This is a genomic window from Amycolatopsis sp. lyj-346 (genome assembly GCF_046548975.1).
In the GTDB taxonomy this organism is placed as follows: Bacteria; Actinomycetota; Actinomycetes; order Mycobacteriales; family Pseudonocardiaceae; genus Amycolatopsis.
This window is the reverse complement of the sequence record NZ_JAJPWT010000017.1, coordinates 1-114,010: the sequence shown is the minus strand read 5'-3', so window position 1 is coordinate 114,010 and position 114,010 is coordinate 1. Positions and strand designations below refer to the sequence as shown.

Genomic DNA, 114,010 nt, shown 5'->3' with positions numbered 1-114,010 from the left:
AAGGACATCACCGCGAGCATCCCGGCCGGGTTCGTGCAGGGCATGACGCTGGCCGGGTCGCTGCTGCCGGCGGTCGGCTTCGCACTGCTGCTCGGCATGATGGAGCTGTCGCGGTACTGGTACCTGCTGCTCATCGGGTTCGTCGGGTTCGCCTACCTGCACCTGCCGGTGCTGGGGATCGCACTGGTCGGCGTCGCGGTCGCGATGCTGTTCGTGACGCTGAAACGCGACGAACCGGTGCTCACCGTCCCCAGCGCGGCCGCCGAAGAGTCCACAGCAGAGTCCCGAGCAGCGTCCAAAGCAGACCCCCGGCTGACGAAACAGGACCTGCGCCGGGTGTTCCGCCGGTACTTCTGGTCGAGCCAGATCTCCTGGAACTACGAGCGGATGCAGGCGCTCGGCTTCGCGTATTCGATGGAGCCGGTGCTTCGCCGGCTGTACCCGGAGAAGGCCGACTACGTCGCCGGCCTGCAGCGGCACCTGCAGTTCTTCAACACCTCGGTGCTCGTCGGCGGCCCGCTGATCCTCGGTTCCAGCGTCGCGCTGGAAGAGGCGGGGACGCCGAAGTCGGCGGCGAGCACGAAGGTCGCCCTGATGGGGCCGCTGGCCGGCATCGGCGACACCGTCGTCTTCGCGCTGTACAACAGCATCGTCTTCACCATGGGCGCGTCGTGGGCGCTGCAGGGCAACTGGCTCGGCCCCGCCTTCGCCGCCGTCATGGTGCTCGTGCCGTACGCGCTGGTGCGGCGCTGGCAGTTCGGGTTCGCCTACCGCGAAGGCAAGCGGCTGGCCGGGCACCTCGCCGCCGGGGCGCTCGCCCGCGTCGCGCAGGGGGCGACCGTGCTCGGGTTCGTCGTGCTCGGCGGGTTCATCCCGTCGATCGTCAAGGTCGTCACCACGCTGACCTACCGGCAGGCCACCACGGTCCAGGGGCAGCCGGTGACGCAGTCGGTGGCGATCCAGGACCGGCTCGACGAGCTGCTCCCGTTCCTGCTCCCGGTGCTCGTCACGGCCGGGGTGTACCTGCTGACGGTCAAGGCGCGGCTGCGGCCGGTCTGGGTCATCGGCGTCGTCGTCGTGGCCGGGGTCGTCCTGGGGTGGCTCGGCTGGTTCGCGCCATCAGCCCCGGCGAAGAGTTAGGAGGCTCCGCCATGAGCGTTCCGATCATCCTCGCCGGCCACGGCCGGCTGCCCTCCGGCGTCGGGGAGGCCGCCGAAATGATCCTCGGCCCGCAGTCGCGGCTGAAGGTCTGCGAGCTGAGCCCGCGCGACAGCCCGGAGGAGTTCGGCGCCCGCGTGCTGGCGCTGGCCGGCGACGACGGCGGCGTGCTGGTGCTCGCCGACCTGCACGGCGGCTCGCCGTTCAACGCCGTCCGCTCGCTCGCCGCCGGGCACCCGCGCCTCCAGCTGGTCTCGGGGCTGAACCTGCCGATGCTGCTGGAAGTCCTGCTGCACACGACCGACGACGTCGCCGAGCTCGCCGGGGTGGCGCGCGCCGCCGGCCGCGACGGCGTCGTCGACGTCCTGGAATCGACCTGGTGACCGCCGCGCTCCTGCTCGCCGCGCAAGACGTCCGGATCACGCCGGGGCCCGGGCACCCCCTCGGCGGCTACCTGGCCCGGGACGGCGTCGCGACCGGCACGCACGACGACCTCGAAGCGTCGCTGATCTGGCTGTCCACAGAGGACGACCCCGGCGTGGTGTGGGTGGCGCTGGACGCGCTCGCCGTCGACGCCGGGCTGACCCGCACCCTGGCCGACGCGGTCGCCGCCGCGGTGGACATCGACCCGGACCGGGTGCTCGTCTGCGCGTCGCACACGCATTCCGGGCCCGAGGGCTGGACCGGCCCGCTGCACCCCGGCCTGCCGGGGCGGCGCGACGCCGGGCTGGTCGGCGGCATGGCGGAGAAGGTCACGGGCGCCGCGCTGCGGCTGCGGGCCTGCCGCCGCCGGGTCCGGGCCCGCTGGCACGCGGGCTCGACGGAAGCCGTCGGGGGCAACCGCTACCGGCCCGACGGGCCGCACGACACGTCGTTCGGCGTGCTGGAACTGCGCCGCGACGACGGCACCCCGGCCGCGTTGCTGTTCGACTACGCCAGCCACCCCACGGTGCTCGGCCCGGACAACCTCGCCTGGTCGGCGGACTGGCCGGGCGCGACCCGCCGTGAGCTGGCCACCCTGGTCGGCCGGCCGGTCGCGGCGTTCCTGCAGGGCGCGGCGGGCGACGCCAGCTCCCGGTTCGTCCGCCGCGGCCGCGACCACGCCGAGGTCCGCACGCTGGGCGGCCACCTGGCGACGTCGATCGCGCGCACGCTGGCGGCGGTGTCGGCCCCGCCCGCGGCGGCCGGCCCGGTCCGGCTGACGCGGTCGACGTTGCACCTGCCCTACCGCGACATCCCGTCGCTCGAGGACAGCCTCGAGCTGCGGCAGGCGGCGGAGGCGGAGTGGCAGCGGGAGCTGGCCGAGCACGGCGAGGACCACCCGGCGGTCCGCATCGCGCAGACCCGCTACGAAGGCTGCGCGATGCTGGCGACCATGGCGGCGGGTGGCCGGCCGACGGGCTGCGCGGAGGTGCCGGTCAGCGTGGTGTCGCTGGGCGAAATCGCCTGGCTGCACACCCCGTTCGAGCTGTTCGCGTCCCTGGGCCTGCGCATCCGGCGGGGCAGCCCGTTCCGCCACACCCGGGTGATCGGCTACACGGACGGTTACCTGGGGTACCTGCCGGACGCCGACGGGCACCGCGACGGCATCTACGAGTCGTACGTGACGCTGTTCCGCCCGGAGGCCGCGGACGTGCTGGTCGAGCACTGCCTCAAGGTGCTGCGGGCGCACCAGGCCGGCCGCCGCTGAGCCGGCCCCGGTTCAGGACGCCGGGCTGCGCCGGGCCTGGGTGAAGACCGTGTAGCGGTCCGCCCGGTACAGCGACCGGCCGGCTTCGATGACGCCGCCGCTCTGGTCGTGCAGGGTGCCCTCGATGATCAGGCACGGCTGGGTGGGTTCGATGCCGAGCAGGGCCGCGTCGTGGCCGTTCGGCAGCACCGCGGAGATCGCGGTGTCGTTCCACTCGGGGCGCACACCCCAGCGTTCCTCGATCGTGCGGTGCAGGGACTGGGTTTCCCAGTCGAACAGCTCGATGTCCGGGAACCGGTCGACGGAGAGGTTGGTGCGCTCGACCGCGAACGGCTCGTCCTCGACGTAGCGGAGGCGTTCCAGCCGGAACACCCGGGCACCCGGCGGAACGTTCAGCCGTCCGGCGATGCGCGGGCCGGCGCTCTCGACTTCGGCGTGCAGCACCTTCGTCTTGGGCACGACCCCGCGGGCCTGCATGTCCTCGGTGAACGAGGTCAGCATGTCGATGTGCGCGGCCTGCCGTTCGGCGGTGAAGGTCGCGGTGCCGTGCTGGCGGTACAGGACGCCGTCCGCGACCAGGCGGTTGACCTCCTGCCGCACGGTGCCGCGGGCCACCTGGAAGTGCTCGGCGAGGAACCGTTCGGACGGCATCAGCCGCCCCGGCCCGGCCTCCGTGGCGACGGCTTCGAGGATTTCACGCAGCTGGTCGCCCTTGGGCCGCCCCGGCTGCAGCGCGTCCGGCAGACGCAGGTCGCTCGCGGCGACGTGTTTCGGACGGGGCATGCCTTCAGTATGTCGCGCCACGGCCGCCGGGGTAACACCCGGCGCGACTCGGAAGGGACGCAGGGCGCGTGGGTGGTGAGGCGGGTTCCGGCCCTCATTACCCCTCGCGACCAGCGGCGGCAGGCCGCTCAGCCGGTGGCTCGGTCGCCGAGGCGGGTGAGGAACTCCACTGCCAGGGCTTCGCCCGTCACGTGCCCGACCGCACGGTAGAGCGCCTGCGACTCGCGGGCCGTCCCGCCCGCCAGCATCGCCCGGCCCGCCGCGTCCTGGACCGCCGCCAAGCCCAGCAGCGCCTCCGCCTCCACCACGCGGAACCCGCCCGCGCGGGCCGCGTCGAGTGCCGTCCGGGCGTGTTCGCCCGCCTCGCCGGGGCGCCCGTCGGCCGCGAGGACGCGTGCCAGCGTCGCGGCCGCTTCCGCCAGCTGGCCCCGCAAGCCCGACTCGGCCGTCAGCGCACGGGCCTCGCTCAGGACGCGCTCCGCCGCGCCGAGGTCGCCGCGGCTCTCCTCCGCCCGGCCCAGCGCGATCAACGCCGCCGCTTCCACCTGGCGGTCGCCGTCGCGGCGGACGCACGCCAAGGCCGCCTCCGCCGTCGAAACCGCCGCCGCGTGGTCGCCGCGGGCGATCTGCAAAGCGCTCACCACGTTCAGCGCCGTTGCCTCGCCGAAGCTGGACCCCAGGTCGCGGAAGGCCTGCAACGCCTGGTCCAGGACCTCGCCGGACTCCGCCAGCCGCCCGGTGGCCAGCAGCACCGAGCCGAGGTCGGCGAGGTTGGCCGCCTCCCAGAACGCCAAGTCCTCCTTGCGGGCCAGCGCAATCGCTTCCACCAGGCAGTCCTCGGCCTGCTCGAGCCGGCCCAGCTGCCGGTAGTGGCAGCTCAGCGAGTTGAGCGCCAGTGCTTCGCCCGACCGGTTGGCCAGCTCGCGGAACAGCTGGATCGCGCGCCGGCTGTGCTCGACGGCCTCCGACAACCGGCCCGTCCACTCGAGCATCGCCCCGAGGTTCGCCACCGCCGTCGCCTCGCACTGCCGCCAGCCGCACGCCCGGCTGGCCAGCACCGCCTTCTCCGAATGCCGGATGCCGGCTTCGTGCTGGCCCTCGCGGAAGTACGCCCCGCCGATGGACAGCTGGACCAGCGCTTCGGCGGGCTGGGCGCCGCGGTCCTGCGCCGCGCGCAGCACGATCGGGGCCAGCTCCAGCCACTCGGCACGGCGGCCGTGGTCGTGGAAGAACCGCCGCAACGCGTCGGCGAGGTACCAGGCGCCCGGGTACGGCCCGCGCGTCGCGGCCTGCCGCAGCGCCGCCGAGAGGTTCGGCACCTCGACGTCGAGCCAGGCCACGGCTTCCGCGGCACCGGCGAAGACGACCGGGCTCGGCGCCGACGGCGCGTCCTCGCGGGGCAGCGCCACGATCCGGGCGCCGAGCAGCGCGACGGCGGCGTCCGCGGCCGCGCAGTAGCCGGTGAACAGCCGCTCCCACGCCCGGTCCCGCGCGGGCTCGTCCTCCTCGGCCCGGACGCACTGCTCGGCGTAACGGCGGGCGAGGTCGTGGAACCGGTAGCGGCGGGGTGCATGCGCCTCCAGGAGGTTCGCCGCGATCAGCCCGCGCAGCCGCCGGGTCGCCTCCTCGATCGGCACCTCCAGCAGGGCCGCCAAGGCGATCGCCGTGAAGTCGGCGCCCGGCACCAGTGCGAGCAGCCGGAACGCCTGCCGCAGCCCGGGCGCCAGCGCCTGGTAGGACACCGAAAACGCCTTGGCGACGGCGCTTTCGCCCGCCCCGTCGAAGCCGAGGTGGGCCAGAGGATCGCCGCGCAGCTCGTCGACCAGCTCGCCGATACTGGCGACCCCGGTGTTCGCCGCGGCGATCCGCAGGGCCAGCGGGTGGTGGCCGCAGAGGCGCGCCAGCTCGGCCGCCGCTTCCGGCTCCGCGGCGGTCCGGTCGCCGAGCAGGGCGGTCAGCAGCGCCCGTGAATCGGCCTCCCGCAGCTGCTTCAGCCCCAGCGACCGCGCGCCGACGCGGGCGACCAGCTCGTCGAGCCGGTGGCGGCTGGTCACCAGCACCCGCCCCGACGACGGCAGCAGCGGCAGCACCTGGGCGGTGTCGCGGGCGTTGTCCAGCACCACCAGTGCCTGCCGGTCGGCCAGCAGCGACCGGTAGAGCTTGCTCTGGTCGTCGACGCCCGGCGGCACGTCCCGCAGGTCGACGCCGAGGGTCCGCAGCAGCTGCGCGAGCGCGGCGGCGGGGGTGAGCGGCTCGTCGTCGGCGTCGAAGCCGCGCAGGTTCACGTACAGCTGGCCGTCGGGGTAGCGCGCCCGGGCGGTGTGGGCCCAGTGCACGGCCAGCGCGGTCTTGCCGACGCCGGCGGTGCCGGTGATCACCCAGACGTCCCCGGGTTCGTCCAGCGCGGCCAGCTCCGGCGCCCGGCCGGCGAACCCGCGGACGTCCGCCGGCAGCTCGGCGGGCCGCGGGGTGACCGGGGTGACCGGGGCGGGCTCGCCCTCGCCGCGCAGGATGCGCAGCCGCAGCTCCTGCAGGGCCTGGCCGGGCTCGATGCCCAGTTCGTCGACCAGCAGGTCGTGCGCCCGCGTGTACGTCTCGAGCGCTTCCCGGGTGCGGCCGCAGCGGTGCAGCGCGAGCATCAGCGCGGCCCGCAGGCGTTCGCGGAACGGGTGCTCGTCGACGAGCCGTCGCAGTTCCCCGGCCACCTCGCCGTGCCGTCCCGAGACGAGTTCCTGCTCGTACAGCTCCTCCAGCGCGACGAGCCGGCGTTCGGCCAGCGCCGGGCCCTCGTACTCCGCCAGCGCTTCGCTCACCCCGCCGAGCGGGGTGCCCTCCCACAGCGCCAGCGCGGCCCGCAGGTGCGTGACGGCGTCCGCCCCGGAAGTGGCCCTGGCCTTGGCGACCTCGTCGTCGAACACGTCGAGGTCCCGGTCGCCGGGCGCGACCTCGATGAGGTAACCGGGCGCACGCCGCACGATGACGTCGCGGCCGAGCAGCTTCCGCAGTTCCGAGATGTGCACCTGCAGCCGCCCGCGGACGCTCGGCGGCGCGTTCTCGCCCCAGGTCAGGTCGATGAGCCGGTCTTCGGTGACCACGCGATTGGGGTTCAGCAGGAGCGTGGCCAGCACGGACGTCTGTTTCTGGCCGGCGGGGCGGACCGGGCCCGTGTCGCCGAGGACCGTGATCGGTCCGAGCAGGCGGTAGCGCACGTATTGCCCCCCGGAAGGCGGACCGAAGCGGAACGGAAGTGCTGTGGTCGACCCTAACCCCGAGCGGGGAGTAAGGGAGGCCACGGGGTGGACCGAGACGACGTGGAGCGTCTGTTGTTCGTCTGCTTCCCGGATGCCGGGGAAGCCGCCGGCCGCTACCGCGCCTGGCGCGATCCGCGGATCGCGGTGCAGGTCGTGGAGCTGCCCGGCCGGGGCGAGCGCCGGGACGAGCACCCCTACCGGGACATGTGGCTGCTGGTCGAGGCACTGGCCGCCGAACTGGCGGGGGCGCTCGAGAACCAGCACGTGCTGTTCGGCGCGGGGCTCGGAGCCCTGGTCGCCTACCGGCTGGCGCAACGTCGGGTGGCCGCGGGACTGGGGGTCCCGCGGGCACTCGTCGTGGCGCACCAGGCACCACCGTCCCGCGCGGCGCGGGCCGTGCCCGAGCAGGCGGGACGAGCCGACGTCAGCCTGCTGGCCAGCGACGCGCACCTGCCGGTGGCGCCCCCGCTGCCGTGCCCGGTCCGCGGCTTCGGCGAGCCGCACGTGATGACCGGCTGGGGCGAGCACACCAGCGCCGGGTTCGTCCTCACCCCGGCCAGGGCGCAAGACAGCGCCGCTCTGCTGCGCGACGCCGTCCTGCGCTCGGCCCACCTCATCTCCGCGTTGGCGATACCGAGCCCGGCACCGACACCAACGTCTGCGCCAAAGCTGACCGGGGCGTAGCCGAAGCACCACATCAGCCCCACCAGCCCCAAAAAACGTCACTTTCCCTATGAAAGAGGCGTCTTCGGTGTTGCGGGGGAGGTCGATTCCCCGCCGGAATTGGCCGATGCGGGTCGCCCTCGGCCGACGCGGACCGGCGGCCGGCGACGCAAAACAACCACGACGTCACCAGGCCTCCCCCGCCCCTCATCCCAGCCGCTCTTCAGTCGACGGTCGGGTTTGTCAAGGCACGCTTTCCCGCCTTGACAAACCCGAGCGGCGACTGACACTCCCACCGGAGGGGCGGGGGAGGTCGGACCCGCCCTGCCGCGGCAGAGACGGCAGAGACAGCAGAGACGGCAGAAATACATAAGCGCTGTTACAATCTCGCCGTGATCCGGCCATGCCCCTGACGCGCGCCTTCGTCGACCTCACCCCGCTTCGCGCCGCACCGCTGTTCCGGCGGCTCTGGCTGGGCCGGATCTTCTCCGGCTTCGGCGCCCAGATGACGCTCGTCGCCGTCATGTTCCAGGTGTGGGAACAGACCCGGAGCACCGTGTGGACCGGTGTCGTCGGGCTCGCGCAAGCGCTTCCCGTGATCGTGTTCGGGTTGTTCGCCGGCTCGCTCGCGGACCGCGTCGACCGGCGGAAGTTCGTCCTCGTCACCACGACCGGGCAAGCCGTCTGCTCGGTTCTCCTTGCCGTGCAAGGGTTCCTCGGCGACGTGCCGGTGGTCGCGGTGCTGGGGCTGGTGGCTCTCCAGTCCTGCTTCGTCGCCGGTGGCGGGCCGGCCGCGCGCACCATCGCGGCGCGGCTGCTGCCGCCCGGGCAGCTGCCCGCCGGGCTCGCGCTGAACCGGATCGCCTTCCAGAGCGCAATGCTGCTCGGCCCGGCGCTCGGCGGGCTCGTCCTCGGGTGGCTCGGCGTCGGCGGCTGCTACCTCGTCGACGCGCTCACGTTCGGCATGGCCTTCTACGGCGTCTTCGGCCTCCCGGCGATGCGGCCCGGCGGCGAGCCGTCGCGGCCCGGGCTGCGCGGCGTGCTCGACGGGCTCGCCTTCCTCGTGCGGACGCCCGTCGTGCGGGGTGCGCTGCTCACCGACCTCGCCGCCACCGTGCTGTCCATGCCGATCAGCCTGTTCCCGCTGGTCAACGCCGAACGCTTCGACGGCGACCCGCGCACGCTCGGCCTGTTCCTCTCGGCCGTCGCGGTCGGCGGGGTCGTGGCATCGGTGTTCTCGGGGACGTTCACGCGACGGTCGCGGCCGGGCCGGGTGATGCTGGCGGGCTCGGCCGTCTGGGGTGCCGCGCTGGCGGGGTTCGGCCTGGCGCCGGACCCGTGGCTCGGCTTGGCCTGTCTCGTCCTCGCCGGGGCGGCCGACACGGTCTCGGTGGTCTCGCGGGGCGCGCTGATCCAGCTGGCGACCCCGGACGCCCTGCTCGGCCGGGTGGCCGCGGCCGAGCAGATCGTCGGCCAGGCGGGCCCGGACCTCGGCAACCTGCGCGGCGGCCTCGTCGCGGCCGCGGCGTCGGGCACGTTCGCACTGGTCAGCGGCGGAGTCCTGGGCGTCGTGGCGGTGGCGCTGGTCGGCGCGGCCACACCCGGCCTGCGCCGCTTCACGACCCCCGCCGAGACCGCGGCGCGTTAGCCGGACGGCGCGAGTTCCAGGGCCTTCTGCGCGCCTTGGATGAGGTCGGCGTAGGTGATCACCTCGACGCGGCCGAGGTGCGCGTTGTACGTCCGGAGTGTCTCGGGGACCTGCTCGCGCACCTTCGGGTCCGGGACGTGCTGGGGATGGCCGATGACCACCGTCGCGAACGCGCGCCGGCATTCGATGCCCAGTTTCTGGTGGATGGTGGTGCGTTCCTCGTCGAATTCGCGCAGGTAGTTGAGGCTTTGGCCGACGGCCTTGTTCACTTCGGGGCCGACGACGAAGAAGTTCCGGTGGGGGATGACGAGGTCCGGGACGCAGGCCCGTTTCAGTTCGACGACGTGGAGCGCGCCGTCGGCCCGGATCAGCGGGACGTCCAGCTGGGTCATCACCGTCAGCTGCCGTCGTTTCGCCTTCTCGACGAACCTCCCGCCGAACATCCACCAGCTTTCCTCGAGGATCCGCTGGAATTCGTTCTCCTTGGCGGCCGGATCCCGGACGGCTTCGGAAAGCGCCGCTATGACGTCCCGCTGCTTCGCGGCCTGGATGCCGTCGAGCAGCACCTGCCCGGCGCCGTGCGCGGCCAGGATCCCGGCGGCGTTCGGGGCGCTCGCCAGCGCTTCCGCCAGTTGGGCCAATTGGCCCGCATCGGCTTCGCCCGTCCGGACCTTCCGGATGACCGCCGCGAGCGGGGCGTCCGGTTCGGGGTGCGGCTCCGGGGTGCCGAACCGGTCCGACAGGAACCGGTGGAGTTCGCCGATGCCGTCGTCCTCGCACGTCCATTTGCTCGCGCCGGGCCGGAGGTCGAACCCGGAGAGATCCGGCCGCGGCGTCCAGGAATTGACCATGAGAATCAGTTGTCCATCATTGCCTTCTTCCGGCACGTAATAGATGGTCGCGGTTTTGTAGGTTTCTTCGCTTCGGTGGACGACGGTGGATTCGACGTGGTGGTATCCGGGGGGAGTGGACTTTTCGATCCGCCTTATCAGTTCTTCGGCGGGATCCGGTTCGCCGGGGGTGGAGGTCACGCCAGGCAGTCGTGTCGCCACGCGGGGGCGTTACGACGATCAGCGCAACCCGAGGTCACTACCTGCGGTGGCAAGATCACGAAACCCCGCACCATGGCGCCGGTTTCTTTCCGATGCACCCGTTTGCCCTGTCAGTGGGTTACCCGTTCGCCCCCCTGTCACTCTTTCGCGTGAACGTGACGTGCCGTATTTCTCGGCAACGTATTTGCGGCCCGGTAAATCGTCATCTACAGTCCGGCTGATCACGGCCGAACGAGCCGTATTCCGTGGTCCCCACAATCTTCTCCGAGGAGTGGCATGCTTCAACGCGCCTCGACACGCCGGCTCGCCGTGCTCGCTCTGGTCGTCGTCCTGCTGGCCGGGTGCAGTCAGGTGAAAGGCTCGTCCGCCGGCACCGGTGACGTCGAAAAGCCGTCGATCCGGGTCGCGATCCTCACCACCGTCGACCTCGCGCCGCTGTGGCTGGCGCAGGAGGGCGGGTACTTCAAGGCCGAGGGGCTCGACGTGCAGACCGACGTCGGCAGCAGCGGCCAGGAGACGCTGAGCCGGATGACGAGCGGCCAGGCGGACCTCGCGTTGTCCACCTACACGCTGTTCTTCCTGGCCAAGAGCAGTGGCGCCGCCGACGTGAAACTGGTGTCCGACGGGACCTCGGCGAGCCCGCGCAGCAACGAGATCGTCACTGTGCCGAACTCGCCGGTGAAGACGGTGAAGGACCTCGAAGGCAGGCGGATCGCCATCAGCTCGAAGAACGCCGCTTCCGACGTGCTGACCCGGTCGGTGATGCGCGACCACGGTGTCGACCCGGGCAAGGTGCAGTGGGTCCCGATGCCGCTGCCGGAAATGAGCGCCGCGCTGGCGCAGGGCCGGATCGACGCGGCCTACCAGCCGGAACCGTTCCTCACCCAGGCCGCCCGGACGGCCGGCGCGTACCCGGTCGTCGACGCCGCCAGCGGTTCCACCCAGAACTTCCCCCTCACCGGCTACGGCGCCACCGCGAAGTGGGTCCAGGACCACCCGAAGACGCTGCGGGCGTTCCAGCGCGCGATGCTCAGCGCCACCCGCGCCGCGGTCGACCGGGCCCGGGTCGAACCGCTCGTCGTCCGCCACGCCCGCGTGGACCAGGACATCGCCAGCCTGATGGTGATGCCCGCCTTCGGGTCCACTCTGGACGCCCGCCGCATCCAGCGGGTGCCGGACCTGCTGCAGCAGCTGGGTGTGGTCCAGACGAAAATCGACGCCGCGTCGATGATCGCCCCGCAGACCGGCACCGGCTGAGCCGGCGACCGGTCGCGAAGGGCGGGTGCGCTTCGCGTGCCCGCCCTTTCCGCGTTGCCAGGACTTTCCGTGGCCTGCCGCCATGGGGAAATTTTCGGACCGCTCCGCCCGGTCCGGTTTCGGTGATTCGCACCTTGACACGATCGCTGCCGCAGCCCACCCTCTTCATACCGACCGCGCGGTACGGCATGGTCCACATGGTGGGATGGAGAGTCATCGATGACGCTTCTCGGTGAGGCAGTACCCGGCGAAGACCTGCTCGCGGTCGACGGCCTCACCGTGCGCTTCGGCGGGCTCACCGCCCTGCACGACGTCCACCTGAGCGTCGACGCCGGCACCGTCGTCGGGGTCATCGGGCCCAACGGCGCGGGCAAGACGACGCTGTTCAACGTCGTCTGCGGGTTCGTCCGGCCCCAGGCCGGGCGCGTGCTGTGGCGGGGACAGCCGCTCGTCCGGCACCGCCCCGAGCACCTCGCCCGGCTCGGGATCGTCCGGACGCTGCAGGGCCTCGGCCTGTTCCCCGGGCTGACGGTGCTCGAGAACGTGATGACCGGCGCCGGCCGCCACGCCCGGACCGGCCTGGTCCCGGCCCTCGCGGGCGCCGGGCGTTCGGCGCGCGACGAAGCCGACCTGGCCACCCGAGCCCGGGAAACCCTCGGTGAACTGGGCATCGCCGACCTCGCCGGCCGACTGCCCGGCGTGCTGCCCTACGGCGTGCGAAAACGCGTGGCGCTCGCGCGGGCCCTGGTGGCCGAACCCGACCTGCTGCTGCTCGACGAACCCGCGAGCGGGCTGTCGGCCGCGGAGCTGGCCGAGCTTTCGACGTTGATCGTCTCGCTGCGGCAGCGGATGGCGGTCGTGCTCGTCGAACACCACATGGACCTGGTCATGGGAGTCTGCGACCGGGTGGTGGTGCTCAACTTCGGCGAGGTGATCGCGGCCGGCACCCCCGCCGAGATCCAGGCCGACCCCCGCGTGGCCGAGGCCTACCTCGGCGACCCCGCCGAGGAGGCGTCCGGTGCTTGAGATCGAAGAGCTGTCCGTGGCCTACGGCGCGGTCCGCGCGCTCGACGGCGTCGGCATCACCGTCGAACGCGGCGGGATCACCGCCGTGCTCGGGGCGAACGGGGCCGGCAAGACGACCTTGCTGCGCACCATCAGCGGACTCCACCCCGCCCGCGGCGGCCGGATCGCCTGGGACGGCAGGGAACTGACCGGGCTGGCGCCGGACCGGATCGCCCGCGGCGGGGTCGCGCACGTGCCCGAAGGCGGCGGGGTGATCACCGAGCTGACCGTCGACGAGAACCTCCGGCTGGGCGCGCTGTGGCGGCGTGACCGCGCCGACCGGGCCGCCGCGCGGAACGAGATGTACGAGCTTTTCCCGGCGCTGGAAGAACGTGCGGCGAAACCCGCCTCGACGCTCTCCGGCGGCGAACGGCAGATGCTCGCCATCGGCCGCGCCCTGATGAGCCGGCCCGGGCTGCTGCTGCTCGACGAACCGTCGCTCGGCCTCGCCCCGCTCATCACGGCCCGGATCATGGGCATCCTGCGCGACCTGCGGGCCACCACCGGGCTCACCGTCGTGCTCGTCGAGCAGAACGCGCACTCCGCGCTGTCCATCGCCGACCGCGGGTACGTCCTCGCGCTCGGCCGGGTCGTGGCCGTCGACACCGCGGCGGAACTGCTGGCCGACGACGGCCTCCGCCACGCCTACCTCGGTTTCTGAGGCTTCCGAGGCTTCCGGAGCTTTTCCACGACCGGTTACATGGAGGTGAACGGTCCGGTATGCAGGACTTCTTCGACCTGACCCTCGGCGGGATCTCGGCCGGCGCGGTGTACGCGGCGCTCGGGCTCGCCCTGGTCATCATCTACCGGGCCACCCGGGTGGTGAACTTCGCGCAACCCGCCCTCGCCCTGATTTCGACCTACCTCGCGTACTCGGTGACGAAGGCGACGGGCAGCTACTGGCTCGGTTTCGCCGTCGCCATCGTCGCCGGGACCGTGCTGGGCGTCGCCACCGAACGGCTGCTCATCCGGCCGCTGCGGCACCGCTCCGAGCTGAGCTCGATCATCGTCACGCTCGGGCTGCTGCTGGTGCTGCAGGCGGTCGCGGGCATGATCTGGTCCAACGAGCCGCTGGCGTTCCCGTACGCCTTCGACTTCCGCGGCCGGTTCTCCGCCAACGACCTGTTCGTCGTGCTCGTCGTCGTCGCCATCGCCGCGCTGGTGCTGGTGGTGTTCAAGTACACGCCGCTGGGCCTGCGGATGCGCGCGGCGGCGTTCGCCCCCGAAGTGGCGCGGACGCTCGGCGTGCGGGTCGGGCTGATGCTCACCGCCGGCTGGGGACTGGCCGCGGCCGTCGGCTCGCTGGCCGGGCTGCTCGCCACCCCGCCGTTCCTGTTCCCGAACGTGCTGGACGGCGTCTTCGTCTACGCGCTCACCGCGGCGGTGCTCGGCGGCCTCGACAACCCGCTGGGGACCATCGCCGGCGGGTTCGTCCTCGGCGTCGGACTGTCCTATGTGTCCGGTTACCTGGGACCGGAGATGGTGACGATCGCCGCGCTGGCGATCCTGGTGGTCGTGCTGACGCTGCGGCCCGCCGGGTTGTTCGGCCGGGCCAAGGTGAGGCGGGTATGAGCGTGCGCACGGAAGTCCCGGATACCCGGGTGGAAACGCCGGTGAAGCGCCGGGTGCTGCCGCCGCTGCTCGTCCACGCGCTGGCCGCACTGGGTGCGTTCGCCGTGATCGTCGCGCTGACCCTCGTCACCGACGAGTTCACCAACCTGCGCATCGCGACGATCGGCTACTACCTGATCGCGGTGGCCGGGCTGACCCTGCTGACCGGCCTCACCGGCCAGGTTTCCCTCGGGCACGGCGCGTTCATGTTCATCGGCGCCTACACGGTGGCCTTGCTGGTGCGGCGGGTGCCGTCGTTCCCGCTGTGGGCGGACCTGCTGCTGGCGTCGGCCGCCGGCGGGCTCGCCGGGCTGCTGGCCGGCGCGGCGGCGGCCCGGCTGCGCGGCCCGTACCTCGCCGGGGCGACGCTGGCACTGGCCGTCGGCCTGCCCGCGCTGACCCGGAAGTTCCCGGACTTCCTCGGCGGCAGCAACGGGCTCAGCTTCACCGTCCACAGCAGACCGTCCGGAATGGTCGGCCTGGTCCCGGAACTGCGCTGGCAGACCTGGATCGTCTGGCTCAGCGTGCTGCTCGCGCTGGTGCTGGTGGTGAACATCGTCCGCGGCCGGCTCGGACGGGACTTCCGCGCGGTGCGCGACGACGAGGTCGCCGCCGGGCTGAGCGGGATCGCCGTCGGCCGCACGAAGATCCTCGCGTTCCTGGTCAGCGCGGTGTGCGGCGGGCTCGCCGGTGGCCTGCAGGCGTTCCTGCTGGGGACCGCCGCGCCCGGCTCGTTCACGCCCGCGCTGTCGCTGAGCCTGCTGGCCGCGGTGGTGCTGGGCGGGCTCGGTTCCCTGTGGGGCGCGCTGTGGGGTGCGGTCGCGCTCGTGTACTTCCAGGCCTGGTCCGAAGACCTCGCCGACGTCCTGCACCTGAACACCGACGTGGCCAACAACCTCCCGCTCGCGGTGTACGGCGTGATCCTCATCGTCGTCGTGCTCGCCTTCCCGCGCGGCATCCAAGGCGGCGTCCACCGGCTCGGTTTGCTCCTCCGTCGATCCGCGAAGCAGAAGGAGAACCATGAGAAGCACTAAGATCGGCGCGGGTTTCGCCGCCCTCGTCCTGGCGCTGACCGCGTGCGGCGGGGCGGGGGAGAGCGACGGCGCCGGGCAGCAGGCCGCCGATTCGGCCGTCGGCGTCACCAAGGACACCGTCGTCATCGGCACGCACCAGCCGCTCACCGGCCCGGCCGCGCCCGGGTACAGCAAGATCTCCGCCGGCGCCCGCGCGGTGTACCAGGCGATCAACGACGGCGGCGGGATCAACGGCCGCAAGATCGAGTACAAGGTGGAGGACGACGGCTACAACCCGACGAAGACCGTCGAGGTCGTCAAGAAGCTCGTCCTGCAGGACAAGGTCTTCGCGATCGTCGGCGGCCTGGGGACGCCGACGCACTCGAAGGTCGTCGACTACCTCAACGCCGAAGGCGTGCCGGACCTGCTGGTGTCCTCGGGCGCGCTCGCCTGGGACAACCCGCAGCAGGCCCCGATGACCTTCGGGTACCAGGTGGACTACACCCGCGAAGGCAAGATCCAGGGCAAGTACATCAAGGACACCTTCGCCGGCAAGAAGGTCGGGTACTTCACGCAGAACGACGACGTCGGCCGCGACACCCAGGCCGGGCTCGACCAGTTCGTCAAGGACCAGGTCGTCGTCCGGCAGGGCTACGACAGCGCGAACACCGACGTCACGCCGCAGCTGTCCGCGCTCAAGGCGGCCGGCGCGGAGGTCGTCGTCTGCGCGTGCATCCCGGCGTTCACCGCGCTGTCGATCCTGGCCGCGGCCAAGATCGGGTACAAGCCGCAGTTCGTGGTCAGCAGCATCGGCGCGGACCCGGCGACGTTGTCCGGGCTGCTGCAGGACTTCGCCAAGCGCGGCGGCGCCAGCGTCTCGAGCGGGCAGCTGCTGGCCGGCCTGATCGGCACCGGGTACCTGCCGGACGTGGCCCAGACGTCGGACCCGTGGGTCGCCTACTTCAAGGGCATCCACGGCAAGTACATCCCGAAGGAGCCGTTCACCAACACCGTGCTGTTCGGCATGGTGCAGGCCTACACGTTCGGGCAGGCGCTCAAGGCGGCCGGACCGGACCCGACGCGGCAGAAGGTCGTCGACGCGATGAGCTCCGGCGCGCTGAAGGGGCCGGGCCTGACGCCGTTCGGGTTCTCGAAGGACTCGCACGCCGGCTACACCGGCGCGTTCGTGTTCAAGGTCAACCCGGACGTCACGACGACGGTGATCCAGCCACCGGCCGTCACCGACCGTGGCACGGGCGCGATCACGCCGTACTCCGGTGAGCGCGCCACTCCGGAGCAGGTCAACCTGGTGAGCAAGTGACAACCGGGCCGGCTCGTGGGCGCCGCGGGCCGGCCCGTCCGCTCACATAGGGTGGCGACATGAGTGTCAGGGAGAAGGTCGTGCGGGCGGCGGTGCGGCTGTTCGCCGAGAAGGGCTTCGAGGCGACGACGGTCCGGGAGATCGTCGAGGAGGCCGGCGTCACCAAAGGCGGGCTGTACCACTACTTCGAGTCCAAGGACGACCTGCTCTTCGAGATCTACGCCGCGATGCTGCGGATGCAGACGCGGCGGATGGTGACGATCGCCGAATCGGACCTGCCGCTGCCGGAGCGCCTGCACGCGATCGTCGCCGACGTCGTGGTCACGAGCATCGCCGACCTCGACGCGGCGACCGTGTTCTTCCAGTCGTTCCCGCTGCTGGAGAAGTCCAAGCAGGTCCAGGTGCGCGCGGAGCGGCGGACCTACCACGAGCGGGTCCGCGACCTGGTCGCCGAAGGCCAGCGGACCGGCGTCTTCCGCGACGACGTCCCGGCCGACCTGGTGATCAACTACCACTTCGGCGCCATTCACCGGCTCGGCATGTGGTACCACGCCGATGGCGAGCTGTCGGGGGAGCAGGTGGGGACGCACTTCGCGGACCTGATGCTGCGCAGTCTTCGTCCTTAATGGACTGTCCACAGCCGAGGGCTGGTACAGTCGGGGGCATGTCGAGCCCCGAAGCGTCCAGGACCGGGCTGCCGGTCTTCCCGGCAGCCCGGTAGCTCGCTTTCCCGGCCTCCGGGTTCCCGGGTGACCACGAAATCGTCCGTCGATCTCGTGCTCCCTGGAGTTTCGTGTGCCCCTGTACTTCCTCGCCCTGGCCGTGTTCGCCATGGGCACGTCCGAATTCATGCTGGCCGGGCTGGTGCCCGGCATCGCCGCCGCGCTCGGGGTTTCCCTGGCGCAGGCGGGGTACCTGACGTCGGCCTTCGCCGTCGGCATGGTCGCCGGCGCACCGCTGATGGCCGCGCTCGCGCGGTCGTGGCGGCGCCGGACCGCGTTGCTGTGTTTCCTGGCGCTGTTCGCCGTGACCCACGTCGCCGGCGGGCTGACGACGTCGTTCGCCGTCCTGCTCGGGACGCGGGTGGTGGCGTCCGTGGCGTACGCGGGCTTCCTCGCCGTCGCCTTGACCGCCGCCACCTCGCTCGTCCCGCCCGGGTGCCAGGGCCGGGCGCTCGCCGTCCTGCTGGGCGGCACGACCGTGGCCTGCGTCGCCGGGGTGCCGGGCGGGGCGCTGCTCGGCGCCGCGTTCGGCTGGCGGTCGGCGTTCTGGGTGGTCGCTCTGCTGTGCTTGCCCGCCTTCGCCGCGGTGTGGCGGGTCCCGGACACCCCGGCGGGCGCGAAGCCGTCCGGGCTGCGTGCCGAGCTCGCCGAGCTGCGCCCGCTGTCCGGCGTGCTCCTGCTCGGTGCGCTCGTCAACGCCGCCACGTTCGGCGTCTTCACCTACCTGGCGCCGCTGGCCGGTGGCGTCGCGCCGGTGCCGGTGGTGCTCGCCGCCTTCGGCACCGGGTGCTTCGCCGGCGTCACGGCGGCGGGGCGGCTCGCGGACCGGTGGCCGGGCCGGGTCGTCGCGATCGACGGGGTGGCGCTGCTCGGCGGCTGGATCGCCGCGGCACTGACCGCACACAGCCCGGCGGCGCTGGTCGCCCTCGCGTTCACCCAGGGCGCATCGTCGTTCCTGGTCGGCGGCACGCTGATCACCCGGATCCTGCAGCTGGCCACGAAGGCACCGACAATGGCGGGCTCGTACGCAACCGCGGCGCTCAACGGCGGCGCCACCGCCGGCCCCGTCCTCACCGGCGCGCTCCTCGGTGCGGTCAGCCCGTTCTGGGTCGCCGCGGCGCTCGTCGCGACGGCGTTGCTGCTGGCGTCGGCCCTACGCGGAAACTTCGTCACGCCGACGTGAGTGAGCCCCCCCAGCGCCCCAAGGTGGCCTTGGTTGCGTTCAACGCACCGAAGGCCACCTTGGGTGCGTTGAACGCACCGAAGGCCACATTGGGGCGCTGGGGGCTAGCCTGCGTCCCGGCCGAGGTAGGCCAGCACCGCCAGGACCCGGCGGTGCCCGGCGCCTTCATCGGACGGCAGCCCGAGCTTCGCGAAGATGTTCCTGATGTGCTTGAGGACCGCGCCGTCGCTGACGACCAGCAGCTCCGCGATCGTGCTGTTGTTGTAGCCCTCGGCCATCAGGCCCAGCACTTCGCGCTCCCGGGCGGTCAACGCCTCCAGGGGGTCCGCGGCGCGGTGGCGGGCCATCAGCCTGCCGATCACCTCGGGGTCCATCGCCGTGCCGCCGCCCGCGACCCGCCGGAGGGCGTCCAGGAACCGCTCGACCTTGCCGACGCGCTCCTTGAGCAGGTAGCCGACCCCGCCGACGCCGTCGGCGAGCAGCTCCACCGCGTAGCTCGTCTCCACGTGCGCCGAGAGCACCAGCACCGGCAGCGCCGGGTGGATCTCGCGGGCGCGGACGGCGGCGCGCAGGCCCTCGTCGCGGTGGGTCGGCGGCATGCGGACGTCCATCACCACCGCGTCGGGCCGCTCGCCCTCGATGAACGCCAGGAAGTCCTCGGCGTTGTCGACCGCGGCGGCCACCTCGATGCCCGCCGTTTTCAGCAGCAGGGAAAGGCCCTCGCGCAGCAAAGCGTCGTCTTCGGCGATCACGACCCGCATGGCAGCTCCACTCGCAGCACGGTCGGCCCACCGGGTGGGCTGGTCAGGGTGAGGGTTCCGTCGAAGGCTTCGGCGCGGCGGCGGATGCCGGCCAGCCCGCTGCCACGGGACTCGTCGGCACCGCCACGGCCGTCGTCGCGGATGTCCAGGCGCAGCAACGACGTCGTGCCGCCGAGCGTGATGTCCACTTGGGACGCGTCGGCGTGCTTGGTGATGTTGGCCAGTGCCTCGGCGACGACGAAGTACGCGGCGGCCTCGACCGCGGCCGGGCGGCCCGTCTCGTCCTCGACGGTGACGGCGGCCGGCACCGGGCTGCGCTCGGCGAGCGCACGCACCGCCCCGGCCAGGCCGCGTTCGCTCAGCAGCGGCGGGTGGATGCTGCGGACGACCGTGCGCAGCTCGGCCAGCGCGTCGGTCGCGGTGTCCTGCGCCTTGACCAGCAGGTCGCGCGCGGTGGCCGGGTCGCGCTCGTAGAGCTGGTCCGCGATCCCGAGCTGCAGCACGACCGCCGCGATCCGCGCCTGGGTGCCGTCGTGCAGGTCGCGCTCGATGCGCCGCAGCTCGGCGCCGTGCGCCTCCAGCGCCGCCGCGCGGGTCGCGGTCAGCTCGGCGACCCGGTCCGCCAGCACGACGCCCGGGGCGGGGGCGAGCAGCCGCTGCGCGGTCCGCGCCTTCCAGCGGGTGACACGCGGCAGCAGAAGGGACACCGCCGCCATCGCGAGCCCGGTGAGCACGCTCAACGCGGCCATCGGCCACGAGTTCACGACCAGCCCGAAGGAGCCTTCGATGCCGCCGGGCACGGTCGGCCAGACGAAGGCGAAGACGACCTGCTGGAGCGCGCCCAGCGGCAGGCCGAACGCCAGCGCACCCAGGAGCGTCCCGGTCGCGGCGTGGACCGCGAGCCACGCGAGGTCGCGGCGGGTCGCCGGGTCCTTCAACGGGGAGCCGTCGCGGTAGGGCTCGGGGATCGGCTCGCCGAGGTACCGCGCGGCCAGGCGGCGATCGACCCCGGTGGGCCGGCGCGCCAGCCGGATCATCGGGGCCAGCGACGGGATCCCGATGCCGAACGGGCACAGCAGCAGCACGGCGAACAGCCCGGTGAGGGCGAACATCGACAGCAGCGACGTGCCGGCGCCGACCACGAGGTAACGAACCGCCGACCAGCACTCGCGCAAGCGGGTCGTCACGCCCACAGTGTCCCACCCCACGTCCCACCCCACCGCCGGGGTAGTGCTGGCGCTACCCCGGATCCACCTCCCCACGGGATCGATCCGCCGGCCACACCGCCCTAGTTTTCCTTGGGAGAGAACGAAGGGGATCGAGATGACCACAGCGTATGCGCTGGAACTGACCGGGGTGCGGAAGGTGTACGGCTCCGGTGACGGCGCCGTCACCGCGCTCGACGGGGTGTCGGCGGAGGTGCGGCGGGGGACGTTCACCGCCGTGATGGGCCCGTCCGGCTCGGGCAAGAGCACCTTCCTGCACTGCGCGGCCGGCCTCGACCGGCCGACGTCGGGGCGGGTGCTGCTCGGCGGCACCGAGATCGGCAGGCTGAAGGAACGGCAGCTGACGGAGCTGCGGCGCACCCGGATCGGGTTCGTCTTCCAGGCCTACAACCTGCTGCCGTCGCTGAACGTGCTGCAGAACATCACGCTGCCGCTGCGGCTCGCCGGCACCAAGCCGGACCCGAAGTGGCTGCGGGAGGTCGTCGACGGCGTGGGGATCGCGAACCGGCTGGAGCACCGCCCGGCGGAGCTGTCCGGCGGGCAGCAGCAGCGCGTGGCGATCGCGCGGGCGCTCGTCACCCGGCCCGAGGTGGTGCTGGCCGACGAGCCGACCGGCGCCCTCGACACCCGCACCGGCCGGCAGGTGCTCGACCTGCTCCGCGTGATCGTCGAGGAGATGGGGCAGACCGTCCTGATGGTCACGCACGACCCGGTCGCGGCCTCCGCCGCGCACGGCGTGCTCTTCCTGGCCGACGGCAAGCTGGCCGGGCACCTCCCGCACCCCACCCCCGAGCGGGTGGCGGAGCGGATGACGCACCTCGGGGAGTGGTGAGCGTGCTGTCCCTCGCCTGGCAGACGATCCGGAGCAGGCTCGGCGGGTTCGCCGGCGCGTTCCTCGCGATCCTGTGCGGCACCGCGCTGGTGGCCGCCTGCGGGATCCTCATGGAGTCCGGCCTGCGCGCCGGGGTCCCCACCCAGCGGTACGCCGCCGCGGCGGTCGTCGTCGGCGGGGCGCAGAGCGTGCGCCCGCCCGGCGCCGACGCCCTGTCCGCCGAGCAGGTCGGCGAGCAGCCGACGGTCCCGGCGGCGCTGGCCGGGCGGATCGCCGCGGTGCCCGGGGTGCGCGCGGCGGTCGTGGAGCAGAGCTTCCCGGCACAGGTCGTGACCACCGACGGCCAGGTGCTCGCCGGGCGGGAGTCGCTGGGGCACAACTGGGACGCGGCCGTGCTGGCGCCGTTCACCCTGCGCGGCGGCGACGCACCCGCGACCGCGGGCGAGGTCGTGCTGGACGCCGACTCCGCGCGCCGGGCCGGCGTCGGCATCGGCGGGCAGGTGCGGATCACGACCCGGGCGGGCACGGTGGCGTACAAGGTGAGCGGCGTCGTCGACGGCACCTCGCGCCAGTCGGCGGTCTTCTTCACCCCCGAACGAGCCGCGGAGCTGGCCGGACGGCCCGGTCGGGCGCACGCGATCGGCGTCCTCGCCGAGCCGGGGACCGAGCCGGAGACGCTCGCCGAGCGGGTGCGGGCCGTCACCGGCGGCGCCGAGGTGGCCACCGGCGTCGAGCGCAGCAGCATCGAGTTCCTCGACGTCAGCCAGACGCGGGTGCTGCTGCTGGCCATCGCCGGCTCGTTCGGCGGGTTCGCGCTGCTCGTCGCGGTGTTCGTGGTGGCGAGCACGCTGGCGCTGACCATCAACCAGCGCCGCCGGGAGTTCGCGCTGCTGCGTGCGGTCGCGGCGACCCCGCGGCAGATCCGCAAGCTCATCGGCACCGAGACGACGCTGATCGCGCTCGTCGCCGGCCTGCTGGGCAGCGTGCTCGGCCTGGCGGTCGCGGGTGGCCTGCGGGACGCGTTCGCCGCGATCGGCGTGATCCCGGCGGACTTCGGGCTGGCGATCAGCCCGCTCCCGCTGCTGGCCGCGATCCTGCTCGGCCTGGGCGCGGCCCGGCTGGCCGCCTGGGCGGCGTCCCGGCGGCCGTCGTCGATCCGGCCCGTCGAGGCGCTGGGCGAGGCCGCGGTGGAACGCCGTGAGCTCGGCCGGGTCCGCCTGCTCACCGGCTGGGGCCTGGTGCTGGCCGGCGTCGGCGGCACGCTCGTCCCGCTGTTCCTGCGCGGGGACATCGCCGCCGCCACCTCGTCGATGGCGACACTGGTGATCGTCATCGGGCTGGCCGTGGTCGGGCCGCAGGTGACCGGGCTGGTGATGCGGCTCCTGGTGCCCGTGCTGGCCCGGCTCTGGCGGATCAGCGGGTACCTCGCGGGGGCGAACACCCACGCCAACGCCCGGCGCGTCGCGGCGGCGGTGACGCCGGTGATGCTGGCGGTGGCCTTCGCGCTCGCCACCTTCTACGGCCCGACGGCGGCCACGGCGGCGGCCCGGCAGGAGACGGCCCGGTCGACGACCGCCGACTACGTGCTCACGGCACCGGGCGGCGTCGCGCCGGAGGTGGCCGCGGCGGCCGGCCGGGTGCCGGGGGTCGCGGCGGCGACCCCGGTGGTCCGCACGTCCGTGATCACCGCGACGCCGCTGGCCGACAGCGTGGAGGTCAAGCGGACGCCGGCGCAGGGCTTGGCGGGCGACCACGCGGGAGCCGCCCTCGAACTGGGCGTCGACGCCGGCCGGCTCACCGACCTGACCGGCGACACCGTGGCGCTGAGCCGCGCGGAAGCGGACTGGCTGGACAAGGAGCTCGGCGACGAAGTGGAGTTCTACTTCGGCGACGGCGTCCCGGCGAAGCTGCGGCTGGTCGCCACCTACACGCACGACCTGGCCTTCGGCGACTTCGTGCTGCCGGTCGCACTGGCCCGCGAGCACATCGGCGGCCGCCTGGACGATTCGGTGCTGGTCCGGCGGCAACCCGGCGCCGACGCGGACGCGGTGGCCACGGCGCTGAGCGCCCTGCCGTACCCGGGTTTGGTGCTGGCCCCGGCGTCGGCCACCACCGCCCCGGAGGGAGGCGAACGGCAGGCGCAGTTCTACCTGAACCTGGTCGCGGCCGGGGTGATCGTCGGGTACCTGGCGATTTCGGTGGCCAACACGCTGGTTCTGACGACCGCGCAGCGCAGCCGGGAGTTCGCGCTGCTGCGGCTGATCGGCACGACCCGCCGCCAGGTGACCCGCATGATGCGGCTGGAAGCACTGGTCACGGTCGGGATCGCGATCGGCATGGGGACGCTGGTGGCCCTGATCCCCCTGGCCCTGCTGAACATCGGGCTGCGGGGCAACCCGGTCCCGGCCGGACCGCCGTCCGTCTACTTCGGAATCATCGCCGGTGCGGCCGTGCTCGGGATGGCGGCGATCGGGGTGGCGACGTCGGTGGCGCTGCGGGCCCGGCCGATCGACGCGATCGGCGTCCGCGAATAGCGGGTGCGGGGTGCGCCGGCCCGGCGCACCCCGCCGCCGGGTCAGCAGGCCGTGTGGGTGTCCTCGCCCGTATAGGACGACACCAGGTACTGCGTCGTCTGGCCGAGCAGGGCCGCGGTGCCCGCGGGCACGCACTTTTCGCCGATCAGGTTCTTGAAGACGCCGCCGTAGGTCAGGGAATAGACCTTGATCTTCGTGGCGGCGCCGCCGCAGTTGCCCCAGTGGTAGTCGCGGGCGTTCGGCCCGGCCGCCCCCTGCGTCGAGTAGTTGCCGCAGGTGACCGACTCCGACGCGGACGCCGGGCCCGCCGCCAGGGGCAGGGCCGTCACGGCCAGGCCGAGCGCGACCGCCGCCGCAATGCGTTTCATGGAACCCCCCGTGGGTGTGGGAAAACAGTGCGGCGCCCACGCTAGCGCTTTCCGGGAGAAGCAAATCCCCCTCAATTCCTAGGGGTTGACGGAAGGTCCGCCCCGCGGGAACATCGAAACTTTCCGAAAGTTATTGCCCCACCAGTGGTACCCCTCGCATGCTTTTGGCATCCTGGCTCGCCCGCCAGCCTCGACGAGGAGGAAGCATGCACACCAAGAACCGTAGCCGTTTCAGGGTCTTCGTCACCGGGGCGGCCCTTGCGCTGGCCGCCACGCTCGTACCCGGTGTCGCCAGCGCCGACACGGTCATCACGACCAACCAGACCGGGAACAACAACGGCTACTACTACTCGTTCTGGAGCGCCGGCGGCGGCTCGGTCTCCATGACGCTCGGTTCCGGCGGCAACTACCGGACGAACTGGAGCAACGTCAACAACTTCGTCGCCGGCAAGGGCTGGAGCAACGGCAGCCGGCGGACCGTGAACTACTCCGGCAGCTTCAACCCCTCCGGCAACAGCTACCTGACGCTCTACGGCTGGACGTCCAACCCGCTCGTCGAGTACTACATCGTCGACAGCTGGGGCAGCTGGCGGCCGACCGGGACGTACAAGGGCAGCGTGACCAGCGACGGCGGCACCTACGACATCTACCAGACGACCCGCTACAACGCGCCGTCCGTCGAGGGCACCAAGACGTTCAACCAGTACTGGAGCGTGCGCCAGCAGCGGCGGACCGGCGGCAGCATCACCACCGGCAACCACTTCGACGCGTGGGGCCGCGCCGGCATGCGGCTGGGCAGCTTCAACTACTACATGATCATGGCGACCGAGGGCTACCAGAGCAGCGGCAACTCCAACATCTCGGTGGGCTGACCGTGCGCGCGTGGAGCACCCTCCTGGCCACGGCGGTCATCGCCGTGGCGAGCACGGTCGCCGTCACGCCGGCGCAAGCGGCGGCGTGCAACGGGTACGTCGGCCTGACGTTCGACGACGGGCCGTCGAACGCCAAGACCCCGGCCCTGCTGAACGCGCTGCGGCAGAACGGGTTGCGGGCCACGATGTTCAACGAGGGCCAGTACGCGGCCGCGTACCCGGCGCAGGTCCGTGCCCAGGTGAGTGCGGGGATGTGGGTCGGCAACCACAGTTACACGCACCCGCACCTCGGCCAGCTGAGCCAGGCTCAGGTGGATTCGGAAATTTCCCGGACCCAGCAGGCGATTTCGGCCGCGGGCGGCGGTACGCCCCGGCTGTTCCGCCCGCCGTACGGGGAAACGAACGCGACGGTCCAGTCGGTGGCGTCCCGCTACGGCCTCCGCCAGATCATCTGGGACGTCGATTCGGGTGACTGGAACAACGCGAGCGTCGACGCGATCGTCCAGGCCAACGCCCGGCTCTCGAACGGCCAGGTCATCCTGATGCACGAATGGCCGGCCAACACCCTTTCCGCCATTCCGCGCATCGCCCAGACGCTCGCGGCCCGCGGGCTGTGCGCCGGGATGATCTCGCCGCAGACGGGGCGGGCGGTCGCCCCGGCCTGAGGCGTGCGGGAGGTGGCGCGGCGATTGCACCCCGCCGTGCCACCTCCCGACCCGCGCAAGCGGCCGACCGCCGACGGCGGGACGCGCTCACCGTCGACCTGAAGAGCCGGCGCCGCCGGACCGCCCGCCGCGCCGGTGCCGTCGTCGGCCGTGCCCTTCCCGGTTTCCGGTGATCAATCACTGCCCGTAGCCCCAGCAGGGGGAGGACGTCTCACCCGATCGTGTGGTTTGAAGTCACGAAAATCCGTCATGCATTCACTCCGCATCACCGGGTGCGTCACTCTCCCCGGCTCCTAAGCTCAGCCAAAACAGTCTGCATTGGACAGTGGCCGTCGAGGGCCCGGCTGGGTGGAGTGAACCTTGAAGAGACTGATGGCTTTCGGGGCGGTGCTCCTGTTCGCTGCGACGGTGCTGCCGTTGACCGTCCCGGCCGGACCCGCGCTGGCGGACGCCTCGGACGGCACCTTGACCGTCCGGGTGATCCGTGACCTGAACGGCAACGGGAACCACGACCCCGCACTGGAAACCGGGGTGGCCGGGATCCCGGTGAAGGCCACCGACCCCGGCGGCGGCACGGCCACCGGGACCACCGGCGCGGACGGCACCGTCAAGCTGGCCACCGCCGGGCTGGCCGGCGGGAAGTACCGGGTCGAGGCGAGCGTCCCCGCGTCGATGCCGTACCTGAAGCCGGCCCCGGCGGGTGGCGGGCTGAGCAGCCTCATCGCGTTCGCCGACGTCTCCGGCGGCAAGAAGGCCGACCTGACGATGGGGCTGTGGAACCCGGCGGACTACTGCCAGGAGAACCCCACGCTGGTCACCGCCTGCCAGCGCAACGGCATCGCGCCCGGGATCGACGCCACGGCCCGTTCCCTGGTGAGCTTCCCGTTCACCGCGCGGGGGACGGGGAGCCCGCCCACCGCACTGGCCACCCAGGGCGACACCGGGACGGTCTACGGCATCGCCTACCGCAAGGCGGACAAGCGCGTCTTCTCCAGCGCGTTCGCCAAGCGGGCCACGGCCTACGGCCCCGGCGGCCCCGGTGCGATCTACGTGACGAACCCGGCGACCAAGGCCACCACGCTGTTCACGAAGGTGCCCGCCACCGGCAGCACGGCGCACGCCATGCAAACGGACTTCGACCTGGCGTTCTCGAACGTGGTGGGCAAGGAAAGCCTCGGTGCGATGCGCATCAGCGAGGACGGCACCACGTTGTTCGTGGTGAACCTGGCCGACCGCAAGCTCTACCTCTACGACGCGACCGCGGCGACCGTGGCCGCGCCGAAGGCGAGCTACGCGATTCCGAACCCCGGCTGCCCCGCGGCCGGTGACTGGCGGCCCAGTGGCCTCGGTGTGCACGACGGCGTCGTCTTCGTCGGTGGGGTGTGCTCCGGCGAATCGACGCAGAAGGCAGCCGACATGCGCGTGGTGATCCGCGGCTTCGACGCCGCCGCGGGCACGTTCGGCGCGGTGCTCGTCGACCACCCGCTGGACTTCAAGCGGGGCGACACCTTGTGGAACGGCAGCAACACGCACTCCTGGAACCCCTGGCAGGCCGCCTACCAGCCGCCGGCACCCCAGGCCGGGCACCTGCTCGCCCACCCGGAACCGCTGCTGACCGACATCCGTGCCGAGGCCGGGGGTGACCTCGTGCTCGGCTTCCGGGACCGCTTCGGCGACCAGGGCGGGCACGACATGCCGCCGTCCGCGGGATCCACCGAGAAGTACGACACGGTCAGCGGCGGCGACCTGAACCGGGTCTGCCGCCAGGCCGGCGGCTACGTGTGGGAAGGGACTTCGGGCTGCCCGAACAACAACAGCGCGGAAGCCAGCGGCGGCGGGGAACCGGCTGACGTCGTCGAGTACTACCCCGGTGAGTACTACAGCGACGCCACCCACGGCAAACCGCACAACGAGACCGCGCAGGGCGGCATCGCCGTGGTCCACGGGGCCGCGCGGATGCCCGCGACGGTGATGGACCCGACGAACATCAACACGGGTGGCATCGGCTGGTTCGACCGAGCCGACGGCACGATGATGAACAGCGGCTACTCGAACAGCTACCTCGTCAACGATTCGAGCACCGAAGGCTGGGCCAAGGCCAACGGCCTGGCCGACCTGGAGGCGCTCTGTGACAACGCGCCGGTCCAGCTCGGCAACCGGGTGTGGTTCGACACCGACGCCGACGGCGTCCAGGGCCCGGCCGAGCCGGCGGTCGCGGGGGCCAAGGTGCAGCTGCTGCCCTGCGACGGCAAGGGGGCGGCGCTGGCCACCAAGACGACCGGCGCCGTCGGCGAGTACTACTTCGGCGCCGCGGACGGGCTCAAGGCCGGCACCTGCTACACGGTGAAGTTCGACTACTCGGGCGTCGACACCGCCACGCTGCCGGGCGCACCACCGCTGTCGAGTATCAAGTGGACGGTCGCGAAGGCGGGGGGCAACCCGGCCATCGACTCCGACCCCGACCCGGCCACCGGCACCGTCAAGGTGACGATGGGCCCCGCGGGTTCGGTGGACCACACCGTCGACGCCGGCCTGTTCGCCCCGCGGAACCGGCTCGGGGACTTCGTGTGGGCCGACACGAACGGCAACGGCCTGCAGGACACCGGTGAGCCGGGTGTGCCGGACGTGCCGGTGGTCCTGAAGGACGGCGGCGGGAAGCAGGTCGCGACGACCAAGACGGGGCCGGACGGGAAGTACCTGTTCGACGGCCTGGCGGACGGCGCGTACCAGGTGTGCTTCGACCTGAAGAAGCTGCCACCCGCGTACGCGGGTTACCTGGCGACGAAGCCGGACGCCGGTGACGACACGAAGGATTCCGACGCCGACCCGGCGACGGGGTGCACCCCGGTGACGACGCTCGGCCCGGCCAAGCGCGAGGACCTGACCCTGGACGCGGGGATCCGGCCGCCGAACCGGCTCGGGGACTTCGTGTGGGCCGACACGAACGGCAACGGCCTGCAGGACACCGGTGAGCCGGGTGTGCCGGACGTGCCGGTGGTCCTGAAGGACGGAAACGGGAAACAGCTGGCCACGACGAAGACGGGCCCGGACGGGAAGTACCTGTTCGACAACCTGCCCGATGGTGCTTACCAGGTGTGCTTCGATCGCACGAAGCTGCCGGCGGACTTCGCCGATTGGCAGTGGACCAAGCCGGACGCGGGTGAGGATTCGAAGGACTCCGACGCCGACACGGCGAGCGGGTGCACTCCGGTCACCACGCTCGGGATCGACCGCCGGGAGGACCTGACCCTGGACGCGGGGTTGGTCGAGCCGCGCAACCGGCTCGGGGACTTCGTGTGGATCGACCGCAACGGCGATGGCTTGCAGGACGCCGGCGAGCCGGGTGTGCCGGACGTGCCGGTGGTCCTGAAGGACGGCGGTGGGAAGCAACTGGCGGCCACGCAAACGGGGCCGGACGGGAAGTACCTGTTCGACGATCTGCCGGATGGGTCTTACCAGGTGTGCTTCGACATCGCGCACTTGCCTGCGCCGGTTGCGGATTACAAGCTGACCAAGCCGGATGCCGGGGACGACGGGAAGGACTCGGATGCGGACCCGGTGAGCGGGTGCACGCCGGTGGTCCAGCTCGGTGTGGGGAAGCGGGAGAACCTGACTCTTGATGCCGGTCTGGTTGCCCCGCCGAATCGCCTCGGCGACTTCGTCTGGGCCGACACGAACGGCAACGGCCTGCAGGACGCCGGTGAGCCGGGCGTCCCGAAGGTGCCGGTGGTGCTGAAGGACGCCGACGGCAAGCAACTCGCGGCCACGAGCACGGGACCGGACGGGAAGTACCTGTTCGACAACCTGCCCGATGGTGCTTACCAGGTGTGCTTCGATCGCACGAAGCTGCCGGCGGACTACGCCGACTGGCAGTGGACCAAGCCGGACGCGGGTGAGGATTCGAAGGACTCCGACGCCGATGCCGACACCGGGTGCACGCCCGTGGTGAAGCTGGGCCCGGGCAAGCGGGAGGACCTGACCTTGGACGCGGGGTTGGTCGAGCCGCGCAACCGGCTCGGGGACTTCGTGTGGATCGACCGCAACGGCGATGGCTTGCAGGACGCCGGCGAGCCGGGTGTGCCGGACGTGCCGGTGGTGCTGAAGGACGGCGACGGCAAGCAGGTCGCGACGGCCAAGACGGGCGCGGACGGGAAGTACCTGTTCGACGACCTGCCGGACGGGTCTTACCAGGTGTGCTTCGACATCGCGCACCTTCCGGCGCCGGTTGCGGACTACAAGCTGACCAAGCCGGACGCCGGGGACGACGCGAAGGACTCCGACGCGGATCCGGCGACCGGGTGCGCCCCGGTGGTCCAGCTCGGCCTGAGGAAGCGGGAGAACCTGACCCTCGACGCGGGTCTCGTCGCACCGCCGAACCGCCTCGGCGACTTCGTCTGGGCCGACACGAACCGCAACGGCCTGCAGGACCCGGGCGAGCCGGGCGTCCCGGACGTGCCGGTCGTGCTGAAGGACGGCGACGGCAAGCAGGTGGCGGCGACGAAGACGGGTCCGGACGGGAACTACCTGTTCGACGGCTTGCCGGACGGGTCTTACCAGGTCTGCTTCGACCGGACCAAGGTGCCCTCGCAGTACGCCGGTTGGCAGTGGACGAAGCCGGCCGCGGGCGACGACGGGAAGGACTCGGATGCCGATCCGGCGACCGGGTGCGCCCCGGTGGTCCAGCTCGGCGTGGGCAAGCGGGAGAACCTGACCCTCGACGCCGGTCTGGTCGAGCCGCGCAACCGCGTCGGCGACTTCGTCTGGCTCGACCGCAACGGCAACGGCCTGCAGGACCCGGGTGAGCCGGGTGTGCCGGACGTGCCGGTGGTGCTCAAGGATGGCGACGGCAAGCAGGTCGCGACGGCCAAGACGGGGCCGGACGGGAAGTACCTGTTCGACGACCTGCCGGACGGGCCGTACCGGGTCTGCTTCGACACGGGCGGCCGCAAGCTGACGAAGCCGGACGTGGGTCCCGACAACACGAAGGACTCCGACGTCCAGCCGTCCGACGGGTGCACCGAGGTGGTCACCTTGGGGCCGGCGAAGCGCGAAGACCTCGGTCTGGACGCCGGCGTGCTCACCTCGCCGGGGTCGACGGTTCCGCCGAAGGCCCGTCCGCTGTCGAGCACCGGGTTCCCGGGTGACTGGCTGGCGGCGCTGGGTGGTCTCGCGGTGGCCGCGGGCATCGCGGCCCTGCTGGCGGCCCGCCGGGCCCGCGGAACACGGTGACAGTCAGGGCCTGAGTCCGAGCGCCCCAATGTGGCCTTCGGTGCGTTGGACGCACCGAAGGCCACATTGGGTGCGTTGGACGCACCCAAGGCCACATTGGGGCGCTTGGTCTCTCAGGTGAGCAGTGCGTGCCCCAGCGGGACGTCGGCGGCGAAGCCGGGCAACACCAGGAAAGTCGCCGACGCCGTCGTCGTCGCGTAGCGCAGCAGGGCGTCTCCTTCGTTCATCCGGTGCTGGGTGGCCACGAACGTCCGCAGTTCCCGCTGGAAGGAGATGAACAGCAGCCCCTCTTCGGAGCTGTACCCGCGTCGCAGCATCAGGCCCGCCCCGGCGGCCAGCGGGTGCGCTCGCCGCACGTGCGCGTCGGCCGGGATGAGGTACTCGCCGTCCGGGGTCTTGGCGCCGAGGTCGAGCTCCGGGCCGGACAACGGTTCCGCCGTCGCCTTGCGGCGGCCGATCACCCGCTCCTGTGCGGCCACCGGCAAGGCGTGGAAGGCCGCGGTGTCCAGCCGGATCGCGCGCACCACGGCGATCGTGCCGCCGCGGACCGCGGGCGGGCCGCCGAGCCACACGTCGGCGGCCAGTTCGGCGTCGGTCCTCGGGCTCACGATGCCATCGGCGAAGCCGAGCACGTTGCGTGCCGATCCGTCCGAAGAGGACGGTCCGCGGAAGCCGGTTCGCCGCCAGCGCAAGGACAGCTCCGTGCCGGCGGTGAGCTCGGTCGTCGCCAGGGCGGCGACGAGCGGTTCGTCCGCGCAGACCTGGAGCAGGAGGTCACCGCCGCGGTCGCGGGGTTCGTCGCCGGGGAAGACCGGCAGGTCCTGCGCTCCGGGCAGGTCCGGGGCGATGGCCGTGACGATCCGCGGGCCGAGCCCGGCCGTGACCGTCAGGCGGGCCGCCGGCAGGTCGGCGAGCGCGGGGTCACCGCCCGCGGCCAAGGCCGCCACCCGCCGTCCGAGCGCGGCCAGCAGCGCACCGAGCCGCACCCGGTCGTCGCCGTGCGGCAGATCCCAGACGGACAGGTCCACGTGGCGCTGCGGCGGCGCGGGCCGCACGATTCCGGCCTGCTGGACACCGAAGGCGTCCACCACGTCCGGATCCGAAGCCGCGGCCGGCGCGGAACAGGCGGACACCAGGCCGGCACCGGCGCCGAGCAGCACCGAGCGGCGGGACAACGGGGGAGGAGTGGCCACGCGCGGATTGTGCCGCTTCGCCGTCGCGGAACCGGCGCTTGTCACTCCACCAGGTGGCATTTCGCGTCGCAGGGGCGGCGGGAGCCGGAACACTCCTATGGTTTCGCCGTGCGTGCGCTTTCGGTTTTCCTGGTCTCCGTCCTGGCTGTCGCCGGCTGTACTTCGCCGCCCCGGCCGGATCCGTTCCGGCCGGATGCCGCCGGAGCCGCGACCATCCGGGTGCCGCAGGACGCGCCCACCGTGCAGCAGGCCGTGGATTCCGCGCGGCCGGGCGACCTCGTGCTCGTCTCCCCGGGCGTGTACCGCGAGCCGGTGCGGATCACCGTGCCCGACCTCGTGCTGCGCGGTACGGACCGCAACCTGGTCGTGTTCGACGGCGAAGTGCGCCGGGCCAACGGGATCGTGGTCACCGCGTCCGGGGTCGCGGTGGAGAACCTGACCGTCCGCAACCACGTCCTGAACGGCGTGCTTGTCACCGGGATGGCGGACGAGAACGGCGGCCTGGCGCGGGGCAGCGACGGCTACACCCGGCTCGACCCGGCCCTTTTTCCGCCGGTGCAGGGCTTCCGCGTCTCGTACGTGACGGCGAACAACAACGGGCTGTACGGCGTCTACGCCTTCGACTCCCAGCACGGGGTGATCGAACACAGCTACGCGTCCGGCAGCGCGGATTCCGGCTTCTACGTCGGCCAGTGCCACCCGTGCGACATCGTGGTCCGCGGGAACGTCGCCGAACGCAACGCGGTGGGCTACGAAGGCACGAACGCGTCCGGGGGGATGGCCGTGGTGGGCAACCGGTTCGTCGGGAACCGGGTGGGCTTGTCGGCGAACTCGGACTACCAGGAGGCGTTCGTGCCGCAGCGGGACGGGGCGATCGTCGGCAACCTGGTGGCGGCGAACGCCCAGCCGGGCAGCCCGGCGCAGGCCGACGGCGGGTTCGGCGTCGGCATCGGGATCGCCGGCGGCACCCGGAACCTGCTGGCCCGCAACCTCGTCACCGGCCACCCCGGCGCCGGGATCGCGCTCGCCTCGGCCGAAGACCTCGCGCCGTCGGACAACCGGCTGGTCGGGAACGTGCTGTCCGGCAACGGCGTCGACGTCGCCTACGCGGCTTCGGAGCGGGCACCGGGGAGCGGGAACTGCCTGCAGGACAACGTCTTGACGAGTACCGCACCGGCCGGGCTCGCCGGGACGATGGCCTGCCCGGGGCATCCCGGTGCGGCGGCCGGGGTGCGCCTGTCCCTGCCACCGGCCCCGCGCGGGGTGCCGTTCCCCGACGTGGCCGCGCCGCCCGGGCAGCCGGGCCTGCCGGCCGCGGCGACGGCGCCCCCGCGGCCCGCGCGCGGCCTGCCCGGGCCGATCGACCTCGACGGCTACCCCGTGCCACCGATCGCCCTGCTGGCCGAGCACGCCGGCGTCAAGCTGTGAAGCGCCGGACGGCGTTGGCGGTGGTGCTGCTGGTGGCCGCGTGCGGGGCGGACCCGCAGCCGCGTCCACTGTCGGCGGCGGAGGCCGAACGGCTCGCGCTCGCCCGGTTCGCCAACTACCGGTTCCGGACGGCGAACTTCACGGCCACGGTCCCGACCGGCGCCGGCCGGATCGCGTTGCGGGGACGCGTGGACTTCGTCGAGCACCTGGGTTACGCCGAGATGAGCACCGACGGCCGTCAGGACGAGGCATCGGGCGGGTTGCTGCAGTGGACCCCGGCGGCGGTGGCGTTCCGGGGCGGGCCGGGCCAGGCCGCGGCGGACCCGCCGCCCCCGGACCGCTGGCAGTACCGCCCGCTCCAGCCGGGCCCCGAACTCGACACGGCGCTGCGGCTCGTCCTCGGGCTGGGTGCGGACCGGCCGGACAACGTGCAGTTACTGAGGCAGAGCTCGGCCAGGTGGGTCCGCGCGGACACGATCGGCGACGTCGCGGTCGACGTGATCGACGGTCCCCGGCCGGCCCAGGCAACGGAGGCGCCGGAGGCGGCCCGGGTGCGGTACTGGCTGGACGCGGCGGGCTTGCTGCGGCGGGTCGAGGCCCGGGTGGGCGACCGGCCGGACCCGGTCGTGGTCGGCTTCGCCCCGGCGACATCGCCGCCACCGGACCCGCTGGCGGCTTTCGCCCGATGAGCCGCCGGGCCGCACGGCCGGGCACTTTCACGTGAAAGTGCCCCGGAGCGCGGCCCCCCGGAGCTTTCACGTGAAAGCTCCGGGCGGGCGGTGCCGGGGTGGGGCGGGGGTGGGTCAGCGGGCCGGGCGCAGGTGGTCGGTGCGCCAGTGGCGTCCCCGCCGCGGCGTCCGCCAATGGCGTCCTCGCCACGGCCGCACCGGGCCCCGAGCCGCCACGAAGGCCGGCTGGTGCTCGGCGAAGCCCTCCGCCGTGATTCCCATCAGCACCGGGTAGCGGACCTCTCCGCGGCGCAGCTCCGTGTCCCGCGGCCGGCCTTCCTCGCGGAAACCCAGCTCTCCGTGCAGGGCCAGCGAGGCGAAGTTGCTGCCGTTGATGCTGACTTCGCACTTGCGGTAGCGCCGCAGCTCGAACATGTACGCCAGCAGGACCCGCACCGCGTCGGCGGCGTACCCGCAGCGGCGGTACTGCGGCCCGATCCCGATGCCGTAGCTGAAGTGGCCGGTGGCCGGGTCGGCCTGGATCCAGATCGACCCGACCAGCGTCCGGTTGTGCAGCGTCTCGATCGCGAAGTGGAAGTCCTCACCGGAATCGGCCGCGCCGCGGTGCGTCGCCCAGTGGCGGTAGCCGCCGATCTGCCGGTCCGAAGCCCGGTCGAACCCGATCAGGGTGCGGTGATCCGCCGGGCGGACCTCCCGCAACCGCACCTTCCACCCCGCCCAGCTCATCGGCAGTGATGGTACAGCCCGATCACCAGTGGCACTGCGTGGTCATGTCGTCGATCCGGACGAACCCGGACGAGCCGCTCGCGCGGACGATCGCCTTGACGAACACCGGGTTGACGCCGTTGAGGTTCCACCGGGCGGTGCCGGCGCCGACGTCGAACCCGGCCGCGGCGGCCGGCGAGAGCGAGGAGGAACAACGCGTCGTCCTGCGCACAGCGCTCGGCCGTGCACCTCGCGCGGACCCACCCCGACGGCTACCTGCGGCACCGCGTCGAACTCCAGGTGGCCGAGGACTGACTGTCACAAGCTTCGCCCGGCCGGTGTCTTGAGGTCGTCCCACCCGACGACCCCAGTGAAGGACGACCCCAGTGAAGGACGAAGCCATGGACACCCGCATCGACCTGTTCACCACCGAGACCGGCTCCCGGCTGGCCAAGCGGTTCGCCGGCCTCGGGCAGGTCATCGACCGGTCGCCGCTGCCGAAGCTCACCCGCGAACTGGTCAGCCTGCGAGCCAGCCAGATCAACGGGTGCGGCTGGTGCCTCGACATGCACGCCAAGGAGGCCGCCGCGGCCGGGGAGTCGGCGGTCCGGCTGGCACTCGTCGCCGCCTGGCGGGAGTCGACGGTGTTCAGCGAAGCCGAGCGGGCCGCGCTCGCGCTGGCCGAGGAGGGCACCCGGCTCGCCGACGCCGCCGAAGGCGTGTCCGACGAGACCTGGGCCCGCGTGCGCGAACACTACGACGACGAGCAGGTCGCCGCGCTGGTCTCGCTGGTCGCCCTGATCAACGCCGCCAACCGGCTCGCGGTGATCGTGCACCAGAAGGGCGGCTCCTACGAAGCGGGGATGTTCGCCGCCGCTGCCGAACACGGCTGACCGGCACGCTTCGGCAGCGCGGCGAGGACGGCGCCGGCCGTTACCGGGCGGGGACGGTGATGGTCTTGTACTCGGTGTAGGTGCCGAGCCCGACGGCGCCGTACTCGCGGCCGAGGCCGCTGGCCTTGAACCCGCCGAACGGGCCGTCGAAGCCGATCGGGGCCCCGTTGATCGTGACCGTGCCGGTGCGCACGCGGCGGGCCACGGCGAGCGCGTGCGCCGGGTCCGCCGACCACACCCCGCCGGACAGGCCGTACTCGGAGTCGTTGGCGATGCGGACGGCGTCGTCTTCGTCGTCGTAGGCGATGACGACCAGGACCGGGCCGAAGATCTCCTCCTGCGCGATGCGCATCGCGTTGTCGACGTCGGCGAAGAGCGTCGGCGTGACGTAGTTGCCCTTTTCCAGTCCCGGCGGGACTTCCGGGCCGCCGGTGACGAGCCGCGCGCCCTCTTCGACGCCGAGGCGGATGTAGTCGCGGACGCGCTGCTGCTGGTCGCGGCGGATCATCGGGCCGATGAACGTCGTGTCGTCGGCCGGGTCGCCGACGCCGAGGGATTCGACCAGGTCCTTCAGGCCGGCGACGACCTCTTCGTAGCGGCCGCGCGGCGCGAGGACGCGGGTCTGCGCGATGCACGATTCGGCGTTGTTGAGCAGGGAACCGAACTTCACGCCCTGGATCGCCGCGCCGAGGTCGGCGTCGGGCAGGACGATCATCGCCGACTTGCCGCCGAGTTCGAGGCTGACGCGCTTGAGCTGTTCGCCGGCCAGCGACGCGATGCGGCGCCCGGCGCGGGTGGATCCGGTGAAGGCGATCTTGTCGACGCCCGGGTGCTTGACCAGGTGCTCGCTGGTCTCGCGGTCGGCGGGCAGGACGCTGATGGCGCCCTCGGGCAGGCCGGCCTCCGCGAGCAGTTCCGCGAGGAGGTTCATGCTCAGCGTGTTCTCGGGCGAGACCTTGAGGACCACGGTGTTGCCGGCGAGCAGCGCGGGGATGATCTTGGCGGACGCCGAGGAGAACGGCGAGTTCCACGGGATGATCGCGGCGACCACGCCGATCGCTTCGCGGCGCACGACCGAGCGGAACGGCGCGGCGGGATCCGACGGCTCGAGCGTTTCCTCCCAGCCGAATTCCGCGGCCGCCTTCAGGTAGGCGTCGGCCTGCCGGGTCAGGCCTGGCTGGCCGGCCTTCGTGAACCAGTGGGCCGAGCCGTTTTCCGCGGAGATGAGCGCGGCGATCTCGTCGGCGCTTCTCGCGCAGGGCGGCCAGCTTGCGGACGACGGCGATCCGGTCCGCGGGTGAAGTGCGCGGCCACGGGCCCGCGTCGAAGGCCGTCCGGGCGGCCGCGACGGCGCGGTCGACGTCGGCGGGCAGCGCGCCTGCGCGGCGCGGCCGATGACCGAGTTGTCGTGCGGGGAACGGATGTCCAGCAGTTCGGTGCTGCTCGGCGCGGTCCACTTACCGCCGATGAACAGTTCTTCGCAGGTGATCACTGCTACCTCCTCGACCAGTTATCTGTCACATCAAGGTAGCACTTAACGGCAGCAATGAGCGCACCAGTGAGTCACTGCACAGGGGCGTTAGCTTCGCGGAGTGTCTCAGTGTTGTGACGGTATGGTCGGGGGGTGAGAGCCGACGCCGCACGCAACCTCGAACTGCTGCTGACCACGGGCGCCCGCATGCTCGCCGAAGACCCGGCCACGAGCATCGCGGCGATCGCGGCGGAGGCGGGGGTGGACCGCCGCACGGTGTACCGCCGGTTCACCGGCCGCGAGGAGCTCCTGGCGGCGGTCTACCAGGCCCGCCTGGCCGCGATCGAAGTGGCGATCGAGGCGGCCCGGCTGCGGGAGGCGCCGGTGCCGGTGGCCCTGCACCGGTACGTCGAGGGGATCGTCGGGGTCAACCGCACGTGGCCGGCCGAGGTGAGCAGGATGCGCTCGGACCCGGAGATCTGGGCCCGGCGCCTGCGCGCGATCGAGGAGGTGGACCGGTTCCTGCAGCGGGCCACCGACGAAGGGTTCCTGCGGCCGGGCCTGCCCGCACGCTGGCCGGGCAACGTGCTGGGGTCCCTGGTCCACCTGTCCACCGGGGAACTGCCCGCGCTGAGCGACGCGCAGGCCGCGGACGTCATCGTGGAGACGTTCTTGCGGGCGTTCGGCAACGGTGAGGCCGGCTGAGCCACGCCGCCCGCCGGGCCCGGTGGCCCGGTGGTTCCGCGCGCCGGTCCTGCCGAGGCCGCGGCCTCACCCCCGGCGTGTCCGGTCCGCGGTGCCGCGCGTTCCCGCTGCCGGGTGAGGCCGGGACCTCAGGCCCCACCCGGCAACGGGCTCAGCCGGCGGCCACGATGCGCCACCGCTGGTTGGCGCTGCCGCTGTCGGCGTACTGGCCGAGCTCGGCGCCGCTGCCGGTGCGGCCCATGCCGTCGAGGTACGCCCCGGTGCTGTTGTTGCGGATGCGGACGTTGTTCGCGTCCGTCACCACCAGCCACTGCTGGTTGCCGCTGCTCGAGCCGGGGTACTGGCTCACCGCGGCGCCGTTGGCCGTGCGGCCCGCGCCGTCGAGGTAGAGGCCGGTGGCGCGGTTCTTGATGCGTACCCGGTTGCCGGAGTTCTCGATCACCCACTGCTGGTCGTAGCGGCCGGGGTCGGCGACGGCCTGGCCGGCGCTCGAGCCGCCGGCCGTCCGGCCCAGCCCGTCGATGGACAGCCCGGTGGCCGCGTTGACGATCCGGACGTACGTGCCGCCGCCGTCACCCACGCCCCACGCGTACCGCAGCCGGGTCAGGCCGCTGGCGTTCGACAGTGAAAGCTTGATGCCCGGACCGGTGCCGGCCTTGGTGGTCAGGCTGTACCAGTCGCCGTCGCGCAGGCCCGGCCAGTACACGCTGCCCACGCCCAGGCTCCGCAGCTTCCCGCTGACGCCCCGGATGTAGTCGGCGAAGAACGACCCGCTCGGGATGCTGTAGTCGAGGGTGCCGTACTGCACGCCGTTCTTGCTGCCGGGCGACATCGGGCCGCCCCACTCGGTGACGACGGTCCGGTCCGCGTACGCGCCGATGTAGCCGCCGATGTGGTCGGCCCACTCGGTTTCGCTTTCGTAGCCGGCGAAGAACGAGTAGTCGTGGGCTGCCAGCAGCGTGCCGTCGAGCCGCCGGTCGCCGCCGACCGCGGGGACGTTCTGGGCGAGGCCGGCCCCGTCGAGGATCACCCGGCCGCGCGGCACCCCGGGGTAGCGGGCCAGCCAGGCGCTGTAGAAGTTGTTCAGGTCACCCGTGCTGTAGCCGTGCGGCTCGTTGATGACCTCGAAGTAGGCGTTCGGGTGGCTGCCGTACTTGGCGACGACGGTGTCCCACATCTGCTGGAACCGGCCCGTGTCCGGCGGCTTGCCGCCGGTGTAGGCCCAGTACGCGAGGATCACCTTGCCCTTGGTGAGCGCGGTGTCGATCGCCCCGGTGTAGGTGCCCCAGTAGCCGGCGACCGTCGGTTCGTTGATCGGCATCCGGACCGTGTCGGCCCCGCTGATCGAGTACAGCTGGCCGACGACCTGGTTCGCCGTGGCGGAGGCTGAGGCGTAGGTGTCCGAAGCACCGAGCCCGGACACGTACAGCACGCCGTTGACGAAGTTGTCCCGCGTGTCGGCCCAGTTGACGCCCTTGAAGCCGGACGTGGCCGCCTGGGCCTGCGCCGGGACGGCGGTCAGCAGCCCGCCGGCGAGCGCGGACAGCGCCAAGAACCGGAACGCCTTGGACAGCGTTCTGCGGAGCACGGAATGGGTGGGTCTCATCGGCTCGGTCCTCCCGGATCTTCGCGCAGCCGGAATGTTCGAATCACTGGGTAACACCCGGCACCGGCGAGCGGCCAGAGTTCCGAAGCGAAACGCTCAGGATCGGTCAGGAAAGAACACGGCCCGGGCCGCGGCGAACAGGAGTCCACCGCGGCCCGGGCCGGAATGCGTCAGCCGAAGTTCACGTCACTGCACCACATGTACGCCTGGTCCAGGTGCGAAGCCTGCCAGATCGTGAAGACGATGTGGTGGCCGCGGTACCCGCCCGAGGTCTGGACGTTGAAGGTGATGTCCTTCGCCGGGGCGAAGCGGCCGGTCTGCGTGACCTGGTCGAGGTTGCCCCAGCCGAGGCGCTGGGTCTTGGGGTCGTACCCGTTCTTGCTGACGTAGACCCGGATGAAGTCCGCGCCGTGGCTGGCCTGGTCGTAGAGGTGCATCGAGAAGCTGCTGCCGACGTTGGTCATCCGCCACGCGCCGGGGGTGTTGAGGGAGTTGTTGCGCGCCAGGGCGTTGCTGCACAGTTGACCGTCGGGCGTCGCGCCCTGGTAGTTGCCGCGCAGCCCGTCCCGCAGGGCGCTCATCCAGTTCCACATGGTGTCGGCGTTGGCCTGGTAAGCCTGGTAGCACATGGGATCCTGCTGCTGCATGGCGGGGTTCGTGTGCTGGCTGTTCCAGTCCTTCCAGCACTGGTAGGCCCGGGTCGCGGGGCCGACGATGGTCCCGTGTGCCGAGGCGGTGGGCACGCCGACGAACAGGCAGGCCAGCCCGGCGACGACCAGGGCGATGAGGCCTCGTCGCCCGGTGCGGGATCCGGAGAAGTTGCGCCTACGCATGGATGAGCCTCCATTCTCGGAGAAACGAGCGGTGGTGGTTCTCATGTGGGAGCGCTCCCAGGATGACAGCAGCCTATCTCCGATCCGGACAAACTTCAACCAACCGACGATAAGGAATTGTAGTTATTATCCGCTTTCGAAAAGAACGGATTTCGCGCCGAAACTTTCGGGACCGCGCTCACGCTCCGTTCGCTTTCCGCCGGCTGCCGACGGCGCGCGGGAGCCCTCGGCCGAGGGCTCCCGCGCCGGCTCAGCCCTTGGCGGTCAGTTCGAGCAGCCGGCCGGTGAGGTCGAGGTGTTCTTCGATGCTGCCGGTCAGGTAGGTGAGGTCGACGAACGTGTGGTCCGGGGCCAAGAGTTCGACGATCTTCGTGACGGACTCGGCGATGGCCTCCGGTGCCGTGCCGGGTCCGGCGTTCACCCGCAGCGCCACCCCGAGTGCCTGCGGGTCACGACCGGCCCGCTCGGCGTCGGCGCGGAGCTTGGCCAGGGTCGAGGTGATCACGTCCGCGGGGAACTGCTCGGGCACCGACCAGACCGGCAGCCAGCCGTCGGCCCGCTCGGCGACCCGGCGCAGCGACTTCTCGCCGAAGCCGGCCAGGTGGACCGGCGGCTTGCGCACCGGCTTCAGTGCGACGTGGGACTCCGCGATCCGGTAGCCGACGCCTTCGTGGGTCACGGTGTCCTTGGTCCACCACGTCTCGAGCAGGTCGAGCAGGTCGTCGAGCCGCTTGCCGCGTTCGGACATCGGCACGCCGACGGCCGCGTACTCGTCCGGGGACCAGCCGATGCCCAGTCCGGGGAGTAGCCGGCCGTTGCTGGCGACGTCGATGCTCGTCAGCAGCCGGGCGAAGTTGGCGGGCTGGTACTGGGTCGCGTTGATGGTGCTGGAACCGAGCACGGCGGTCTCGGTCACGGCCGCGGCGATGGCCAGCGCGGTGAACGGGTCCTGCGCGGTGTGGAACTCTTCGGGCATGGTGTCGTAGCCCGGGTACGCCACCGCCGGGGCGACCGGCGACAGCAGCCGGTCGCCGACCCAGAGACTGCCCGCGCCGGCCCGTTCCGCCTCGCGCGCGTACCTCGCGATCCCGCCCGGTGTGGCCGCCGCCTTGCCGAACACCGGAAGGCTGAAACCAAGTGACATTGCTTCTCCCCTGAAGAGTGAACGGACCCTCTCGGTCCTCATGCCACTACTACCCGCATCTAGTTGCTTGTTCAAGCACTTCTCGGGATCGGCGGCTGGCGGTGCCCGCCGGCTGCCGGATGGCCTATCCTGAAGCTGCGGTCGAAACGACGGCTGACACGAACACCCCCTGCGCTCGGGGCATCGATTGTCGCGCGGTCTCGTTCCGCGATTTCTCTTCAGCGTTGTGCCTAGGTGTGGCCGACAGAAGCAGGCCACCATGATCCATGGTCGAAGCACGCTGCCCACGAACTCCCCGGCCACCGACGCGCCCCGTGCGTTCCGGCTCACCACCCACCGGCCGGCGCCGGACACCGCGGTCGTCGAGGTCGCCGGGGACCTCGACCTCGCCACGGCCCCGCGGTTGCGAGAACTGATCGCGGCCGAAGCGGCCGGCCCGCTGACCCGGCTCGTCATCGACGTCCGCGGGGTGCGGTTCCTCAGCGCCACGGGCCTGGCGGCCATCGAGGACGGCCACCTGCTCGCCACCGGGCGGGGCATCGTCAGCACGGTGCGCGTGGCCTCGGCCGGCGCGGTACTGCGCCTCATCCGGTTGCTGCCGGTGCGGTTCGCCGACGCGCTCGAACTGGTCTGACCACCTCGACGCACCGTAACGGCAGGCACTCACTGCGCGACTGACCGGTCGCGGGAATCCGCATTTTCCCGCGGACGTCGGTTCCGACGAAGTGGGGGACACCCGTGCGCGCACCGGGCCCGGAACTCCAGCCGTTGGTCGAGCGCCTTTCGCGCCGGCTGCCCGGTGTCGCGGTCATCGCCTACGACGGCAGCCGGAGCGGCCCCGCCGAGGCGGCGACGACGATGGCGATCCGCACGCCCGCCGCGTTCGCGAAGGTGCTGCGGGCGCCGCGCGGTCTCGGCCTGGCGCGGGCGTGGGTTGCGGGTGACATCGAAATCTCCGGCGACATGGCGCCGGTGGCGGCGCGCGAAACCGAGCTCCACGACCCGGCCGTCGCCGTCACCCTGCTCGCCACCGCCCTGCGGGTGACGGCCCGGCGCGGGTTCCGCGACCTGGTCACCGCGGGGGCCACGGCGAGCGAATACCGCGCGGCGCGGCCGGGACGGCACACCGTCGGCCGCGACCGGGCCGAGCTCGATTTCCACTACGGTCTCACCGCCGATTTCTACCGCCTGCTGCTCGGCCCGTCGATGACCTATTCCGGGGCGATGTTCGACGGCCCCGGGCATTCCCTCGAAGCCGCCCAGGAATGCAAACACGCGCGAATCGCCGGGAAACTGGCTCTCGGCGAGCACTCGACCGTGCTCGACATCGGCTGCGGCTGGGGCAGTTTCCTCGACCACGCCAATACTGTGCACGGTTCGCGCGGAATCGGGTTCACGGCTTCGCGGCAGCAGTGTGAATACGCCTCGCGGAGGTTTTCCGGCCGCCCCGGGGTCCGCATCCGGTACGGCGATTACCGGCGGCTCCTGCCGCTTTCCGGGATCACCGCGGCGGCCGGTGTCGGGATGTACGAACACGTCGGGGAACGCCACTCGCCCGCGTTCTTCGCGCTCGTCCGCCGCTCGCTGCGGCCCGGTGCCCGCTTCCTCAACCAGGCGATCACCCGCCGCGAGGCCGGGCCGCGGCGGTTGCGCGCCAACGCCTTCGCGCAGCGGTACGTGTTCCCGAACGGCCAGCTGCTCCCGCTGTCGCGGCAGCTCGCCGACCTCGACCGGGCCGGGTTCCGGGTGCTGTCCACCGAGAGCTTCGGCGAAGGCTACGCACGGACCACCGGCGCCTGGCTGGGCAACCTCGAACGGAACTGGGACGCCTGCGTCGCGGCCGCCGGGCTCGAGCGGGCGCGGGCCTGGCGGGCCTACCTCGCGGGCTCCCGGCGGCGGTTCGAAGACGGCACCATCGACGTCACCCAGGTCCTCGCGGAGGCGAGGTGACGCGATGGCGGTGTCGCTGGACAGCCTCAAACCCCAGCTGATCGGGCGGTCGTTCGGCCGCAACCGGCTGCTCACCGGGTCGACGCGCCCGCTGCGCGCCAAGGCCGGGTTCACCTCGCTCGGCGTGTTCACGGCGCTGGTGATCCTCGCGCTCGCCGGGCAGCAGCAGGTGCTGATCGCCACGTCGGACGGGCCGTCGGCGATCACCGCGATCGTGCGGGCCCCGGCGCGGTTCGACGGCATCGGGATGCCGTTGCTGCAGGACCCGGTGGCGCTCGTCGTCCTCTTCACGGCGCTGGCCACGCCGCTGTTCTGCCTCGAGCAGGTCGAGTCCATCCGCGACTTCATCCCGATGACCGTGCGCAACATCGGCGACGACGTCCCGCACTTCGACCCGCGCGAGGCCCAGGTCCTCATCATGCGCGCCAACCGGCGGTTCCGGCGGATCGGTGCGAAGAAGGTGTCGCTCTCGCTGTTCGTGCTCAGCGGGATCGGCGCGTACTTCCTGCTGCGCTACCTCCAGACGAGCGGCTTGCTGGCGGGGTGGAACCCGGTGCCGGGCAGGATCGAGCCGTGGCGCGCGGCCGTCTACGCCGGCTGGTGGGCGAACGGCAGCGCGCACCCGGTGATGGCCGTCCTGCTCTGGCTGCTGGGCACGTACATGTTCTACTTCGTGCTCAAGCAGCTGCTCATGGGCCTGATCTTCGCGATCTTCGCGCAGACGGCGACCACCGTCGGCTTCGGCGTCACGCCCTACCTGCGGGCGAACAACGACGGTTTCTGGGGCCTGCGGACGCTGCGCCGGTTCATGCAGTGGACGTACGGGTCGACGCTCGCGCACTTCGTGACGACGCTCGGCGTGTGCATCGTGTGGCTGCCGTTCACGCAGTGGACGTTCTTCATCGTCACCACCGTGATGATCGTCAACAGCACGCTCGTCATCTACCCGACGATGATCGCGCACAAATCCGTGTTGCAGGCGAAACAGAATTACGTCGACGACCGGCTCGGCTCCGCGCAAACGGAAGAGGAAAAGAAAGAGGCGGCCGAAGAGGCGGAAAAGATCTGGCAGAACCCGGACCTGCCGTTCCGGACCCGGGCGACGCTCACCGCGGTATTCGTCTACCTGCTTGCCCCGATCGTGCTCGCGCTTGTTTCGTGGCTGCTGAAGCGTTAGGATCCGGCAAACTCTGGCGAGGAGGCGTGGCGTGGCCGAAATCCCCAGCCTGCTGGAGCCGATCACCGAATTCCGTCCCGGTCGCCCGCTGGTCCTCTTTCTGCCGGGAATGAGCGGCAACAAACGGCAATGGGACTTCGTGATCCGCCGGCTGGACGGCGTGGACGCGGACCTCGCGTACGGCGCCCCGGTGCTGGCGCACGCGGCGTTCGGCAACGCCCGCCCGACGGTCTCCCAGCTCGGTGCGGCGATCGCCGCCGAGCTGACGGCGGCCGGCCGCGACCGCGTGACGGTGGTGTCCCATTCGGTCGGCGCGTTCGTGGCGCTGGTCATCGCGCACGAGCTGCCGTCGGTGGTGCGTTCGGCGGTGCTGGCCAACGGCGGCCTGTCGAGCGTGGCGAGGTTCATCGACCGGCCGCTGCGCCGGGTTCCGGGCGCCACGACGTCACGCCTGTCCTACCTGCGGCTGTTCGCGCTGGTCGGTACCCCGGTCCCGCCGGTGGTGAAACGGGCGATAGCCGGCCGCGAGTGGTCGAGCCGGCTGCTGGTGGGCCGCCGGCTCGTCTCGCGCCCGGCACTCGCGTCCCGCGAAGCCCGCGATTCCCTGATGGAGGAGGCGGGCAACGCGCGGACGATCGCGGGACTGTGGAAGAACCGCCACTACTGGCGCGAATTCGAGCGCACGGCCGCCGGGATCCCGGCCAAGGTGATCTTCCTGGTCGGCGGCCAGGACCCGATGACGAGCGTCGCCGACACCGGAGTCATGGCGGAGCTGCTGCCGAACGCGGAGATCCGGGTACTGCCGGGAGTCGGCCACGCGGCACCGCTGGAAGCCCCCGACGCCGTGGCCGCGGCGGTCAAGGACGCCCTGGCGGCCACCTAGGCTTTCGGCCTGCCCGTCACACCCGACCCGGGCCGTGGCCGATCACCCCGTTCACCTGATCGGATCGTTACACAACTTCGGGCGGGGTGGGACGTCTGGTGGAGCGTGAGAGTGATCCGTATCGCCGGGCTCGGCCTGGCGGCCCTGCTGCTGGCCGCGTGTAGTGGACCGACCGAGACCGTGGGGGCCGCGCTGCCGGTCGGCGCGATCGGTGTGACCGGGGCGGCGACCGCGCCCGGGGTGCCGGCCGCGACCGTGGCGTTCACCCCCGGGGCCGGGGACCAGCTGAGCCCGAAGGACCCGATCGTCGTCAAGGCGTCGGGTGGCACGTTGCAGGCGGTCTCGGTCACGAACCCGCAGACCGGCAACACCGTCAAGGGCGAACTCTCGCCCGACAAAGCGACGTGGACCAGCAAGGACTCCCTCCGGTACGGCGCCACGTACCAGGTGGTCGCCACCGCGGTGAACCAGGCCGGGGCGGCGACCGAGCAGCGCGGGGAGGTGCGCACGCTCAAGCCGTCCGGGGTGGCCACTCCCGCGCTCTTCCAGCCGGCGTCGGGCGATTTCGGCGTCGGCCTGATCATCGGCCTGAAGTTCGATCACGACATCATCGACAAGGCCGCGGCGGAGAAGTCCTTCAAGGTGACGTCCTCGCCCGCCCAGGGCGGCGGCTGGTACTGGGTGAACAAGCGCGAAGCGCACTTCCGGCCCCAGGACTACTGGAAGGCCGGCTCGACCGTGAAGCTCGAGACCACCACCTTCGGCGTGCCGATCGGGGGTGGCGTGTACGGCGGCCAGGACGTCTCGGCCACCTACAAGGTGCACGACTCCTGGATCGCCAAGGCGGACGGCAAGACGCACCAGATCAAGGCGTTCCACAACGGGCAGCTGGTGAAGACCGCGCCGATCAGCATGGGCAAGACCGCCAACACCCCGCCGCGGGGCCCGACGCCGACCTTCAACGGCACGCACACCGTGCTGTCGAAGGAGGCCCACAAGATCATGGACTCCTGCACCTACGGCGTGTGCGAAGGCGACCCCGGCTACTACAGCGCACCGGAGAACTGGAACGTCCGGATCTCCGCCGACGGCGAATACCTGCACGAGAACCTGAAGACGGTCGGGGTGCAGGGCAGCGACAACGTCTCCAACGGCTGCCTCAACATGAACACCGAGAACGCCAAGTGGTTCTTCGACAACTTCAACGTCGGCGACGTCGTCGAGATCACCAACTCGGGTGGCCCGCAGCTGGCCATCAACAACGGCCACGGTGACTGGGCCATCAGCTGGAGCGCCTGGCAGGCCGGCAGCGCCCTGCGCGGCTGAGCTCTTGGTGCACCGGGGGTTCTACCGGGCGAGGAATTCGAGGGTCTTCTCGACGAACCGGCCGTGGAACTGGAAGATACCGCCGTGGCCGGCGTCGGGGTAGATCACCAGTTCACTGTCGGGCAGCCGGCGGGCCAGATCGCGGCTGTTCTCCGTCGGCACCATCCGGTCGTGGTCACCGTTCGCGACCAGCACGGGCTGGTGGATCACCGACAGGTCGGCCGGTTCGGCCAGTCCCCAGCGATGGATGGCCTTGAGCTGAGCGAAGTAGGCCGGCAGCGAGATCGCCTTGTCCCGGTTGGTCTTCCGCTCCTTCAACCGCGCCAGGAACTCCTTGCCCGCCCGCTTCCCGGCCGACGTCCGGGTGAAGAAGAGGAACTGCTTGGGGTCCTGGAGGGTGAGCAGCGCGCGGAGCGTGTCCAGGTGGGAAATCCGGGTCACGTTCTCGATGCCCTCGCCCCCCGCGGGGCCGGTGCCGGCGATGACCAGCTTGCGGACCAGCTCCGGCTCGGCCTGGGCGATCACCTGCGCGATCATGCCGCCCATCGAGAACCCCAGCAGATCCACCTTCGTCAGGCCGAGCGCCCGGATGAAGGTGACGGCGTCGGCCGCCATCGCCTCGATGGTCTTCGGGGTGGAGCCGGTGGACGCGCCCACGCCGCGGTTGTCGAAGGTGATGACCCGGTGGTGCGCGGCGATGCCGTCGACGACCCGCGGGTCCCAGTTGTCCAGGACCGCGGCCAGGTGCGTCAGGAAGACCACCGGGACACCGGTCTTCGGGCCGAGTTCCCGGTAGGCGAAGCCGACGCCGCCGGCGGAGACGGTGCGGGTGGGTGCGTCCTGGTAGGAGGCGAGCAGATTGCTGTTCACGGCGGTGTCCTTCGTTCAGTCTTGGAGGAAGAGGGTGACCTGGGCGGCGAACTCGTCGATGTGCTGGAACAGGAACGCGTGGCCGGCGTCGCTGTAGACGACGAGCCGGGAGTCGGGGACCTGCTCGACCGCCTTGTAGGAGGCGACGGCGGGGATCATCACGTCGTGCAGGCCGTTGGCGTACAGGACGGGCTGGGTGATCGCCTGGAGCTGGGCCTTGAGCTGCTCCCAGTCCACGGCCAGGAGCCGCCCCACGGCGGCGAGCTGACCCTGGGCGGCGTGCTCCGTGACCGCGGGACCGCCGCTTTCGAGGCGCTTGGCGACCTTGGCCAGGTGCGCGAGCCCGGCGGCGCGGGCCGGTTCGGTCTCGGGGTAGAAGAGGTGGAGCAGGTCCTCGGCGTCCGCGTCCGGCTTGGCCATGATGGACAGCACCCGCTCGCTCATCTCCGGGGTGCCCGGCGCCACGCCCGGCCCGCTGCTGCCCGCCACGACGATCTTGCGCACGAGGCCGGGCCGGCGGAGGGCGACGTGCTGCGCCACGATGCCACCGAGTGACCAGCCGAGCAGATCGACCTGCGTCAGGCCGAGTGTCTCGATGAACTCGATCGCCCCGTCGGCGAACCCTTCGGACGTGTCGCGCGGCTCGCCGCCGGTGTACCCGATGCCGACGTTGTCGAACAGGATGACGTCGCGGTCCTCGGCGAGGCGGTCGACGAACTCCGGGTCCCACCAGTCGATGGTGCCGCGGAACCGCATCAGCAGGACCAGCGGCACGCCGCCCCGCGGGCCGGTGCGGCGGTAGGTGAACACCGCGGAGGGCCCGGCGGCGGTGTGGTTCTCCAAGGTGTCAGCCGTGTACGTCGTCATGCTTTATATTATGACCATAATTCTATGAGGGACGCAAGCGGCTCGGCGGACCCGGCTGTCGTGAGGGGACCGGTGGAGGGCTTTTCATTCCTCCGGAGCGGCGTCCAGCAACATCAAGGCGTTGCGGATCCCCTGCTCGAGGAGGCTGTCGGCGAGCTGCGGGTCGGCCACGGCGCGGGACAGCTGGAGGGTCCCGATCAGCAGGGCGTAGATGCCGAGGGTCTTGGCGCGTGCCGACTCCGGGTCGCGTGGCTCGAGCCGCGCGGCGATGTCGTCGATGACGGCCAGCATGCTGCCCGTGTAGGTCTGCTTGGTCGGATCCGTGCACCGGCCGAGCTCGTCCAGCAGCGCGGCGGACGGACAGCCCTCCTCGGGGTGGTCGCGGTGTTCGGGCGAGAGGTAGGCGCGCACCATCTGCTCGACGCCGTCGCGGCCCGGCGCGAACGAGGTGAGCCACTCCCGCTGGCCGCGCAGCTGCTCGGAAACCGCGGTGGCGACCAGGTCCTCCTTGGATTCGAAGTGGGCGTAGAAGGCGCCGTTGGTCAGCCCCGCGTCCGCCATGAGCGTGGCGACCCCGGAGCCGTCGATCCCGTCCCGCTTGAGCCGGCGGCCGGCTGTCTCGATGATCCGCTGCCTCGTCGCCAGCTTGTGTTCTTTGCCGTACCGCACCACGCGCTTCTCCGCTCGCTCGACCCGTCACCTCATGTTAGTACGGTCATAATCTCAATTCGCCCCATGTCTTGCCCCGGCGTAGGCGTTCGCTTATTGTAGTATGGTCATAATTCAAAGTGGAGGGGTTGCGCCATGAAGGCAGTCATCGTCGATCGCTACGGCGGCGGTGTCCGGGTCGGCGACGTGCCGGTGCCCGAGGTGGGCGAGCACGACGTGCTGGTCCAGGTCCACGCGGCCGGCGTCAACGCGCTGGACTCCAAGATCAGGGACGGCGAGTTCAAACTCGTCCTTCCCTACCGCCTGCCGCTCGTCCTGGGCAACGACGTGGCCGGCGTGGTGGCCCGGGTCGGGCCGGGTGTCCGCGAGTTCAAGCCCGGCGACGAGGTCTACGCGCGGCCCGGCAAGGACCGGATCGGCACGTTCGCCGAATTCATCGCCGTCGCCGAAGCCGACCTGGCGCCGAAGCCCGAACAGCTCACGATGGCGGAAGCGGCCGCCGTCCCGCTGGTCGCGCTGACCGCCTGGCAGGCCCTGGTCGAAATCGCCGGCCTGCGGGCCGGCCAGAAGGTGTTCGTCCAGGCCGGCTCCGGCGGCGTGGGCACGTTCGCGATCCAGCTGGCCAAGCACCTCGGCGCGACCGTCGCCACGACCACCAGCGCCCCCAACGCCGACCTGGTCGAGCGCCTCGGCGCGGACGTCGTGATCGATTACCGGAGCGACGACTTCGAAACCGTCCTGCACGACTACGACGTGGTGCTGCACAGCCTGGACAACGAGACGCTCAAGAAGTCCCTCCGCGTGATGAAGCCGGGCGGAAAGCTCATTTCGCTTTCCGGCCCACCGGACCCCGGCTTCGCCCGGCAGCTCGGCAGGCCCCGGACTCTCGGGCCGATCATGGGGGTGCTGAGCCATCGCACCCGCAAGGCGGCCAAGCGTCGTCAGGTCGGCTACGAGTTCCTCTTCATGCGGGCCAGCGGAGCCCAGCTCCGCGAAATCACCGCCCTCATCGACTCGGGGGCCGTCAAGCCGGTGCTGGACCGGACCTTCCCGCTCGACTCGACCGCCGAGGCCATGGCGTACGTCGACAAAGGACGCGCGAAGGGCAAGGTCGTCGTCGAGGTCGTCTGACGCGCTGCCCCGGCCAACTGGCGGGCGGTGGCCGGGATGGACGAGGATGCTCTTCGTCTCGAAGATCCGATCCCACGACGAGGACCCGAACATGCCGACTGCTCACCCTGCCGCGATCATCACCGGCGGGACCGGCGGCATGGGGCTGGCCACGGCGAAGCTCATGGGGCACGATCACCGGATCGTGCTGGCGGACCTCGACCGGACGCGCCTCGACGATGCGGTGCGCGAGCTGGCGGTGGCCGAAGTCGACGCGACCGGCGTGGTTTGCGACATCACCGACAAGGCGTCCGTCGAGCAGCTGTTCCAGCGTGCGGAGCCGGCGGGCGGTCACGTTCGCGCCGTGGTCCACGCCGCCGGCGTCAGTCCGCACATGGGTACGGCCGAACGCATGGCCCGGATCAACGCGACCGGCACGGTCAACATCGCGCGGGCCTTCCTCGCGCGGGCCGTGAACGGTGACGCACTCGTCAATGTGGCCTCGACCGCCGGGCACAGCGTTCCCGGGTTCTTCGTTCCGCGTCGTGCTTTCCGGCTGGCCGAGCAACGCCCTGACGACTTCGAGAAGGCGATCGTCAGTCGCGCGAAGTTCGCCGGCCGGAAGCTGAAGCCCGGACTGGCCTACGCGATCAGCAAGAACTTCGTCCAGTGGTACAGCCGATACCTCGCGGCCGAGTTCGGCGAGCGGGGAGCACGGGTCCTTTCCGTCTCTCCGGGCAGCTTCGACACCGCGATGGGGCGGCTGGAGGAGAACCACGGGGCCGGCGCACTGGTGAAGTCGGCGGCGATCAAGCGATTCGGCAAGCCCGAGGAGGTCGCGGCGGTGCTCGCGTTCTGCGCGAGTGAAGCACCGGGCTATCTGACCGGGGTCGACATCTTGGTCGACGGAGGAACCAAGGCCGGCAAGGAGTTCAAAACGGCTCGGAAAATTTCGTGATGCCCGAGTAGCGGTGCGGGACTTCGTGCAGGGCGGGGGCAAGAGCGGCCTGGAGACGTACTCCGCGGTGTGCCTGCGCCACACCTGGAACTACCGGGACTTCGCCGTGTGGATCACCGAAATGCTGCACGACGCCCGGCCGCGCCGGCTTTCTGCCGCTCAGATCGCCGCGACGCCGCCGTCGACGGCCAGTTCCATCCCGTTCACGTAGCTCGAGTCGTCCGAGGCGAGGAACAACGCGACCGTCGCGATCTCCTCGGGGCGGCCCATCTCTCCCCGCGGGATCAGGGACTCGAACTGCCGCTTCGTCGCCTCGTCGAACAACTCGTCCTGCTTCGGTGTGGCGACCTGGCCGGGCATCAGCACGTTCACCCGGATCCGCCGGTCCTTCAACTCGGACAGCCACACGCGAGCGTAGGCCTGCAGCACGGCCTTGCTCGCCGCGTACACACTCCACTCGGGATAGCCCTTGACCGACGCGTTCGACCCGGTCATGAAGATCGAGCCGCCGTCGTTGAGCAGCGGCAGCGCCTTCTGCACCGTGAACAGCGTGCCGCGCGCGTTGAGCCCGAAGGTGGCATCGAAGTGCTCCTCGGTGATCTCGCCGAGCCGGCGCTGCTCGCCTGTCCCGGCACTGGCCCACAGCACGTCGATCGCACCCTTTTCCTGCTTGACCGTGTCGAACAACCGGTCCAGGTCCGCCAGGTCGGCCGCATCGCCCTGCACGCCGGTCACGTTCCGGCCGATCAGCTTGACGGCGTCGTCCAGCGCTTCCCGCCGCCGGCCCGAGAGGAATACGTGTGCTCCTTCATCGACGAACAGCTTGGCGCCGGCCAGCGCCATGCCACTTGTTCCGCCGGTGATCACCGCGACCTTGCCATCGAGCTTTCCCACGATCACTCCCTTTGACTGGCTGGGCATTCGACACAGCGCATTCGACCCAGCGGCTATGTACACCGAACTGTGTACATAACGTAGCGGATGCCCGGTCGGACCACAAGCTATGTACACCGGTCGTTACCCAGCTGGGCTATGCTCAGGGCATGACGGAGGAGGTGGAAAAGGGCCCCCGAGGCGTGCGCCGCGGCAGGGGCGCTCGCGAGCGCATCCTCAGCGCGTCACAACAGCTGTTCCGTGAGCAAGGCATCAACCAGACCGGCATGGACCAGCTCTGCGCGGCGGCCCAGGTGTCGAAGCGCACGGCCTACCAGCACTTCGCCGGCAAAGACGAACTCGTCGCCGAATACCTGCGCCGACTCGATCCCGACGTCATGCCGGGAGTGTTCGACCGCACCGACCTCACGCCTCGCGAACGACTCCTCGCGGCCTTCGAGCTACCTACGACCGTGACACAGGACGACATCACGCCACTGTGCCCCTTCATCGCGGCGTCCGTCGAAATCCCCGACCCGCACCACCCCGCACGCCAACGTGCGCACGACTACAAAAAAGCCGTCTCCGCCCGGCTCGCCGAAACCGCCCGCGAAGCCGGCGCCGCGAACCCCGAACAGCTCGGCGAACAACTGGCGCTGCTCCTCGATGGCGCCTCGGCCCGCAACCGAGCCCTCAACACGGAAACCTTCCCCACGGCCGCCGCCATCGCCGCCGTCCTCATCGACAACGCCATCCCCGCACCAAAGCCTTCACGGCCGTGACGGTGTCCGCGGCCCGCTCACGGGCCTGCCCGGTCAACGGCGCACCCGATAACGCAGGTGGAGCACCCGGTTGCCCTGGATCACCGCGTCAGGGTCCTCCAGCAGGTGCTGGGCGTCGACCGGCCCGAAGTAGCGCTTTCCGGACCCGAACACGACGGGGACGACGTCCATGCGCACCTCGTCGACCAGGCCCGCGGCAAGCACCTGGCCTCCGACGTCGCCGGCGGCGACCTCGACCAGGCGGTCGCCCGCCAGCTCCTGCGCCTTGGCCACGGCTGCCTCGACGCCGTCGACGAAGTGAAACGGCGCCCCGGGGTCCCAGCCCTCGGGCTCCGGCCGGTGCGTCACGACGACCACGTGGTCGATCCCGCCCGGGGGCTTCCCGCCCCAGCCGTCCGTGAGGTCGAAGACGTGGCGGCCGACGATCGTCGCCCCGATCCCGTCCCAGTACGGCCGGGTGTAGTCGTGGGACGTCTGTGACACCTTCACCTCGCCGCTTTCGTCCAACGGGACGTCACCGCCGGACAACCAGTCGAACAGCGGCCCGGGCTGGTCGTTCTCGTCGGCGACGAAGCCGTCCACCGACACCGAGCTGTACATGACCACCTTGCCCACGGGGCTCTCCTCTGCTTCGGGGTGCCCCAAACTAGCGGGTCGCGAGCGGCCGCTCTTGTAAGAAATCAATCGGCGGGCAGCGGCCAGCTGTCCAGCACGTGGCCGGGGTGTTCGCGCAGGAACCGCCGCCGGACTTCGATGTACCGGGTCGGCGTGAGCCCGGTGAACGCCCGGAACTCGTGGCCGAAGTGGGCCTGGTCGAAGTAGCCCGCGCCACCGGCGAGGGCGCCCCAGTCGACCGGTCCGGCCGCGTCGATCGCGAACACGGTGGCGGCGAAGCGGTGGGTGCGGGCCAGCCGCTTCGGCGTGACGCCGATGAGCTCCTTGAACCGCCGGGCCAGATGAGTGCTGCTGACACCGGCAGCCACGCTCAGGTCGCCGATCGCCGCCGCCCCGCCGGTCGCGGCGATGACGCTGCTCGTGTGGCGGACCAGCCCCAGGCCGGCGGTCTCGCGCAGCCGTCGCCTCAGCTCCTCCTCGAGCAGCGTCAGCATCGCGTGCGGCCCGTCCGCCGTGGCCAGCCGGTCTCGCAGCTCGGCAACGGCGGGCCGGCCCCAGACCTGCTCGACCGGCACGGGCCGGTCACACAGCTCGGCCGCGGGCATCGGCAGGAACGGCGCCGGCCCCCACGGCTTGAAGTGCACGCCGACGGACCGGGTGGGGACGGGGTAGCCGAACTCCAACGCGCGGGTGGGCATGGTGACCACGCAGCCGTCGGCGTACTCGGCCGTCTCGCTGCCGGTGCCGGCGCGGATGCGGAACGGCGCCCCGAGGTTGACGATGAGCAGCGCCGCGGGCATCGGCGGCAGCGTCAGCCGGGCGTACGGCGGCACACCCGCCAGGTAGTAGAGGTCGTCGATCAGCCCGTCCAGCGGCGGCCGCGGCACTCTGGACACGTACTCCACGCCCACAGCATCGCCGACGCCTCGCCGGCATCGCGCGCCGGGACGTCGGCCGCGAGTGGCCCGAGGTCCGTTCGTACCAGCCGGGTCACCCTCGAGTGGCCGTCGCCGGGGTGCCGGATTCACGACACGATAGGACCGTCGGGCCGGCGAATTCCCCGGGCGACTCGGGCGACGCGGGAGGCGAGGCCGTGAAGAAGATCGTCTTGGCCCTGGTGCTCGGTCTGGCCGGAGCCGGGTTGAGCCCACCCGCACCCGCGGCCGCCGAGCCACGGTCGGACAGCGTGCGAGTGTGGAACGAGTTCGCCTTGGCCGCGGTACGCGCGACCCGCGCCACGGACGCCGACGCCGCCCGCACCTACGCGATGCTCAACACGGCCGTCTACGACGCGGTCAACGGACTCGCCGTCCCGGCACGCGCCCACGCGCTGGTCCCCGGCCCCGGCCCACGCGGCGCCGATCCCCGTGCCGCGGCCGTCGCCGCGGCACACGCCGTCCTCGTCCGGCTGGACCCCGGCCGGACCGCCGGCTACGACACGCAGCTCCAGGCCGACCTGGCCGGTCTGCGCCCCGGCCGGCAGCGCGACGCGGGAGTGCACTGGGGGCATGAGGTCGCCCGGCGCGTGCTGGCCTCCCGAGCCGACGACGGCTCGGTTCCGGCGCAAAGCCAGCCCGCCGGCTCGGGCCCCGGAGTCTTCCGAGCCGAGTGGTCCGGCGTGCAGTACCGCAACGTCCGCCCGTTTGCCGTGCTCAACCCCGCCGGGCACCTGCCGGGTCCGCCACCTGCCTTGGACAGCCTGGACTACGCCGCCGCCTTGGCCGAGGTGGCCCTGCTCGGCGACGCCGGGATACCCGCGCCCGACAAGCTCGCCACCTTCCAGTTCTGGTCCGTCCCGGCCGGCACCGGCCAGCCCCCGGGCGAGTGGGTGAAGATCGCGCTGACCCTGTCCGACGACCTGCCGTTGCCCACGTCGGCGCGTCTCATGGCCTTGCTGACGATGACGCTGGCCGACACCACGGTCCCCACCGTGGCCACCAAGTTCACCTACCGCCACTGGCGTCCCGCCACGGCGATCCGCGAGGCGGAAACCGACGGAAACCCGTCGACGCAGCCGAACCCGGACTGGGCCCCGCGGGCCGGCAGCACCGGCGGAACACCGGAATACCCGTCCGGCCACAGCTCCTACAGCAGCGCGGCGGCTGCCGTGCTGGCCGGGTTCTTCTGCGCGGACAACATCCGTTTCACGCACACCACGGACACCGCCCCGGGCGGCCAGGCACGCACCTACCCGAGCTTCTCCGCGGCCGCAGCGGAGGCCGGCCGGTCGCGGGTCTTCGGCGGACAGCACTTCGAATTCAGCAACCAGGCGGGTCTCGCCATCGGCCGCAGCGTCGCGAACGAAGTACTCGCCACCCGGCTGCTGAAGCGAACCGGACCCACCCACCACGGCAGTTGTCCATTGTAGACAAACCGGTTCGTGTCGTGGACACCGGCGGGGCTGTTGCCGCGCGCTTGACCTTGCCCAGTCATGCGCCCCAATGTGGCCTTCGGTGCGTTGAACGCACCCAAGGTGGCCTTCGGTGCGTTGAACGCACCCAAGGCCACATTGGGGCGCATGGGGAGCGGATCCGGTGGAAGGCGGCGCCGGCGGTCAGCGGTCGATGCCGGCCATGTTCGTCTCGTCGTGGCGCTCGCCTGCCGCGGGGGTGAGGTTGTTCAGGCGGTCGAGCTGAGCGCCCCTCCAACACTTCCGCGAATGCACTCCACGCGGCATGAGAGCGCGGTTACGGAATTACGGTGTGTGCGGCGCATATCTAACGCAAGTCACGGCGCTGACCTGCGTGGACTGGCGACGCGTCCTTGTGGGGGCACGGAATGCACCCGAACAGCCGAATCCGAAAAGGGATTGGCGGCTGCGTGGATGAGGTAGCTTTGCTCGGTGAGTTCAGCAGTCGTCTTCTTGTTGGGTATGGCCGGGGCACTGGCACCGGAGATCGTCCGGCTGTATGGGATTCGCCACGATCCGGACCGGTTCCAGTGGTCCTGGTTCTATCTGGTGGTATCGCTGGCGTTCGCGGGGCTGGGCGGGCTGCTGGCGCTGGCGCTGCCGGCCACCACCTACTGGGGCGCGATCTACGTTGGGGTGTCCACGCCGGTGCTGGTGAACTCGCTGGTACGCAAAGGACGCGAGGTCAGTCGGCAGCAGCTGCGCGGCGAGCGGCTGGGCCGGTACTCGCTGGTCGACTCCTATCTCCAGGGGCTCTAGATCGTGGATCTTGGGCTGTCACACGGGATCCGGCTCCGCTTCGCGGACGGACTGCTCGCCTCGGCACTGCTCGACCTGCACCGAAAGCCTGCGCTGACTGTGAATGAGCACCTGCTGGCAGCGGGTGTCGCGCCGGAACCACTGCCGTCGGCGGACGTGCCGGTGACGCGGGTACAGCAAGGGCTTGGCATCGGGACCCGGGAGCTGGAACTCGTCGAGAGCCGGGACGGCGGCCCGGTCACGGCGGCCCTGACCCAGCGGTTCGACCTGCGCTCGCCGCTCGACTGGCTGCTGGCCGTCGACGCGGCCGGTCAGGCCATCGAGCAGGGAGCCGTGTTCGCTCTGCCTGGCAAGATCACCTTGACCGTCGAATCAGCCGCACCGTGCGCTGTCCACCGGGGTGGGGTGCGGGTTTCGCTGCCGCCAGGCACCTCTGAGCTCACTGTCACCGTCGCGAGTGAGCCGGCGTTCGACGTGGCGGACACGGTAATCGTGTGTCGGCCGGACCAGGTGCGGGAGGCGGCGATCGTGGCATCCTGCCTGCCTGCGGACCGGCTCACCCCGATCGTCGCGATCGAGCCGCCACCGATGCCCCAGGCGGAGTACATCGAGCTCTACGGCCGGTTCCGCCGCGCCCAGGACGCCTCCATGCAGCGTATCGGTGGGACGATGGGGCGGGACGAGGTGGTGTCCGGCGATCCCGAGACGGCGCGAAAGGCGATGGCCGAGATCGCTGAGGACCATCGGCTGCGGCGGGCTTTGTCGCCGTACCGGTCGTGGCTCAAGCACAACGAGCTGGTGTCCGACCTCGTGCATCGGATGGGTGTCCGGCGGGTCGTGTTCCTGCACTCCTTCGCGCCGGAGGAGCTGAACACCCGGGATCCGGCGCTGCTCGCCGAGGCCGACGAAGTGTGGGCCGAGTCCGGCCGCGACCCGGAGCACCCCGGCAGCTCTAGGATGTTCGCGAATGTGCCGGAGACCCTGCATCTGTCGTGCACAGACCTGCCGGGCCTGACCACCGCCGGGTGGCAGCTGCTGCGCGACCCGGACAGTGCGCCCGGACGGCTGCTCGACGTGGCGATCGACGACCTCACCGCCTGGGTCGGCGCGCTGTTCGTCGCGTTGCGTACGGGAGCAGTGCTGCGTGCAGTCGACCACGCGGTGCCCCCGCTCGACCCGCTGTCGGTGGAGGACAGCGAGAGCCGGGACGAGGCGGTGCTGGTAGAGAACACCACCGACACCGCGGCCCTGCTCGGCGCCGTCTATGCGCACCACCGTGGCGCGAGGCTTGTGGTCACGCCGCCACCAGACCTCGAACCGGTCCAGCGCGCGGTCGCCGAACAGCAGGCCCGGGTGCAGGCTGGGGCCCGAGCGCTCGGCGAGGACGCGCGGTCAGCCGACTTCGTCGAGAAGTTGTGGCGATACCTGTCCGCCGGGCGAAACCCCTACGCCGCGGTAGAAGCCGCGGTGACCGCGCAAGTGCCCGCAGCCGCCGTCGCCCAGGTCGGGGAGCGGCGCCTGACCGTGTTCACCACCGGGCTGCCCTACTCGTTCGTGCGCACCTCCGACGCCGACTGGGCCAGCAAGCCCATCGGACACGTCGCGGCCGACCCGGCCCTGCTGATCCTGAACGAGCTGTACGGCGCTGGGGTCGAGCGCTCTCCCGGGACGTTCAGCCTGGTGTTCGATCCCGGGTTCTTCCGAACGTCAGAAACCCCGGATGTGCTGCGCTCGGTGGGCACTCACTTCACCCACCCGGTCCTGCTGTCCGGATCCGACGCGTCCGCACAGGCCCTGATGGATCTGTCGAACAGCCTCCCGGTCGAGCTGATCTTCTTCAACACGCACGGTTCGGACGAGGCCATCGTGCTGGCCGACGGGTTCGAGCTGCCAAGCTGGCTGATCCCACAATGGCTGACGATGTCCCGGCGGCCGATCGTGTTCAACAACTCCTGCCAGTCCTGGACCGGCGTGGGCCGGCAGTTCGTCCGCGCGGGTGCCCGCGGCTACATCGGCACGCTGTGGAGCATCCCGTCGAGGCCGGCGGCAGACTTCGGCCGGATCGTGGTCGACCGGCTCACCACCGGGGAGTGGCCCGCGAGCGAAGCGATCGTGCGGACCGCGTTGCCGGCCGGGATCGAACGCGCCTACATCTACGTAGGCACGGCGAACGGCAGGCTGGACCAGTGGCAGGACCGGAGCACGACCGCGGCCGAGGCGGCGCTCGCCGAGTGCGCGCTGCTCACGGAGACCGGTGGCGGCACACACAGATTCATCAGCCGGTTGCTGCACAAGGAGATCACCACCCTGCGCCGACGGGCCGATGGCACCCCGCACGAGACCGGCGAGTCCTACGTGGACGTTCTGTTGGGCGAGCTGCGGTTCTTCACCGTGCACGACCCGCGTCACGAGGACGACCGTGCCGCGGCGGACGAGCTCGTCCGCCGCCTCGACACCACGCTGGAACGAGCCGGCTTGCCACAGGACGGCCTCGACCGGCGGTGGGCCTTGCGATTCGAGCTCACCGGCAAACTGGCCGAACGGTGGTCGGACTGGGACACCGCACTGGCCGACTTCCGTCGCAGCGTCGGCTACGGCGAAGCCTGCGCGAACCGGGCGGATCTGACCATGCGGATGGCCGAGATCACCATGCGGCGAGGCGACTACGACGAAGCGCTGGCACTGGCCCGCTCCGCCCGCGACCTGCACGCCGAGCACGATGATCGGAGCGGGGCACTCGTCGCGGTCGGCGTGCTCGGGCAGCTGAGCAAGCGTCTGGGACGTGCCGAGGAGGCGATGCAGTACGCCGAGGAGGGCTACGACCTCGCCGTTGCGGTCAAGAGCGAGTGGCGGCAGGGCGCGTTCAAGCTCGACCAGGCCGTGTTGCACCAGATGGCCGGCGACATCGAGGCGGCGATCGCCGCCGCCACCAGAGCGCTGGAGCTCAGCCGCGTCACGCACAACGACCAGGCGGAACTCGCCGCGATCGGCCGGCTGGCCCTCTGCCATCTCGACCGCCGTGACTTCGACGCGGCGCAACGCCTTGCCACCACCGGGCTCGCGCACGCCACCCGGCTGGGGGAGCCCAAGGAGATCGCCGCCTTCCACCACGACCTCGGTCAGATCGCCACCCGCCGCGGACGGCTCGACGAGGCCGTCGAGCACTACGGGCGGTCCGTCGCGGTCGCGCTCGACTGCGGCTTGTGGGAGCTGGCGGCAGGTGTGGTGGCCAACATGGCCAACGTCGCCGGCCGCGGCGCCAACGTGGACGCGCTGTGGGCGGCCGCGACATGGACTGCCGAGCTGTGCGGGCTGACCCCGGAGCGATTGTGGTCTCCATTGCTCCGGCTCCTGGTGGACGCGGTGAAGCAGGCGGTCACCACAGGGCCGGTGAGCACCACGCGGCACGGTCTGGCTGTGGTCGCGGAGGCAGCAGCCCCCGGCTTCCGGGCGGATCTGGTGCCCTCGACCTTCGTCTACCACCTCGCGGGGACAATTGCCCGCTGGGTCGCCGGCGAGGATCCCGCCGCGACCGCGGCCGCGGCCATCGCGCTGGACTTTCAGACTGGTGAAGCGCTCGCCCTGAAGGAATTCATGGCCACGCCGTATGTTGCGCCCGATGTCGTCACCGATAACCGCGACCGCCGGCCCCGCCGCCGGCGTGACCGGAGTTGAGCTGACTACTTGAGCATCACGTGCTCGCCCTGGTAACCGGCACCCGGCCTGGCGATCGCCGAGAACCCCAGCCGCCGTGTTCTGGCCGCAAGAGGCTCTGACCTGCCGGCCGATGTGATCGCGGTCCTGACCCGTGACACCGAGGCGTTGGTGCGCGCTGCCGCTGCCCGTCATCGGCGCGTCCCCGTGCGGGTGCTGGAAACCCTGCTGACCGACGACGACCAGAAGGTCGTCGAGGCCGCCGGTGCGAATCCGGCACTGCCGGTTGACCGCATGCGCGCACTGCTCGACCGAGCCGGGCTGTAGGGCCGGCTCTCTTCCCGACCTCGTCCACCCGGTGACGTCGACGTCTTCAACTCACCGGCACACGCCAAGGACAGGTGCAACGATCAAACGTCCGCACATCGGCATGAGCGTGCGTTGCGACAGTTCAGGTTTGCTGCAGGAGAGAATGCTGATCACGCTCGTCGGCGCGGATGGTCAGCGTGCCCGTTCCCAAAGCGGCAGGCGGAAGGTCGCGTAGGTGAACTTGCCGGTGATCTTACCGGCGGAGTCGAAGTGGAAGACGTCCAGGCCGTGCCACTGCATGCGGCCGCGGTAGCGGAGCCGGGCGAACCACCGCAGCGGCGGGATCGCGCGTTTGCCGTGCGCGCCGGTCAGGTCCAGCCGGCACGCCCAGCGGATCGTCGCCCGGGCGCGGGGCTCGTCGATCACCTGGTCGTAGACGTCGAAGGTCATCGCGCCGTAGCGGCCGGCGAACTGAGGCGCGAACGCCGCCCTGATCGCGGGGAGACCGCGTAGTTCGGGGCCGCGGCCGGGCAGGTAGCGGGCGTCCTCGGCGAAGAAGGACATGACCCGGTCGAGGTCGGGGTCGTTGAAGGAGGCCACGAAGGCGTCGATGGTCTGGCCGAGATCGGTGCTGCCGGCGGTCATGTGCTTGCCGTTTCGGGTGGGGGACGGGTCGGGCCGAGGTTATAAGAACAGCGTCGCTTTAACAAGAGAACATCGTTCTGCTAGATGTCGGGGGTTAGGGTGGTGACTGCCATGGAAGCGTCGTTCCAGCGGGCCCGGCGCCCGGAGCAGAAGAACCAGCGGCGCGAGACGATCCTCGCCGCCGCCGCCGACCTCGCCCAGGCATCGGGGGTGGCCCGGGTCAGCCTGGGCGACATCGCCGCGGCGGTCGGGCTGGCCAAGTCCAACGTCCTGCGCTACTTCGGCACGCGCGAGGAGATCTACCTCCAGCTGACGATGCGGGAAGGCGCGGACTGGGCCACTGCCGCCGGCGCCGCACTGGACGAGGCGAGCGGCTTTTCCGCGGCGGCGGCGGCCTTGGCCGACGCTTACGCCGACCGGCCGTTGTACTGCGACCTCACCACCCATGCCGAGACGATGCTGGAGCACAACGTGTCGGTGGCCGCCTTGCGGGTCTACAAACGGTGGGCCATCGACACCTACTTCACCGTCGGCCGGAAGCTCACCACCGCCTGCCCCGAACTGACCGGCACGGACGGGGCTTCCTTGGTCATGGCGGCCAGCGCGTTCGTCGCGAAACTCTTCCCGCTGACCCGTCCCTCGGCCGCACTGCGGGAGCTGTACGACCGCGAGCCGGAGATCGCCCGGGTGTTCCCCCCGTTCCGGCCGACGCTGCAGCACATGATCGCCGCGACCGCGGCCGGGCTGCCGGCCACCCACTGACGGCGGGCCTTCTCCGCACCTCCATCCCCGTTCCGGAGAACGGGCGGCCACGGGGCCCGGAACTCGGCGGTCCGCTGCCACCGGCAGGAAGGGCGGCACGTACGGAACGACCGGTTGGCAGGCCGGGCCTGCGCAAACTCACCGCGCTTGAACTACAGGGGCTTCGAGAGGTGGCTCAACCCGGCAGCAGGCGCTTCAGTGCCTTGGTCAGGCCAGCGCCCTTGGCATGGCTGAGCAACCGCTTACCGGTTCGCGATCACCCCAGTTCTTGGTGCCCCTGCCGTGAGTGCGCTGCGCGTAGGCGCGGATGTGGGACCAGTCGATGGTGGATGCGTTGTACGCCTGCCGATCGGGCATCAGGTCACTTGCCGCTCGTCGTGGGCCGGTTACTTGCGTCCGCACCCTGTTCAAGGTCGTCGGTGCGCTTGTCCCGCCGCTCCTTGGACTCCTTCTCGGCTTCCATGACGTCCTGGGCGTTCTTGATGATCGCGGGCGTTCCGGGGGAAGGTTCAACGGCATTCGTGTTCTCCTGCCACTTCTGCGGCCGTGTGCCAGCTGTTCTGGCCGGCGATCGTGGACGCGAAGTCCGCGCGCGCCGGGTGCGGTCCAGCGCCGTCGAGTAAAGGTTGACCGCCCTGCGGCAGGGCTGCCGTTCACCAGGATGATTTTCTCCCGAACCAGGTCGACGCCGTCCAGCGTGGACCGGTCCGCCGCCGGCATTCGCTGCAGTGCGCTGTGCACCTTGGCCAACTCGTCGAGCGTCCACGGCGCCCACCCGTCCCGCACCGAAGAGAATCCGAACGCGGCCTTCAGCGCCACCTCGGCCGCCGCCCGATCCGGAAACCAGGAACCGCCGGCACCGGACCGGCCGCGACAAGCGTGACGGTCGCGTTACCCGACGCGTCGATCCGCGTGGTGACCCGCCCTACCCTGCCTGGGGCGAAGTCGATGGCTGTGACGAGGTCGCCCACCTGGACCGCTGACCCAGCCGGAACATGATGTTCCACAGGAACAGTTCCTGCGCCGAGCGCCGAGCGCCAAGCGTCGGACGACACCGGCGACTGACACCGTAGGGCCCAACTCGGGTGGCCTCCGCGCCTGAACGACGCCAGCGTGCGCGGCCGACCACACCGTCGGCGGTCAACGGGTGCCCGCGCTGGTAATGCCGGGCGGCGGCGTCGGTGAGGGGCCCGAAAAGCCGGTCCGCGGCCAGAGGTGGCGCGGCCCCGTGCGCGTTGAGACGGTCCTGAACCCGGGCAACGTCGTCGCCGCGGCTGCCTCTGCGCAGGGCCCGGGAGTCAGCGGTCAGAAGTCGGGTGGAGCGTGCCACCCGCCACCTGAATCGGGCGTCAAGTGCCGCAACAAAAAACCGCCCGACCTGGACCATCAGGTCCGGCGGGCGGTGTTTCGAGAGAGTGGAGCTAAGGGGACTCGAACCCCTGACCCCCTCACTGCCAGTGAGGTGCGCTACCAGCTGCGCCATAGCCCCGAGGCGAAGGTGAACTCCGCATCTCGTATGCCCATACATTACACCCGGCCCGGACCCCCTCCGCACGGGGGTCCCCGCAACCTCATCTTGCAACCCACAACCTCCTGACCAGCACATTCAGACCTTATTTTTAGTCCTGTATTGACGCCCACTGTGGCCGCCGTTACATTTTGCGCGGTTGTGACGCCGAGGTCCCCGCCCGTTACGCCGCGTCTTCAAGACCGGGCACACCTCTCGATGACGCCGCGTGTGCGGCAGAGGAGGCTTCGATGACGAGACGGCGGGTGATGACGCTGCTCGCGGCCGCATCGGTCCTGGTCGGTAGCGCGGTGACGACGGCGGAAGCGGCCGTTGCCCCGGATGGGTGGTACACCGTCGCCGCCGCGAACAGTGGGAAGTGCGTTGACGCCCGGGCGGCCGGGACGGCCGATGGGACCGTCGTCCAGCAGTACAGCTGCAACCAGACCGCCTCGCAGCAGTGGCAGTTCCAGGCCACCGGGGACGGTTACTTCCGGATCAACGCCCGGACCAACCCGGCCGCCGCCTGGGACGTCGCGGACGTCTCGGCCGCCGATGGTGGGCTCGTGCAGCTCTGGACCTACTCCGGCGGGGCCAACCAGCAGTGGCAGGCCGTCGACGAGGGGGCCGGCCGGTACCACTTCGTCAGCCGCAACAGCGGGAAGTGCCTCGACGTCCCCGGGGCCTCCGCCGCCGATGTGCAACTCCAGCAGTACAGCTGCAACGGGACCGCCGCCCAGTCCTTCACGCTGACCCCCGTGAACACGAGCCAGCCCGGTCAGCCGGACTTCGGGCCGAACGTCGTGATCTTCGACCCGTCCATGCCGAGCTCGACCATCCAAAGCCGGCTCGACAGCATCTTCCGCCAGCAGGAACGCAACCAGTTCGGTGGCCGGCGCTACGCCGTCATGTTCAAGCCCGGCACCTACGCCAACGACGTCAACGTCGGCTTCTACACGCAGGTGCTGGGCCTCGGGCTGAGCCCGGACGCCGTCACCATCAACGGTGCCGTGCACGTCGAGGCCGACTGGTTCCCGCCGCAGAACGCCACCCAGAACTTCTGGCGCGGCGCCGAGAACCTGTCCGTGACGCCGACCGGGGGCGCCGACCGGTGGGCGGTCAGCCAGGCCGCGCCCTACCGCCGCATGCACGTCCGCGGCGACCTGCAGCTCGACGACGGCGGCTGGGCCAGCGGCGGCTGGATCTCCGACACGAAGGTCGACGGCCAGGTCCGCTCCGGCTCGCAGCAGCAGTGGATCTCGCGCAACTCGCAGTTCGGCAGCTGGAACGGCTCGAACTGGAACATGGTCTTCGCGGGTGTCCAGGGTGCCCCGGCCAACAGCTTCCCGGCGCCGCCCTACACGACGGTCGGCCAGACGCCGGTCGTGCGTGAAAAGCCGTTCCTCTACATCGACGGGGAGGGCAACTACCAGGTCTTCGTCCCGGGCCTCAAGACCAACGCGGCCGGCACGACCTGGGCGAACGGCGCCGCGCCCGGCACCTCGATCCCGATCGACCGGTTCTTCATCGCCAAGCCCGGCGCCACCGCCGCGGACCTGAACGCCGCCCTCGCCGCCGGCAAGAACCTGCTGGTCACCCCCGGTGTCTACCACCTGAACCAGACGCTGCGCGTCACCCGTCCGGCCACCGTCGTGCTCGGCCTCGGCATCGCCACGCTGATCCCGGACAACGGCATCACCGCGATGACCGTGGACGACGTCGACGGCGTCAAGGTCGCCGGTCTGCTGATCGACGCCGGCACGACCAGCTCGGACACGCTCATGCAGGTCGGCCCGGCCGGCTCGGCGGCGAACCACGCGGCCAACCCGACGTCGCTGCACGACGTGTTCTTCCGGATCGGCGGCGCCGCCGTCGGCAAGGCGACGAACAGCCTGGTCGTCAACAGCGGCAACGTGCTCGGCGACCACCTGTGGATCTGGCGCGCCGACCACGCCGAGCGCACCGAACACGTCGGCTGGACCACCAACACCGCCGACACCGGGCTCATCGTCAACGGCAGCAACGTCACGATGTACGGCCTCTTCGTCGAGCACTACCAGAAGACGCAGGTCGTCTGGAACGGCAACGGCGGCCGGACCTACTTCTTCCAGAACGAAATGCCCTACGACGTGCCGAACCAGGCGAGCTGGATGAACGGCTCGACGCAGGGCTTCTCGGCCTACCAGGTCGGCCCGGACGTCACGAGCCACGAAGCGTGGGGCCTGGGCAGCTACTGCTACTTCAGCACCAACCCGTCCGTGGCCAGTGCGCACGCGTACGAGGTGCCGGACACGCCGGGTGTCCGGTTCCACGACATGGTGACCGTGTCGCTCAACCACCAGGGCACGATCACGCACGTGATCAACAACACCGGCCCGGCGACGCCGCCGGGGACCAAGGCCGTCAACCTGGTGAGTTACCCCTGAGCACCGGCGTGCGCCGTGGTGGCGGCCGCGGCGCACGCCGGTCCTTTGTGGATACACCCGAACGGGGTGTTCGAGGCGCCGGACGGGGGTAAACGCCGCAATATTGAGGTTCTTCATCGATCCGGGAGCGGCAGATGACCTCCTTCGCAGCGTTCACCATCGTCGAACCCCGCAAAGCCTGGCCGATCGCCGCCGTCCGCGGCGTGTTCGCCGTGCTGTTCGGGCTCTTCGCGCTGATCTGGCCCGGCGCCACCGTGCTCGTCCTGGCGGTCCTTTACGGCGTGTACGCGATCGTCGACGGCGTCGGCGGCCTGGTGCAGGCGTTCCGCCCGGGTGACACCGCCCACCGCGTGGCCTACGGCGTCCTCGGCGCGCTCGGCGTCGTCGCCGGGATCCTGGTCCTGGTCTGGCCCGGCATCACCGTCCTGCTGCTGGCCCTGCTGGTCGGCTTCTGGGCGATCATCACCGGGATCGCCGAGATCGCCGCGGCGATCCGGCTGCGCAAGCAGATCCGCGGCGAGGCGTTCCTCATCGCGGCCGGCGCGATCTCCGTGCTGGCCGGCGTCCTCATCGTGATCAACCCGATCGCCGGCGCCTACGGCATCGCGTTGCTCGTCGGGATTTACGCGCTGCTGTACGGGATCGTGCTGTTGGTGCTCGCCTTCCGCCTGCGGAAGCTGGCCGCCTGAGTACCGTGCGGGGGTGTCGACCCGCGAACTGGTGGTGCTGGGCACCGCGAGCCAGGTGCCCACGCGCCACCGCAACCAGAACGGCTACCTCCTGCGCTGGGACGGCGAGGGCATCCTCTTCGACCCCGGCGAAGGCACCCAGCGCCAGATGCTGCGGGCCGGCGTCGCCGCCACGGACATCACGCGGATCTGCCTCACGCACTTCCACGGCGACCACAGCCTCGGCCTGCCCGGGGTGATCCAGCGGCTCTCGCTGGACAAGGTGCCGCACCCGGTGCACGCCCACTTCCCGGCGTCCGGCGCGCACTACTTCGCGCGGATGAGGCACGCGACGGCGTTCTACGAGCAGGCCGACCTGCGGGAACACCCGATCGTCGCGGACGGCCCGCTCGCCACCGGCAAGTTCACCCTCGAGGCCCGGCGGCTCAGCCACCCCGTCGAGGCGTTCGGCTACCGGCTGACCGAGCCCGACGGCCGCACCATGCTCCCCGAGCGGCTGGCGGAACACGGCATCGCGGGCCCCGACGTCGGCCGGCTCCAGCGGGAAGGGCGCCTGGGGACGACGAAACTCGAAGACGTCAGCACGCCACGGCCCGGCCAGCGGTTCGCGTTCGTGATGGACACCCGGCTGTGCGACGCGGTGTACGCGCTCAGCGAAAACGCCGACACCCTCGTGATCGAGTCGACCTTCCTCGCCGAGGACACTTCCCTGGCGAAGGACTTCGGCCACCTGACCGCGCAGCAGGCCGCGCGCGTCGCCGCCGAGTCCGGCGTCCGGCAGCTCGTCCTGACCCACTTCTCGCAGCGCTACACCGATCCGGAGCGCTTCGAAGCCGAAGCGCGGGCCGAGTTCGACGGCGAGATCGTGGTGGCGCAGGACCTGGAGCGGGTCCAGGTGCCGAAAAGACGTTCTTCGCCGATCGGCCACGGCGAGCCGTAGGCTGCATCTCGTGAGCCAGCCGATCCTGATGACCGTCGACGACGATCCCGCCGTGTCCCGCTCGGTCGCCCGTGACCTGCGCCGGCGCTACGGGAAGGACTACCGCGTCATCCGCGCCGACTCCGGTCCGGACGCCCTCGACGCGCTGCGCGAGATCAAGCTGCGCGGCGACGCCGTCGCGGCGATCCTCGCCGACTACCGGATGCCGCAGATGGACGGGATCGCCTTCCTGGAGAAGGCGATGGACCTGTTCCCGCACGCCCGCCGCGCCCTGCTGACCGCCTACGCCGACACCGACGCCGCGATCCAGGCGATCAACGTCGTGGACGTCGACCACTACCTGCTCAAGCCGTGGGACCCGCCGGAGGAGAAGCTCTACCCGGTCATCGACGCACTGGTCGAGACCTGGAAGGCCGTCGGCGACAAACCGGTCGAAGAGGTCAAGCTCATCGGCCACCGCTACAACTCGCCGTCGTTCCACCTGCGGGACTTCCTCGCGCGCAACGCGGTCCCGTACCGCTGGTACTCGGTCGACGACGACGAGGGCGGCCGGATCCTGCAGGCCGCGGAGGCGACCGACAAGGACATCCCGGTGGTCGTCACCCCGGACGGCACCGTCCTCAAGAACCCGGCCGGCAGCGAGATCGCCGACGCGGTCGGGTTGTCGACCCGGCCGGCGCAGGAGTTCTACGACCTCGTCGTCATCGGCGGCGGCCCGGCCGGCCTCGGCGCCGCGGTGTACGGCGCCTCCGAAGGCCTGCGCACGGTGCTCGTCGAGAAGAAGGCCACCGGCGGCCAGGCGGGCACGAGCTCGCGCATCGAGAACTACCTCGGCTTCCCCGACGGCGTTTCGGGGGCGCAGCTGACCGACCGGGCCCGGCGCCAGGCGCAGAAGTTCGGCGCCGAGGTGCTGACCGCCCGCGACGTCGTCGGCCTGGAGGCCCGCGGCTCGTCGCGGGTGCTCACCTTCGGCGACGGCAGCGAGATCGCCGCCCACTCGGTGATCCTCGCCAGCGGCGTCAACTACCGCGCCCTCGAGGCCGACGGCGTGGAGGAGCTCACCGGCCGTGGCGTCTACTACGGCTCGGCCGCGACCGAGGCGCCCGAGTGCAAGGGCGAACACGTCTACATCGTCGGCGGCGCCAACTCCGCCGGGCAGGCCGCGGTGTTCTTCTCCAAGCACGCCAGCGACGTCACGATCCTGGTGCGCGGCGCGTCGCTGGAGGCGTCGATGTCGCACTACCTGATCGAGCAGATCGCCGGCATCGGCAACATCCACGTCCGCACCCACACCACGGTCAAGCAGGTGCACGGCGAAGGCCACCTCGAGCGGCTCACCCTGTGCGAGAACGGTGTCACCGAAACGGTCGAGACCGGGCACCTGTTCATCTTCATCGGCGCCGCCCCGCGCACCGACTGGCTCGGCGAGGCCATCCACCGCGACGAGCACGGCTTCGTGTGCACCGGGCCGGACCTCCTGAGCGCCGGGCAGCGGCCGGCGGGCTGGCCGCTCGACCGTGACCCGCACTACCTCGAGTCGTCGATCCCGGGCGTGTTCGTGGCCGGTGACGTGCGGTCGCAGTCGGTCAAGCGGGTGGCGTCCGCGGTCGGCGAAGGCGCGATGGCCGTGACGCTGGTACACCGGTACCTGGAGGAACAATGAGCGCACTGCCGCGGGAAGAGCTTCGCGGCCTCTTCCTGTTCGAACACCTTTCCGAGGAGCAGCTCGACTGGGTCGCCGCCAACGCCGTGCTCGAGGAGTACGAGGGTGACTCCTTCGTGCTTCGCGAGGGCGACGAGGCGACCTGCTTCTACGTGATCCTGAACGGCGCCGTCCGGATGACGCGGCTGGTCAGCGGCACCGAGGTGGAGACCAACCGCTCCGACCAGCGCGGTGCCTACTTCGGCGCGACGCAGTTCTTCGTGCACCAGGGCGCCGAGCACCGCTACGGCGCTTCGGTGCAGGCGCTGAGCGACCTGACGCTGCTCGCGCTGCCCGCCGCGGAGTTCTCCGTCCAGTTCCGCAAGTGGTTCCCGATGGCAACGCACCTGCTGGAAGGCATGTACCTCGGCTGGCGCAACAGCGACACCGTGATCGGCTCCCGCCGTCGCCTGCTGGCCCTCGGCGAGCTCTCGGCCGGCCTGACGCACGAGCTGAACAACCCGGCCGCGGCCGCCGTCCGGGCGACGTCCGCGCTGCGCGAACGCGTCGCCGGGATGCGGCACAAGCTGGCCTTCCTGGCCAAGAAGGACATCGACCCGGAGCTGCTCTACCAGCTCATCGACGTCCAGGAACGCCTGGTCAAGCAGGTTGCGCAGGCGGAGAAGCTGACCGCGATGCAGCAGGCCGACCGCGAGGACGAGATCGGCGACTGGTTCGGCGACCGCGGCATCGACGGCGGCTGGGACCTCGCCGACATCTACGTCCGCGCCGGGCTGACCACGGCCGACCTGGACAACGTCCTCGAGCAGGTCGGCGACACCTTCATCGACGGCGCCGTCCGCTGGCTCGCCTACGCGCTCGAAACCGAGATGCTGATGGGCGAGATCGAGGACTCCACGACCCGGATCTCCGCGCTGGTCGGCAAGGCCAAGCAGTACTCGCAGATGGACCGGGCGCCGCACCAGTGGGTCGACGTCCACGACGGCCTCGACTCCACGCTCGTGATGCTGTCCGGCAAGATCGGCGGCGGCGTCCGCGTCGTCAAGGAGTACGACCGCACCCTGCCGAAGATCCCCGCGTACCCGGCCGAGCTGAACCAGGTGTGGACGAACATCATCGACAACGCCCTCGGCGCGATGAAGGGCGAGGGCACGCTGACGCTGCGGACGTGGCGCGTCGACGACCAGATCCGCGTCGAGGTCGGCGACACCGGTCCGGGCATCCCCGCGGACATCAAGCCGCGGATCTTCGAGCCGTTCTTCACGACCAAGGCGGTCGGCGAGGGCACCGGGCTGGGCCTGGACATCTCGTGGAAGATCGTCGTCGAACGGCACCAGGGCGACCTGCGCGTCGAGTCCGAGCCGGGGAACACCCGGTTCGAAATCTGCCTGCCGACGGTCGAACAGGCCTCGCTCTGATGGTTTCCGTCCCGACGGTCACGACCGAACTCGGGGCGCTGGTCGGGTTCGCGGGTGACGGCGTGCGCGTCTGGCGCGGGATCCCGTACGCCTGCCCACCGGTCGGCGAGCTGCGGTGGAAGGCGCCGCAGCCGCCGTCGCTGTCCGGCGGGGTGCACGTGGCGACCGAGTACGGGCCGCACGCGATGCAGGCGCCGGACCCGATGAACCCGTCCGCGGTGTGCGACGAGGACTGCCTGTACCTCAACGTCTGCACTCCCGAGGGACCCACACCCGAAGGCGGACGGCCGGTGCTGTTCTGGCTGCACGGCGGTGGTTACCGCGTCGGCCACGGCGAGCAGCTGGGCGACGGCGAGGAGTTCGCGCGCGCCGGGATCGTCGTGGTCACGATCAACTACCGGCTCGGTTCGCTCGGCTTCCTGCACCTCGGCGGCCTCTTCGGCGAGTCCGAAGCGGACGCCGGCGTCTGCGGGTTCCTCGACCAGGTCGAGGCGTTGAAGTGGGTGCGCCGCAACATCTCCGCGTTCGGCGGGGATCCCGCGCGGATCACCGTCTACGGCGTTTCGGCGGGCGCGAAGAGCGTCGGGAACCTGATGGGCAGCCCGCTCGGCGCGGGGTTGTTCGCGCAGGCGATCAGCAGTTCCGGCGGCGCGGACCACGTGGCGACGCCGGAAGCGGGGACGGCGCTGGCGCGGCGGCTGCTGGACGAGGTCGGCTGCCAGGACATCGCGGCTCTGCGGTCGTTGCCCGCCAAGGAGTTCGTCGAGGCGCAGGAACGGATCCTGAGCGGGTTCCAGGCGCTCTGGCTCTGGCGCCCGACCCTGCATCCGCGGGTGCTGCCCGAGGTGCCGATCGGGCCGATCCGAAGGGGGAGCGCGGCCGGTGTTCCGCTGCTCATCGGCAACAACAGCAACGAGGGCAGCACGTACGCGATGATGCTCGGCGACGACGTCGCGACAGCCCCGGCGTCCGATGTGCTCGCGAGCATCCTCGGCGAAGAAGGCGCTTCACGGCTTCTCGAGACGTACCTTCGCCGTGTCCCCGGCCTGAAAGCCGCGCGGATCGCCGCGATGGGCGACGAGCGGTACGGCGTCCCGACGCAGCGGCTCGCCGACGCGCAGTCCACGCACGCGCCCGTTTACCGGTACCGGATCGACATCGCCGCGCCCGGGGTGCCCGAGCAGCTCGACGGCGGCCACGGGACCGAGACGACCATGGCGTGGAAGACCCCGCTCCCGCTGTACGCGGAAGCGACCGACGTGAACCCCGCCCGCGAGCGCGCGGCGTTGCTCATCCACCGCTGCTGGGTGCGGTTCGTGCACGACGGCGTCGCGTCCGCCGACGGTCCCGAATGGCCGCCGTACGGTCCCGAACTGCGGCCGGTGATGGTTTTCCGGGAAGACACGGATCTGGTGCTCGACCCACGGGCGGACGAGCGAAAAGCCTGGGGCGACGCGGAATGGGCGTCCGGGACCTGGTTCCCGGTGACCTGAGACCGTTCCTTCACCCGCTGTTCACTTCGAACCGGCCCCTTACCGCGTCAAATGGGCGAAGGCGGCTGAGGGGAGTGGCTCGTGAAACGCCGGGTGTCGATCGGACTGGCCGTGGTGCTCCTGCTGGCCGTCGTGGCGGTGATCGTGTGGGGGCGCGGGGAAGACACCGCCCAAGGCGCCACGACCGTGCGCGGCGTGATCGGGTCGGAGAAGCAGGCCTTCTTCACCGACCAGCGCGTCGTCGACGCCTTCGCCCGCCACGGGCTGAAGGTCGAGGTCGACACGGCCGGTTCGCGGCAGATCGCGACGACCGTGGACGTCGGGAAGTACGCGTTCGCCTTCCCGTCGTCGTCGCCGGCCGCCCAGAAGATCCAGCGCGACCGCAAGGTCACCACGGTGTACACGCCGTTCCAGTCGCCGATGGCGATCGCGAGCTTCGAGCCGATCGTGGCTCTGCTGCGCGCGAACGGGGTCGTCCGCAAGGGTGCCGGTGACTACGACGTCCTCGACGTCGCGAAGTACCTGGAGCTGGCGGGAACGCGCTGGGACCAGCTGCCCGGCAACACCGCCTACCCGGCCCGCAAGAACGTCCTGGTCACCACGACCGACCCGCGGGAGTCGAACTCCGCGGCGATGTACCTGTCGATCGTTTCCTTCGTGGCCAACGGGAACGCCGTCGTCAGCACGCCGGAGCAGGAGGCGAAGGTGCTGCCGTCGGTGGCGAAGCTCTTCCTCGATCAGGGGTACACGCAGAACAGCACCGAAGGGCCGTTCGAGGACTACCTGTCCGCGGGGATGGGCAAGACACCACTGGCGCTGATCTACGAGTCGCAGTTCGTGGACCGGGTGGTGCGCGGCGACGGGTCGATCCGGCCGGACATGCGGATGCTCTACACCGCTCCGACGGTGTATTCGAAGCACACGCTGGTGCCGTTGACGCCCGGCGGTGACAAGGTCGGGCAGCTGCTCGCGACCGACCCCGAGCTGGGCCGCCTCGCGGCGACGTTCGGCTTCCGCACCACCGACCCGAAGCGCTTCGCCGAGGTCGCCGCGCGGGCGAAGGCGCCGGCCGACCTCGTGGACGCGATCGAGCCGCCGTCGTTCGAGACCCTCGAGCGGCTGCTCGACGCCGTCGGCAAGCGGTACTGACATGGACGGGCTGACGCCGGTCACCGCCATCCCCGCCGAGCGCGCCGCGGGGCTCGTGACGCTCGGGGACGACACCCGGGCCGAGATCGCCGCCCGAGCCGACGTCTTCGCTTCGCGGCTGGAGGCACTCGACGTCCGTTCGCCCGAGTTCACCGATCTCCTGGACGACCTGCTGGCCGTCGGCGAGGCCGACATGCGCGCGGCCGCCGGCGTCGCCGGGGCGATGCTGGACCGCTCCCTGCGTGGCGCCGCTTCCCCGCAGGAGCAGGTCACGACGAGCCTGGCCGGGCTGCGCCGGACCGTCGCCGAGCTGGACCCGGCGAAGCTGCCGCTCACCGGGCGGAAGCTGCTGGGGGTGTTCCCGCTGGCGGGCAGTGCGAAGCGGGCACTCGACCGGTACCACGCGGCGAACGAGCCGGTGAACGCCCTCGTCCTCGACCTGCGCACGCGGCAGGACCGGTTGCGGCGCGACAACGCCGCGATCAAGGGCGAACGCGGGCGGCTGTGGAAGGTGCTGGGGAAGCTCGCCGAGGCGGCCGCGTTCGCCGAAGCCGTCGACGCCGCCATCGAGCGGCAGGCTTCGGTCTTCGACCTGGCCGACCCGCTGCGCGCGCAGGCCCTGCGCGGCGACGTCCTGTACCCGATCCGGCAGCGGCACCAGGACCTGCTCACGCAGCTGGCCGTGAGCGCACAGGGGTACCTCGCGCTGGACCTGGTGCGCCGCACCAACGACGAGCTCATCCGCGGCGTCGAACGGGCGGTGTCGACGACGGTGTCCGCGCTACGCGTCGCGCTGCTCGTCTCGGCCGCCCTCGCGGGACAGCGAGACGTCCTCGACGAGGTCGCCGCCCTGCAGGCGACCACCGACGGGCTGATCCGCGCCAACACCGAGCTCCTGGACCTGCAGTCCGCGGAGATCCGGAAAGCGAGCAGCGATCCGGCCGGCGCGGTCGGCACGCTCCGCGAGTCGTTCGACCGGATCTACGCCACGATCGACGCGATCGACGGGTTCCGCGCCGACGCCGTCCGCACGATGGCCGTCACGGTCGAGTCGCTGTCCGGCGAGATCCGCCGGGCCGAGGACCACCTGCGCCGTTCACACGAGGGGGACCGATGAGGAAGGTTTTGGCGCTCTGCTTGGGCGTGTTGCTGCTGGCGGGGTGTTCGGACCCGTCCTCCGCGCCGCTGGGGGAGCCTGAGCCGGGGACGCTCAGGGTGCTCGCGGGCAGCGAGCTGGCGGACCTGCAGCCGGTGCTCGACGAGGCCGCGAAGGCCATCGGGATCAAGGTCAAGTTCACCTTCACCGGGACCCTCGAAGGTGCCGAAGCGCTGGCGAACGGCAGTGTCGACGGCCGGTACGACGCCGTGTGGTTCTCTTCCAACCGGTACCCGGCAAGCATTCCCGAGGCGGCGAAGCGGCTCGGGAACCAGGTGAAGATCATGAGTTCGCCGGTGGTGCTGGGCCTGGCCACCTCGGTCGTCCAGCGGCTGGGCTGGGCCGGCAAGCCGGTCAGCTGGGGCGAGATCGCGGCGCAGGCGGGGAAGAAGGCGTTCAGCTACGGGATGACGGACCCGTCGGCGTCGAACTCCGGGTTCTCGGCACTGGTCGGCGTCGCGTCGGCGCTGGCGGGCGCGGGCAACGCGATCGACGCCCAGCAGATCGCTTCGGTCACCCCGCAGCTGACGCAGTTCTTCAGCGCGCAAGCGCTCTCGGCGGGGTCTTCGGGCTGGTTGTCCGACGCGTACACGCGGCGCGCCACCGGCCAGGACCCGGGGCAGAAGGTCGACGGGCTGGTCAACTACGAGTCCGTGCTGCTGTCGGCGAACGCCTCCGGGAAACTGCCCGAACCGTTGACGCTGATCTACCCGAGCGACGGCGTCGTCACGGCGGACTACCCGCTTTCCCTGCTGGCGGACGCCGGTTCCGACGCGCGTTCGGCCCACCAGCGGCTCTCGGACCACCTGCGGACGCCGGAGATCCAGCAGCGGATCATGGAGACCACCGGGCGGCGGCCGGTCGTGCCCGGGGTCGCGCTGGGGCCGCAGTTCACGCAGCGCGACCTGGTCGAGCTGCCGTTCCCGGCGACGCAGCAGGCCGTCGACGCGTTGCTGTCGGCCTACTTCGACAAGCTCCGGCGGCCTTCGCGGACGCTGTACGTGCTCGACACGTCCGGTTCGATGGCGGGCGACCGGATCGGCTCGCTCCGGGCCGCCCTGGTCGGGCTGACGGGCGCGGACACGTCGCTGACCGGCCGGTTCCGGCGGTTCCGGAGCCGGGAGGAGGTGACGATGCTGCCGTTCAACACCGGGCCCGGAGCGGCGCGGACGTTCACCGTGCCGGAGCAGGACCCGCAGGGTGAGCTGGGCCGGATCAAGGCGTTCGCCGACGGCCTGGAGGCGCGCGGCGGGACGGCCATCTACGACAGCCTCACGCGGGCGTACCGGGTGCTGGAACCGCTGGCCGCCAAGGATCCCGACCGGTTCACCTCGATCGTGCTGATGACCGACGGCGAGAACGCGAACGGCTCGTCGTTGCCGGATTTCCTGACGTCGTTCGCGGTGCTTCCGCCCGCGATGAAACAGGTCCCCGTGTTCACGGTCTTGTTCGGCGAAGGCAGCAGCGACGAGCTGACGCAGGTCGCCACCCGCAGCGGCGGGAAGGTGTTCGACGCGCGGAACGTCCAGCTGTCCCGGGTGTTCCAGGAGATTCGCGGGTACCAGTGATGCTGCGTTATCTGGGATCGACCAAGAACCTCGCCGGCTGCGTCGGCGGGCTGGCCGGCATTGTGCTGTACCTGACCGGGGTCGTGGGTTCGTTCTGGTGGGCGGTCGTGGTCGCGCTGTACCTCGCGGGGGCGCTGCTGGCGCCGGGGGAGAAGGTCAAGCTCGTTCCGGACACGACCGAACGACTGCGGGATTCCCTGGACTCGCTGGTGGCTTCGGTGTCTTCGTCCTCGATGCCGCCGTCTACTGTGGACACGGTACGGCGGATCGCCGAGGTGCTCGCCGACCTGCTGGCCAAGCCGGCGCGCCTGGCGGCCGATCCCGATCTGCAGCACGCCGTCGTCCGGCTGGCGCAGACCGATTTGCCGCTGTCGCTGGAGACTTACCTGAACCTGCCGTGGTGGTTTGCGGCCCGGCGCACGAACGCGGGGGAGGAACTGGTGGCACAGCTCGGGTTGCTCGAAGCCGAGGCCCACCGCGTGGCGGAGCGGTTCTACTCGGCCGACGTCGACCGGCAGGCCGATCACACCCGGTACTTGCGGGAGCGGGACGGCTGATTTCGGTGCGGTCACAGGGTTTCCAGGTGTACCCGTGTGAGTGATGAGTTCGAACGCGCGTTCGAGTAGCTTGGTCGATGTGAGCCAATTCGGCTCCCGTCGGCAAAAGGGGGAGAAACTATGGACGCGCGCCCAGTATCGGCAGGGTCAGAGTCATGGCTGCGGTGGTCAGCCAGCTCAGCAGATCCGTCAGGGGAATGCGGGAAAGGCGTTCCGGCCATTCCTCCGCCACTGTGTGCAGCACGAGCTCGTCGTGCCGTGGCTCCACCTTCGTCAGTTTCAAGCCGGGCGGGAGTTCCGGCAGCGGAAGCACGATGGGCTGAAAGCGCCGGGGCGGCCGCAGCTGCCGCTGTCCGATGTGGAGGGTCTGCGGCACGAGCACCACGCCGTCGTCCGCCACCTGCGGGCGAAGGGTCAGGTGGCCCCAATGGGGTCGCTTGGCCCAGTGGATCCGCAGCAGGCCGCCGTCGTCCGGGGTCGCGACGATCCCGGGGCGGGCTTTCGCCACCCGGTCCCGCAGCACGTCGGCGGAGACGGCGATCGCCAGCTGCACCCGCGCGGGTTTGGCGGCCGGCGTGGGCAGCGAGCGGAGGCGGACGTCTTCGGCGAGCACGGTGACACGGCGCAGCGGGATGCTGCCGGGCTCGCCGCCGTCTTCGGCGTCCGGCTCCGGCCAATCGACGTCCTCGGCGACGATCCGGACGTCGCCGAGGCGTCCGGTGGCCAGCCGGAAGCTGTCGGCCGGGTAGTCGAGCTCGGCGAGGGTGAGGCCGACTTCGCGGTCGCCCACCTTCGCCGTCAGCCTGCGCCCGACGAGCTGCTCGGTGACAGTGCGCGCCAAGGCGGCCGGCGTGACCGGGACGTTCGGCAGCAGCGAACGCCCGGCCGCGGCCAGCCCGGCCAGCTCGGGCCAGGGTGACCAGCCGTCGAACCACCTGCCGTCGCTCATCCGTCCAGTGTCGCCCAAGGACACCGTCGGCGGCGACGGCGGGTGGTTCGCGGGTGGCTCAGCGGATCGTCTCCGGTCACCGGCCCGCGAAGCGGGCGATGATGCCGGTCACGACCAGCCAGAACACCGCGGCCAGGCCGAAGTCGAGGATCACGGCCAGGCTCGGGCTGTCGACCGGGAACAAACCGGGCCAGAACAGAGCGAGAGGAACCGCCAGTGACTTGATGAACTGGAAGAAAGCATTGCCGGCGTTGGCACCGGCGAGCACCATGATCATGTAGAGAACTTCGATCCCCGCGAAGATCGCGCCGATCGCCGTGATGACCCGCACGGCCGTGTTCCGTCTGGTGGTGGTTCGCCAAGGAGACATGCCGCAAAATTCCCGGATCGGGTGACCGATCAAACGCTCCAACCCCCAGATTGCGCCGTTCGGCCGCTTCTCTTGCTCTCCGTCAGCGCTTCGGAGCAGCCAGTGAGCAACCGAGCGCGGTCCCGCCCGCCGGCTTCCGAGTGCCGTCCATCCGGGTACGCGCGCCGTCCGCCTGGGTACGGGCGCCGTCCGTCCGGCTGCTGGCCGGGGGTTGTGTGGGTCGTCGGTCTTGGTGCGGTTGCTGGCCGCGGGCTGCGCGGGTCGTCGGTCCCGATCCGACTGCCGTCCGCAGGGCTGCGGGTGCGGTCCGTCTTGGTCCGGCTGCGCGTGTGGTCGTCTCGGTTCGACTGCGGGTAGGCGCGGCGGCGGCCCGTCCGCGCCCCCGTCGGCTGCTCACCGAGCATGCGGCGGCCGGCTCGGTGCCGAATGGCGAGCCGGAGGGCCCGCCTGCGGGTGCCGGTCAGCGGCGAGGCCCGGCAGCGCGAATCGGCGGCGAGCTCCGTCCGGGACGCAACCCCACGGCACCTCGCCGGTTCGCCTAAGGCCGCACCGCCGCCGCCTCGCCGAGCAGGCGGGCGATGGCCCAGTCCTGCACGGCGAGCCCGACGGACTTGAACACGGTCCGCCCGGTCACCGCCGGGGGCGTGAGCAGGGCCGAGCCCAGCTCGACCAGGTCGGCCCGGTCCAGCAGCCCGGCGTCGACGGCGTGGATCACCTCACCGGCCTCCTCGAGCGCCGCGCCGGCCTGATCCACCACCACGCACCCCGCGGTGGCGAGCAGTTCGGCCGGCAGTTCCCGCATGGACGGCCGGTACGACCCGATCGCGTTGACGTGCACGCGTTCCGGCAAGTCATCGGCAGCGAAGAGAGGAGAACCGGACGAAGTAGCACAACACACGATCTCCGCGTCCGACACCGCGTCCGGGGCGCTCGACGCCACCCGTACCGTCACCTCCGGGAATTCGGCGCGCAACCGGTCGGCCAGCGCCTGCGCGCGCGAGCGGTCGCGGCCGAACACCGCCACGTGCCGCACCGGGCGCACCGCTGCCACGGCGCGCACCTGGTCGGCGGCCTGGGCTCCGGTGCCGAGCAGGGCCAGGCGGCTCGCCGAGGGCGGGGCGAGCAGGTCCGTGGCGACGCCGGACACCGCGCCGGTGCGCAGGGTGGTGACCTCGACGGCGTCGGCGACCACCTGGCCGTCGGTGGTGTTCCACACCAGCGTGCCCAGGATCGTCGGCGTCCGGCCGGGGACCAGGCTGAGCGACTTCACCACGGTCGTCGACGACGGGGTGTGGCAGGCGGTCATCACGAGCGTCGTGGCTCCGGCGAAGGACAACCGTTGCGGCACCACGAAACGGCCGGCGGCGAGGTCGAGGAACGCCTCGCGGACCGCTTCGACCGCGGCCGCCATCGGCACGGCCGTCCGGACGTCGTCGGCGTCGAACATGCGCGGCCCTCCGGTGTCGGGTCTGCCGCTAGCCTGACGGGATGTCCGAGGCCACGCAAGATCCCGTCGAGGAGCAACGGTTCTTCCGCGACGACTGGTACGGGGAGGAGATCACCGGGCGGCACTACGTGCGGTGCGAGTTCCACGAAGCCGACTTGTCGGAGGCGGTCACGCGGAACTCGGTCTTCACCGACTGCGTGTTCGGCAACGTGCGCTTCAACGCGTCGCGGCACACGGACTCGGCGTTCACCGGCTGCGCCTTCAAGCGGTGCAACTTCTTCGACGCCGAATTCACCGGGTGCAAGCTCGTCGGCGCCACGTTCACCGAGTGCGGGCTGCGGCCGTTGCGGGTCACCGGCGGGGACTGGTCCTTCGCCGGGCTGGCGGGCGCCGACCTGCGGACGGTCACCTTCCAGGGGGTCCGGATGCGGGAAGCCGACCTCACCGGGGCGAACTGCGCAGGCGCGGTCTTCGCCGACGTCGACCTGTCCGGGGCGCTGCTGCACGCCGTCAAGCTGCCGAAAGCCGAGCTGCGGGGCAGCGACCTGTCGGCGCTCGACCCGCTGAACGCCGAGCTGACCGGGGCGATCGTGTCACCCGAACAGGCTGCGGTGCTCGTCACGTCGCTGGGGCTGCGGGTCCGGGCGTAGGCTCGTCGCGATCGGGAAGGGAGAGCCGCATGGGTGTCGTGACACCGGGTTTCCAGGGCCGGGCGCGCAGTGGCAACCCGCGGCTGCCACCCGGGCAGTACCTGGCCGAAGACTTCCCGGTGCTGTCGGCGGGCCCGACCCCGCGCGTGCGCACCGAAACGTGGGAATTCACCGTCACCACCGAGGCGGGCGAGAAACACAGCTGGAACTGGGCCGAGCTGATGGCGCTGCCCAGCGAGAAGCCCACAGCAGACATCCACTGCGTCACCCAGTGGTCCAAACTGGACACCCGGTGGCGCGGCGTCTCGATCGACACGCTGGTCGGCGGGCTCGGCACCGAGGCCGACTACGTCATGGTGCACGCCTACGGCGGGTACACGACGAACCTGCCGCTGGCGGACCTGCTCGACGGGCAGGCCTGGATCGCCTACGAGTACGGCGGCAAGCCGCTGACCCCCGAGCACGGCGGCCCGGCGCGGCTGCTCGTGCCGCACCTGTACTTCTGGAAGTCCGCGAAGTGGGTGCGCGGGCTGGAGCTGAAGACCCGGGACGAACCGGGCTTCTGGGAGAACGCCGGCTACCACGACTACGGGGATCCATGGCGCGAACAGCGGTATCAGGGCGACTAGCCTGGCGGGTCGCCCGCCTGGCCGGATTCCGCGACGAGACGCCGACGGCCCGCACGCTCGTCTTCGACCTGCCCGGCTGGCCGGGACACCTGGCGGGGCAGCACGTCGACGTCCGGCTCACCGCCGCGGGCGGCTACTGCGCGCAGCGCAGCTATTCGCTCGCGGCGCCGGCGGACGGCGACCGGGTGGAGCTGACGGTGCAGCGCGTCGCCGACGGCGAGGTGTCCGAGCACCTCACCGGTCCGTACGCGATCGGCGACCCGGTCGAGATCCGTGGCCCGATCGGCGGCTGGTTCGCCTGGCGCCCGACGGACCCGGCCCCCGTGCTCCTGATCGCCGGCGGCTCGGGCATCGTCCCGCTGATGGCGATGATCCGCGCTCGCCGCGCGGCGGGCGTCCGCACGCCGTTCAAGCTGATCTATTCGCTGCGCACCCCGGCGGAGCTGTACTACGCGGACGAACTGCGCACGCCGGTGGCGGGCGTGGACGTGACGTACGTGTACACGCGCGAGCAGCCCGACGGCCGTCCGGGCCTGCCCCGCCGCATCGACGTGGCGACGATCAACACGGCGGGCTGGCCCGCGGAGTTCGGCGCGTCGTGCTTCGTCTGCGGCCCGACGGGTTTCGTGGAGACGGTGGCGGACATCCTGGTCGCCCTCGGCCACGACCCGCACCGCATCCGCACCGAACGCTTCGGCCCCAGCCGCGACTGACTGAACGACTCTTTCCTGGCGTCCGAGGTCAGGTGGCGTCCGGGCGGGTGAGCAGTTCGCGCAGGGTGGCCAGCAGCTCCCGGCGGTCCGCCGCGCCGAGCTTGCCCCGGATCCGGGCCATGTGGTGCTCCACCGTCTTGCCCGAAATGAACAGCTTGCTGCCCGCCTGCTTGTACGTCAGCCCCTCCACGATCAAGCGGGCCACCTCCAGCTCGCGCTCGCTCAGCGCCGCCAAGCCCGCGCCCGCCGCCGGTTCCGACGAGGCCCCGGGTTCGCGGCGGGCGGCTGTGCCCTGGAACTGGCGGGCCGCCTCCAGGAGCTGGACCATGGCCTTGCGGTCGGAGGTGCGGATGGCCGCCTGGCCGGCCAGGCGGGCCGCGTCCCAGCGCAGGCCGAGGTCGTGCAGCTCGGCCGCCGCGGCCGTGATGGCGTCCGGGTCGAAGGTTCCGCCCAGCACCGCCAGCCAGCCCTGGGCGGCCGTGGCCAGTGCGCGGGGGTGGCGGCCGCAGTGGGCGTGGGTGGTCAACGTGGCCAGGTGGGCCTTGACCGCGTCCGCGTCCTCCAGCGTGATGGCCGCGTGCAGCTCGTGCCAGACCAGTGAAACCGTCCACAGTGGAGGTTCGCCGAGCCGGGCGAGCAGGCCGTGGGCGCGTTCGAACTGGCCGGACAGCTTGGCGAACGCGCCGGTGCGGGCCGCGGCGATCGCCAGCTCGCCCAGTGGCAGCAACGTGAACAGGTCCGCCTGCTGCCGCATCGATGCCTGGTACGCCCGGTTCCACGACCGCTGCAGGCCGACGAGGTCGCTGGCCCGCCGCGCCAGGCCGAGCTCCAGCGTCGCGAAGAACAGCTCGTCACGCGCTTCGAGCGGCCGGCCCGCGACGGCGTCGCGGTGCTCCGCGGCCTTCGCCAGGTCGCCCGCCGTCATCGCGACCCAGCCCAGCAGCAGCCGGTGCCGCGCGGCCAGCAGGTCCCCGCCGATCCCGCCGTCGAGCGCGCGGGCGAGCACGGACTCCGCCAGCGCCAGCTCGCCCGTGTGCAACGCGACGAGGGCGGCCAGCGCGGCCGGGCTGTCCGGGAGCAACGTTCCGCCGAGCGCGGGCTCCAGCATCGCGGCCGCGCCCAGCAGCGTCGACAACGTCTCGGTCGCGCAGCCGGACACCGAATCGACGATGCCGCGGGCCATCCGGGTGGCCGCGCCGGCGAACAGCGTCGGTGCGACGCCGGGTGCGGGGGAGTCGAGCAGGCGCCGGGCGCCCTCGATATCGCCCGTGCCGACCAGGGCCGTCGCCGAGAACGCGTCGGCGCGCCCCGCCCAGTGGTACAGCTCGGCGCTGCGGGCCAGTTCGCCGCGGTGGGCCAGCACGGTCGCCGCGATGTCCGCACCCGCCGCCCGGGTTTCCGCGTCGGCGGCGCCGAGCATCCCGTCGCCGAGCCGCAGCGCCGTGTCGAGGTCGCCGGACAACGCGGCCGCGCGCGCCCAGCCCGCCGTGACGGCCGGAGAGCGGTCGCCCGCTTCGGCGGCGGCTTCGAACAACCGCGTCGCCAGCCGCGCGTCCGACGGCAGTGCTTCATTCGCCGCCGCGGCGAACGCGGCGGCGGCGGACGCGCCGGAGCTGCCCGTGCCGAGCAGGGACCGGGCCAGGTCGAGCACCGGGAGGCCGTTCGCCAGCTGCAGCTCGACGAGCCGCTGCACCGTCGTCAGCCGGCGCGCGGGCGGCCCGAAGTCGCGGACGGCGGCCGCGGCCAGCGGCAGGAGCGTGTCGTCGGGGGCGAGCAGGCCGGTCGCCCGGGCGCCCTCGACGATGGCGGGCAGCTGGTCGGGACGCCGGTCGAGCAACGCGCACAGCAGGTCGAGGTTGCGCCCGGCACCGGCTTCGGCCGCGATCAGGTAGCGGAGGACGTCGTCGTCGAGCTCGTCGAGCTCGGGCCGGAACTCCTCCAGCCGCCCGAGCAGCGCGCGCACGGCCAGCCGCGGCACCCCGCCGCTGCGGGCGTGCAGCGCGGCCGCGGCCGCCGGGTCGGCGGGCGAACCGGTCGCCGCGGACATCAGCCGCGCCACGTCTTCGACGCCGAGCGGGCCGAGCTGCAGCAGCGTCCAGCCGGGCGCCACCGCGGCCGGCCGGTGCGCGACGACGATCGGGCCGTCCGCGTCGGCGATCAGGTCCTCGAGCTGGTCGGGGCCGAGCCGGTCGGCGTCGTCGACCAGCACCGCGTCGACGCCCGCCTCGCGGTAACGGCGGTCGAGCGCGGCGAGCAGCACGCTCTTGCCGTAGCCGCCCGGGGCGACGACGGCGAGCCGCAGCGGGGCGGCCGGGTCGGCGGCGACGCGGTCGAGCAGCTGCCGCGCCGCCGGGTGCACGGGGACGGTGTGCGGCGCGGGAACCTGCGTGAGCAGTGTGTTCAACAGTGACCTTCACCGGAGGGGGCGCAGTGGCTCGGGGCAGGGGAGGGGGAAGCAGGCGACGGGCCGGCGGTGGCTTCACGGGCGGTGACGGTGATCACCACGGCCGAGACGGCCGCGGCCAGCACCAGGATCGCGGCGGCCAGCGGGCGCCGCCGCCGGAACAGGTTCAGCGGGCCGGTGCGCTCGGGCAGTTCGAACGGCGTGATCTCGACCGGCGGCCGTGGTGGCCGCTCGCCGAGCTCACCGAGCGTGTCCACCTTGGGGAGCAGGGTGGTTTCCACGGCGGGGGGTTCCTGGGGTGCGCCCCGGCCCTCGGCGCGTAGCGTCGCGATGGCGGCCGCGCCGAGGGCGGCGGTCGCCGGCGGAACCGGTCCCGCGAACATCGGGCACGGCGGCCGGGCCGGCGGCGCGTGCGGGGGGACGTCGCCGCAGAACACCACGCCGGCGAGCCCCTTGGGAGACGTCGAGGCGGCGCCGGCGAGGGCGAACAGGGTGCTCAGCGCGGCCGCCGGGGACACGCCTTCGGCGCTCTGCCCGAGCTGCCACCCACTCGCGCCGCTCGCCGTCGCCAGCGTCACGTTCACGCCGTCGGCGCCGAACTCGCAGACCCCGGCGACCTGGGCGCCGGGCCCGGGGACGGGCAGGTGCGCGCCGAGCGCCGCGATCGAGCCGGGGACCAGCGTGACCGCGGCGAAGCCGGCGTCGGCCAGTGCGCGGCGCAGCACGTCACGGCGGTAGCCACCCCAGTCGCCGGGGTGGGTCAGCACCAGGTGGTGCGGGGGGCCACCGAACAGGTTCGCGGCGTGCTCGGCGATCCCTTCGACGAGCACGGTGGTGAGCGTCTCGGGCGGGAACGGCTCCCCTTCGACGAGCATCGGGACGTCGTCGCCGATCCGCCGGTGGAAGCCGGTGAGCAGCCGGGACGGGACCTGCGCGCCCGCCTGCGCGGCGGCGTCGCCGGTGAGCAGGTACCCCTCGTCGTCGAGGAACAGCGCGGACGCCGCGGCGGGGGAGCGTTCACCCAGCCAGAGGGGTTCGGGCTCGCTCCAGCCGGGGCCCTGTCGGCGGCAGGTCGCGGCGTGGGTCCGGCCCTGGGCCACATCGATTCCGAGGACGTAGGGCAACGGCGCTTTCCTCCTCGCCTCGTGGCGGCCGATCGGGGGCATGAAATCCCCCTAGGGTTCCGGGCATCCTCACCCAAACGGGTTAGTCAGGCAAGGGTCTGGAGGGATTTAACCCAACTGAGCGCGTCTCGGATGAGCCCCTAACTCCCTAACGATGACATATCGATCCCCTATCGGCTGACCGGACTGCGACTCGGAGTGATCCCCGATGTGCGCTGGGGGACGGTCTCCCTACCTTGATCACGGAGCAGCGGTCCCTGCGGTCGCTGCTGTCCCCCGAACCACCGGATCTGGAGATACCCCATGGACTCCGTGCAGACGTTGCACGATTTCGCCCTCAACCTGCTCAACGACCCGACCGCGCTGGCGGCCTTCGGCACGGACCCGCAGGGTGCCCTCGCCGCCGCCGGTCTCGGTGACGTGAGCGCCGCCGACGTGCACGAGGTCATCCCGCTGGTGCTCGACTACGTGCCGGTCGACAGCCTCCCGGCCGTGGGCGGCCTCCCCGCCGTCGGTGGTCTGTCCCCGCTCGGCACCGACGCCACCGGCACCGACGCGGCCGGCATCCAGGGCGCGATCGACCAGCTCACCGCCCTCACCTCGGGCCTCGGCCTGCCGGCCACCTCGGGTCTGCCGGGCGTGGGCGACCTGGGCGTCGGCGAGCTCCCGGCCGTGGGCGAGCTGCCCGCCGTCCCGGGTCTCGACTCGCTGCCGGGTGTCAACGAGGTGACCAACGCCGCCAACGCGACCGCGCTGGCCGGCAACGTGGCCGGTGCGGTGCTCGGCGGCGACCTGGCCCACGGCCTCGACTCGGCGGCCCTGTCCAACCTGACCGCGGCCCCGGCCTACCTGACCGACCCGAACACCGGCATGGTCCCGCAGGCCGTTTCGGCCGCCGGCTCGGCCGTGTACGACGTCAAGGACCTCGGCGCCCACGCCAACTTCCAGGCGCACGACGTCGCCGGCCTCGCGACCGGCGCCGTCACCGGCACGGTCGAGCACACGACCGGCTCGCTCGGCAACGTCGGCGACTTCTCCGGCATCCTCAAGGGCGCGGGCGACGTCGACGTCCAGCACGTCACCGGCGAAGTTGCGGGCGCCGTCCACGGCCTCGGTGACGTCACCAACACCGTGACCTCGGCCACCGGCCTCGACGTCGACCACAACGTGGTCGGCAACGTCGGCGAGCTCGCGTCCGGCAACGGCACCGCCGTCCACGACGTGGTGTCCGACGTCACCGACGTCACCCACAACGCGCTGGGCAACCTGCACCTCGGCGGCATCGCCTCGGGCAACGACGTCCACATCGGGCACTGAGCCCCGAACCGGTCACCGGTGCCCGTCCCGCGGTCTGGGTGCAGCCGCGGGACGGGCACCCGGTGTGCGTACGGGGAGTGAACCGGGGACACTCGTCCATCGTGACCGCCCCGGCTTGGCTCGAAGTGCTCAACGAGACCCTGGACGCGTGCCGCACGCACGGCCGCGCCGATCTCGCCGAGCAGCTGCGCAGACGCCGGGACGCCCCGCCCGGGCAGACCCGGCTCGGCGTGCTCGGCTTTCCCAAACAGGGCAAGGGTTACCTGCTCAACGCCGTGCTGAACGCGCCGGTGTGCGCGGTCGGCGACGCCGCGACCCCCGCCGTGCCCACGGAAATCGCCTACGCCGCCGAACCCGCCGCGACCCTGGTCGGCCGGTCCCGCGAACGGATCCCCGTCGCGGTCGAACGGCTCACCGGCGAGCTCGGCGCCCGCCCCGCCGGCACCCTCAGCCGCGTCGAGGTCGGCGTGCCGCGGGAACTCCTCTCGGCCGGCCTGGTCCTGGTCGACACCCCGCCCGTCGGTGACCCGCGGTCACCACGCACCGCCGCGGCGCTGGATCTGCTTGCCGAAGCGGACGCCGTGATCCTCGTCTCCGACGCGACCGCGCCGCTGAGCGCCGCCGAACTCGCGCTCGCGCGGCACGTGCGCACCTGGTGCCCGCACGTCGTGCTGGCCCTCACGAAGATCGACGCCTGCCCCGGGTGGCGCGCGGTCGCCGAACGCGACCGCGCCATGCTCGGCGAGGCCGGGATCGACGCGCCCGTCCTGCCCGTTTCGGCCGTGGTGCGCCAAGCCGCCGCGAAGTCCGGTGACGCGGAACTCAACGCCCGCTCGGGGTTCCCGGAGCTGCTGGGCTGGATCGCCGAGCAGGCCGCGCGCCCGCCCGAGCAGTCCCGCGCGCTGCTCGCCGCGGTGGGCGTCCGCGCCGCCGCCGCCGAACTGGTCGAGTCGCTGCGCGACCGCATCGACACCGTCGCCCAAGACGCCGGGCTCGGCCAGGCCGCGCTGCTGCAGCGGGCCCAGCGCCGCGCCGACGACCTGCGCCGGCAGAACACCCGGTGGCAGAACCTGCTGTCCGACGAGATCACCGACCTGCTGTCCGACGCCGAGTACGACCTGCGCGAACGCACCCGCAAGATCGTCACCACGATCGACCGGACCTTCGACGAGGGCGACCCGGCGAAGGTGTGGGACGAATTCGCGCCCTGGCTGGACAACGCGCTGGCCGAGGCCGTCGACGTCAACTACACGTGGCTGGCCGACCGGGCGGAGTGGATCGCGCAGGCCGTGGCGGCGTGCTTCGGCGCCCAGTACGACCGCGCGCTGCCCGACCTGCGGCTCGACGGCTCGGGCGTGGAACACCTCGACGACGTCGGGCGGCCGAAGATCGAGAAGTTCAAGATCGGCCAGCAGGCCTTCACCGGGCTGCGCGGGTCCTACGGCGGCGTGCTGATGTTCGGCCTGGTCACCAGTCTCGCCGGGCTGCCGCTGATCAACCCGGTCTCGATCGGGGCCGGCGCGGCCTTCGCCGCGAAGACGATCAAGGACGAAGGCGGGATGCGGCTGCAGCGGCGCCAGGCCGTCGCCAAGCAGGCGGCGCAGCGGCACGTCGACGACGTCTTCCTGCGGTTCAGCAAGGAATGCCGCGACGCCATCCGCGTCGTCCAGCGGCGGCTGCGCGACCACTTCACCGGGCTGGCCGAGGAACTCGCCGACGAGCTGACGCACGAACGCGAGACGATCCTGGCCGGCACCGCCGAGCGGGAGCGGCGGACCGGGCACATCCGCCGCGAGATCGACCGGCTCGCCGGGCTGCACCAGCGCGCGGGCGAACTCGGCACGATCGCGGGACGGCAGCAGCGGCGGGAGCTTTCGGCGTGACCCAGGACGTCCGCGACCTGCTGCACGCCGCGGCCGGGCTCTACCGGGACGACCCGCGGGCTTCGGCTCTGCTGCACGACTGCCTCAATCGGCTGGAGCAGCCGCTGCGCGTCGCGTTCACGGGCGCGCCCTCGTCGGGGAAGACGACGCTCGCCGCGGCGCTCGGCGAATGGCCGACGCGGGCGCTGCGCGACATCGTGCTGCTGGACGACCCCGGCCCGGCCGACGACGTCCCGGACGCGACGGTCCGGCTGGTCCGCCACCTCGAACCGGACGAGCTCGCGGCCGCGCACCCGCCGGGCGGCTCGGCGTTCGCGCGGCAGAGCGCGGTGAACTCGGTGCTGGTGCTGTCCCGCGCCGACGAGGTCGGCGCGGGCCGGATCGACGCGCTGCTCACCGCGAAGCAGCTCGCGCGGCGCGCGTGGCGGGAAGACCCGCTGTGCACCGGCTTCCTGGGCGTGATCGCCGTCGCCGGGCAGCTCGCCTACGGCGGGCGGTCCTTGCGCGACGACGAGTTCGACCTCCTGGCGGCGTTCGCCGCGGTGCCGCGCGAGGAGCTGGAACGGCACGTGCTGTCGGTGGATTCGTTCACGGATCCGGCGTTCCCTGGCCCGATCCCGGTCGAGACGCGCCGGTCGCTGGTGGTGCGGTTCGGGATGTTCGGCGTCCGGCTGGCGCTCACGCTGATCCGCACCGGCTGCGACGACCGCGTCAAGCTCTCGGCGGAACTGGTGCGCCGCAGTGGGCTGGGCGAGCTGCGGGACACCCTCGCCGGGTGCTTCGTCGCGCGGGCCGAGGCGCTGCGGGCGCGGACGGCGATCATCCGGCTGGAGGCGCTGCTGGCCGCCCAGCCCCGCCCGGGCGGCGACCGGCTGATCTCCCGGGTGGAGCGGTTCGCCGCGGCGGCACACGACTTCCGCGAGCTGCGGCTGATCGCCGACATCCGCGGCGGCCGCACGGCGCTGTCGGGCGAGCCCGCCGAGGAAGCGGTCCGGTTGCTGGGCGCCCAGGGCACGACCCCGGCCGATCGGCTGGGCCTGGAACCGGACGCCGACCCGAACGAGATCTACGAAGCCGGCCTCGACGCGCTGCGGCGCTGGCGGCACGAGGCCGAGCGCCCGGACCGCCCGCACGCCGAACGGACGGCGGCGCACGTCGTGGTGCGGTCGGCCGAGGGGATGCTGGCGTTGTTCGCCTAGGGCGACCGAGCGGGAAAACACCGACCGGCCCGGCAGTTCGGGGCTCGTTGCCCGGTGTTGACGCCCGAGGCGGGGCAGCGCACCATAGACCGGTCTATGGTCCAGCGCCGGCCCGAAGGGACTCCTGCCATGCCCGAAGACCACCGCCCCCGGGTCCGGCTGTTCGGCGAGCTCCTCGCGCACTGGGCGCGAGAACGCCCCGCGGACACCGCGCTGATCTTCGGTGACCGGTCCTGGACCTGGGCGGAGTTCGACGAGCGGGTCCGGCGGCTGTCCGGGGCCCTGTCCGCCGCCGGCGTCACCCGGGGCGACCGGGTCGCGTTCGTCGACAAGAACCACCCCGCCTGCCTGGAAACGACCTTCGCGGCGGCCGGGCTCGGCGCGGCCGACGCCGTGGTGAACTGGCGGCTTTCCGGTGACGAACTCGCCTACGTGCTCAAGGACGCGGGCGCGAAGGTCGTCTTCGTCGGCGCCGAACTGAGGCCCGCGTTCGAGGCGATCCGCGACCGGCTGCCCGCCCTGGAACGCGTGATCGTCGTCGGCGGGGACGCCGACGAGTACGAGGCCTTCCTCACCTCCGCCGCACCGCACACCGCCACCGGCGTCGACACCGACGACGGCGTGCTGGTCCTGTACACCAGCGGCACCACCGGCTTCCCGAAGGGCGCGGTGCTGACCCACCGCAGCGTCCTCGCGCACGGCCTCGCCGCCGGGACCGCGTTCCCGATCGGCCCGGGTGAGGTCAACCTGGTCGCGATGCCGCTGTTCCACGTCGGCGGCAGCTGCTACGCGGTTTCCGGGTTCCTCTACGGGGAACCGTCCTACCTGACCCGCGAGCCGGACGCGGCGTCGCTGTTCGCGGCCCTGCAGGCCGGGATCACGCACGCCTTCCTGGTGCCCGCCGTCGTGGCCGGGATCGCCCAGGCCGGCGAGGCCGCGCTCAAGGCGTTCTCCCGGCTGAAGTACCTCTGCTACGGCGCCTCGCCGATGCCGCTCCCGCTGCTGCGGACGGTGCTCGCCGCCTGGCCGGACGTCAGGTTCGCCCAGGTCTACGGCATGACCGAGCTGTCCGGCGCGGTCACCGCACTGGACCCGGAGGCGCACCGGGACGACGCCCACCCGGAACGGCTGGCCTCGGCGGGCACCGCACTGTCCGGAGTGGACATCCGGATCGTCGACCCGGTCACGGCGGTGGACGCCGAGGTCGGCGAGGTGTGGGTGCGCACCGAGCAGCGGATGGCGGGCTACCTCGGCAAGCCCGAGGCCACCGCGGAGACCATCGTGGACGGCTGGGTCCGCACCGGCGACGTCGGGCGCCTCGACGACGGCGGGTTCCTGTTCCTCGAGGACCGCGTCAAGGACATGATCATCACCGGTGGCGAGAACGTCTACTCGCCGGAAGTCGAGCGCGTGGTGGCGGAGTTCCCCGGCGTTGCCGAGGTGGCCGTGATCGGCGTCCCGGACGACCGGTGGGGCGAGCAGGTCAAGGCCGTCGTGGCGCCGGCTCCGGGGGAGCAGCTGGACGCGGACAAGCTCGTCGAGTTCTGCCGCGAACGGCTGGCGCACTTCAAGTGCCCGCGCAGCGTCGACGTCCTCGAAGCGTTGCCCCGCAACGCCACCGGCAAGATCCTGAAACGTTCGCTGCGCGAGCCCTACTGGCGGGACCGGGACCGGAACGTCTGATGCCGCCGGTGACGCGGAGCGGGTACTTCGAGGCCGCGCTGGACGTGCTGGCGCGGCACGGGTTCACCGAGCTGAACGTCGGCACGCTGTGTCGCGGCCTCGGCGTCACGAGCGGCTCGTTCTACCACCACTTCGGTGGCTGGCCGGGGTTCGTGACGCAGCTGCTGGAGCACTGGGAACACCGCCAGGAGCGCATCCTGCGCGAGCGCCACTTCGGCACCGGTGGTCCGTCGGCCGACTTCGCCGCGCTGATGGACCTCACCCTCGGGCTGCCCCACGAGGCCGAGGCCGCGATCCGCGCGTGGGCGCGCACCGACGAAACCGTGCGCGCGGCGCAGAAACGCGTCGACGACGCGCGGCTGCGGACGGTCGGCAAGGCGGTGGAAGGGATCGTCGGCGACCGGGCGCTGGCCCGGACGCTGACGTCGCTCGGAATGGCGATGCTGGTGGGGCACCAGCAGCTGGCGGCCGCGGGGGAGCCCGGCGAGCTGACGGTGCTGCTGGCGGAGTACACCCGGCTGGTGCACTCCCGCGCGGGCGGCCGTTAGAGCTGCGCTTCGACGGCGTTCACCAGCTGCATCAGGGAAACGCCTTCGGACGGGACCGAGTGCCGGATCAGCTCCGCGGCCGGGTGGAAGCCGATGGCGCCGAGATCCGGGTGGCCCTGGGCGATGGCGCGCCCGAACTCCCGCTCGGCGTAGGCCCGGTCGGCGGTGGCCAGCCGCGTGACGGCCCGCCACACGGCGACCGCGCAGCTGAGCGGCTCGACGGGCACGAGCGGCACGAGTTCGCTGCCGGGGGGCAGGTGCTGCGCGGCCGATTCGATTCGGTTCATGTTCGTCCACCTTTGTTCGTTTCGACCAAAGTAGGACGGGCGTGGGCCGGCCCGGAATCGGCGATTCGCGGAAGTGGGTTCGTGCGGTGGCGGACTAGGCGTTGCCGAGCACCCGGGTCACGGTGATCTCGATGACCACCCGCTGCGGGTTCGGCTTGGGCTGCCGGTAGCGGGCGGCGTACCGGTTTTCGGCGTCGTGCACCGATTCCGGGTCGTCGCGCAGCACCGCGCGCCCCTCCAAAGTGGACCAGCGGGGGCCGTCGAGCTGGCAGACCGCGACCGGGATCCCGGCCGCGCCCGCGGCACGCACGAGCCGCGCCTTGACCGACGGCGCGAAGGTGATCACCCGGGCGAGGCCGGCGTCGAAGTCGACGGTCACGCCGACCGCGACGACGTGCGGGGTGCCGTCCGGCCGGACCGTGGTCAGGGTGGCCAGGTGGCGCTCGGTCCAGAACGCGTGGAAGTCCGGCCCGCGGCCGTCGAGGTCGATCTTCATGGCGTCCACGCTAGCCCGTCCGGGTGGGGCGGGCCTCCTCGGGACCCACGGTGCGTAATAGTAAGGAAAGTTTCCTAACCCTCTTGACCTGGTCTTGAACGTTCTGCCAGGCTTCGATCACCTTCGCCGCAGCCAACGATGTCGTTACGGAGGAGCCATGAAGAAAGCCGTCCGGGCGGTGGTGGTTTCGGCCGCGCTCGCCGCGGGGCTGCTGAGCGTGCCCACGGGTGCGTCCGCGGCCGGCACGCCGTACGTGCCGGGAACGCTGCGGCCGTCCGTCTCGCAGGCCACGCAGGACACCGCGCTCCAGAAGTACTACGACTTCTGGAAGAAGAACTTCCTGACCACCCAGTGCGGCACCGGCACCTACGCGGTGCTGTCCAAGGACGCCGACCACTCCTTCGTCGCCGAGGGCGAGGGGTACGGCATCACGATCTCGGCGATGATGGCGGACAAGGACCCGCAGGCGCGCTCGATCGTCGACGGGATCCTGAAGTTCGTCAAGGCGCACCCGTCGGTCAACAACCGGGACCTGCACGCGGCCGAGCAGGACGCGAACTGCAAGAGCGTCAACGGCAGCGACTCCGCCACCGACGGCGACCTCGAAATCGCCTACGGCCTGCTGATCGCCGACAAGAAGTGGGGCAGCGGCGGCGCGGTGAACTACAAGGCCGAAGCGGTCCGGATCATCAACGCGATCAAGAAGAGCGAGGTCAACGGCACCACGAAGTTCACCCTGCTCGGTGACTGGGGCAACGACGCGGAGTACCGCAACAGCTCGCGTTCGTCGGACTGGATGCCGGGCCACCTGCGCGCCTTCGCCGCGGCGACGGGTGACAGCTTCTGGGGCCAGGTCCGCACCCGCTCGGAGACGGCGGTGAGCCGGCTGCAGTCTTCGTACGCGCCGAACACGGGACTGTTGCCGGACTTCGTGGTCAACACGAACTCGACGCCGAAGCCGGCGCCGGCGGACTTCCTGGAGGGCCCGAACGACGGCAGGTACAGCTGGAACGCCTGCCGCGACCCGTGGCGCCTTGGCGCGGACGCGATCTCGTTCGGCGGGAGCGCGGCCGCGGCGCAGGTCCGCAAGATGAACACGTGGATCAAGTCGGCAACGGCCGGCGACCCCTCGAAGATCCAGAGCGGCTACTCGCTGTCGGGTGCGAAGACGGAGACCGGGCAGCACCCGTGCTTCACGGCCCCGTTCGCGGTGGCGGCGATGACGGACCCGGGCAGCCAGGCCTGGCTGGACAAGCTGTGGACGGCGGTCTCGACGTGGTCCCCGGACGCAACGGACTACTACGGAACGGGAATCACGGTCCAGGTCCTGCTCATCCTGAGCGGCAACTACGTGGCCGCCTGACAGCGCGTCCCGCACCCGGTCATTCCGGGTGCGGGACGGCTGGTTCGTGGGCGAGACCGGACCGTTCCGAGCACGTCGATCCGCGGGCTCATGTCCACGAAGCGGCATCGCCGAGAACTTCAACAACCAGTTGACCTCTTCAACACTGAGTTGTAGCGTTCCGGCCAGCCGAACAGTGGAGGTCCGTCATGTTCCGTTCTCGTGCCGTGCAGGCGGGAGTGTTGCTCGCGAGCGTTGCCGTGCTGGTGACGGCTTGTGGTGGCGGTCCGGACGGTGCGGGCGGGACGTCGCAGGCCGCCGGCGCGCCTGCGTCCGGCATTCCGGACACCGCCGCCCTCGTTCAGGGCGTGCAGAAGGATGCGCAGCTCAACGCCGCCCTGCCGGACGCCGTCAAGCAGGCCGGCCTGCGGCTGGCCTCGAACCTGCAGTCCGCGCCCAACAACTTCTACGCCCCCGACGGCAAGACGCCGATCGGCTACGAGGTCGACCTCGCCAAGGCGATCGCCGCCAAGCTCGGCGTCGGTGTCACCCACCAGGACATGGCCTTCGGCTCGCTGATCACCAGCCTCCAGTCCGGCCGCATCGACCTCACCATGGCCGGGATGAACGACACCAAGGCCCGCCAGCAGCAGATCGACTTCGTCGACTACTTCACCTCGGGCATCACGATCATGATCCGCAAGGGCAACCCCGACGGCATCACCGGCCCGGACACCCTCTGCGGCAAGAACGTCGCCGTCGTGCAGGGCACCAGCCACCAGAAGTTCGCCGCCGGGCAGAGCGTCAAGTGCACCCAGGCCGGCCGGCCCGCGGTCACCGTCACCGCGACCGACAGCGACAACCAGAACCAGAACCAGCTCCGCACCGGCCGCGTCCAGGCGATCCTCAACGACCTCCCCAGCGCCGTCTACATCTCGCGCACCGCCGGTGACGGCAAGTTCTTCGAGGTCGTCCCCGGCGAGCCGATCGACGGCGGCCCGTACGGCATCGGCGTCAACAAGACCAACACGGTGCTGCGCGACTCCGTGCAGAAGGCGCTGCAGGCCCTGATCACCGACGGCACCTACGGCAAGATCCTGCAGGCCTGGGGTGTCGAGCAGGGCGCGCTCAAGGAGGCCGCGGTCAATGGCGGCTCCTGAACCGCTGCCGATCGTCCGGCTCCGCCACTGGGGCCGGTGGGTCGCCGCCGCGATCATCATCGCCCTGCTCGTCCTGCTCGGCATCGCCCTCGGCAACGCGCAGATCGAGTGGCACCAGGTCCCGGACTTCGTCTTCTACAAGGTGATGGCGACCGGCCTGCTCAACACCGTCGTCCTCGCCGTGCTGTCCCAGGCCGTCGCGATCGTGCTCGGCGTCGTGATCGCCCTGCTGCGCCGCAGCGCCAACCCGGTCGCGCGGTGGTTCGCCGCCGGCTACATCTGGATCTTCCGCGGGCTTCCGGTGCTGCTGCAGATCCTGCTCTGGTACAACCTGGCGCTCGTCTTCCCGGTCATCGACATCCCGTTCCTGCTCCACGAGCAGACGAACGTGCTGGTCAGCGCGTTCACCGCCGCGTTCCTCGGGCTGGCGCTCAACGAAAGCGCGTACATGGCGGAAATCGTCCGTGCCGGGCTCAACAGCGTCGACAGCGGGCAGACCGAGGCGGCCAAGTCGATCGGCATGACACCCGCCGCGACGCTGCGCCGGGTCGTGCTGCCGCAGGCCATGCGGGTGATCATCCCGCCCACCGGCAACGACTTCATCAACATGCTCAAGGGCACGTCGATGGCGTCGGTGATCGGCGTGACCGAGCTGATCCACGCGGCCAACAACATCTCGTCCAACAACCTCCTGGTGATGGAGACGCTGCTGGCCGCGGCCGTCTGGTACATGGTCGTGGTGACCGTCGCCGGCGTCGGCCAGCACTACCTGGAACGCGCGTTCGGCAGTTCCGACCGGCCGGACCGCGGGCCCCTCGCCCGCGCCGGCCAGGCCCTGCGCGGCGTGCCGCTGGTGAGGAGTGCCCGTGCCTGAGCCACTGCTGCGTGCCGTCGGCGTCCGGAAGTCCTACGGCCACACCGAAGTCCTCGGCGGCATCGACCTGGAAGTCCACAAGGGACAGGTCGTCTGCCTGCTCGGGCCGTCCGGCGCCGGGAAGAGCACGTTCCTGCGCTGCATCAACCACCTGGAGACCATCGACGCCGGCCAGATCTGGGTCGACGGCGAGCCGATCGGCTTCCGGCAGCGCGGCGGCAAGCTGTACGAACTGCGCGAACGCGACGTGGCCCGGCAGCGGCGTGACATCGGCATGGTGTTCCAGCGGTTCAACCTCTTCGCGCACCGGACGGCCCTTGACAACGTCGTCGAGGGCCCGATCCGGGTGCTCGGGGTCAAACCGGACGTCGCGCGGAAGCAGGCCCGGGAGCTGCTCGACCGGGTCGGGCTGGCGCACCGCGCCGACGCCTACCCGGCGCAGCTGTCCGGCGGGCAGCAGCAGCGCGTCGCGATCGCCCGGTCGCTGGCCATGAAGCCGAAGCTGATGCTGTTCGACGAGCCGACGTCGGCCCTCGATCCGGAACTGGTCGGCGAGGTGCTCGAGGTGATGAGTACGTTGGCGGGGGAGGGGATGACGATGGTCGTCGTGACGCACGAGATGAGCTTCGCCGCGGAGGCCGCCGACGAGGTGGTGTTCCTGGCCGACGGTGCCGTCGTCGAGACCGGGCCGCCGTCGGAGGTGCTGAGCGCGCCGAAGCACGACCGCACCCGGCAGTTCCTGGCGAGGATCCTCGCGTGAGGAGGATTTCGCCCCGGTACCTGCTCCAGTTCGACGAGCCCGCCGGCTACCTCGACTTCGCCCGGTTCGGGCCGCCGTCGCACGCGGTGCTCGACACGACGGCCGCCCTGCTCGACCAGGCCACCACGGCCGGCCCGTCCACAGTGGACGAGCTGATGCGGCAGGAGGTGCGGGCCAAGGCCGCGGCGGCGCGGCTGTCCGGCTCCGACACCGACCACACGGTGCTCCTGCCCAACACCAGCCTCGGCCTGTTCCAGGCCGCGTTCCACAGCACCGGCGAGGTGCTGGTGTCGGCGGCGGAGTTCCCGGCCAACACCTACCCGTGGGCGCGGGCCGAGCAGGCCGGACGCCTCAAGCTGCGCCGCCTGACCGGCGGTCACGTGACGCCCGAGCGCGTCGCCGAGGCGCTGACGACGGAGATCACGACGGTCAGCGTCAGCGCCGTCGACTTCCGCACCGGGTTCCGGGCGGACCTCGCAGCGTTGCGCGACGTCGTCGGCGACCGGCTGCTGGTCGTCGACGGCATCCAGGGCTTCGGCGTCGCCGAGGAGCCGTGGGAGGTCGCCGACGTCCTGGTCGTCGGCGGGCAGAAGTGGCTGCGCGCGGGCTGGGGCACCGGCTTCGCGGTGCTGTCCGACCGCGCACTGGACCGGCTGGATCCCGTGCTCTCGGGCTGGACCGGCGCGCGTGACCCGGGCCTGTTCGACGACGAGATCCACCCGCCGGACGGCACCGCCCAGTCCTGGTCGATCTCCAACCTGAGCCCGATCACCTCCGGCGCGTTCGCCGAGGCCCTCGAGCTGGTCGAGGAGGCGGGCGTCGGGGCCATCGCGGAGCGGATCGCCGAGCGGCTGGCCGCCTTCGAAGAGGTGCTGGCGGCTTGCGGCGCCGAAGTCGTCTCGGCGACCGGGCGGCGGGCCGGGATCCTGGCCTTCACCCTGCCCGGCCACCCCGCCGAGCAGGTCGGCGCCGCGCTGACCGGCGCCGGGATCGCCGCGACCGTGCGACCCGAGCACGTCCGGCTCTCGCCGCACGCCTCGACCCCGGCGGCGGCCGCGGACCTGCTCCGGGAAGCGCTGGAGACCCTGACCCGGCCTCGCGAACCGATGGTCGTCCCGGCCGCGGGCGCGACGACCCACGAGGTGCTCACCGCACTGGTGCCGGCCATCCCGGGACTCGCGGCGATGCTCGGCCCGGGCAACGAAGTCCTGCTGCACGACCTGAGCCGGCTGCCGGACTCGATCATCGCCATCGCCGGCGACCTCACCGGCCGCAGCGTCGGCGGCCCGATGACCGACCTGCTGCTCGGCCTGGTCCGCCGCGGCACCACCCAGGACCTGACGAACTACCGCACGCACGGCCCGGACGGCCGCCCGATCCGCTCCTCGACGCTGTTCCTGCGGGACGCCGACGGGGTCGCGGTGGGCTGCCTGTGCGTCAACAGCGTCGAGGAGACCGCGTCCCCCGGCGGCAACGGCGAGCCGGAGACTTTCCCACCGGACGTCGACAGCCTGCAACGGTTCCTCGTCGACCGGGCGGTGACGAAGGCGGGCATCCCGGTGGACCTGATGAAGAAGCGCCACAAGGCGGCCGTGGTGCGGGAGCTGGACGAAGCCGGTTATTTCCTCATCAAGGACGCGGTCGACCACCTGGCCGGGCGCCTCGACGTCACCCGGTACACGATCTACAACTACCTCAACGAGATCCGCGCCTGACGCTGCCCGTTCGGACCTTGCCCGTGCGGCCGTCCGGGCGCACGATGGCGCACATGGTGGAACCGGACACGCACCAGGCCCTGGTGCGGCTCGAAGCGGACGGCGAGGCGGACGCCGAAGAGTTCGACCTGCTCGCCCGCCGGCTGCGTACCGAACTGAGCGGGCTGGACGTCGACCTGCGGCCGGTCCCGGGCGAGCTCCCGCCGGGAGCGAAGGCCGCGGACCCGGTGACGATCGGCTCGCTCGTGGTGGCGTTCAGCGCGGCCGGCGGCGTGTTCCCCGGCCTCGTCGAGACGCTGCGCGAGTGGCTGGGCCGTCAGGCGGGCAAGCACAAGATCAAGGTGACGATCGACGGGGACACCGTCGAGCTGGAGCGGGCGACGTCGGCCGAGCGGCAGCAGCTGATCGACGCCTTCGTCCGCCGCCACGGCTAGCCGGCACGCCCTGCTGATCGCCACCGAGACGCACGCCGACCCGGCGCTGCGGCGGCTGACGGCACCCGGCGGCGACGCACAGGAGCTGGCCGCGTCCTGAGCGACCCGGCGATCGCGGGGTTCGAGGTGACGACGCTGGTCGACCAGCCCCACCACGTGGCGGGCGAGGCGCTGTGGTCGAGCCGCCGCCGAGGCGACCCGAAGCAAGGCCGGAAGCTTCGGCCGGGGCGTCATCACCCCGGCCGAAGCCGGTCCGCGCTGGTTCGTCGTCGCCGCGGGGGGCCGCGAGCAGCCGGCGGGACAAGCCGTTCGCCGACTCGAAGGTCCATTTCGTCGAGGCGGGCGTGCTGGCCCTAGTCCACAAAGGACTCCACGGCATCGGCGGCGAAGGAAACCCCGCCGTGACCGCGGATCTCCGCCTTCAGCTCGGCCAGCCGCGCCGCGACCGAAGGCGATGAGGACACCTCGTCCACCGCCTCCCGCAACGACGAAGCCGTCACCGATTCCGCCGGCAGGTGCCGGCCCACGCCCAGTGCCTCCAGCTGAGCCGCGTTGCCGAACTGGTCCGCCGCCTGCGGGATCGCCACCGTCGGGACGCCGAACCACAGCGCCTCCGTCGCCCCGCCCATCCCCGCGTGCGTGATGAACGCCGATGCCGCTTCCAGCACCGCCAGCTGCGGCACGCTCTCGTGCACCTCCACCGAGGAAGGCAACGGCCCGAGGGAATCGGGCGAGACGTGCTTGCCGATCGACATCACCACGTGCCAGTCCTCGGCGAACGCGGAAATGCAGGCCTGGTACACCGGAAGCTGGTCGTTGAACGCCGTCCCGAACGACACCAGCAGCACCCGGCGGCCGGACGCGGGCGGCGTCCACGACCGGTCGGCCAGCCGCGCCGGGTCCAGGCAGGGCCCGACGAACCGCACGTGCGGGCCCACCCGGTCCGCCTGCGGCTGCATGGCCCGCGGGATCAGCGAAAGGACCCGCGAGGGGTGCCCCAGCCACTCCCAGGGGTCGGCCGAAACGCCGTGGGCCGACAGCCACCGCGACAACGTGGCCGCGTAGTCCACACCGGACGGTGACGCCTTGATCGGCGCCATCACCTCGGCCATGTCCTCGTCGTAGCCTTCCCACGCCACCAGTGTCGGCGACAGCTGCACCGCGGGGACGCCGTACCGCGCGGCCAGCAGCGGCGCACCCAGCCCGCCGATGTCGTACAGCACGAGATCCGGCCGGTCGTCGTCGAACCGGGTCGTCAGCAGCGGGTGGATCGCGATCGCTTCGTCGAGGAAGACGCGCATGGCGTCGGCCGGGTCGTCCGGCCACACGGCCGCCTCGCCGAGCGGGAAGGTGGTCGGGTGCTCGACGACCTCGGCACCCGTCGGGGCGACCAGCGAAGCCAGCGGCGTGCCGACGACGTAGGACACCCGGTGCCCGCGGCGGACCAGCTCACTGATCACGCCCAGCGACGGGTAGACGTGGCTCGGCGCGGTGCAGCCGACCATGACGATGTGTTTGCGCAGCATGGTGCTCCTTCGAAGGGAGAAAGAACAGACGGCGCGCAGGTGAAGGGGCGCTCCCGGTACGCGGGGGCCCGGCGGTCACGCCGTCTCAGACGAGGCGGAGCCGGATGAAGAAGATCATGCCGCCGACCGTACGGGATTCCGGAGCGTTCGCGCCACCTGATTTCCGCCTTTCGCAGGCATTTCGCGGGCACGCACCCGTTCGACCGTCCCGGGAGGGCCCGTCACGGACTAGGGTTCGCCCGCCCGATGACGCAGGGAAAAGGGAGAAACCAGTGAGACGTGCCTTTCTTGCCGTGGTCGCGGCCGCCGCGGTGGCGTCCGCGCTCGTGGCCGCGCCGGCCGCGAACGCCGCCCCCGCGGGACCGGCGTCGATCACCTGGGGACCGTGCACCGATCCCACGCTGGTCGCCGCCGGCGCCGAATGCGGGTACCTCACGGTGCCGCTCGACTACGGCAAGCCGGCCGGGGAGCAGATCCAGCTCGCCCTCAGCCGCGTCAAGCACAAGGTGCCCGACGCGCAGTACCAGGGCGTCATGTTGACGAACCCGGGCGGCCCCGGCGGATCCGGCCTGCTGCTGGCCACCCGCGGCCCGCGCGTGCCCAACCACGCCGGTGACGCCTACGACTGGGTCGGCTTCGACCCGCGCGGCGTCGGCGCCAGCAAGCCCGCGCTGAGCTGCGACCCGGACTACATGGACTACAACCGGCCGCAGTACGTGCCGTTCATCCCGCAGCTGGAGCAGACCTGGCTGAACCGCGCCAAGGGGTACGCCGAGGCCTGCGCGAAGAACAACCCGAAAGCCCTGCTGGAGAACATGAAGACGACCGACACGGTCCGCGACATGGACTCCCTCCGGAAGGCGCTCGGGCAGCGGCAGCTGAACTTCTACGGCTACTCCTACGGCACCTACCTCGGCCAGGTGTACGGCTCGCTGTACCCGCAGAACGTCCGGCGGATGGTGCTGGACTCGACGGTCGACCCGCGCGGTGTCTGGTACGGCGCCAACCTGAACCAGGACGTCGCCTTCGACCGGAACATCCTGATCTGGTTCGGCTGGCTCGCTCGGCACGACGACGTCTACCACCTCGGCAAGACGCAGGCCGCGGTGCAGCGGGTGGTCAACGAGCAGCTGCTCAAGACGTCGTTCAACCCGGCAGGCGGCGTGATCGGGCCGGACGAGATCCTCGACGTCATCCAGCAGGCGAGCTACTACCAGCTGCGGTGGACGCTGCTGGGCGACGCGCTGTCCCGGTTCGTCAACCAGGGTGACTGGCAGAACTGGAAGACGCTCTTCGAGGCCTTCGGCGGCCGCGGCGACGACAACGGCTACGCGGTGTACCTCGCCGTGCAGTGCACCGACGTCCAGTGGCCGCAGAGCTGGAACCAGTGGAAGCGCGACAACTGGCGGACCTTCGCCAAGGCGCCGTACTTCACCTGGCAGAACGCGTGGTTCAACGCGCCCTGCCTGTACTGGCCGGCGAAGCCGGGCAAGCCGGCGAAGATCGACGGCGGCGGCGTGCAGAGCGTGCTGATGATCGGCGAAACGCTCGACGCGGCGACGCCGTACGAAGGCAGCCTCGAGGTCCGCAGCCGGTTCCCGGGTGCTTCGCTGATCGCGGAGCCGGGCGGCACCAGCCACGCGATCACCCCGCGCGGCAACGCGTGCGTCGACACCAAGATCGCCGACTACCTGGCGACGGGTGCGCTCCCGGCCCGCAAGCCGGGCCGCGTGGCCGACGTCGAGTGCGCGCCGCTGCCGCAGCCGACGCTGCCGGCGCCGACGGCCGCCAAGGCCGACGTCGCGGCGACGCCGGGCGTGGTTGCCGGGCGGTTCGCCGGCTGACCTGCGTCAACCTCGGGAAACGGGGTGCCGGGCCCAGTGCCCGGCACCCCGTTTTCGTGCTTTCCCGCGCCGGGGACTTTGAACACACGTGGACTTTGTGTTACAAAGTAGGCATCAACTTTGCGATACAAAGTCCACGAAAGGAGGACGCCATGACTGGGGGACCGGCGTTCGCGCTCCACGGCCTCACCAAGCGGTTCGGGCAGGTCACGGCGGTCGGCGGGGTGTCCGTCGAGGTCGCGCGCGGCGAGGTCGTCGCGTTGCTCGGGCCGAACGGCGCGGGCAAGTCGACCACCGTCGACATGCTGCTCGGCCTGACCAAGCCGGACGCGGGGGAGGTGACCGTCGCCGGCGGCAGCCCCCGTGCGGCCGTCGACCGGGGGCTCGTCGGCGCGATGATGCAGAACGGCGCGCTGCTGCCGGACGTCACCGTCGGCGAGATCGTCGGCCTGATCGTCTCGACGCACGAGAAGCCGCTGCCCGCCGGCGAGGTGATCGCCCGGGCGGGCCTGGAGCATCTGGTGAAACGCCGCTGCGGCAAGCTGTCCGGCGGGGAACGCCAGCGCGTCCGGTTCGCGCTCGCGCTGGCGGGCGACCCGCAGCTGCTCGTGCTCGACGAGCCCACCGCGGCGATGGACGTCGACGGCAGGCGGGCGTTCTGGGCGGCCATCCGCGAGTTCGCCGCCGGCGGCCGGACCGTGCTGTTCGCGACGCACTACCTCGCCGAGGCGGAGGACTACGCCGACCGCGTCGTGCTGATGCGCCACGGCGCCGTCGTCGCCGACGGCCCGGTCGCCGAGGTCCGGGCCGCGGTGTCGGGCCGGGTGCTCAAAGCCGTCGTGCCCGGCGCGACCGAAGCCGGGCTGGCCGCGCTTCCCGGTGTCACGGGTGTGCAGCTGCGCCGGGGACGGGCCGAGCTGGCCTGCGCCGACTCCGACGCCGCGATCCGCGCCCTGCTCGCCGCGCACCCGGACGCGTCCGACATCGAAATCACCGCGCTCGGCCTCGAAGAGGCCTTCCTGGCGCTGACCGCCGACGAGACCGAGGGGGCCGCCGCGTGAACACGACGTACCTGAGCCTGGAGATCAAGCGGATCGTCCGGAGCCCGCAGTTCACCGTTTTCACCATCGGCATGCCGGTGGCCATGTTCCTGCTGTTCGGCACGATCTTCGGCAAGCTCGTCACGCCGAACGGCCTGCCGTCCGACGTCCAGACGATGATCAACCTCGCCGCGTACGGCGCGAGCGGTGGCGCGCTGTTCACCGGCACGCGCGTGGCGCAGGAACGCACCGACGGCTGGCAGCGGCAGCTGCGGCTGACGCCGATGCGCGGCCCCGGCTACCTGGTCGTCAAGGTCATCTCGGCGATGGCGGTGGCCCTGCCGGTGCTCGTGGTGGTGTTCGCCGCGGGACTGGCGACGGGGATCCACATGACGGCCGCGCAGTGGGGGCTGGTGCTGGTCTCGCTGTGGCTCGGTGTGCTCCCGTTCGCCGTGCTCGGGCTGGCCATCGGCCTGTTCGGCAAGGGCGACACGGTCGGTGCCGTCACCGGCGCGCTGATGATGCCGCTCGGCATGCTCGGCGGCCTGTGGATCCCGCTCTACGTCCTCCCGGACTGGATGGGCACCCTCGCCCGCTTCTTCCCGACGTACTGGCTCGGGCGAGTCGGTGTCGAACCGCTGGCCCACGCCGGTGGGATGGGTTTCGCGGTGCTCGTGCTGGCGGGCTGGCTGGTCGTCCCCGCACTGGTCGTGGTGCGCCGGTTCCGGCTGGACACGGCCCGGCTCTGAATGCGTGTTAGCTTCCGTGCGGTACTGAGGGGCTGCGCGGGAGGGGTGACACAGGTGGACGACGAGCCGTTGTCAGCGGAGGAGTCGCTGAACCTGATCGCCCAGCAGAACCGGAAGCTGCGCCGGGAGCTGGGCGGCGGTCCGGCGCGGATGCTCGCGGCCTGGGCCTTCGCCTGGATCATCGGCTGGGGCTTCACCTACGTGACGGTGCAGCCTGGCGTCGCGGTGCCCGGCTGGGTCGGCGGCGTGCTCGTCGCGGTGCTCTTCGCCGCCGCGATCGCCTACACCGCGTACGTCAGCGTCCGGGCCGGGCGGGGGATCCGCGGCCCGTCCCGCACGGTCGGCGCGATGTACGGCTACAGCTGGACGCTCGCCTCGATCGGGTTGACCGTGATCGACATCCGGATCACGACCTTCGGTTCGCTGTCCTCCGCGCAGGTGTCGTTGCTGTGGTCGGGCACCTGGCTGCTGCTGACCGGCGTGCTGTACCTGGCGGGCGGCATGCTCTGGCAGGACAAGCTGATGTACGGCCTCGGCGCGTGGATGATCGTGTCGGCCGCGCTGAGCGTGCTGGTGGGGTCCCCCGCCAACTTCCTCGTGCTCGCCGTCTGTGGCGGCGGTGGGTTCCTGCTCGCCGCGATCGTCTACTTCGTCCGCGAGAAGTCCGGCCGATGAGCGAACTGCCCCAGCTCGACCCGGTCATCCACGCCCAGGCGCGGCTGCGGGTCACCGTCGCCCTCGCCGGGCTGCGCCCCGGCGACCAGATCACCTTCCCGCGGCTGCAGCAGCTGCTGGACATGACGGCCGGCAACCTCTCGACGCACCTGCGCAAGCTCGAGGACGCCGAGTACGTCGAGATCACCAAGGCCTACGAGCACCGCACGCCGGTCACCCTGGTCCGGCTGACCGCGGCCGGCCGGGCCGCGTTCGAGAGCTACACCAAGGCACTGCACCGGCTGCTGGACGCCACCGGCGGGGACTGACGTGGCCCGCTGGGTGATCCACCTCGACCTGGACGCCTTCTACGCCTCGGCCGAGCAGCTCACCCGCCCGACACTGGCCGGGCGGCCGGTGCTCGTCGGCGGCACCGGGCCCCGCGGGGTCGTCGCCGGCGCCAGCTACGAGTCACGGGCGTTCGGCATCCGCTCGGCCATGCCGATGTCCCAGGCCCGGCGGCTGTTGCCGGCCAACGGCGTGATCGTGCCGCCGCGGTTCCGCGTCTACGAGCGCCTCAGCCAGGAGGTCTTCGCGGTCGTCACCGAGGTCGCGCCGGTGCTGGAGAAGATCTCCCTCGACGAAGCCTTCGCCGAACCGCCGTCGCTCGTCGGTGCGTCGTTCGACGCCGTGACGGCGTTCTGCGCCGCGTTGCGGGCCCGGATCCACGCGGAAACCGGGCTGGTGGCGTCGATCGGCGCGGGCAACGGCAAGCAGATCGCGAAGATCGCCTCCGACGAGGCCAAACCGGACGGCCTGCTGGTGGTGCCGCAGGGCACCGAACGGGAGTTCCTCGCGCCGCTGCCGGTCCGCGCGCTGTGGGGCATCGGCCCGGTCGCCGAGGGAAAGCTGCGGTTCATCGGCGTCCAGACGCTCGGGCAGCTGGCGGCACTGTCCGAACAGGACGCCGTGGCCACGCTCGGCGGCGTCGTCGGCCGCGACCTGCGCCGGCTCGCGACCGGCGCCGACGACCGCCCGGTGGCGGGCCGCGCCGAGACCAAGCAGGTCAGCGCCGAGACGACGTTCGACACCGACATCAAGGACCTGCCGGCGTTGCGGGCGGAGGTCCGCCGGATCGCGGTGGGCGCGCACCAGCGGCTGCTCAAGGCCGGCCGGGTGGCACGGACGGTGGTGATCAAGCTGCGGCACACGGACATGCACACGGTGACCCGCTCGGAGACGATCTCCGCGCCGACGGACGACCTGGCCGAGCTGTCGGCGACGGCGGAGCGCCTCCTGATCGACCCGGCGGAGTTCGGCGGCATCCGGCTGGCGGGGGTGGCGTACAGCGGGCTTTCGGTGCCGCACCAGGACGCGCTGTTCACCCTGGCAGCGCCTTCGGAGCCTTCGACGTCGACCGTGGTCTCGGCGCCGGCACCCGCGGCGCCTTCGGAGTGGCGCCAGGGCGACGACGTGGTCCACGAGGAGTTCGGCACGGGCTGGGTCCAGGGCGCGGGCCACGGCCGGGTGACGGTCCGCTTCGAGCACCGCTCCTCCGGCCCCGGCGTGGCCCGCACGTTCCCCCAGACCGACCCGGCCCTCACCCGCGGCGACCCCGGAGACTGCCTGCGCTGAAAGCGCCCCAATGTGGCCTTCGGTGCGTTGGACGCACCCAAGGTGGCCTTCGGTGCGTTGAGCGCACCGAAGGCCACATTGGGGCGCTGGGGGACCTACTCGGGCAGGCCGACGCGCCGTTCCCCGCTGCGCAGCTGCTGCAGCACGACCGCGATCACCAGCAGCGCGCCGTGCGCGACGTTCTGCCAGAACGGGTTGATGCCCAGCCCGGACATGCCGTTGTCGAGCACGCCCAGGATGATCACCGCGAGCACGGTGGAGATGATCGACCCGCGGCCGCCCTTGAGCATCGTGCCGCCGAGGGCGGCGCCGGTGACGGCCTGCAGTTCCAGGCCTTCCGACCCGGACGTCGGCTGGCCGGAGCCGGTGCGGGCGGTGATCAGCACGCCCGCGATCGCCGCGACCACGCCGACCAGGGCGTACACGCCGATGATGTACCGGTTGACGTTGATGCCGGCCAGCCGGGCGGCGGTGTCGTTGCCGCCGATCGCGTAGACGTTGCGGCCGATGTCGGTGTACTTGAGCAGGAAGTGCAGCAGCGCCGCGACGATCAGGAACACCCACACCAGCGACGGCAGCCCGAGCACGGATCCCTTGGCCAGGAAGATGAACAGGTCGTCGCCGCCGGTGTAGCCCTGCGCCTTGCCGTCGGAGACGACCTGCGCGATGCCCTTGTAGGTGGCGAGCATGGCCAGCGTCGCGACCACCGGGTTGACCCGGCCGAAAATGATGATCATGCCGTTGACCAGGCCGCAGAGGATGCCGACGCCGACCGCGGCGAGGATGCCGGCCTCGGCGTTGCCGGTCGAGGTGAACACCATCGCCGAGACGACCGACGCCAGCCCGGCCATCGAGCCCACCGAGATGTCCAGCGCGCCCAGGATGATCACCAGGGTCTGCACCAGGGCGAGCAGCCCCATGATGGTGATCGCGCTGCCGATCAGCAGCAGGTTGTTGGTGCGGAAGAAGTTCTCGTTCAGCACGCTCAGCAGGATCACCAGCGCGATCAGCGTGATGATCAGGCTGGAGTTCTGCACGCCGATGCCGATGAGCACGCGGCGCGCGGCCGACGGCCGGGGCGGCGCGGCGGGCGCCGACGTTTCCTTGGTGGGGATACTCATGCGCCGATCTCCTGCTGTTCTTCCGCGGCGGGTTCGGTTTCGGGGATGGCGAGGGTCAGCACGGCTTCCTCGGTCGCTTCCTCGCGGCCGAGCTCGCCGGCCAGTCGCCCGGCGCGCATGACGAGGATGCGGTCGGCCAGCGTCAGCACCTCGGGCAGGTCGGAGGAGATGACCAGCAGGGCGATGCCTTCGGCGGCGAGGCCGTCGATGATCCGGTAGATCTCGGCCTTCGCGCCGACGTCGACGCCCCGGGTCGGCTCGTCGAGGATCAGCAGCTTCGGCCGCCGCGCGAGCCAGCGCGCGAGGACGGCCTTCTGCTGGTTGCCGCCGGAGAGCTTGCGGACTTCCTGCTCCATCGACGGCGTCCGCACGCGAAGCTCGCGTACGTACTCCTCGACGAGCGCGCGCTCCTTCGCCCGCTTCACGACCCGGAAGCGGCGAAGGCGGTCGAGGACGGCGATGGAGACGTTGTCGCGTACGGACCGCTGCATGAGCAACGCGTCCGTCTTGCGCTCTTCGGGAGCGAAGCCGATACCCCCTTTGACGGCGTCACCGGGGTTGTGCGCGCGCAGCCGCTTGCCGTCGAGCTCCACGGTCCCGGACCGGATCGGCAGGTCGCCGACGATCGCGCGAGCCAGCTCGGACCGGCCCGCGCCGACCAGCCCGGCCAGGCAGACCACCTCGCCCGCACGAACCTGCAGCGAGATACCGGTGACGTCGTCGGTCGTGACGTCGTCCAGTTTCAGCACGACCTCGCCGGTGTCCTGCGTGCTCCGGCGCTCCAGCGCGGACAGGTCGCGGCCGATCATCATCCGCACCAGGCCGGCTTCGTCGGTCTCCGCGGCCTGCTGGACGCCGACGAGCTTGCCGTCGCGCAGCACGGCGACGCGGTCGGCGAGCCGGAAGATCTCCTTCATCCGGTGTGAGACGTAGACGACCGCGACGCCCCTGTCGCGCAGCCGCCCGATCAGCCGGAACAGCGCCTCGACCTCGTGCTCCGACAGTGACGACGTCGGCTCGTCGAAGGCGATCACCCGCGGCGGTGTGGCCGCGGTGAGCACGCGCAGGATCTCGACGATCTGCCGCTGGGCGGCCGACAGCGCGACGCCGAGCGTCGCCGGGTTGAGCACGCCTTCGAAGCCGTACTCGGCGAGCGCGTCCTGCGTCGCCTTCAGGAGCGTCCGCCGGTTGAAGACCCGCGCCTTGGCCGGAAGCTCGCCGACGAAGACGTTCTCCGCCACCGAAACGTGCGGGATGATCTCGGGTTCCTGGTAGATCACGCGCACCCCGGCGGCCATCGCCGCGCGCGGGGTGTCGAAGGCGACCTCGGTGCCGTCCAGGAGCAGCCGGCCCTCGTCCGGGCCCTGGTCGCCGGACAGCACGCGCAGCAGCGTCGACTTGCCGGCGCCGTTTTCCCCCAGCAGGGCCAGGACTTCGCCGGAGCGGAACTCCAGGGAGACGTCGTCGAGGGCGGTGACGCCGGAGAAGCGCTTGCCGATGCCCTCGACGGCGAGCGCGGGCGGAGAGCCGGACATGGAGTCCCTTCCGTACGGCGGCGGCAAGAGCGGGCGGGTGAGTGGTCAGGTGCAGTTGACGCCGGCCTGCCGGTAGTTGTCCTTGGTGACGATCGTGGTCTTGGCGATCGTTTCGGCGGGCAGTTCCTTGCCGTTCTTCACCTTGTCGACGAGCACCTGGATCGCCGAGCGGCCGACCTCGGCGCCGGAGATGTAGAGCGCGGCCTTGTTGCCGGTGTCCTTGTTCGCGGCCCAGTCCTTGCAGGTGAGGTACGCGCCGAGCCCGACACCGATGATGTTGTTCGCCGCCACGCCCGAGTTGGCCAGCGCGGTCACGACCCCGGTCTCGTTCTCGTCGTTGCAGCCCCAGACGACCCAGTGCTTGACGCCCGGGTTGGAGCCGATCACCGCGCCCGCGCGGTTCTGCGCGTCGACGGGGGAGTTGTCGGTGCCGACGTCGATGACCTGGACGTCCGCGCCCGCGGCCTTGGCGAAGGCGCTCTTCGCGGCGTTGACGCGGTCGGTGCAGACGGTCAGGTCCTGCTTGAACGCGCTGATGATCTTCGTGTCGGCGGCGGCCCAGTTCGCGGCCTTGAACAGCTTCCCGGCCTCGGTGCCGACCGAGTCGCCCATCTGGCTGCCGTTGAAGCCGACGAACGGGGCCTTCGCGCCGGTGCCGTCCTTGATGACGTCGTCGGAGGCGATCAGCGGGATGCCCGCGCTCTTGGCCTTGTCGATCACCTGCGGGCCGATCGCCTGGTCCGGGACGACGATGGCGACGCCGTTGGCGCCCTGCGCGACCGCGGCGTCCAGTTCGGTGATCGCCTTGTTGGCGTCCTGGCCGAGGTTGACCACCTTGAGTTCGACGCCGAGTTCCTTCGCCTTCTCCTGGGCGCCCTGCGCTTGCTCGACGAAGTACTGCTGATCGCCCTGTTTCTGCAGGTAGTACAGGGTGATCTTGCCGTTCGACGGCGCCTGCTGCTGCGGTGCCGCGGTGTCTTTGCCGGAAGAGCAGGAGGCGAGCAGGGCGCCGGAAATCAAACAACAACCAACAACGCTCCAGGTTCGGAACCTGTGCGGATGTGTGGACATCGAGTGCTCCCAAGGGGGCCGAGGTCGAGTGGGTCCGGTGAGTTCGCGAAGTGACTCGTATTACAAAACACCCGTTCGAGGAGCGTCAAGGCGCAGTTAGCGGAGCGAGACCTACTGTCCGTAGTTCTACGGTCGCCCTCACGAGGGTGATTTATCGTATTTTTTCGGCTCTGGGCTGGGCGTTGTCCAGGTTTTGTCCGGTGCGAATGTTCTGAGCGGTGTTGTCGACTGTGGTGGAAGTTTCAGGGGGCCGGGACGCCCTCTCTGCCGGGTTCGCCCGGCTGGCAGGATGACCGGACCACGTTAGGGGGACCGATGACGAAGCACCGCGTCGCCGCGCTCGCCGGAGTCGCCGTCCTGGCGGCCGCCTGCAGCAGCCCGCCGCAACAGCGGGGGCCGGCGCCGACGCCGTTCCCCGAGGCGGCCCCCTCGAGCGCCGCCGCCCCCGAGGGGTCGTTCAGCGTCGTCGCCACCGGTGACGTCCTGATCCACCCCGCGCTCACCGAGCAGGCCGAGGCCGACGGCGGCGGGAAGATCGACTACCGGCCGCTGCTGGCCGGGATCAAGCCGGTGATCTCCGGCGCCGACCTCGGCATCTGCCACCTCGAGACGCCGCTGGCGCCGGACGGCGGGCCGTACAGCGGCTACCCGTCGTTCAGCGCGCCGCCGGAGATCGCCGACGCGCTCAAGGACACCGGCTACGACACCTGCTCGACGTCGTCCAACCACACGATCGACCAGGGCGCCGAAGGCGTCACCCGCACCCTGGCCAAGCTCGACGAAATCGGCGTCAAGCACACCGGCTCGGCGCGGTCGGCCGCCGAGGCCGCGAAACCGCTGGTCCTCGACGTCCACGGCGTCAAGGTCGGCCAGGTGTCGTACTCGTTCGGCTTCAACGGCATCAAGGTGCCGGCCGGGAAACCGTGGCTGGCCAACCAGATCGACGTCGACGACGTGCTGGCGGAGGCTCGGAAGGCCCGCCAGGCCGGGGCGCAGGTCGTGATCGCGAGCCTGCACTGGGGCGTGGAGTACCAGCACCAGCCGACGGCCGAACAGCGGTCGCAGGCCAAGAAGATCCTGGCGTCGGACGACGTCGACCTGATCATCGGCCACCACGCCCACGTGGTCCAGCCGTTCGAGAAGATCGGCGGCAAGTGGGTGGCCTACGGGCTCGGCAACAGCGTCGCCCGCCATTCGGAACCCAAGGGCGACACGGAAGAAGGCGCGGTGGCCCGCTTCCGCTTCGTCCGCGACGGCGACCGCTGGAAGGTCGACAAGGCCGAGTACATCCCCACCCTGATCCGGCTGGAAAACCCCATCCGCCTGATCGACTTGTCGACATCCCCGCCGTCCGCCCCGGTCACCAAGGCCCTCCAGAACACGGACAAGAACATCCTGAGCCTGAACGCCGACAAGTCCGGCCTCACCCGCCCCGGCAAGTAACCCGCAACTCGCGTGATCACAGCCGTAACTCGCGTGATTGAAGCCGGATCTCGCGAGTTACGGCTTCAATCACGCGAGTTCCGTTCCTGATCACGCGAGTCACGGGGTTCAGTGGGTGCGGGTGGTGATCAGGCGGGCCAGGGAGGCGAGTTCGGCGGTGGCGCGGGAGGGCGGGGCGGCTGTGGTGAGCTCACGCAGGGCCTTGGCCAGCAACGCTTCCGCCTGGGCCTGGCTCCACTGGCGGCCACCCGCGGCCTCGACGAGGGAAGCCGCGCGAGCCAGCTCGGTCTCGGCCAGGGGCTCGCGCCGGGCGTAGAGCGTGGCGAGGTCCGAGCCGGCGGGCGTGCCCGAACACAGGGCCGTCACCACGGGCAGGGACTTCTTGCGGTTCTGGAGGTCCGAGTACACCGGTTTGCCGGTGACGTCCGGGTCGCCCCAGATGCCGAGCAGGTCGTCGACGTGCTGGAACGCCAGGCCCACCGCCCGGCCGAACGCGCCGAAGCGGTCCTCGGTGGCCGGGCCGGACGCCGCTCCGAGCGTGCACGCCGCGCCCAGCAGGGCCGCCGTCTTGCCCTCCGCCATCCGCACGCACTCGCCGGGGGTGACGTCGTCGCGCTGCTCGAAGTCCAGGTCCGCGGCCTGGCCTTCGAGCAAGGCCAGCGTCGCGGCCGACAGCAGCCGCGCGTTCGCCGCCCCGCTCGGCGCCAGCACCTCGAACGCCAGGCTCAGCAAGGCGTCTCCGGCCAGGACCGCGGGGCCGGTGCCGAACACCGTCCACGCCGTGGCCCGGTGCCGCCGGGTGGTGTCGCCGTCCATGACGTCGTCGTGCAGCAGCGAGAAGTTGTGCACCAGCTCGACCGCGACGGCGGCGGGCACGGCGTCGGCCGCCTCCGCGCCCGCGGCTTCCGCGCACAGCAGCACCAAAGCCGGCCGCAGCGCCTTGCCGCCGTCGCCGGCCGCCGGCCGTCCGTCGGCGTCCTGCCAGCCGAAGTGGTAGGCGGCGACCCGCCGCATCGCCTCCGGCAGCCGCTGGGTGGCCGTCCGCAGCGCCGGGTCGACGATCCCGCGGCTCCACGCGAGGACATCGGTGAGCGGACGGGCCGCGGCCCGCGTGTTCATGGTGGTCATCGGCGACCGACCTGGACGTCGTCGAGCGCGCCGAGCGCGTCGGGGACGAGGACCGCGGCGGAGTGGTAGGCGCTGACCAGGTACGAGGTCACCGCGCGGTCGCTGGTGCCCATGAACCGGACGTTGAGCCCGGGCCGGTATTCGTCCGGCAGCGACTTCGGACGGAGGCCGATGACGCCGGCGTCGTCTTCGCCGGTGCGCATGGCGAGGATCGAGGTGGTGCCGGCCGGGCTGATCGGGAGCTTGTCGCAGGGCAGGATCGGCACCCCGCGCCAGGCGGTGACGCGCTTGCCGTCGAGGACGACCGTGTCGGGGTAGATGCGGCGGGCGGTGCATTCGCGGCCGAAGGCGGCGATGGCCTGCGGGTGGGCGAGGAACAAGCGGGTTTTGCGGCGGCGGCAGAGCAGGTCGTCGAGGTCGAGCGGGGTGGGCGGGCCGGTGCGGGTGGCGATGCGTTGCTTGAGGCCGGTGTTGTGCAGGAGCCCGAAGTCGGTGTTGTTGATCAGTTCGTGTTCCTGGCGTTCCCGCAGGGCTTCGACGGTGAGGCGGAGCTGCTGTTCGAGCTGGTCGATGGGCTGGTTGTAGAGGTCGGTGACGCGGTTGCGGACGTGCAGCACGGTCTGGGCGACGGCGAGTTCGTATTCACGCGGCGAGGGATCGTAGTCCACGTAGGTGCCGGGCAGCAGCGGTTCGCCGTCGTGGCCGGCGGCCAGGTCGATGGCGGCTTCGCCCTTGGTGTTCTGGGGTTTCCGCGGCCGGGCCAGTGCTTCGGCGACATGGGTGCGCAGTGCTTCGGAGCGGCCGTTGAGCCGGCTGTAGGCGGCGGCCGGCAGCACCAGCGCGGTGACGCGGGTGGCGGCCCGGGCGGTGAAGGCCCAGGTGCCGGGGTCGGGGCCGAGGAGTTCCCCGCCGAAGTGGTCGCCGTCGATGGCGGTGCCGAGGTGGAGGTCGTCGCCGTACGGACCGGTGCCGTGGCGGGTGACTTTGCCGTGCGCGAGGAGCACGAGCATGTCCCGCGGGGCGCCGGCGGTGAACAGTGTCGCGCCGGCTTCGTATTCGCGTTGCTCGAACGCGTCCGCCAGCGCGCCGAGTGCCTGCTCGTCGCCGAAGCCGCGCAGCAGGGCGATTTCGGTGAGCTCGGCGGGCACGACCTGGACGCGGGTGCCGGTGGTGTAGAAGGAAAGCCTGCCGTCGCCGAGGGTGTAGGTGAGGCGCCGGTTGACCCGGTAGCTGCCGGCGGGGACCTCGACCCACGGCAGCTGGGAAAGCAGCCAGCGGGTGGTGATGCCGCGCATCTGCGGCAGCGTTTTGGTGGTGGTGGTCAGTGTCCGCGCCGCGGTGACGCTCAGCGACAGCTGCACCGAGGTGGTCTCTTCGGTGACGGTCATGGGGTTTCCCGGCCGATTTCGGCGTTTTCGAGGATGGCGAGGGCGTCGGGGACGAGGACGGCGGCGGAGTAGTAGGCGGAGACGAGGTAGGAGATGAGGGCTTGGTCGTTGATGCCCATGAAGCGGACGTTGAGGC

Annotated in this window: 100 protein-coding genes, 1 tRNA gene and 3 pseudogenes (1 of these 104 cut by a window edge); 67 read left to right on the top strand and 37 right to left on the bottom strand. The window is 71.4% G+C overall.

Going from position 1 to position 114,010, the window contains the following annotated elements; genetic code table 11:
- The 3 genes in view from ACLJQE_RS36145 to ACLJQE_RS36135 are tightly spaced (at most 11 nt apart) and all read left to right on the top strand, a layout consistent with a single transcriptional unit that may run on beyond the window.
- Positions 1-1,140: the 3' portion of a PTS system mannose/fructose/sorbose family transporter subunit IID gene (locus tag ACLJQE_RS36145; RefSeq protein ID WP_410644049.1), read on the top strand. The gene continues 504 nt to the left of window position 1, outside the view; only the last 1,140 of its 1,644 coding nucleotides appear in the window; the start codon falls outside the window, past its left edge; its stop codon occupies positions 1,138-1,140.
- Positions 1,141-1,151: 11 nt separating this feature from the next.
- Positions 1,152-1,541 (top strand): PTS sugar transporter subunit IIA, encoded by a 390-nt coding sequence (locus tag ACLJQE_RS36140; RefSeq protein WP_410644048.1) that lies wholly within the window; start codon positions 1,152-1,154, stop codon positions 1,539-1,541.
- Complete coding sequence (locus ACLJQE_RS36135; protein ID WP_410644047.1) at positions 1,538-2,848, top strand: hypothetical protein; 1,311 nt, start codon at positions 1,538-1,540, stop codon at positions 2,846-2,848. The genes ACLJQE_RS36140 and ACLJQE_RS36135 overlap by 4 nt, the downstream gene beginning before the upstream one ends.
- A gap of 12 nt (positions 2,849-2,860) precedes the next feature.
- On the opposite strand, the gene ACLJQE_RS36130 is transcribed toward ACLJQE_RS36135, so the two are convergent.
- On the bottom strand, positions 2,861-3,631 hold the full coding sequence (locus ACLJQE_RS36130) for a GntR family transcriptional regulator (protein ID WP_410644046.1): 771 nt from the start codon (positions 3,629-3,631) through the stop codon (positions 2,861-2,863).
- A 128-nt stretch (positions 3,632-3,759) separates the two neighbouring features.
- Positions 3,760-6,840 carry a BTAD domain-containing putative transcriptional regulator gene (locus ACLJQE_RS36125; RefSeq protein WP_410644045.1) on the bottom strand — a complete coding sequence of 1,027 codons (3,081 nt, stop codon included), beginning with the start codon at positions 6,838-6,840 and terminating at the stop codon, positions 3,760-3,762.
- 87 nt (positions 6,841-6,927) lie between these two features.
- On the opposite strand from ACLJQE_RS36125, the gene ACLJQE_RS36120 reads away from it, so the two are divergent.
- Both ACLJQE_RS36120 and ACLJQE_RS36115 read left to right on the top strand, forming a co-directional pair.
- The gene (locus ACLJQE_RS36120; protein ID WP_410644044.1) at positions 6,928-7,566 is read left to right on the top strand and encodes a thioesterase II family protein; all 639 of its coding nucleotides are present in this window, start codon (positions 6,928-6,930) and stop codon (positions 7,564-7,566) included.
- A 382-nt stretch (positions 7,567-7,948) separates the two neighbouring features.
- Positions 7,949-9,193: an MFS transporter gene (locus ACLJQE_RS36115; protein ID WP_410644043.1), complete on the top strand. Its 1,245-nt coding sequence runs from the start codon at positions 7,949-7,951 to the stop codon at positions 9,191-9,193.
- On the opposite strand, the gene ACLJQE_RS36110 is transcribed toward ACLJQE_RS36115, so the two are convergent.
- Complete coding sequence (locus ACLJQE_RS36110) at positions 9,190-10,044, bottom strand: Shedu anti-phage system protein SduA domain-containing protein (RefSeq protein WP_410644042.1); 855 nt, start codon at positions 10,042-10,044, stop codon at positions 9,190-9,192. The two genes, ACLJQE_RS36115 and ACLJQE_RS36110, sit on opposite strands and share 4 nt — an antisense overlap.
- Before the next feature lie 477 nt (positions 10,045-10,521).
- On the opposite strand from ACLJQE_RS36110, the gene ACLJQE_RS36105 reads away from it, so the two are divergent.
- From ACLJQE_RS36105 to ACLJQE_RS36070, 8 genes are all read left to right on the top strand, one after another.
- Positions 10,522-11,502: an ABC transporter substrate-binding protein gene (locus tag ACLJQE_RS36105; RefSeq protein ID WP_410644041.1), complete on the top strand. Its 981-nt coding sequence runs from the start codon at positions 10,522-10,524 to the stop codon at positions 11,500-11,502.
- A 219-nt stretch (positions 11,503-11,721) separates the two neighbouring features.
- Positions 11,722-12,528: an ABC transporter ATP-binding protein gene (locus ACLJQE_RS36100; RefSeq protein ID WP_410644040.1), complete on the top strand. Its 807-nt coding sequence runs from the start codon at positions 11,722-11,724 to the stop codon at positions 12,526-12,528.
- Entirely contained in the window at positions 12,521-13,228 is a 708-nt protein-coding gene (locus tag ACLJQE_RS36095) for an ABC transporter ATP-binding protein (RefSeq protein ID WP_410644039.1), read from the top strand. The genes ACLJQE_RS36100 and ACLJQE_RS36095 overlap by 8 nt, the downstream gene beginning before the upstream one ends.
- Before the next feature lie 59 nt (positions 13,229-13,287).
- The gene (locus ACLJQE_RS36090) at positions 13,288-14,139 is read left to right on the top strand and encodes a branched-chain amino acid ABC transporter permease (protein WP_410644038.1); all 852 of its coding nucleotides are present in this window, start codon (positions 13,288-13,290) and stop codon (positions 14,137-14,139) included.
- Positions 14,136-15,212, top strand: a complete 1,077-nt coding sequence (locus ACLJQE_RS36085; RefSeq protein WP_410644037.1) for a branched-chain amino acid ABC transporter permease — start codon at positions 14,136-14,138, stop codon at positions 15,210-15,212. The genes ACLJQE_RS36090 and ACLJQE_RS36085 overlap by 4 nt, the downstream gene beginning before the upstream one ends.
- On the top strand, positions 15,199-16,512 hold the full coding sequence (locus ACLJQE_RS36080) for an ABC transporter substrate-binding protein (RefSeq protein ID WP_410644036.1): 1,314 nt from the start codon (positions 15,199-15,201) through the stop codon (positions 16,510-16,512). Before ACLJQE_RS36085 ends, ACLJQE_RS36080 begins: the two co-directional genes overlap by 14 nt.
- Positions 16,513-16,571: 59 nt before the next feature.
- Entirely contained in the window at positions 16,572-17,138 is a 567-nt protein-coding gene (locus tag ACLJQE_RS36075; RefSeq protein WP_410644035.1) for a TetR/AcrR family transcriptional regulator, read from the top strand.
- Between the two features lie 157 nt (positions 17,139-17,295).
- Complete coding sequence (locus tag ACLJQE_RS36070) at positions 17,296-18,417, top strand: Cmx/CmrA family chloramphenicol efflux MFS transporter (RefSeq protein WP_410644173.1); 1,122 nt, start codon at positions 17,296-17,298, stop codon at positions 18,415-18,417.
- 104 nt (positions 18,418-18,521) lie between these two features.
- Here the strand turns inward: ACLJQE_RS36070 and ACLJQE_RS36065 are convergent, their stop codons facing one another.
- Entirely contained in the window at positions 18,522-19,178 is a 657-nt protein-coding gene (locus ACLJQE_RS36065; RefSeq protein ID WP_410644034.1) for a response regulator, read from the bottom strand.
- The gene (locus ACLJQE_RS36060; RefSeq protein ID WP_410644033.1) at positions 19,166-20,365 is read right to left on the bottom strand and encodes a sensor histidine kinase; all 1,200 of its coding nucleotides are present in this window, start codon (positions 20,363-20,365) and stop codon (positions 19,166-19,168) included. The genes ACLJQE_RS36065 and ACLJQE_RS36060 overlap by 13 nt, the downstream gene beginning before the upstream one ends.
- 136 nt (positions 20,366-20,501) lie before the next feature.
- On the opposite strand from ACLJQE_RS36060, the gene ACLJQE_RS36055 reads away from it, so the two are divergent.
- Both ACLJQE_RS36055 and ACLJQE_RS36050 read left to right on the top strand, forming a co-directional pair.
- A complete protein-coding gene (locus ACLJQE_RS36055; RefSeq protein ID WP_410644032.1) occupies positions 20,502-21,236 on the top strand; it encodes an ABC transporter ATP-binding protein in 735 nt (244 codons plus the stop codon).
- Positions 21,230-23,770, top strand: a complete 2,541-nt coding sequence (locus ACLJQE_RS36050; protein WP_410644031.1) for an ABC transporter permease — start codon at positions 21,230-21,232, stop codon at positions 23,768-23,770. Before ACLJQE_RS36055 ends, ACLJQE_RS36050 begins: the two co-directional genes overlap by 7 nt.
- 41 nt (positions 23,771-23,811) lie before the next feature.
- Here ACLJQE_RS36050 and ACLJQE_RS36045 read toward each other — a convergent pair whose 3' ends face one another.
- Positions 23,812-24,138, bottom strand: a complete 327-nt coding sequence (locus ACLJQE_RS36045; protein ID WP_410644030.1) for a hypothetical protein — start codon at positions 24,136-24,138, stop codon at positions 23,812-23,814.
- 206 nt (positions 24,139-24,344) lie between these two features.
- On the opposite strand from ACLJQE_RS36045, the gene ACLJQE_RS36040 reads away from it, so the two are divergent.
- The 3 genes from ACLJQE_RS36040 (at position 24,345) to ACLJQE_RS36030 (ending at position 30,904) form a co-directional block, all read left to right on the top strand.
- On the top strand, positions 24,345-25,010 hold the full coding sequence (locus ACLJQE_RS36040; protein WP_410644029.1) for a glycoside hydrolase family 11 protein: 666 nt from the start codon (positions 24,345-24,347) through the stop codon (positions 25,008-25,010).
- A gap of 2 nt (positions 25,011-25,012) precedes the next feature.
- Positions 25,013-25,675, top strand: a complete 663-nt coding sequence (locus ACLJQE_RS36035; protein ID WP_410644028.1) for a polysaccharide deacetylase family protein — start codon at positions 25,013-25,015, stop codon at positions 25,673-25,675.
- A gap of 360 nt (positions 25,676-26,035) precedes the next feature.
- Complete coding sequence (locus ACLJQE_RS36030) at positions 26,036-30,904, top strand: SdrD B-like domain-containing protein (protein WP_410644027.1); 4,869 nt, start codon at positions 26,036-26,038, stop codon at positions 30,902-30,904.
- Positions 30,905-31,017: 113 nt separating this feature from the next.
- Here the strand turns inward: ACLJQE_RS36030 and ACLJQE_RS36025 are convergent, their stop codons facing one another.
- Positions 31,018-32,097 carry a Dyp-type peroxidase gene (locus ACLJQE_RS36025; protein ID WP_410644026.1) on the bottom strand — a complete coding sequence of 360 codons (1,080 nt, stop codon included), beginning with the start codon at positions 32,095-32,097 and terminating at the stop codon, positions 31,018-31,020.
- Between the two features lie 108 nt (positions 32,098-32,205).
- On the opposite strand from ACLJQE_RS36025, the gene ACLJQE_RS36020 reads away from it, so the two are divergent.
- Both ACLJQE_RS36020 and ACLJQE_RS36015 read left to right on the top strand, forming a co-directional pair.
- On the top strand, positions 32,206-33,525 hold the full coding sequence (locus ACLJQE_RS36020) for a nitrous oxide reductase family maturation protein NosD (RefSeq protein ID WP_410644025.1): 1,320 nt from the start codon (positions 32,206-32,208) through the stop codon (positions 33,523-33,525).
- Positions 33,522-34,214: a hypothetical protein gene (locus ACLJQE_RS36015; protein ID WP_410644024.1), complete on the top strand. Its 693-nt coding sequence runs from the start codon at positions 33,522-33,524 to the stop codon at positions 34,212-34,214. Before ACLJQE_RS36020 ends, ACLJQE_RS36015 begins: the two co-directional genes overlap by 4 nt.
- A gap of 114 nt (positions 34,215-34,328) precedes the next feature.
- Here the strand turns inward: ACLJQE_RS36015 and ACLJQE_RS36010 are convergent, their stop codons facing one another.
- Both ACLJQE_RS36010 and ACLJQE_RS36005 read right to left on the bottom strand, forming a co-directional pair.
- Positions 34,329-34,940, bottom strand: a complete 612-nt coding sequence (locus ACLJQE_RS36010; RefSeq protein ID WP_410644023.1) for a GNAT family N-acetyltransferase — start codon at positions 34,938-34,940, stop codon at positions 34,329-34,331.
- Positions 34,941-34,962: 22 nt separating this feature from the next.
- On the bottom strand, positions 34,963-35,151 hold the full coding sequence (locus tag ACLJQE_RS36005) for a hypothetical protein (protein ID WP_410644022.1): 189 nt from the start codon (positions 35,149-35,151) through the stop codon (positions 34,963-34,965).
- A 169-nt stretch (positions 35,152-35,320) separates the two neighbouring features.
- Here ACLJQE_RS36005 and ACLJQE_RS36000 point away from each other — a divergent pair, with 169 nt between their 5' ends.
- Positions 35,321-35,812 (top strand): carboxymuconolactone decarboxylase family protein, encoded by a 492-nt coding sequence (locus tag ACLJQE_RS36000; RefSeq protein WP_410644021.1) that lies wholly within the window; start codon positions 35,321-35,323, stop codon positions 35,810-35,812.
- A gap of 40 nt (positions 35,813-35,852) precedes the next feature.
- Here the strand turns inward: ACLJQE_RS36000 and ACLJQE_RS35995 are convergent.
- A pseudogene (locus ACLJQE_RS35995) lies at positions 35,853-37,304 on the bottom strand (aldehyde dehydrogenase).
- A gap of 132 nt (positions 37,305-37,436) precedes the next feature.
- On the opposite strand from ACLJQE_RS35995, the gene ACLJQE_RS35990 reads away from it, so the two are divergent.
- Positions 37,437-37,988: a TetR/AcrR family transcriptional regulator gene (locus tag ACLJQE_RS35990; protein WP_410644020.1), complete on the top strand. Its 552-nt coding sequence runs from the start codon at positions 37,437-37,439 to the stop codon at positions 37,986-37,988.
- A gap of 151 nt (positions 37,989-38,139) precedes the next feature.
- Here the strand turns inward: ACLJQE_RS35990 and ACLJQE_RS35985 are convergent, their stop codons facing one another.
- The 3 genes from ACLJQE_RS35985 to ACLJQE_RS35975 all read right to left on the bottom strand — a co-directional run bounded on the left by ACLJQE_RS35985 (position 38,140) and on the right by ACLJQE_RS35975 (position 41,571).
- Positions 38,140-39,594 (bottom strand): RICIN domain-containing protein, encoded by a 1,455-nt coding sequence (locus tag ACLJQE_RS35985; RefSeq protein WP_410644018.1) that lies wholly within the window; start codon positions 39,592-39,594, stop codon positions 38,140-38,142.
- A 170-nt stretch (positions 39,595-39,764) separates the two neighbouring features.
- On the bottom strand, positions 39,765-40,427 hold the full coding sequence (locus ACLJQE_RS35980; RefSeq protein ID WP_410644017.1) for a lytic polysaccharide monooxygenase: 663 nt from the start codon (positions 40,425-40,427) through the stop codon (positions 39,765-39,767).
- Positions 40,428-40,677: 250 nt separating this feature from the next.
- Positions 40,678-41,571: a TIGR03619 family F420-dependent LLM class oxidoreductase gene (locus ACLJQE_RS35975; RefSeq protein ID WP_410644016.1), complete on the bottom strand. Its 894-nt coding sequence runs from the start codon at positions 41,569-41,571 to the stop codon at positions 40,678-40,680.
- 259 nt (positions 41,572-41,830) lie between these two features.
- Between ACLJQE_RS35975 and ACLJQE_RS35970 the strand changes: the two genes are divergently transcribed.
- The 5 genes from ACLJQE_RS35970 to ACLJQE_RS35950 all read left to right on the top strand — a co-directional run bounded on the left by ACLJQE_RS35970 (position 41,831) and on the right by ACLJQE_RS35950 (position 46,907).
- Positions 41,831-42,205 (top strand): STAS domain-containing protein, encoded by a 375-nt coding sequence (locus ACLJQE_RS35970; protein WP_410644015.1) that lies wholly within the window; start codon positions 41,831-41,833, stop codon positions 42,203-42,205.
- 104 nt (positions 42,206-42,309) lie between these two features.
- Positions 42,310-43,521, top strand: coding sequence for a class I SAM-dependent methyltransferase (locus ACLJQE_RS35965; protein WP_410644014.1), 1,212 nt, complete (start codon positions 42,310-42,312; stop codon positions 43,519-43,521).
- Positions 43,522-43,525: 4 nt separating this feature from the next.
- On the top strand, positions 43,526-44,698 hold the full coding sequence (locus tag ACLJQE_RS35960; protein ID WP_410644013.1) for a hypothetical protein: 1,173 nt from the start codon (positions 43,526-43,528) through the stop codon (positions 44,696-44,698).
- Between the two features lie 31 nt (positions 44,699-44,729).
- Entirely contained in the window at positions 44,730-45,581 is an 852-nt protein-coding gene (locus ACLJQE_RS35955; protein ID WP_410644012.1) for an alpha/beta fold hydrolase, read from the top strand.
- Between the two features lie 111 nt (positions 45,582-45,692).
- Entirely contained in the window at positions 45,693-46,907 is a 1,215-nt protein-coding gene (locus tag ACLJQE_RS35950) for an Ig-like domain-containing protein (RefSeq protein ID WP_410644011.1), read from the top strand.
- A gap of 21 nt (positions 46,908-46,928) precedes the next feature.
- Here the strand turns inward: ACLJQE_RS35950 and ACLJQE_RS35945 are convergent, their stop codons facing one another.
- The 3 genes from ACLJQE_RS35945 to ACLJQE_RS35935 all read right to left on the bottom strand — a co-directional run bounded on the left by ACLJQE_RS35945 (position 46,929) and on the right by ACLJQE_RS35935 (position 49,313).
- On the bottom strand, positions 46,929-47,777 hold the full coding sequence (locus tag ACLJQE_RS35945) for an alpha/beta fold hydrolase (RefSeq protein ID WP_410644010.1): 849 nt from the start codon (positions 47,775-47,777) through the stop codon (positions 46,929-46,931).
- Between the two features lie 15 nt (positions 47,778-47,792).
- Positions 47,793-48,644, bottom strand: coding sequence for an alpha/beta fold hydrolase (locus ACLJQE_RS35940; protein WP_410644009.1), 852 nt, complete (start codon positions 48,642-48,644; stop codon positions 47,793-47,795).
- 84 nt (positions 48,645-48,728) lie between these two features.
- A complete protein-coding gene (locus tag ACLJQE_RS35935) occupies positions 48,729-49,313 on the bottom strand; it encodes a TetR/AcrR family transcriptional regulator (RefSeq protein WP_410644008.1) in 585 nt (194 codons plus the stop codon).
- 135 nt (positions 49,314-49,448) lie between these two features.
- On the opposite strand from ACLJQE_RS35935, the gene ACLJQE_RS35930 reads away from it, so the two are divergent.
- From ACLJQE_RS35930 to ACLJQE_RS35920, 3 genes are read left to right on the top strand one after another with little or no spacing between them, the layout of a single operon-like run.
- A complete protein-coding gene (locus tag ACLJQE_RS35930; protein ID WP_410644007.1) occupies positions 49,449-50,444 on the top strand; it encodes an NADP-dependent oxidoreductase in 996 nt (331 codons plus the stop codon).
- A gap of 46 nt (positions 50,445-50,490) precedes the next feature.
- A complete protein-coding gene (locus ACLJQE_RS35925) occupies positions 50,491-51,381 on the top strand; it encodes an SDR family NAD(P)-dependent oxidoreductase (RefSeq protein WP_410644006.1) in 891 nt (296 codons plus the stop codon).
- Positions 51,382-51,394: 13 nt separating this feature from the next.
- A complete protein-coding gene (locus ACLJQE_RS35920; protein WP_410644005.1) occupies positions 51,395-51,592 on the top strand; it encodes a hypothetical protein in 198 nt (65 codons plus the stop codon).
- On the opposite strand, the gene ACLJQE_RS35915 is transcribed toward ACLJQE_RS35920, so the two are convergent.
- Positions 51,541-52,275 carry an SDR family NAD(P)-dependent oxidoreductase gene (locus tag ACLJQE_RS35915; RefSeq protein WP_410644004.1) on the bottom strand — a complete coding sequence of 245 codons (735 nt, stop codon included), beginning with the start codon at positions 52,273-52,275 and terminating at the stop codon, positions 51,541-51,543. The genes ACLJQE_RS35920 and ACLJQE_RS35915 overlap by 52 nt on opposite strands.
- 149 nt (positions 52,276-52,424) lie before the next feature.
- Between ACLJQE_RS35915 and ACLJQE_RS35910 the strand changes: the two genes are divergently transcribed.
- Complete coding sequence (locus tag ACLJQE_RS35910) at positions 52,425-53,036, top strand: TetR/AcrR family transcriptional regulator (RefSeq protein WP_410644003.1); 612 nt, start codon at positions 52,425-52,427, stop codon at positions 53,034-53,036.
- 33 nt (positions 53,037-53,069) lie between these two features.
- On the opposite strand, the gene ACLJQE_RS35905 is transcribed toward ACLJQE_RS35910, so the two are convergent.
- Together ACLJQE_RS35905 and ACLJQE_RS35900 are read right to left on the bottom strand one after the other, a co-directional pair.
- Positions 53,070-53,651 carry a dihydrofolate reductase family protein gene (locus ACLJQE_RS35905; RefSeq protein ID WP_410644002.1) on the bottom strand — a complete coding sequence of 194 codons (582 nt, stop codon included), beginning with the start codon at positions 53,649-53,651 and terminating at the stop codon, positions 53,070-53,072.
- A 65-nt stretch (positions 53,652-53,716) separates the two neighbouring features.
- Positions 53,717-54,538 (bottom strand): helix-turn-helix domain-containing protein, encoded by an 822-nt coding sequence (locus tag ACLJQE_RS35900; protein WP_410644172.1) that lies wholly within the window; start codon positions 54,536-54,538, stop codon positions 53,717-53,719.
- A gap of 206 nt (positions 54,539-54,744) precedes the next feature.
- On the opposite strand from ACLJQE_RS35900, the gene ACLJQE_RS35895 reads away from it, so the two are divergent.
- The 4 genes from ACLJQE_RS35895 (at position 54,745) to ACLJQE_RS35880 (ending at position 60,801) form a co-directional block, all read left to right on the top strand.
- On the top strand, positions 54,745-56,019 hold the full coding sequence (locus ACLJQE_RS35895; RefSeq protein ID WP_410644001.1) for a vanadium-dependent haloperoxidase: 1,275 nt from the start codon (positions 54,745-54,747) through the stop codon (positions 56,017-56,019).
- A 474-nt stretch (positions 56,020-56,493) separates the two neighbouring features.
- On the top strand, positions 56,494-56,820 hold the full coding sequence (locus tag ACLJQE_RS35890) for a hypothetical protein (RefSeq protein ID WP_410644000.1): 327 nt from the start codon (positions 56,494-56,496) through the stop codon (positions 56,818-56,820).
- A 3-nt stretch (positions 56,821-56,823) separates the two neighbouring features.
- Positions 56,824-60,495 (top strand): hypothetical protein, encoded by a 3,672-nt coding sequence (locus ACLJQE_RS35885; protein ID WP_410643999.1) that lies wholly within the window; start codon positions 56,824-56,826, stop codon positions 60,493-60,495.
- Between the two features lie 114 nt (positions 60,496-60,609).
- Positions 60,610-60,801 (top strand): hypothetical protein, encoded by a 192-nt coding sequence (locus ACLJQE_RS35880; RefSeq protein ID WP_410643998.1) that lies wholly within the window; start codon positions 60,610-60,612, stop codon positions 60,799-60,801.
- 174 nt (positions 60,802-60,975) lie between these two features.
- On the opposite strand, the gene ACLJQE_RS35875 is transcribed toward ACLJQE_RS35880, so the two are convergent.
- Positions 60,976-61,428 (bottom strand): YybH family protein, encoded by a 453-nt coding sequence (locus ACLJQE_RS35875; RefSeq protein WP_410643997.1) that lies wholly within the window; start codon positions 61,426-61,428, stop codon positions 60,976-60,978.
- Between the two features lie 111 nt (positions 61,429-61,539).
- Here ACLJQE_RS35875 and ACLJQE_RS35870 point away from each other — a divergent pair, with 111 nt between their 5' ends.
- Entirely contained in the window at positions 61,540-62,190 is a 651-nt protein-coding gene (locus tag ACLJQE_RS35870; protein ID WP_410644171.1) for a TetR/AcrR family transcriptional regulator, read from the top strand.
- 925 nt (positions 62,191-63,115) lie between these two features.
- Here the strand turns inward: ACLJQE_RS35870 and ACLJQE_RS35865 are convergent.
- Positions 63,116-63,577, bottom strand: a complete 462-nt coding sequence (locus ACLJQE_RS35865) for a peptidoglycan-binding domain-containing protein (RefSeq protein ID WP_410643996.1) — start codon at positions 63,575-63,577, stop codon at positions 63,116-63,118.
- A gap of 29 nt (positions 63,578-63,606) precedes the next feature.
- Positions 63,607-63,679: transfer RNA gene (locus tag ACLJQE_RS35860), tRNA-Ala, on the bottom strand.
- Between the two features lie 269 nt (positions 63,680-63,948).
- Between ACLJQE_RS35860 and ACLJQE_RS35855 the strand changes: the two genes are divergently transcribed.
- The 10 genes from ACLJQE_RS35855 to ACLJQE_RS35810 all read left to right on the top strand — a co-directional run bounded on the left by ACLJQE_RS35855 (position 63,949) and on the right by ACLJQE_RS35810 (position 76,756).
- On the top strand, positions 63,949-66,123 hold the full coding sequence (locus ACLJQE_RS35855; protein WP_410643995.1) for an RICIN domain-containing protein: 2,175 nt from the start codon (positions 63,949-63,951) through the stop codon (positions 66,121-66,123).
- 134 nt (positions 66,124-66,257) lie between these two features.
- Positions 66,258-66,812 carry an HdeD family acid-resistance protein gene (locus tag ACLJQE_RS35850; RefSeq protein ID WP_410643994.1) on the top strand — a complete coding sequence of 185 codons (555 nt, stop codon included), beginning with the start codon at positions 66,258-66,260 and terminating at the stop codon, positions 66,810-66,812.
- A 13-nt stretch (positions 66,813-66,825) separates the two neighbouring features.
- Positions 66,826-67,752, top strand: coding sequence for a ribonuclease Z (locus ACLJQE_RS35845; protein ID WP_410643993.1), 927 nt, complete (start codon positions 66,826-66,828; stop codon positions 67,750-67,752).
- 10 nt (positions 67,753-67,762) lie between these two features.
- Positions 67,763-69,415: an FAD-dependent oxidoreductase gene (locus ACLJQE_RS35840; RefSeq protein WP_410643992.1), complete on the top strand. Its 1,653-nt coding sequence runs from the start codon at positions 67,763-67,765 to the stop codon at positions 69,413-69,415.
- Positions 69,412-70,833 carry an ATP-binding protein gene (locus tag ACLJQE_RS35835; RefSeq protein ID WP_410643991.1) on the top strand — a complete coding sequence of 474 codons (1,422 nt, stop codon included), beginning with the start codon at positions 69,412-69,414 and terminating at the stop codon, positions 70,831-70,833. The genes ACLJQE_RS35840 and ACLJQE_RS35835 overlap by 4 nt, the downstream gene beginning before the upstream one ends.
- On the top strand, positions 70,833-72,326 hold the full coding sequence (locus tag ACLJQE_RS35830) for a carboxylesterase/lipase family protein (protein WP_410643990.1): 1,494 nt from the start codon (positions 70,833-70,835) through the stop codon (positions 72,324-72,326). The genes ACLJQE_RS35835 and ACLJQE_RS35830 overlap by 1 nt, the downstream gene beginning before the upstream one ends.
- 81 nt (positions 72,327-72,407) lie before the next feature.
- Complete coding sequence (locus ACLJQE_RS35825; RefSeq protein ID WP_410643989.1) at positions 72,408-73,475, top strand: hypothetical protein; 1,068 nt, start codon at positions 72,408-72,410, stop codon at positions 73,473-73,475.
- 1 nt (position 73,476) lies between these two features.
- The gene (locus ACLJQE_RS35820) at positions 73,477-74,592 is read left to right on the top strand and encodes a toxic anion resistance protein (RefSeq protein ID WP_410643988.1); all 1,116 of its coding nucleotides are present in this window, start codon (positions 73,477-73,479) and stop codon (positions 74,590-74,592) included.
- Positions 74,589-76,199, top strand: coding sequence for an extracellular solute-binding protein (locus tag ACLJQE_RS35815; RefSeq protein WP_410643987.1), 1,611 nt, complete (start codon positions 74,589-74,591; stop codon positions 76,197-76,199). The genes ACLJQE_RS35820 and ACLJQE_RS35815 overlap by 4 nt, the downstream gene beginning before the upstream one ends.
- Positions 76,199-76,756: a hypothetical protein gene (locus tag ACLJQE_RS35810; protein WP_410643986.1), complete on the top strand. Its 558-nt coding sequence runs from the start codon at positions 76,199-76,201 to the stop codon at positions 76,754-76,756. Before ACLJQE_RS35815 ends, ACLJQE_RS35810 begins: the two co-directional genes overlap by 1 nt.
- A 118-nt stretch (positions 76,757-76,874) precedes the next feature.
- Here ACLJQE_RS35810 and ACLJQE_RS35805 read toward each other — a convergent pair whose 3' ends face one another.
- The 3 genes from ACLJQE_RS35805 to ACLJQE_RS35795 form a co-directional block, all read right to left on the bottom strand.
- Positions 76,875-77,705, bottom strand: coding sequence for a hypothetical protein (locus ACLJQE_RS35805; RefSeq protein WP_410643985.1), 831 nt, complete (start codon positions 77,703-77,705; stop codon positions 76,875-76,877).
- Positions 77,706-77,781: 76 nt separating this feature from the next.
- Complete coding sequence (locus ACLJQE_RS35800; protein WP_020643997.1) at positions 77,782-78,036, bottom strand: hypothetical protein; 255 nt, start codon at positions 78,034-78,036, stop codon at positions 77,782-77,784.
- A 577-nt stretch (positions 78,037-78,613) separates the two neighbouring features.
- The gene (locus ACLJQE_RS35795) at positions 78,614-79,522 is read right to left on the bottom strand and encodes an ornithine cyclodeaminase family protein (RefSeq protein ID WP_410643983.1); all 909 of its coding nucleotides are present in this window, start codon (positions 79,520-79,522) and stop codon (positions 78,614-78,616) included.
- Between the two features lie 41 nt (positions 79,523-79,563).
- Between ACLJQE_RS35795 and ACLJQE_RS35790 the strand changes: the two genes are divergently transcribed.
- The 3 genes from ACLJQE_RS35790 to ACLJQE_RS35780 are packed head-to-tail and all read left to right on the top strand — an operon-like array spanning position 79,564 to position 81,514.
- Positions 79,564-80,172 carry a pentapeptide repeat-containing protein gene (locus tag ACLJQE_RS35790; RefSeq protein ID WP_410643982.1) on the top strand — a complete coding sequence of 203 codons (609 nt, stop codon included), beginning with the start codon at positions 79,564-79,566 and terminating at the stop codon, positions 80,170-80,172.
- A gap of 29 nt (positions 80,173-80,201) precedes the next feature.
- Positions 80,202-80,801 (top strand): sulfite oxidase-like oxidoreductase, encoded by a 600-nt coding sequence (locus ACLJQE_RS35785; RefSeq protein ID WP_410643981.1) that lies wholly within the window; start codon positions 80,202-80,204, stop codon positions 80,799-80,801.
- Positions 80,771-81,514, top strand: a complete 744-nt coding sequence (locus ACLJQE_RS35780) for a ferredoxin reductase (RefSeq protein WP_410643980.1) — start codon at positions 80,771-80,773, stop codon at positions 81,512-81,514. Before ACLJQE_RS35785 ends, ACLJQE_RS35780 begins: the two co-directional genes overlap by 31 nt.
- 28 nt (positions 81,515-81,542) lie before the next feature.
- Here the strand turns inward: ACLJQE_RS35780 and ACLJQE_RS35775 are convergent, their stop codons facing one another.
- Positions 81,543-83,918 (bottom strand): LuxR C-terminal-related transcriptional regulator, encoded by a 2,376-nt coding sequence (locus ACLJQE_RS35775; RefSeq protein WP_410643979.1) that lies wholly within the window; start codon positions 83,916-83,918, stop codon positions 81,543-81,545.
- Positions 83,915-85,042 carry a molecular chaperone DnaK gene (locus tag ACLJQE_RS35770; protein ID WP_410644170.1) on the bottom strand — a complete coding sequence of 376 codons (1,128 nt, stop codon included), beginning with the start codon at positions 85,040-85,042 and terminating at the stop codon, positions 83,915-83,917. Before ACLJQE_RS35770 ends, ACLJQE_RS35775 begins: the two co-directional genes overlap by 4 nt.
- 303 nt (positions 85,043-85,345) lie before the next feature.
- Between ACLJQE_RS35770 and ACLJQE_RS35765 the strand changes: the two genes are divergently transcribed.
- The 5 genes from ACLJQE_RS35765 to ACLJQE_RS35745 all read left to right on the top strand — a co-directional run bounded on the left by ACLJQE_RS35765 (position 85,346) and on the right by ACLJQE_RS35745 (position 91,672).
- Complete coding sequence (locus tag ACLJQE_RS35765) at positions 85,346-86,359, top strand: IniB N-terminal domain-containing protein (protein ID WP_410643978.1); 1,014 nt, start codon at positions 85,346-85,348, stop codon at positions 86,357-86,359.
- Positions 86,360-86,460: 101 nt separating this feature from the next.
- A complete protein-coding gene (locus ACLJQE_RS35760; protein ID WP_410643977.1) occupies positions 86,461-88,242 on the top strand; it encodes an isoniazid inducible protein IniA in 1,782 nt (593 codons plus the stop codon).
- Entirely contained in the window at positions 88,239-89,441 is a 1,203-nt protein-coding gene (locus ACLJQE_RS35755) for a GTPase (RefSeq protein ID WP_410643976.1), read from the top strand. The genes ACLJQE_RS35760 and ACLJQE_RS35755 overlap by 4 nt, the downstream gene beginning before the upstream one ends.
- A gap of 129 nt (positions 89,442-89,570) precedes the next feature.
- On the top strand, positions 89,571-91,124 hold the full coding sequence (locus tag ACLJQE_RS35750; RefSeq protein ID WP_410643975.1) for an acyl-CoA synthetase: 1,554 nt from the start codon (positions 89,571-89,573) through the stop codon (positions 91,122-91,124).
- Positions 91,124-91,672: a TetR/AcrR family transcriptional regulator gene (locus ACLJQE_RS35745; RefSeq protein WP_410643974.1), complete on the top strand. Its 549-nt coding sequence runs from the start codon at positions 91,124-91,126 to the stop codon at positions 91,670-91,672. The genes ACLJQE_RS35750 and ACLJQE_RS35745 overlap by 1 nt, the downstream gene beginning before the upstream one ends.
- Here the strand turns inward: ACLJQE_RS35745 and ACLJQE_RS35740 are convergent.
- Together ACLJQE_RS35740 and ACLJQE_RS35735 are read right to left on the bottom strand one after the other, a co-directional pair.
- Positions 91,669-91,959: a hypothetical protein gene (locus ACLJQE_RS35740; RefSeq protein ID WP_410643973.1), complete on the bottom strand. Its 291-nt coding sequence runs from the start codon at positions 91,957-91,959 to the stop codon at positions 91,669-91,671. The genes ACLJQE_RS35745 and ACLJQE_RS35740 overlap by 4 nt on opposite strands.
- A gap of 94 nt (positions 91,960-92,053) precedes the next feature.
- On the bottom strand, positions 92,054-92,455 hold the full coding sequence (locus ACLJQE_RS35735; protein ID WP_410643972.1) for a PPOX class F420-dependent oxidoreductase: 402 nt from the start codon (positions 92,453-92,455) through the stop codon (positions 92,054-92,056).
- A gap of 157 nt (positions 92,456-92,612) precedes the next feature.
- Here ACLJQE_RS35735 and ACLJQE_RS35730 point away from each other — a divergent pair, with 157 nt between their 5' ends.
- From ACLJQE_RS35730 to ACLJQE_RS35705, 6 genes are all read left to right on the top strand, one after another.
- Positions 92,613-93,818, top strand: a complete 1,206-nt coding sequence (locus tag ACLJQE_RS35730) for a glycosyl hydrolase family 8 (RefSeq protein WP_410643971.1) — start codon at positions 92,613-92,615, stop codon at positions 93,816-93,818.
- Positions 93,819-94,006: 188 nt separating this feature from the next.
- A complete protein-coding gene (locus tag ACLJQE_RS35725; protein WP_410643970.1) occupies positions 94,007-94,957 on the top strand; it encodes an ABC transporter substrate-binding protein in 951 nt (316 codons plus the stop codon).
- Entirely contained in the window at positions 94,944-95,831 is an 888-nt protein-coding gene (locus tag ACLJQE_RS35720; protein ID WP_410643969.1) for an amino acid ABC transporter permease, read from the top strand. The genes ACLJQE_RS35725 and ACLJQE_RS35720 overlap by 14 nt, the downstream gene beginning before the upstream one ends.
- Positions 95,824-96,591 carry an amino acid ABC transporter ATP-binding protein gene (locus ACLJQE_RS35715; protein ID WP_410643968.1) on the top strand — a complete coding sequence of 256 codons (768 nt, stop codon included), beginning with the start codon at positions 95,824-95,826 and terminating at the stop codon, positions 96,589-96,591. The genes ACLJQE_RS35720 and ACLJQE_RS35715 overlap by 8 nt, the downstream gene beginning before the upstream one ends.
- Positions 96,588-98,306, top strand: a complete 1,719-nt coding sequence (locus ACLJQE_RS35710; protein ID WP_410643967.1) for an aminotransferase class V-fold PLP-dependent enzyme — start codon at positions 96,588-96,590, stop codon at positions 98,304-98,306. Before ACLJQE_RS35715 ends, ACLJQE_RS35710 begins: the two co-directional genes overlap by 4 nt.
- A 53-nt stretch (positions 98,307-98,359) precedes the next feature.
- Entirely contained in the window at positions 98,360-98,740 is a 381-nt protein-coding gene (locus ACLJQE_RS35705) for an effector-associated constant component EACC1 (protein WP_410643966.1), read from the top strand.
- Between the two features lie 353 nt (positions 98,741-99,093).
- Here ACLJQE_RS35705 and ACLJQE_RS35700 read toward each other — a convergent pair whose 3' ends face one another.
- The gene (locus tag ACLJQE_RS35700; protein WP_410643965.1) at positions 99,094-100,266 is read right to left on the bottom strand and encodes a macrolide family glycosyltransferase; all 1,173 of its coding nucleotides are present in this window, start codon (positions 100,264-100,266) and stop codon (positions 99,094-99,096) included.
- A gap of 272 nt (positions 100,267-100,538) precedes the next feature.
- Here ACLJQE_RS35700 and ACLJQE_RS35695 point away from each other — a divergent pair, with 272 nt between their 5' ends.
- The 6 genes from ACLJQE_RS35695 (at position 100,539) to ACLJQE_RS35670 (ending at position 106,188) form a co-directional block, all read left to right on the top strand.
- Positions 100,539-102,110, top strand: coding sequence for an alpha/beta hydrolase (locus ACLJQE_RS35695; protein ID WP_410643964.1), 1,572 nt, complete (start codon positions 100,539-100,541; stop codon positions 102,108-102,110).
- A 152-nt stretch (positions 102,111-102,262) separates the two neighbouring features.
- Complete coding sequence (locus ACLJQE_RS35690) at positions 102,263-103,171, top strand: ABC transporter ATP-binding protein (RefSeq protein ID WP_410643963.1); 909 nt, start codon at positions 102,263-102,265, stop codon at positions 103,169-103,171.
- Positions 103,168-103,899: an ABC transporter permease gene (locus tag ACLJQE_RS35685; protein WP_410643962.1), complete on the top strand. Its 732-nt coding sequence runs from the start codon at positions 103,168-103,170 to the stop codon at positions 103,897-103,899. The genes ACLJQE_RS35690 and ACLJQE_RS35685 overlap by 4 nt, the downstream gene beginning before the upstream one ends.
- Positions 103,900-103,953: 54 nt before the next feature.
- Positions 103,954-104,574, top strand: a complete 621-nt coding sequence (locus ACLJQE_RS35680; protein WP_410643961.1) for a hypothetical protein — start codon at positions 103,954-103,956, stop codon at positions 104,572-104,574.
- Complete coding sequence (locus tag ACLJQE_RS35675) at positions 104,571-104,882, top strand: transcriptional regulator (RefSeq protein ID WP_410643960.1); 312 nt, start codon at positions 104,571-104,573, stop codon at positions 104,880-104,882. Before ACLJQE_RS35680 ends, ACLJQE_RS35675 begins: the two co-directional genes overlap by 4 nt.
- A gap of 1 nt (position 104,883) precedes the next feature.
- The gene (locus tag ACLJQE_RS35670; RefSeq protein ID WP_410643959.1) at positions 104,884-106,188 is read left to right on the top strand and encodes a DNA polymerase IV; all 1,305 of its coding nucleotides are present in this window, start codon (positions 104,884-104,886) and stop codon (positions 106,186-106,188) included.
- 95 nt (positions 106,189-106,283) lie between these two features.
- On the opposite strand, the gene ACLJQE_RS35665 is transcribed toward ACLJQE_RS35670, so the two are convergent.
- From ACLJQE_RS35665 to ACLJQE_RS35650, 4 genes and pseudogenes are all read right to left on the bottom strand, one after another.
- The gene (locus tag ACLJQE_RS35665; RefSeq protein ID WP_410643958.1) at positions 106,284-107,309 is read right to left on the bottom strand and encodes an ABC transporter permease; all 1,026 of its coding nucleotides are present in this window, start codon (positions 107,307-107,309) and stop codon (positions 106,284-106,286) included.
- Positions 107,306-108,010, bottom strand: a pseudogene (locus ACLJQE_RS35660) (ATP-binding cassette domain-containing protein); the annotation flags it as partial. The pseudogene ACLJQE_RS35660 and the gene ACLJQE_RS35665, both read right to left, overlap by 4 nt.
- Before the next feature lie 318 nt (positions 108,011-108,328).
- Positions 108,329-108,799: pseudogene (locus ACLJQE_RS35655) on the bottom strand (ATP-binding cassette domain-containing protein); the annotation flags it as partial.
- A 90-nt stretch (positions 108,800-108,889) separates the two neighbouring features.
- Entirely contained in the window at positions 108,890-109,864 is a 975-nt protein-coding gene (locus ACLJQE_RS35650; RefSeq protein ID WP_410643957.1) for a substrate-binding domain-containing protein, read from the bottom strand.
- A 366-nt stretch (positions 109,865-110,230) separates the two neighbouring features.
- On the opposite strand from ACLJQE_RS35650, the gene ACLJQE_RS35645 reads away from it, so the two are divergent.
- Positions 110,231-111,358, top strand: a complete 1,128-nt coding sequence (locus tag ACLJQE_RS35645; protein ID WP_410643956.1) for a CapA family protein — start codon at positions 110,231-110,233, stop codon at positions 111,356-111,358.
- Positions 111,359-111,466: 108 nt separating this feature from the next.
- Here the strand turns inward: ACLJQE_RS35645 and ACLJQE_RS35640 are convergent, their stop codons facing one another.
- From ACLJQE_RS35640 to ACLJQE_RS35630, 3 genes are read right to left on the bottom strand one after another with little or no spacing between them, the layout of a single operon-like run.
- The gene (locus tag ACLJQE_RS35640) at positions 111,467-112,486 is read right to left on the bottom strand and encodes a family 2 encapsulin nanocompartment cargo protein polyprenyl transferase (RefSeq protein ID WP_410643955.1); all 1,020 of its coding nucleotides are present in this window, start codon (positions 112,484-112,486) and stop codon (positions 111,467-111,469) included.
- Positions 112,483-113,874, bottom strand: coding sequence for a family 2B encapsulin nanocompartment shell protein (locus ACLJQE_RS35635; protein WP_410643954.1), 1,392 nt, complete (start codon positions 113,872-113,874; stop codon positions 112,483-112,485). Before ACLJQE_RS35635 ends, ACLJQE_RS35640 begins: the two co-directional genes overlap by 4 nt.
- The gene (locus ACLJQE_RS35630) at positions 113,871-113,993 is read right to left on the bottom strand and encodes a hypothetical protein (RefSeq protein ID WP_410644169.1); all 123 of its coding nucleotides are present in this window, start codon (positions 113,991-113,993) and stop codon (positions 113,871-113,873) included. The genes ACLJQE_RS35635 and ACLJQE_RS35630 overlap by 4 nt, the downstream gene beginning before the upstream one ends.
- Positions 113,994-114,010: the final 17 nt, after the last annotated feature.

Bases quoted from the DNA above. Each gene is read 5' to 3' on its own strand.
- ACLJQE_RS36140 (WP_410644048.1), top strand. From the start codon at position 1,152: ATGAGCGTTCCGATCATCCTCGCCGGCCACGGCCGGCTGCCCTCCGGC.
- ACLJQE_RS36130 (WP_410644046.1), bottom strand. From the start codon at position 3,631: ATGCCCCGTCCGAAACACGTCGCCGCGAGCGACCTGCGTCTGCCGGAC.
- ACLJQE_RS36115 (WP_410644043.1), top strand. From the start codon at position 7,949: ATGCCCCTGACGCGCGCCTTCGTCGACCTCACCCCGCTTCGCGCCGCA.
- ACLJQE_RS36110 (WP_410644042.1), bottom strand. From the start codon at position 10,044: ATGGTCAATTCCTGGACGCCGCGGCCGGATCTCTCCGGGTTCGACCTC.
- ACLJQE_RS36105 (WP_410644041.1), top strand. From the start codon at position 10,522: ATGCTTCAACGCGCCTCGACACGCCGGCTCGCCGTGCTCGCTCTGGTC.
- ACLJQE_RS36100 (WP_410644040.1), top strand. From the start codon at position 11,722: ATGACGCTTCTCGGTGAGGCAGTACCCGGCGAAGACCTGCTCGCGGTC.
- ACLJQE_RS36090 (WP_410644038.1), top strand. From the start codon at position 13,288: ATGCAGGACTTCTTCGACCTGACCCTCGGCGGGATCTCGGCCGGCGCG.
- ACLJQE_RS36085 (WP_410644037.1), top strand. From the start codon at position 14,136: ATGAGCGTGCGCACGGAAGTCCCGGATACCCGGGTGGAAACGCCGGTG.
- ACLJQE_RS36080 (WP_410644036.1), top strand. From the start codon at position 15,199: ATGAGAAGCACTAAGATCGGCGCGGGTTTCGCCGCCCTCGTCCTGGCG.
- ACLJQE_RS36075 (WP_410644035.1), top strand. From the start codon at position 16,572: ATGAGTGTCAGGGAGAAGGTCGTGCGGGCGGCGGTGCGGCTGTTCGCC.
- ACLJQE_RS36065 (WP_410644034.1), bottom strand. From the start codon at position 19,178: ATGCGGGTCGTGATCGCCGAAGACGACGCTTTGCTGCGCGAGGGCCTT.
- ACLJQE_RS36055 (WP_410644032.1), top strand. From the start codon at position 20,502: ATGACCACAGCGTATGCGCTGGAACTGACCGGGGTGCGGAAGGTGTAC.
- ACLJQE_RS36045 (WP_410644030.1), bottom strand. From the start codon at position 24,138: ATGAAACGCATTGCGGCGGCGGTCGCGCTCGGCCTGGCCGTGACGGCC.
- ACLJQE_RS36040 (WP_410644029.1), top strand. From the start codon at position 24,345: ATGCACACCAAGAACCGTAGCCGTTTCAGGGTCTTCGTCACCGGGGCG.
- ACLJQE_RS36010 (WP_410644023.1), bottom strand. From the start codon at position 34,940: ATGAGCTGGGCGGGGTGGAAGGTGCGGTTGCGGGAGGTCCGCCCGGCG.
- ACLJQE_RS36000 (WP_410644021.1), top strand. From the start codon at position 35,321: ATGGACACCCGCATCGACCTGTTCACCACCGAGACCGGCTCCCGGCTG.
- ACLJQE_RS35985 (WP_410644018.1), bottom strand. From the start codon at position 39,594: ATGAGACCCACCCATTCCGTGCTCCGCAGAACGCTGTCCAAGGCGTTC.
- ACLJQE_RS35980 (WP_410644017.1), bottom strand. From the start codon at position 40,427: ATGCGTAGGCGCAACTTCTCCGGATCCCGCACCGGGCGACGAGGCCTC.
- ACLJQE_RS35975 (WP_410644016.1), bottom strand. From the start codon at position 41,571: ATGTCACTTGGTTTCAGCCTTCCGGTGTTCGGCAAGGCGGCGGCCACA.
- ACLJQE_RS35970 (WP_410644015.1), top strand. From the start codon at position 41,831: ATGATCCATGGTCGAAGCACGCTGCCCACGAACTCCCCGGCCACCGAC.
- ACLJQE_RS35960 (WP_410644013.1), top strand. From the start codon at position 43,526: ATGGCGGTGTCGCTGGACAGCCTCAAACCCCAGCTGATCGGGCGGTCG.
- ACLJQE_RS35940 (WP_410644009.1), bottom strand. From the start codon at position 48,644: ATGACGACGTACACGGCTGACACCTTGGAGAACCACACCGCCGCCGGG.
- ACLJQE_RS35930 (WP_410644007.1), top strand. From the start codon at position 49,449: ATGAAGGCAGTCATCGTCGATCGCTACGGCGGCGGTGTCCGGGTCGGC.
- ACLJQE_RS35925 (WP_410644006.1), top strand. From the start codon at position 50,491: ATGCTCTTCGTCTCGAAGATCCGATCCCACGACGAGGACCCGAACATG.
- ACLJQE_RS35910 (WP_410644003.1), top strand. From the start codon at position 52,425: ATGACGGAGGAGGTGGAAAAGGGCCCCCGAGGCGTGCGCCGCGGCAGG.
- ACLJQE_RS35875 (WP_410643997.1), bottom strand. From the start codon at position 61,428: ATGACCGCCGGCAGCACCGATCTCGGCCAGACCATCGACGCCTTCGTG.
- ACLJQE_RS35870 (WP_410644171.1), top strand. From the start codon at position 61,540: ATGGAAGCGTCGTTCCAGCGGGCCCGGCGCCCGGAGCAGAAGAACCAG.
- ACLJQE_RS35865 (WP_410643996.1), bottom strand. From the start codon at position 63,577: ATGGTCCAGGTCGGGCGGTTTTTTGTTGCGGCACTTGACGCCCGATTC.
- ACLJQE_RS35855 (WP_410643995.1), top strand. From the start codon at position 63,949: ATGACGAGACGGCGGGTGATGACGCTGCTCGCGGCCGCATCGGTCCTG.
- ACLJQE_RS35850 (WP_410643994.1), top strand. From the start codon at position 66,258: ATGACCTCCTTCGCAGCGTTCACCATCGTCGAACCCCGCAAAGCCTGG.
- ACLJQE_RS35835 (WP_410643991.1), top strand. From the start codon at position 69,412: ATGAGCGCACTGCCGCGGGAAGAGCTTCGCGGCCTCTTCCTGTTCGAA.
- ACLJQE_RS35830 (WP_410643990.1), top strand. From the start codon at position 70,833: ATGGTTTCCGTCCCGACGGTCACGACCGAACTCGGGGCGCTGGTCGGG.
- ACLJQE_RS35820 (WP_410643988.1), top strand. From the start codon at position 73,477: ATGGACGGGCTGACGCCGGTCACCGCCATCCCCGCCGAGCGCGCCGCG.
- ACLJQE_RS35815 (WP_410643987.1), top strand. From the start codon at position 74,589: ATGAGGAAGGTTTTGGCGCTCTGCTTGGGCGTGTTGCTGCTGGCGGGG.
- ACLJQE_RS35810 (WP_410643986.1), top strand. From the start codon at position 76,199: ATGCTGCGTTATCTGGGATCGACCAAGAACCTCGCCGGCTGCGTCGGC.
- ACLJQE_RS35805 (WP_410643985.1), bottom strand. From the start codon at position 77,705: ATGAGCGACGGCAGGTGGTTCGACGGCTGGTCACCCTGGCCCGAGCTG.
- ACLJQE_RS35795 (WP_410643983.1), bottom strand. From the start codon at position 79,522: ATGTTCGACGCCGACGACGTCCGGACGGCCGTGCCGATGGCGGCCGCG.
- ACLJQE_RS35790 (WP_410643982.1), top strand. From the start codon at position 79,564: ATGTCCGAGGCCACGCAAGATCCCGTCGAGGAGCAACGGTTCTTCCGC.
- ACLJQE_RS35785 (WP_410643981.1), top strand. From the start codon at position 80,202: ATGGGTGTCGTGACACCGGGTTTCCAGGGCCGGGCGCGCAGTGGCAAC.
- ACLJQE_RS35780 (WP_410643980.1), top strand. From the start codon at position 80,771: ATGGCGCGAACAGCGGTATCAGGGCGACTAGCCTGGCGGGTCGCCCGC.
- ACLJQE_RS35765 (WP_410643978.1), top strand. From the start codon at position 85,346: ATGGACTCCGTGCAGACGTTGCACGATTTCGCCCTCAACCTGCTCAAC.
- ACLJQE_RS35750 (WP_410643975.1), top strand. From the start codon at position 89,571: ATGCCCGAAGACCACCGCCCCCGGGTCCGGCTGTTCGGCGAGCTCCTC.
- ACLJQE_RS35745 (WP_410643974.1), top strand. From the start codon at position 91,124: ATGCCGCCGGTGACGCGGAGCGGGTACTTCGAGGCCGCGCTGGACGTG.
- ACLJQE_RS35740 (WP_410643973.1), bottom strand. From the start codon at position 91,959: ATGAACCGAATCGAATCGGCCGCGCAGCACCTGCCCCCCGGCAGCGAA.
- ACLJQE_RS35735 (WP_410643972.1), bottom strand. From the start codon at position 92,455: ATGAAGATCGACCTCGACGGCCGCGGGCCGGACTTCCACGCGTTCTGG.
- ACLJQE_RS35730 (WP_410643971.1), top strand. From the start codon at position 92,613: ATGAAGAAAGCCGTCCGGGCGGTGGTGGTTTCGGCCGCGCTCGCCGCG.
- ACLJQE_RS35725 (WP_410643970.1), top strand. From the start codon at position 94,007: ATGTTCCGTTCTCGTGCCGTGCAGGCGGGAGTGTTGCTCGCGAGCGTT.
- ACLJQE_RS35720 (WP_410643969.1), top strand. From the start codon at position 94,944: ATGGCGGCTCCTGAACCGCTGCCGATCGTCCGGCTCCGCCACTGGGGC.
- ACLJQE_RS35705 (WP_410643966.1), top strand. From the start codon at position 98,360: ATGGTGGAACCGGACACGCACCAGGCCCTGGTGCGGCTCGAAGCGGAC.
- ACLJQE_RS35700 (WP_410643965.1), bottom strand. From the start codon at position 100,266: ATGCTGCGCAAACACATCGTCATGGTCGGCTGCACCGCGCCGAGCCAC.
- ACLJQE_RS35690 (WP_410643963.1), top strand. From the start codon at position 102,263: ATGACTGGGGGACCGGCGTTCGCGCTCCACGGCCTCACCAAGCGGTTC.
- ACLJQE_RS35675 (WP_410643960.1), top strand. From the start codon at position 104,571: ATGAGCGAACTGCCCCAGCTCGACCCGGTCATCCACGCCCAGGCGCGG.
- ACLJQE_RS35665 (WP_410643958.1), bottom strand. From the start codon at position 107,309: ATGAGTATCCCCACCAAGGAAACGTCGGCGCCCGCCGCGCCGCCCCGG.
- ACLJQE_RS35645 (WP_410643956.1), top strand. From the start codon at position 110,231: ATGACGAAGCACCGCGTCGCCGCGCTCGCCGGAGTCGCCGTCCTGGCG.
- ACLJQE_RS35640 (WP_410643955.1), bottom strand. From the start codon at position 112,486: ATGACCACCATGAACACGCGGGCCGCGGCCCGTCCGCTCACCGATGTC.
- ACLJQE_RS35635 (WP_410643954.1), bottom strand. From the start codon at position 113,874: ATGACCGTCACCGAAGAGACCACCTCGGTGCAGCTGTCGCTGAGCGTC.
- ACLJQE_RS35630 (WP_410644169.1), bottom strand. From the start codon at position 113,993: ATGGGCATCAACGACCAAGCCCTCATCTCCTACCTCGTCTCCGCCTAC.